Annotated in this window: 109 protein-coding genes, 1 tRNA gene and 1 rRNA gene (1 of these 111 running past the window's edge); 54 read left to right on the forward strand and 57 right to left on the reverse strand. The window is 54.8% G+C overall.

The genetic code is table 11. The annotated features are described in order from the left end of the window. Positions 1–590: ribosomal RNA gene (locus PanJK_RS16910) — 16S ribosomal RNA — on the reverse strand; the annotation flags it as partial. A 403-nt stretch (positions 591–993) separates the two neighbouring features. Beyond that, the gene (locus tag PanJK_RS16915; protein ID WP_256698480.1) at positions 994–1,206 is read right to left on the reverse strand and encodes a hypothetical protein; all 213 of its coding nucleotides are present in this window, start codon (positions 1,204–1,206) and stop codon (positions 994–996) included. Here PanJK_RS16915 and mdtD point away from each other — a divergent pair. Further along, positions 1,145–2,548, forward strand: coding sequence for a multidrug transporter subunit MdtD (gene mdtD / locus PanJK_RS16920; RefSeq protein ID WP_265301358.1), 1,404 nt, complete (start codon positions 1,145–1,147; stop codon positions 2,546–2,548). The two genes, PanJK_RS16915 and mdtD, sit on opposite strands and share 62 nt — an antisense overlap. Here the strand turns inward: mdtD and rbsR are convergent. From rbsR to PanJK_RS16955, 7 genes are all read right to left on the reverse strand, one after another. Further along, complete coding sequence (gene rbsR, locus PanJK_RS16925) at positions 2,545–3,537, reverse strand: ribose operon transcriptional repressor RbsR (RefSeq protein ID WP_409455813.1); 993 nt, start codon at positions 3,535–3,537, stop codon at positions 2,545–2,547. The two genes, mdtD and rbsR, sit on opposite strands and share 4 nt — an antisense overlap. A 4-nt stretch (positions 3,538–3,541) precedes the next feature. Then, positions 3,542–4,471, reverse strand: a complete 930-nt coding sequence (gene rbsK, locus PanJK_RS16930) for a ribokinase (RefSeq protein ID WP_256697878.1) — start codon at positions 4,469–4,471, stop codon at positions 3,542–3,544. 64 nt (positions 4,472–4,535) lie between these two features. Then, complete coding sequence (gene rbsB, locus PanJK_RS16935; RefSeq protein ID WP_008106759.1) at positions 4,536–5,411, reverse strand: ribose ABC transporter substrate-binding protein RbsB; 876 nt, start codon at positions 5,409–5,411, stop codon at positions 4,536–4,538. Between the two features lie 26 nt (positions 5,412–5,437). After that, positions 5,438–6,409 carry a ribose ABC transporter permease gene (gene rbsC, locus PanJK_RS16940; RefSeq protein ID WP_008106756.1) on the reverse strand — a complete coding sequence of 324 codons (972 nt, stop codon included), beginning with the start codon at positions 6,407–6,409 and terminating at the stop codon, positions 5,438–5,440. Further along, positions 6,406–7,914, reverse strand: a complete 1,509-nt coding sequence (rbsA, locus tag PanJK_RS16945; RefSeq protein ID WP_265301364.1) for a ribose ABC transporter ATP-binding protein RbsA — start codon at positions 7,912–7,914, stop codon at positions 6,406–6,408. Before rbsA ends, rbsC begins: the two co-directional genes overlap by 4 nt. A 7-nt stretch (positions 7,915–7,921) precedes the next feature. Further along, on the reverse strand, positions 7,922–8,341 hold the full coding sequence (gene rbsD / locus PanJK_RS16950; RefSeq protein ID WP_008106751.1) for a D-ribose pyranase: 420 nt from the start codon (positions 8,339–8,341) through the stop codon (positions 7,922–7,924). Between the two features lie 172 nt (positions 8,342–8,513). Then, the gene (locus PanJK_RS16955; RefSeq protein ID WP_008106749.1) at positions 8,514–8,909 is read right to left on the reverse strand and encodes a YgiW/YdeI family stress tolerance OB fold protein; all 396 of its coding nucleotides are present in this window, start codon (positions 8,907–8,909) and stop codon (positions 8,514–8,516) included. 180 nt (positions 8,910–9,089) lie between these two features. Between PanJK_RS16955 and qseB the strand changes: the two genes are divergently transcribed. Next, on the forward strand, positions 9,090–9,752 hold the full coding sequence (gene qseB, locus PanJK_RS16960) for a quorum sensing response regulator transcription factor QseB (RefSeq protein ID WP_008106746.1): 663 nt from the start codon (positions 9,090–9,092) through the stop codon (positions 9,750–9,752). Further along, positions 9,749–11,080: a quorum sensing histidine kinase QseC gene (gene qseC, locus PanJK_RS16965; RefSeq protein WP_265301369.1), complete on the forward strand. Its 1,332-nt coding sequence runs from the start codon at positions 9,749–9,751 to the stop codon at positions 11,078–11,080. The genes qseB and qseC overlap by 4 nt, the downstream gene beginning before the upstream one ends. A gap of 11 nt (positions 11,081–11,091) precedes the next feature. Here the strand turns inward: qseC and kup are convergent, their stop codons facing one another. Beyond that, on the reverse strand, positions 11,092–12,960 hold the full coding sequence (kup, locus tag PanJK_RS16970; RefSeq protein ID WP_008106742.1) for a low affinity potassium transporter Kup: 1,869 nt from the start codon (positions 12,958–12,960) through the stop codon (positions 11,092–11,094). Positions 12,961–13,257: 297 nt separating this feature from the next. On the opposite strand from kup, the gene ravA reads away from it, so the two are divergent. The 24 genes from ravA (at position 13,258) to PanJK_RS17090 (ending at position 39,855) form a co-directional block, all read left to right on the forward strand. After that, positions 13,258–14,754, forward strand: coding sequence for an ATPase RavA (ravA, locus tag PanJK_RS16975; RefSeq protein ID WP_256697883.1), 1,497 nt, complete (start codon positions 13,258–13,260; stop codon positions 14,752–14,754). Continuing rightward, positions 14,751–16,211 carry an ATPase RavA stimulator ViaA gene (gene viaA / locus PanJK_RS16980; RefSeq protein ID WP_154156963.1) on the forward strand — a complete coding sequence of 487 codons (1,461 nt, stop codon included), beginning with the start codon at positions 14,751–14,753 and terminating at the stop codon, positions 16,209–16,211. Before ravA ends, viaA begins: the two co-directional genes overlap by 4 nt. 46 nt (positions 16,212–16,257) lie before the next feature. Further along, positions 16,258–18,405: a 5-histidylcysteine sulfoxide synthase gene (ovoA, locus tag PanJK_RS16985; protein WP_265301739.1), complete on the forward strand. Its 2,148-nt coding sequence runs from the start codon at positions 16,258–16,260 to the stop codon at positions 18,403–18,405. A 106-nt stretch (positions 18,406–18,511) separates the two neighbouring features. Continuing rightward, positions 18,512–18,973, forward strand: coding sequence for a transcriptional regulator AsnC (gene asnC, locus PanJK_RS16990; protein WP_008106733.1), 462 nt, complete (start codon positions 18,512–18,514; stop codon positions 18,971–18,973). Positions 18,974–19,127: 154 nt separating this feature from the next. Continuing rightward, entirely contained in the window at positions 19,128–19,568 is a 441-nt protein-coding gene (gene mioC, locus PanJK_RS16995; RefSeq protein ID WP_064738315.1) for an FMN-binding protein MioC, read from the forward strand. Between the two features lie 442 nt (positions 19,569–20,010). After that, complete coding sequence (gene mnmG / locus PanJK_RS17000; protein WP_176973320.1) at positions 20,011–21,900, forward strand: tRNA uridine-5-carboxymethylaminomethyl(34) synthesis enzyme MnmG; 1,890 nt, start codon at positions 20,011–20,013, stop codon at positions 21,898–21,900. A gap of 47 nt (positions 21,901–21,947) precedes the next feature. Next, positions 21,948–22,565: a 16S rRNA (guanine(527)-N(7))-methyltransferase RsmG gene (rsmG, locus tag PanJK_RS17005; RefSeq protein WP_256697885.1), complete on the forward strand. Its 618-nt coding sequence runs from the start codon at positions 21,948–21,950 to the stop codon at positions 22,563–22,565. 713 nt (positions 22,566–23,278) lie between these two features. Then, a complete protein-coding gene (gene atpI, locus PanJK_RS17010) occupies positions 23,279–23,659 on the forward strand; it encodes a F0F1 ATP synthase subunit I (RefSeq protein ID WP_008106725.1) in 381 nt (126 codons plus the stop codon). An 8-nt stretch (positions 23,660–23,667) separates the two neighbouring features. Further along, the gene (gene atpB / locus PanJK_RS17015; protein WP_007893608.1) at positions 23,668–24,486 is read left to right on the forward strand and encodes a F0F1 ATP synthase subunit A; all 819 of its coding nucleotides are present in this window, start codon (positions 23,668–23,670) and stop codon (positions 24,484–24,486) included. A 49-nt stretch (positions 24,487–24,535) separates the two neighbouring features. Next, positions 24,536–24,775: a F0F1 ATP synthase subunit C gene (gene atpE / locus PanJK_RS17020; protein WP_003849523.1), complete on the forward strand. Its 240-nt coding sequence runs from the start codon at positions 24,536–24,538 to the stop codon at positions 24,773–24,775. A 107-nt stretch (positions 24,776–24,882) separates the two neighbouring features. Then, the gene (gene atpF, locus PanJK_RS17025) at positions 24,883–25,353 is read left to right on the forward strand and encodes a F0F1 ATP synthase subunit B (RefSeq protein ID WP_007893603.1); all 471 of its coding nucleotides are present in this window, start codon (positions 24,883–24,885) and stop codon (positions 25,351–25,353) included. Positions 25,354–25,367: 14 nt separating this feature from the next. After that, the gene (atpH, locus tag PanJK_RS17030; protein ID WP_008106723.1) at positions 25,368–25,901 is read left to right on the forward strand and encodes a F0F1 ATP synthase subunit delta; all 534 of its coding nucleotides are present in this window, start codon (positions 25,368–25,370) and stop codon (positions 25,899–25,901) included. A 14-nt stretch (positions 25,902–25,915) separates the two neighbouring features. Then, positions 25,916–27,457 (forward strand): F0F1 ATP synthase subunit alpha, encoded by a 1,542-nt coding sequence (gene atpA / locus PanJK_RS17035; RefSeq protein ID WP_008106721.1) that lies wholly within the window; start codon positions 25,916–25,918, stop codon positions 27,455–27,457. Between the two features lie 52 nt (positions 27,458–27,509). Next, a complete protein-coding gene (gene atpG, locus PanJK_RS17040) occupies positions 27,510–28,376 on the forward strand; it encodes a F0F1 ATP synthase subunit gamma (RefSeq protein WP_007893596.1) in 867 nt (288 codons plus the stop codon). Positions 28,377–28,439: 63 nt separating this feature from the next. Next, positions 28,440–29,837, forward strand: coding sequence for a F0F1 ATP synthase subunit beta (gene atpD / locus PanJK_RS17045; protein WP_008106718.1), 1,398 nt, complete (start codon positions 28,440–28,442; stop codon positions 29,835–29,837). A 24-nt stretch (positions 29,838–29,861) separates the two neighbouring features. Continuing rightward, complete coding sequence (locus PanJK_RS17050) at positions 29,862–30,281, forward strand: F0F1 ATP synthase subunit epsilon (RefSeq protein ID WP_008106717.1); 420 nt, start codon at positions 29,862–29,864, stop codon at positions 30,279–30,281. Between the two features lie 163 nt (positions 30,282–30,444). Continuing rightward, the gene (gene glmU / locus PanJK_RS17055; protein ID WP_265301382.1) at positions 30,445–31,815 is read left to right on the forward strand and encodes a bifunctional UDP-N-acetylglucosamine diphosphorylase/glucosamine-1-phosphate N-acetyltransferase GlmU; all 1,371 of its coding nucleotides are present in this window, start codon (positions 30,445–30,447) and stop codon (positions 31,813–31,815) included. 130 nt (positions 31,816–31,945) lie between these two features. Beyond that, positions 31,946–33,775 (forward strand): glutamine--fructose-6-phosphate transaminase (isomerizing), encoded by a 1,830-nt coding sequence (gene glmS / locus PanJK_RS17060; protein WP_265301384.1) that lies wholly within the window; start codon positions 31,946–31,948, stop codon positions 33,773–33,775. Positions 33,776–33,951: 176 nt separating this feature from the next. After that, complete coding sequence (pstS, locus tag PanJK_RS17065) at positions 33,952–34,995, forward strand: phosphate ABC transporter substrate-binding protein PstS (protein WP_008106709.1); 1,044 nt, start codon at positions 33,952–33,954, stop codon at positions 34,993–34,995. Positions 34,996–35,084: 89 nt separating this feature from the next. Beyond that, positions 35,085–36,047, forward strand: coding sequence for a phosphate ABC transporter permease PstC (pstC, locus tag PanJK_RS17070; protein WP_256697888.1), 963 nt, complete (start codon positions 35,085–35,087; stop codon positions 36,045–36,047). Next, complete coding sequence (gene pstA / locus PanJK_RS17075) at positions 36,044–36,931, forward strand: phosphate ABC transporter permease PstA (RefSeq protein ID WP_008106705.1); 888 nt, start codon at positions 36,044–36,046, stop codon at positions 36,929–36,931. The genes pstC and pstA overlap by 4 nt, the downstream gene beginning before the upstream one ends. Before the next feature lie 43 nt (positions 36,932–36,974). After that, entirely contained in the window at positions 36,975–37,748 is a 774-nt protein-coding gene (gene pstB, locus PanJK_RS17080) for a phosphate ABC transporter ATP-binding protein PstB (protein ID WP_007893584.1), read from the forward strand. A 14-nt stretch (positions 37,749–37,762) separates the two neighbouring features. Next, the gene (gene phoU / locus PanJK_RS17085) at positions 37,763–38,497 is read left to right on the forward strand and encodes a phosphate signaling complex protein PhoU (protein ID WP_007893583.1); all 735 of its coding nucleotides are present in this window, start codon (positions 37,763–37,765) and stop codon (positions 38,495–38,497) included. Positions 38,498–38,616: 119 nt separating this feature from the next. Beyond that, positions 38,617–39,855, forward strand: a complete 1,239-nt coding sequence (locus PanJK_RS17090; protein ID WP_265301388.1) for an MFS transporter — start codon at positions 38,617–38,619, stop codon at positions 39,853–39,855. Positions 39,856–39,968: 113 nt separating this feature from the next. Here PanJK_RS17090 and yieH read toward each other — a convergent pair whose 3' ends face one another. Beyond that, entirely contained in the window at positions 39,969–40,631 is a 663-nt protein-coding gene (yieH, locus tag PanJK_RS17095; RefSeq protein WP_265301391.1) for a 6-phosphogluconate phosphatase, read from the reverse strand. A gap of 151 nt (positions 40,632–40,782) precedes the next feature. Between yieH and PanJK_RS17100 the strand changes: the two genes are divergently transcribed. Continuing rightward, a complete protein-coding gene (locus PanJK_RS17100) occupies positions 40,783–42,096 on the forward strand; it encodes an NCS2 family permease (RefSeq protein WP_101763902.1) in 1,314 nt (437 codons plus the stop codon). Between the two features lie 28 nt (positions 42,097–42,124). Here the strand turns inward: PanJK_RS17100 and PanJK_RS17105 are convergent, their stop codons facing one another. Further along, positions 42,125–42,874 carry a 4'-phosphopantetheinyl transferase family protein gene (locus tag PanJK_RS17105; protein WP_265301394.1) on the reverse strand — a complete coding sequence of 250 codons (750 nt, stop codon included), beginning with the start codon at positions 42,872–42,874 and terminating at the stop codon, positions 42,125–42,127. Positions 42,875–43,169: 295 nt separating this feature from the next. Between PanJK_RS17105 and PanJK_RS17110 the strand changes: the two genes are divergently transcribed. Further along, positions 43,170–43,679 (forward strand): flavin reductase family protein, encoded by a 510-nt coding sequence (locus PanJK_RS17110; protein WP_265301396.1) that lies wholly within the window; start codon positions 43,170–43,172, stop codon positions 43,677–43,679. Positions 43,680–43,725: 46 nt separating this feature from the next. Here PanJK_RS17110 and PanJK_RS17115 read toward each other — a convergent pair whose 3' ends face one another. From PanJK_RS17115 to rpmH, 6 genes are all read right to left on the reverse strand, one after another. Next, positions 43,726–44,316: a malonic semialdehyde reductase gene (locus PanJK_RS17115; protein WP_265301398.1), complete on the reverse strand. Its 591-nt coding sequence runs from the start codon at positions 44,314–44,316 to the stop codon at positions 43,726–43,728. A 221-nt stretch (positions 44,317–44,537) separates the two neighbouring features. Further along, positions 44,538–45,902 carry a tRNA uridine-5-carboxymethylaminomethyl(34) synthesis GTPase MnmE gene (gene mnmE, locus PanJK_RS17120; RefSeq protein WP_137386828.1) on the reverse strand — a complete coding sequence of 455 codons (1,365 nt, stop codon included), beginning with the start codon at positions 45,900–45,902 and terminating at the stop codon, positions 44,538–44,540. An 84-nt stretch (positions 45,903–45,986) separates the two neighbouring features. After that, entirely contained in the window at positions 45,987–47,633 is a 1,647-nt protein-coding gene (yidC, locus tag PanJK_RS17125) for a membrane protein insertase YidC (protein WP_265301400.1), read from the reverse strand. Positions 47,634–47,635: 2 nt separating this feature from the next. Then, positions 47,636–47,893, reverse strand: coding sequence for a membrane protein insertion efficiency factor YidD (gene yidD / locus PanJK_RS17130; RefSeq protein ID WP_007893564.1), 258 nt, complete (start codon positions 47,891–47,893; stop codon positions 47,636–47,638). Continuing rightward, positions 47,857–48,216 (reverse strand): ribonuclease P protein component, encoded by a 360-nt coding sequence (gene rnpA, locus PanJK_RS17135; RefSeq protein ID WP_036648555.1) that lies wholly within the window; start codon positions 48,214–48,216, stop codon positions 47,857–47,859. Before rnpA ends, yidD begins: the two co-directional genes overlap by 37 nt. A gap of 14 nt (positions 48,217–48,230) precedes the next feature. Beyond that, positions 48,231–48,371: a 50S ribosomal protein L34 gene (gene rpmH / locus PanJK_RS17140; RefSeq protein WP_003849659.1), complete on the reverse strand. Its 141-nt coding sequence runs from the start codon at positions 48,369–48,371 to the stop codon at positions 48,231–48,233. A gap of 602 nt (positions 48,372–48,973) precedes the next feature. Here rpmH and dnaA point away from each other — a divergent pair. The 11 genes from dnaA to PanJK_RS17195 all read left to right on the forward strand — a co-directional run bounded on the left by dnaA (position 48,974) and on the right by PanJK_RS17195 (position 62,601). Further along, positions 48,974–50,380 carry a chromosomal replication initiator protein DnaA gene (gene dnaA, locus PanJK_RS17145; RefSeq protein WP_008105301.1) on the forward strand — a complete coding sequence of 469 codons (1,407 nt, stop codon included), beginning with the start codon at positions 48,974–48,976 and terminating at the stop codon, positions 50,378–50,380. A gap of 5 nt (positions 50,381–50,385) precedes the next feature. Continuing rightward, positions 50,386–51,486 carry a DNA polymerase III subunit beta gene (gene dnaN, locus PanJK_RS17150; RefSeq protein WP_265301405.1) on the forward strand — a complete coding sequence of 367 codons (1,101 nt, stop codon included), beginning with the start codon at positions 50,386–50,388 and terminating at the stop codon, positions 51,484–51,486. Positions 51,487–51,624: 138 nt separating this feature from the next. Beyond that, positions 51,625–52,710 (forward strand): DNA replication/repair protein RecF, encoded by a 1,086-nt coding sequence (gene recF, locus PanJK_RS17155; protein WP_265301407.1) that lies wholly within the window; start codon positions 51,625–51,627, stop codon positions 52,708–52,710. A 17-nt stretch (positions 52,711–52,727) separates the two neighbouring features. Continuing rightward, positions 52,728–55,136 carry a DNA topoisomerase (ATP-hydrolyzing) subunit B gene (gene gyrB / locus PanJK_RS17160; protein ID WP_265301409.1) on the forward strand — a complete coding sequence of 803 codons (2,409 nt, stop codon included), beginning with the start codon at positions 52,728–52,730 and terminating at the stop codon, positions 55,134–55,136. Positions 55,137–55,306: 170 nt separating this feature from the next. Further along, positions 55,307–56,116 carry a sugar-phosphatase gene (gene yidA, locus PanJK_RS17165; protein WP_265301411.1) on the forward strand — a complete coding sequence of 270 codons (810 nt, stop codon included), beginning with the start codon at positions 55,307–55,309 and terminating at the stop codon, positions 56,114–56,116. Between the two features lie 259 nt (positions 56,117–56,375). Beyond that, entirely contained in the window at positions 56,376–57,074 is a 699-nt protein-coding gene (locus PanJK_RS17170) for a FadR/GntR family transcriptional regulator (RefSeq protein WP_265301413.1), read from the forward strand. Next, positions 57,071–57,949 (forward strand): 2-dehydro-3-deoxygalactonokinase, encoded by an 879-nt coding sequence (locus PanJK_RS17175; protein WP_256697906.1) that lies wholly within the window; start codon positions 57,071–57,073, stop codon positions 57,947–57,949. Before PanJK_RS17170 ends, PanJK_RS17175 begins: the two co-directional genes overlap by 4 nt. Further along, the gene (locus PanJK_RS17180; RefSeq protein WP_265301416.1) at positions 57,933–58,550 is read left to right on the forward strand and encodes a 2-dehydro-3-deoxy-6-phosphogalactonate aldolase; all 618 of its coding nucleotides are present in this window, start codon (positions 57,933–57,935) and stop codon (positions 58,548–58,550) included. Before PanJK_RS17175 ends, PanJK_RS17180 begins: the two co-directional genes overlap by 17 nt. Next, entirely contained in the window at positions 58,547–59,695 is a 1,149-nt protein-coding gene (dgoD, locus tag PanJK_RS17185; protein ID WP_007893527.1) for a galactonate dehydratase, read from the forward strand. Before PanJK_RS17180 ends, dgoD begins: the two co-directional genes overlap by 4 nt. Before the next feature lie 192 nt (positions 59,696–59,887). Next, complete coding sequence (locus tag PanJK_RS17190) at positions 59,888–61,180, forward strand: MFS transporter (RefSeq protein WP_265301421.1); 1,293 nt, start codon at positions 59,888–59,890, stop codon at positions 61,178–61,180. A 158-nt stretch (positions 61,181–61,338) separates the two neighbouring features. After that, positions 61,339–62,601: a DUF3748 domain-containing protein gene (locus tag PanJK_RS17195; protein WP_265301423.1), complete on the forward strand. Its 1,263-nt coding sequence runs from the start codon at positions 61,339–61,341 to the stop codon at positions 62,599–62,601. Here the strand turns inward: PanJK_RS17195 and PanJK_RS17200 are convergent. After that, the gene (locus PanJK_RS17200; RefSeq protein ID WP_293795770.1) at positions 62,579–62,938 is read right to left on the reverse strand and encodes a YceK/YidQ family lipoprotein; all 360 of its coding nucleotides are present in this window, start codon (positions 62,936–62,938) and stop codon (positions 62,579–62,581) included. The two genes, PanJK_RS17195 and PanJK_RS17200, sit on opposite strands and share 23 nt — an antisense overlap. A gap of 286 nt (positions 62,939–63,224) precedes the next feature. Here PanJK_RS17200 and ibpA point away from each other — a divergent pair, with 286 nt between their 5' ends. Continuing rightward, the gene (gene ibpA / locus PanJK_RS17205; protein ID WP_008105285.1) at positions 63,225–63,638 is read left to right on the forward strand and encodes a small heat shock chaperone IbpA; all 414 of its coding nucleotides are present in this window, start codon (positions 63,225–63,227) and stop codon (positions 63,636–63,638) included. A gap of 47 nt (positions 63,639–63,685) precedes the next feature. On the opposite strand, the gene PanJK_RS17210 is transcribed toward ibpA, so the two are convergent. The 6 genes from PanJK_RS17210 to PanJK_RS17235 are packed head-to-tail and all read right to left on the reverse strand — an operon-like array spanning position 63,686 to position 69,403. Beyond that, positions 63,686–64,591 (reverse strand): EamA family transporter, encoded by a 906-nt coding sequence (locus PanJK_RS17210; protein WP_256697912.1) that lies wholly within the window; start codon positions 64,589–64,591, stop codon positions 63,686–63,688. 21 nt (positions 64,592–64,612) lie between these two features. Then, complete coding sequence (locus PanJK_RS17215; RefSeq protein WP_265301427.1) at positions 64,613–65,113, reverse strand: YbaK/EbsC family protein; 501 nt, start codon at positions 65,111–65,113, stop codon at positions 64,613–64,615. 27 nt (positions 65,114–65,140) lie between these two features. Continuing rightward, positions 65,141–65,941 (reverse strand): 2OG-Fe(II) oxygenase, encoded by an 801-nt coding sequence (locus tag PanJK_RS17220; protein WP_256697913.1) that lies wholly within the window; start codon positions 65,939–65,941, stop codon positions 65,141–65,143. A gap of 5 nt (positions 65,942–65,946) precedes the next feature. Further along, positions 65,947–66,654 (reverse strand): class II glutamine amidotransferase, encoded by a 708-nt coding sequence (locus tag PanJK_RS17225; RefSeq protein ID WP_008105281.1) that lies wholly within the window; start codon positions 66,652–66,654, stop codon positions 65,947–65,949. After that, positions 66,642–67,919 carry an ATP-grasp domain-containing protein gene (locus PanJK_RS17230; RefSeq protein WP_265301432.1) on the reverse strand — a complete coding sequence of 426 codons (1,278 nt, stop codon included), beginning with the start codon at positions 67,917–67,919 and terminating at the stop codon, positions 66,642–66,644. Before PanJK_RS17230 ends, PanJK_RS17225 begins: the two co-directional genes overlap by 13 nt. A gap of 17 nt (positions 67,920–67,936) precedes the next feature. Then, positions 67,937–69,403 carry a hypothetical protein gene (locus PanJK_RS17235; RefSeq protein ID WP_265301434.1) on the reverse strand — a complete coding sequence of 489 codons (1,467 nt, stop codon included), beginning with the start codon at positions 69,401–69,403 and terminating at the stop codon, positions 67,937–67,939. A gap of 212 nt (positions 69,404–69,615) precedes the next feature. On the opposite strand from PanJK_RS17235, the gene PanJK_RS17240 reads away from it, so the two are divergent. Then, positions 69,616–71,052 carry a PLP-dependent aminotransferase family protein gene (locus PanJK_RS17240; protein ID WP_256697918.1) on the forward strand — a complete coding sequence of 479 codons (1,437 nt, stop codon included), beginning with the start codon at positions 69,616–69,618 and terminating at the stop codon, positions 71,050–71,052. Positions 71,053–71,079: 27 nt separating this feature from the next. Here PanJK_RS17240 and PanJK_RS17245 read toward each other — a convergent pair whose 3' ends face one another. The 9 genes from PanJK_RS17245 to PanJK_RS17285 form a co-directional block, all read right to left on the reverse strand. Continuing rightward, positions 71,080–72,327 carry a valine--pyruvate transaminase gene (locus tag PanJK_RS17245; protein WP_265301437.1) on the reverse strand — a complete coding sequence of 416 codons (1,248 nt, stop codon included), beginning with the start codon at positions 72,325–72,327 and terminating at the stop codon, positions 71,080–71,082. A gap of 82 nt (positions 72,328–72,409) precedes the next feature. Then, positions 72,410–73,384, reverse strand: a complete 975-nt coding sequence (gene ghrB, locus PanJK_RS17250; protein ID WP_265301439.1) for a glyoxylate/hydroxypyruvate reductase GhrB — start codon at positions 73,382–73,384, stop codon at positions 72,410–72,412. Positions 73,385–73,434: 50 nt separating this feature from the next. Further along, a complete protein-coding gene (locus tag PanJK_RS17255; RefSeq protein WP_256697921.1) occupies positions 73,435–74,718 on the reverse strand; it encodes an MFS transporter in 1,284 nt (427 codons plus the stop codon). A 143-nt stretch (positions 74,719–74,861) separates the two neighbouring features. Continuing rightward, positions 74,862–75,809, reverse strand: coding sequence for a sugar kinase (locus tag PanJK_RS17260; protein WP_409455784.1), 948 nt, complete (start codon positions 75,807–75,809; stop codon positions 74,862–74,864). Between the two features lie 7 nt (positions 75,810–75,816). Next, on the reverse strand, positions 75,817–76,563 hold the full coding sequence (locus PanJK_RS17265; RefSeq protein WP_265301442.1) for a sugar phosphate isomerase/epimerase family protein: 747 nt from the start codon (positions 76,561–76,563) through the stop codon (positions 75,817–75,819). Between the two features lie 125 nt (positions 76,564–76,688). Next, a complete protein-coding gene (locus tag PanJK_RS17270; protein WP_265301444.1) occupies positions 76,689–77,714 on the reverse strand; it encodes a LacI family DNA-binding transcriptional regulator in 1,026 nt (341 codons plus the stop codon). A 58-nt stretch (positions 77,715–77,772) separates the two neighbouring features. Next, positions 77,773–78,777 (reverse strand): LacI family DNA-binding transcriptional regulator, encoded by a 1,005-nt coding sequence (locus PanJK_RS17275; RefSeq protein ID WP_265301446.1) that lies wholly within the window; start codon positions 78,775–78,777, stop codon positions 77,773–77,775. A gap of 157 nt (positions 78,778–78,934) precedes the next feature. Continuing rightward, positions 78,935–79,597 (reverse strand): OmpA family lipoprotein, encoded by a 663-nt coding sequence (locus tag PanJK_RS17280; RefSeq protein ID WP_008105270.1) that lies wholly within the window; start codon positions 79,595–79,597, stop codon positions 78,935–78,937. A 109-nt stretch (positions 79,598–79,706) separates the two neighbouring features. Further along, a complete protein-coding gene (locus PanJK_RS17285) occupies positions 79,707–80,267 on the reverse strand; it encodes a DNA-3-methyladenine glycosylase I (RefSeq protein WP_256697926.1) in 561 nt (186 codons plus the stop codon). Between the two features lie 140 nt (positions 80,268–80,407). On the opposite strand from PanJK_RS17285, the gene PanJK_RS17290 reads away from it, so the two are divergent. The 4 genes from PanJK_RS17290 (at position 80,408) to PanJK_RS17305 (ending at position 83,620) form a co-directional block, all read left to right on the forward strand. Continuing rightward, positions 80,408–81,103: an autotransporter gene (locus PanJK_RS17290; RefSeq protein ID WP_265301450.1), complete on the forward strand. Its 696-nt coding sequence runs from the start codon at positions 80,408–80,410 to the stop codon at positions 81,101–81,103. A 101-nt stretch (positions 81,104–81,204) separates the two neighbouring features. Beyond that, positions 81,205–81,741: a primosomal protein DnaT gene (gene dnaT, locus PanJK_RS17295; protein WP_265301452.1), complete on the forward strand. Its 537-nt coding sequence runs from the start codon at positions 81,205–81,207 to the stop codon at positions 81,739–81,741. Further along, a complete protein-coding gene (gene dnaC, locus PanJK_RS17300) occupies positions 81,741–82,481 on the forward strand; it encodes a DNA replication protein DnaC (protein ID WP_007893471.1) in 741 nt (246 codons plus the stop codon). The genes dnaT and dnaC overlap by 1 nt, the downstream gene beginning before the upstream one ends. A gap of 8 nt (positions 82,482–82,489) precedes the next feature. Further along, complete coding sequence (locus PanJK_RS17305; protein WP_265301455.1) at positions 82,490–83,620, forward strand: ROK family protein; 1,131 nt, start codon at positions 82,490–82,492, stop codon at positions 83,618–83,620. A 52-nt stretch (positions 83,621–83,672) separates the two neighbouring features. Here PanJK_RS17305 and PanJK_RS17310 read toward each other — a convergent pair whose 3' ends face one another. Next, a complete protein-coding gene (locus PanJK_RS17310) occupies positions 83,673–85,136 on the reverse strand; it encodes a sugar porter family MFS transporter (protein WP_256697929.1) in 1,464 nt (487 codons plus the stop codon). 401 nt (positions 85,137–85,537) lie between these two features. Here PanJK_RS17310 and PanJK_RS17315 point away from each other — a divergent pair, with 401 nt between their 5' ends. After that, positions 85,538–86,530 (forward strand): LacI family DNA-binding transcriptional regulator, encoded by a 993-nt coding sequence (locus PanJK_RS17315; RefSeq protein ID WP_061720021.1) that lies wholly within the window; start codon positions 85,538–85,540, stop codon positions 86,528–86,530. A gap of 1 nt (position 86,531) precedes the next feature. On the opposite strand, the gene PanJK_RS17320 is transcribed toward PanJK_RS17315, so the two are convergent. Next, positions 86,532–86,972, reverse strand: coding sequence for a GNAT family N-acetyltransferase (locus PanJK_RS17320; protein ID WP_265301458.1), 441 nt, complete (start codon positions 86,970–86,972; stop codon positions 86,532–86,534). 273 nt (positions 86,973–87,245) lie between these two features. On the opposite strand from PanJK_RS17320, the gene PanJK_RS17325 reads away from it, so the two are divergent. Further along, on the forward strand, positions 87,246–87,644 hold the full coding sequence (locus PanJK_RS17325; RefSeq protein ID WP_265301460.1) for a helix-turn-helix domain-containing protein: 399 nt from the start codon (positions 87,246–87,248) through the stop codon (positions 87,642–87,644). Here the strand turns inward: PanJK_RS17325 and PanJK_RS17330 are convergent. Then, complete coding sequence (locus PanJK_RS17330; protein WP_265301462.1) at positions 87,601–88,449, reverse strand: AraC family transcriptional regulator; 849 nt, start codon at positions 88,447–88,449, stop codon at positions 87,601–87,603. The genes PanJK_RS17325 and PanJK_RS17330 overlap by 44 nt on opposite strands. A gap of 272 nt (positions 88,450–88,721) precedes the next feature. On the opposite strand from PanJK_RS17330, the gene PanJK_RS17335 reads away from it, so the two are divergent. After that, positions 88,722–89,381 carry a DUF1345 domain-containing protein gene (locus PanJK_RS17335; RefSeq protein ID WP_265301465.1) on the forward strand — a complete coding sequence of 220 codons (660 nt, stop codon included), beginning with the start codon at positions 88,722–88,724 and terminating at the stop codon, positions 89,379–89,381. Between the two features lie 121 nt (positions 89,382–89,502). On the opposite strand, the gene PanJK_RS17340 is transcribed toward PanJK_RS17335, so the two are convergent. After that, entirely contained in the window at positions 89,503–91,545 is a 2,043-nt protein-coding gene (locus PanJK_RS17340) for a P-loop ATPase, Sll1717 family (protein ID WP_265301467.1), read from the reverse strand. A gap of 707 nt (positions 91,546–92,252) precedes the next feature. Between PanJK_RS17340 and PanJK_RS17345 the strand changes: the two genes are divergently transcribed. Next, positions 92,253–93,731: a hypothetical protein gene (locus PanJK_RS17345; protein ID WP_265301469.1), complete on the forward strand. Its 1,479-nt coding sequence runs from the start codon at positions 92,253–92,255 to the stop codon at positions 93,729–93,731. Between the two features lie 847 nt (positions 93,732–94,578). On the opposite strand, the gene PanJK_RS17350 is transcribed toward PanJK_RS17345, so the two are convergent. From PanJK_RS17350 to PanJK_RS17390, 9 genes are all read right to left on the reverse strand, one after another. Next, positions 94,579–95,388, reverse strand: coding sequence for a hypothetical protein (locus tag PanJK_RS17350; RefSeq protein WP_265301471.1), 810 nt, complete (start codon positions 95,386–95,388; stop codon positions 94,579–94,581). 12 nt (positions 95,389–95,400) lie between these two features. After that, a complete protein-coding gene (locus PanJK_RS17355; RefSeq protein ID WP_265301744.1) occupies positions 95,401–95,676 on the reverse strand; it encodes an ogr/Delta-like zinc finger family protein in 276 nt (91 codons plus the stop codon). After that, positions 95,676–96,227, reverse strand: a complete 552-nt coding sequence (locus PanJK_RS17360; RefSeq protein WP_265301474.1) for a phage polarity suppression protein — start codon at positions 96,225–96,227, stop codon at positions 95,676–95,678. Before PanJK_RS17360 ends, PanJK_RS17355 begins: the two co-directional genes overlap by 1 nt. Beyond that, positions 96,227–96,961 (reverse strand): septation initiation protein, encoded by a 735-nt coding sequence (locus PanJK_RS17365; RefSeq protein ID WP_265301477.1) that lies wholly within the window; start codon positions 96,959–96,961, stop codon positions 96,227–96,229. Before PanJK_RS17365 ends, PanJK_RS17360 begins: the two co-directional genes overlap by 1 nt. A gap of 411 nt (positions 96,962–97,372) precedes the next feature. Continuing rightward, a complete protein-coding gene (locus PanJK_RS17370) occupies positions 97,373–100,045 on the reverse strand; it encodes a TOPRIM and DUF927 domain-containing protein (RefSeq protein ID WP_265301479.1) in 2,673 nt (890 codons plus the stop codon). A gap of 9 nt (positions 100,046–100,054) precedes the next feature. Beyond that, a complete protein-coding gene (locus PanJK_RS17375) occupies positions 100,055–100,432 on the reverse strand; it encodes a DUF5375 domain-containing protein (protein ID WP_265301482.1) in 378 nt (125 codons plus the stop codon). Beyond that, the gene (locus PanJK_RS17380; RefSeq protein WP_265301484.1) at positions 100,429–100,710 is read right to left on the reverse strand and encodes a hypothetical protein; all 282 of its coding nucleotides are present in this window, start codon (positions 100,708–100,710) and stop codon (positions 100,429–100,431) included. The genes PanJK_RS17375 and PanJK_RS17380 overlap by 4 nt, the downstream gene beginning before the upstream one ends. Positions 100,711–100,738: 28 nt before the next feature. Next, positions 100,739–101,095, reverse strand: a complete 357-nt coding sequence (locus PanJK_RS17385; RefSeq protein WP_265301486.1) for a hypothetical protein — start codon at positions 101,093–101,095, stop codon at positions 100,739–100,741. Next, the gene (locus PanJK_RS17390; protein ID WP_265301487.1) at positions 101,088–101,267 is read right to left on the reverse strand and encodes a host cell division inhibitor Icd-like protein; all 180 of its coding nucleotides are present in this window, start codon (positions 101,265–101,267) and stop codon (positions 101,088–101,090) included. Before PanJK_RS17390 ends, PanJK_RS17385 begins: the two co-directional genes overlap by 8 nt. 129 nt (positions 101,268–101,396) lie before the next feature. Here PanJK_RS17390 and PanJK_RS17395 point away from each other — a divergent pair, with 129 nt between their 5' ends. Then, a complete protein-coding gene (locus tag PanJK_RS17395) occupies positions 101,397–101,570 on the forward strand; it encodes a hypothetical protein (RefSeq protein WP_162873165.1) in 174 nt (57 codons plus the stop codon). A 68-nt stretch (positions 101,571–101,638) separates the two neighbouring features. Here the strand turns inward: PanJK_RS17395 and PanJK_RS17400 are convergent, their stop codons facing one another. The 8 genes from PanJK_RS17400 to xylF form a co-directional block, all read right to left on the reverse strand. Next, a complete protein-coding gene (locus PanJK_RS17400; protein ID WP_265301492.1) occupies positions 101,639–101,914 on the reverse strand; it encodes a helix-turn-helix transcriptional regulator in 276 nt (91 codons plus the stop codon). A gap of 123 nt (positions 101,915–102,037) precedes the next feature. After that, a complete protein-coding gene (locus PanJK_RS17405) occupies positions 102,038–102,865 on the reverse strand; it encodes a hypothetical protein (RefSeq protein ID WP_265301495.1) in 828 nt (275 codons plus the stop codon). A 1-nt stretch (position 102,866) separates the two neighbouring features. Next, positions 102,867–104,045 (reverse strand): tyrosine-type recombinase/integrase, encoded by a 1,179-nt coding sequence (locus PanJK_RS17410; RefSeq protein ID WP_265301496.1) that lies wholly within the window; start codon positions 104,043–104,045, stop codon positions 102,867–102,869. Between the two features lie 175 nt (positions 104,046–104,220). Beyond that, positions 104,221–104,315 (reverse strand) — tRNA-Sec (locus tag PanJK_RS17415). Between the two features lie 61 nt (positions 104,316–104,376). After that, positions 104,377–105,555, reverse strand: coding sequence for a D-xylose utilization transcriptional activator XylR (xylR, locus tag PanJK_RS17420; RefSeq protein WP_061719296.1), 1,179 nt, complete (start codon positions 105,553–105,555; stop codon positions 104,377–104,379). Between the two features lie 93 nt (positions 105,556–105,648). Beyond that, entirely contained in the window at positions 105,649–106,830 is a 1,182-nt protein-coding gene (gene xylH / locus PanJK_RS17425) for a xylose ABC transporter permease XylH (protein WP_265301502.1), read from the reverse strand. Then, positions 106,823–108,349: a xylose ABC transporter ATP-binding protein gene (locus tag PanJK_RS17430; RefSeq protein ID WP_265301504.1), complete on the reverse strand. Its 1,527-nt coding sequence runs from the start codon at positions 108,347–108,349 to the stop codon at positions 106,823–106,825. The genes xylH and PanJK_RS17430 overlap by 8 nt, the downstream gene beginning before the upstream one ends. A 22-nt stretch (positions 108,350–108,371) precedes the next feature. Next, positions 108,372–109,364: a D-xylose ABC transporter substrate-binding protein gene (gene xylF / locus PanJK_RS17435; RefSeq protein WP_008105256.1), complete on the reverse strand. Its 993-nt coding sequence runs from the start codon at positions 109,362–109,364 to the stop codon at positions 108,372–108,374. Between the two features lie 345 nt (positions 109,365–109,709). Between xylF and xylA the strand changes: the two genes are divergently transcribed. From xylA to PanJK_RS17450, 3 genes are all read left to right on the forward strand, one after another. Then, positions 109,710–111,032: a xylose isomerase gene (gene xylA, locus PanJK_RS17440; protein WP_061719300.1), complete on the forward strand. Its 1,323-nt coding sequence runs from the start codon at positions 109,710–109,712 to the stop codon at positions 111,030–111,032. A gap of 17 nt (positions 111,033–111,049) precedes the next feature. Then, positions 111,050–112,492 (forward strand): xylulokinase, encoded by a 1,443-nt coding sequence (gene xylB, locus PanJK_RS17445; protein ID WP_265301506.1) that lies wholly within the window; start codon positions 111,050–111,052, stop codon positions 112,490–112,492. A 216-nt stretch (positions 112,493–112,708) separates the two neighbouring features. Continuing rightward, positions 112,709–113,641: a GlxA family transcriptional regulator gene (locus PanJK_RS17450; protein WP_154156925.1), complete on the forward strand. Its 933-nt coding sequence runs from the start codon at positions 112,709–112,711 to the stop codon at positions 113,639–113,641. Here PanJK_RS17450 and PanJK_RS17455 read toward each other — a convergent pair. Next, positions 113,626–114,621 carry an acyltransferase gene (locus PanJK_RS17455; protein ID WP_265301510.1) on the reverse strand — a complete coding sequence of 332 codons (996 nt, stop codon included), beginning with the start codon at positions 114,619–114,621 and terminating at the stop codon, positions 113,626–113,628. The two genes, PanJK_RS17450 and PanJK_RS17455, sit on opposite strands and share 16 nt — an antisense overlap. A 162-nt stretch (positions 114,622–114,783) precedes the next feature. Next, positions 114,784–115,343: the 3' portion of a mandelate racemase/muconate lactonizing enzyme family protein gene (locus PanJK_RS17460; RefSeq protein WP_265301512.1), read on the reverse strand. Its footprint extends 556 nt past the window's final position; only the last 560 of its 1,116 coding nucleotides appear in the window; its start codon lies beyond the right edge, outside the window; the stop codon is at positions 114,784–114,786.

A 115,343-nucleotide genomic window follows, 5' to 3' on the forward strand; every position in this document is an offset into this window, starting at 1 on the left:
CAGACCGCCTGCGTGCGCTTTACGCCCAGTAATTCCGATTAACGCTTGCACCCTCCGTATTACCGCGGCTGCTGGCACGGAGTTAGCCGGTGCTTCTTCTGCGGGTAACGTCAATCGGTGAAGCTATTAACTTCACCGCCTTCCTCCCCGCTGAAAGTACTTTACAACCCGAAGGCCTTCTTCATACACGCGGCATGGCTGCATCAGGCTTGCGCCCATTGTGCAATATTCCCCACTGCTGCCTCCCGTAGGAGTCTGGACCGTGTCTCAGTTCCAGTGTGGCTGGTCATCCTCTCAGACCAGCTAGGGATCGTCGCCTAGGTGAGCCATTACCCCACCTACTAGCTAATCCCATCTGGGCACATCCGATGGTGTGAGGCCCGAAGGTCCCCCACTTTGGTCTTGCGACGTTATGCGGTATTAGCTACCGTTTCCAGTAGTTATCCCCCTCCATCGGGCAGTTTCCCAGACATTACTCACCCGTCCGCCACTCGTCACCCGAGAGCAAGCTCTCTGTGCTACCGTTCGACTTGCATGTGTTAGGCCTGCCGCCAGCGTTCAATCTGAGCCATGATCAAACTCTTCAATTTAAGTTTGATTTGCTGAAACAGGTTCAGCGGTGCTCATCTGTAAAACGTCATAATGAATTTCATTATGTGTTCACTCGTGAGGCTTTGATATTTTGTTGCGTCCGGAGACGCTGATATCAATCCTGCGAGTGCCCACACAGATTGTCTGATAAATTGTTAAAGAGCGTTGCGAGCAGCGGCTGAACCGCCTGTCGCGAGGTGGCGTATACTACGCTACTCTCCTTCGGAGTCAAACACTTTTTTCAGCGTTTTCATCCGGCGGGATGAATTTCTTCACTCCCTGCTGAGGCGTCTGCGTTGCCGCTTTGCCGTCTCAGTGGTGGCGCATTATAGGGAGTTATTCGGAGCTGACAAGGGTTAATTGCAAAAAAATGACTGAGCGCCTCTTTTTTAAACGAACGCGTTAAAAACAGACATTTCCCGGCGAAGAATCAGTCAAAAGCGCCGCTTCATCGGCACAAATCAGCGCCATCACCTTAAACACCAATGCTATTCTCTTTAACCAAACGTAATTTCTTTGTCGCAGGCTGACAATTATTCGAGAAGGACTTTCAATGATTCGCTCCGCGCGCAGTATGGCCGGCTTGCCCTGGATCGCCGCCATGGCGTTTTTCATGCAAGCACTTGACGCCACCATCCTGAATACTGCGCTTCCTGCTATCGCCACCAGCCTTGAACGTTCTCCTTTAGCCATGCAATCCGCCATCATCAGTTACACGCTAACGGTGGCAATGCTGATCCCGGTGAGTGGCTGGTTGGCCGATCGCTTCGGCACACGCAAAATCTTCATTCTTGCCGTATCACTATTTACGCTGGGTTCGCTGGCCTGTGCCTTATCCGGGTCATTGAGCATGTTGGTGGTCTCGCGCGTGGTGCAGGGGATTGGCGGAGCGATGATGATGCCCGTCGCGCGCCTGGCGCTGTTACGCGCTTATCCGCGCAGTGAACTGCTGCCGGTGTTGAACTTCGTTACCATGCCGGGTTTAGTGGGGCCGATTCTGGGCCCAATGCTCGGCGGGTTGTTAGTGACCTACGCCAGCTGGCACTGGATATTCCTCATCAACATTCCCATCGGTATCGCCGGCATCTTCTATGCGCGCAAATATATGCCGGACTTCACGACACCAAAACGCCGCTTCGACTTTTTAGGCTTCCTGCTGTTTGGTTTGGGTTTGGTGTTGATCTCGGTCGGCATCGAACTGTTTGGCGAACGCGTGGTGTTGCCGTGGCAAGCGGTGTTGGTGCTGTTGAGCGGCATTGTATTACTTCTTCTCTATATAGTGCACGCACGTCGTCATCCGGCACCGCTGATTAATCTGCCAATGTTTAAAACCCGCACCTTCTCGGTCGGCATCCTTGGCAACATCGCTTCGCGTCTGGGAACCGGCTGCATTCCATTCCTGATGCCGCTGATGTTGCAAGTGGGCTTTGGTTATCCTGCGCTGATTGCCGGTTGCATGATGGGACCGACAGCGATTGGCGCGCTGCTGGCGAAATCCACTGTGACGCAAGTGCTGCGCCGCTTCGGTTATCGCCATACGCTGGTGGGTATCACCATCATCATTGGCATATTGATCGCCACCTTCTCACTGCAATCGCCGGGTGGCAGCGTGGTGATGTTGCTGGCGGCACTGTTGATTCTGGGGATGGCGATGTCAACGCAGTTCACCGCGATGAACACCATCACGCTGGCGGATTTAAATGATGAGAACGCCAGCGGCGGGAACAGTGTGCTGGCGGTAACGCAGCAGCTGTCGATCAGCTTTGGTGTGGCGGTGAGCGCCGCAGTGCTGCGTTTCTATCAGGATGTCGAGGCGACAACCGTCGCGCAATTCCACGCCACCTTCCTGACGATGGGCGTCGTCACGGTGTTGTCTGCCTTTACCTTTATGATGTTACGTCCGGGCGACGGCCGTAATCTAATCGCCAACCGCGAGAAAAAGAAGAAATCGGCTTAGACCGAACCGCGTTCCACCAGCTCCGGCGTCAGCACCAGCGTTTGCTGACTGGCGTCGGGATCGCTCATACGATGAATCAAGGTATCAATCGCCAGTTCGCCTAACTCATCTTTCGGCTGATGGATAGTGCTAAGCGGCGGCGTCAGGTAACGCGCCAGCTCGATGTTGTCATAGCCCATCACCGCAATATCCTGCGGCACGCGCAATCCGGCCTGGAACAAGGCGTGATAGACGCCAACCGCCATCGCATCGTTGCTGGTAAATATCGCTTCTGGCAGCGTATCCAGCGTCAGCAGTTGATTCATGGCGTTGAAGCCGCCCTGAAACTCGAAATCACCATCAACCACAAAACCCGGTAGAACCGATAATCCGCTGTTGGCCATCGCCTTATGGAAACCTTCAAGACGCAACCGCGCGGGGGTTTTATCCTGCGGGCCAGCAATACAGGCAATGCGCGTATACCCACGATCGATCAGATGCTGAGTTGCCAGCTCACCGCCGAGCAGCGCGTTATCCTGAATAATGTCGCCGCGCCCTTCAAATGGCGCCCAGTCCATCATTACCATCGGCACCGACGGATAGCGATTGAGGATCTCCGCTGAAGGCAGATGGGTTTCGGTGCACATCATTAACAAACCATCGACGCGCTTTTGCATCAGCGTCTCGAGGCTGCGATTCATGCGTTCTTCATCGCCTTCGGTATTACACAGAATCAGGCTATAGCCGCGTTCGTAGCAGCTGTTTTCCACGCCGCGCACCACTTCGGAATAGAACGGGTTACTGCTGGCGGTCAGCAGCATGCCGATGGTGCGGGTTTGTTTGATCTTCAGGCTGCGCGCCAGCGCGGACGGCGCATAGTTAAGCTCGCGAATCGCCTGATCCACCTTTTCACGCACCTGCTCGCTGACAAAGCGATTGTTATTAATGACGTGTGAAACGGTGGAGGTCGAGACGCCCGCCAGGCGGGCGACATCTTTCATGGTAGCCAAGCGCTTAGCCCTGTTGCTGCAGGAAAGCGTCGATCTCAGTGCGCCACGGCACTGAGGGCTGCGCGCCCGGACGCGTCACCGCAATCGCAGCGGCGGCATGGGCGAAACGTACGGCATCGTGCATTGGCATACCTTCCAGACGTGCGGTAATAAACGCCCCGTTGAAGGTATCACCCGCCGCAATAGTATCGATGGCCTGCACGCTGAAGCCCGGAATGCGCACGCCGTTGCCTTGCTCACTCAGCCACACACCGCGACGGCCTAAAGTGATTAACACGGTATCGATACCTTTGGCATGCAATGCCGCAGCAGCACGCGCGGCATCTTCATCGCTCTTCACCGCAATGCCGGTGAGAATTTCTGCTTCGGTTTCATTTGGCGTGATGATGTCGATAAGCGCGAGCAGCTCATCTGAGAGCGCGGTGGCCGGTGCGGGATTCAGGATCACTTGCGTCTGCTGCGCGCGGGCAATCTTCGCGGCGGCCAGAACGCTTTCCAGCGGAGATTCCAGCTGCATCAGCAACGCATCGGCATCGGCAATCACTTGCTGGTGCTGCGCAACGCGAGTCGGCGTCAGCGCCGCATTGGCACCGGAATAGATGCCGATATTATTTTCGCCTTCGCCATTCACGAAGATCATCGCTACACCGGTCGATTCATCAGCGACGGTTTCAACCGGTGCGGTATCAATGCGGTCTTGCTGCAACTGCTGACGAATGCGCTCGCCGATATCATCGGCGCCTACGCAGGCAATAAAAGCAATGTCTGCACCGGCACGACCGGCAGCCACCGCCTGATTGGCCCCTTTGCCGCCAAAGGCAATTTGATACTGTTTCCCGATCACCGTTTCGCCCGGACGTGGAAAGTGGGCGAGGTTAAGGATGTGATCGGCATTGATGCTGCCGAGAACGGCCAGTTTTGCGCTTGTGGTCATTGGGATTCATCCAGAAAGATGCGCCACCAGGACGGTGGCGCGTTGCCCTGCTTTTCTTTACTTATTATTTGGTAACCAGCTTCAGGTCAACCGGATTAACCGCCTGCACCTTCTCGCCTTTCAATACTTTATCGGCAGTCTGCACGCCAATCACACCAATCTTGTCTGGCATCTGAGCCACAGTGGCGGTCAGTTTACCCGATTCAACGGCTTTCACACCGTCAGCGGTGCCGTCAAAGCCCACCACCAGCACGTCGGTTTTACCGGCGGTTTGCAGAGCACGCAGCGCGCCCAGCGCCATTTCGTCGTTCTGAGCGAAGACGGCCTGCACATCCGGATGTCCCTGCAGCAGGTTCTGCATCACGTTCAGACCTTTAGTACGGTCGAAGTCAGCAGGCTGGCTCGCCAGGATGTTGAATTTGTGCGCATCGGCTGCCTGTTTGAAGCCTTCGCCACGCTCGCGCGCCGCAGATGTACCGGCAATACCTTGCAGCTCAATAATCTTCGCGCCATCACCCAGTTTTTTGGCGATGAAGTCACCGGCCATTTTGCCGCCGAAACGGTTGTCAGACGCCACGTGGCTCACTACGGTGCCCTGTGCTGCTACGCGGTCCAGCGTGATCACCGGAATGTTCGCCTGGTTCGCCATCTTCACGGCGTTACCCACCGCATCAGAATCGGTTGGGTTGATCAGCAAAAGCTTGGTGCCACGCACCGTCAGATCCTGCACGTTCGCCAGCTCTTTCGCCGGGTTGTTCTGCGAATCCAGCACCACGAGGTTATAACCCAGTTGGTCAGCTTCTTTCTGTGCGCCATCTTTCAGAGACACAAAGAACGGATTATTCAGGGTTGAAACCACCAGAGCAATGGTGTCCTTTGCCATCGCGCCAGCACTGAGGGTGGCGCCAAGAATGACGGCCAATGCAGTTAACTTTTTCATTTTTAAATCCTGTGTGAAGGTCAGAGTTATTTACTGCTTTTGTTATCCACCAGCACCGCTAGCAGAATGACGACGGCTTTAACAATCATTTGGTAGTAAGACGATACGCCCATCAGATTCAGGCCGTTGTTCAGGAAACCGAGGATCAATGCACCAATCAGCGTGCCCATGATGCGGCCTTTACCGCCCGCCAGGCTGGTACCGCCCAGCACCACCGCCGCGATCGCATCCAGTTCATAACCGGTGCCCGCGGTAGGTTGAGCGGAAGAGAGACGCGCCACTTCGATGGTGCCCGCCAATGCCGCCAGCAGGCCGCACAGCGAATAAACGATGATTTTGACGCGATTAACGTTGATACCCGACAAACGCGTCGCCGCTTCGTTGCCACCTAACGCATAGATGTAACGACCAAGGCGCGTGTGATGCAGCATGTACCACGCCAGACCAAATACCGCGACCATCAGCCACACCGGCGTTGGGATGCCCAGCGGACGACCGATACCGAACCAGCCAAACAGATCGGCGTTATCGTTGAAACCGGTATTGATCGGGCTGCCGTTGGTGTAAACCATGGTGACGCCGCGCAGCAGCAGCATCATCACCAGCGTGGCAATGAAAGCCTGCACCTTGCCGCGCGCCACAATCACGCCGGTAATACCGCCAATCGCCGCCCCCAACGCCAGCGAAGCCGCAACGGCCACCAGCGCATTCACCTCTAATCCGACGATCGATGCCGCCACCGCGCCAGTCAGCGCCAGCAGCGAGCCCACTGAAAGATCAATGCCCGAAGTCAGAATCACCAGCGTCATGCCAACCGCCATAATGGCGTTGACCGACGTCTGCTGCAGAATGTTGAACATGTTGGCCAGCGTAAAGAAGTTCGGGCTCTGGCTGGCAACCACGGCGATCAACACGATCAATGCAATCAGTGATTTCTGCTCCAGCAGCCAGGCTTTGCTGAACCAACGGCGGCTGGCGGGTAAGGTTTGGGTGCTCATACAACTAACTCCTCGCTGTGTTGCTTACCGACTGCCGCCGCCATCAGGGATTCCTGGGTAGCTTGCTCACGGGAAAATTCGCCACTCAGATGGCCTTCATGCATCACTACGATGCGGTCGCTCATGCCAAGCACTTCCGGCATTTCCGACGACACCAAAATGATGCTCAGCCCTTCGACTTTAAACTGATTAATTAACTGATAAATTTCTTTCTTTGCCCCGACATCGACGCCGCGCGTTGGCTCATCAAGAATCAACACATCAGGGCGCGTCATCAGGCCGCGCGCAATCGCCACTTTTTGCTGATTACCGCCGGACAGCAGGCCAATCGGCTGCTCCATTGAAGGGGTTTTGACGTTGAACAGGCGGATAAAATCGCCCACCGCCAACTGCTCATCGCTGTGACGCAGGTTGCCTGCGCCGGTGCTGAAATAGCGCAGCGCGGTTAGCGACATGTTCTCTTTCACCGACATGCCCAATACCAAACCATCGCGCTTACGATCTTCGGAGATATAAACGATGCCGTTCGCCAATCCTTCTTGCGGGGAGCGAGTGGTGATTTCGCGGCCATTCAGCGTGACTTTACCTTTGCTGCGCGGCAGCGCGCCGTACAGCACTTTCATCAGTTCGGTACGTCCCGCGCCCATCAAGCCCGACACGCCAAGGATTTCCCCTTTGCGCAGCGTAAAGCTGACGTCATCAACGCCCGGACCGCTGAGGTTTTCAACTTTTAAGCGGATCTCACCCGGCTGCTGATCGATACGTGGATATTGATCTTCCAGTTTGCGGCCGACCATCATCTCGATCAGGCTCTCTTCGCTGAGATCGCACACCGCGCGCTCGGCAATAAACTGCCCATCACGGAACACGGTGACGTCATCGCAAATATCGAAGATCTCTTTCATGCGGTGCGAGATATAGACGATGCCGCAGCCCTGCGCTTTCAGTTCGTTGATGACGCGGAACAGCGACAGCGTTTCGGTATCGGTCAGCGCATCGGTGGGTTCATCCATAATGATGACTTTCGACTCGAAGCTGAGCACTTTGGCGATCTCGGCCATCTGCTGATCGCCAATCGACAAATCGCCCACCAGCTTGTGGCTGTTGAAGCGCAGATTGAGGCGCTTTAATAGCGCATCCGCCTCGGCATACATCTTTTTCCATTCGATACGGCCAAAGCGGTTAACAAATTCGCGGCCAAGGAAGATATTCTCGGCGACGGTCAGTTGCGGAATCAGGTTAAGTTCCTGATGGATAATACCAATGCCCGCTTCCTGCGACGCTTTCGGGCCAGAGAACGCCACATCCTGACCGAGCCACTGCAGGGAACCGGCATCCATGCTGTAAATGCCGGTCAGCACTTTCATCATGGTAGATTTGCCGGCACCGTTTTCACCCACCAGCGCCATCACGCGTCCCGGATAAACAGCAAGCGATGCGCCATTCAGCGCCTTCACGCCGGGAAACGACTTTTCAATCCCTTTGAGTTGCAATAACGGTTGCATAGCGGCCTCAGAAGGTCACGCCGGCGCTCAGGATGACATTCGCATACGGAGAACACTCTCCGCTGCGAATGACCGCCTGACTACGCTGCGTTTGTTGTTTGAATTGTTCATGGCTGGTGTAACGAATGGTGATGACATTCCCCTGGTGCTGTTGCAAGGCTTCGAGCACGGCGAGCAGTGCGCTATGGAGCTGCGGATTGTGCTGCTTAATCTCCTCCGCCATCAGGGCGCTTTCGACTTGCATCTCCTGCGTGACTACCTCAACCACCTGTAAAAATTCGGGCGTACCCGGCGTTAACGCCAGATCGATGCGCTGTGGACCAGCCGGAATCGGCAAGCCTGCATCTGCAATCGTCAGCGTATCGGTGTGCCCCAGGCGAGCAATCACATGAGAGACTTCAGCGTTTAACAAGCGACCTTTTTTCATTTCTTCCACTCCACAGCGAAACGTTTCGCTGATCGGGAGTGTATAAAATGCGCACGGCAACTCAATGGCGGCATCACGGAAATGTGATCGCTATCGAAACGTTTCGCTTGTACCAGAGAGAATTTGAGTTTGGTGGGATATTGGAGCCGCTGCTGCGGCCCCGATGCAGGGATTAAGGCAGTTTACGTACCTGTTTCACGTCCAGTTCGATGGAGTTGAAATCTTTATCCAGTTCGCCGGTCAGTTCTACCTGATCCTTCGGCGTGATGGTCAAACCGTTCCAGCGTTTATGATCGATCTCGACCTTCATGGTGCCGGTGGCATCACGGAACTGATAATCCTCATCACCGATTTGCTTCTCAAGCGTACCGCGCACGGTGATCCAGCTATCGTCCTTCATCTCTTCGGCCTGTTTCACCGTGACAACGCTGGTGTTATCGGCTTTGAAGCCACCAGACTTCACCTGCGCGGATGGCGCATTCGGATCAACAAAGCCACCTTGCTGAGCGGCAAGAACCGGCGTGGCGGCCAGGGCGATGATAGCTAACAGGGCTGCAGACTTTTTCATATGTCACCTCTTTTCCATGAATGTGTTGGTTTACGGAAGCTATTTCACCATAAGGTTCTTAACAGGATCTTAAGAGAATCCGTCGGGCTAACATTCATGAAAAATAGTCTATTTGCCGGGATTTTCGCTGTACAAGAGCGATTGTGCTTCGTATAACTCCGCTTAACAGAAGGAGAGTAGATGCGCATTTTACTGATAGAAGATGACACGCTGATTGGCGACGGTTTGAAAGTCGGGTTAACCAAACTCGGATTCAGCGTGGATTGGTTTGTCTCCGGCGAAGCCGGATTTCAGGCGTTGGCGGCCGCGCCCTGGGACGCGGTGGTGCTGGATCTGTCGCTGCCGGAACGCGATGGTCTGGATATCCTGCGTCAGTGGCGCCAGCAAGGACAGGATGTGCCGGTGCTGATCCTCACCGCGCGCGATGCGCTCGATCAGCGCGTTCAGGGATTGCAGCTCGGTGCCGACGATTACCTGTGCAAGCCGTTTGCGCTGACAGAAGTGGCGGCACGCTTGCAGGCGCTGATCCGTCGCCGTCACGGCCAACTGCAGCCAGAACTCAAACACGGCAAAGTGGTGATGGCGCCCGGCAGCCATAGCGTGCTGTGCGATGGCGAAGCCGTCAGCCTGAAGAGCCGCGAACTGGCGCTGCTGGAACTGTTTCTGCGCAATCCCGGCCGTGTACTAACGCGCAGTCAGCTGGAAGAAAAGCTCTACAGCTGGGATGAAGATGTCTCCAGCAATGCGGTAGAGGTGCACATTCATCATCTGCGCAAGAAACTCGGCAGCCAGTTTATTCGCACCGTACACGGCGTCGGTTATACGCTGGGAGCGGCAGAATGAGTTTGTTTCTGCGCCTCGCCATCGGCTTTGTGCTGCTGATTATGCTGTGCGGCGGCCTGGCCAGCCTCAGCGCCTGGCACCAAACCCGCGATACGGTAGACGAGCTGTTTGATACTCAGCAAATGCTGTTCGCCAAACGCCTGATTACGCTCGATCCCACCTCGCTGCAGGACGAAAAACTGCCTAAAACCAAGTCGATCCTGCGTCATCATCGTGGCGATCAGGATGACGATGCGCTGGCGTTTGCCATTTTCAGCGCCGACGGCCAGCCGCTGCTCAATGACGGCGAAAATGGGCGTGATTTAGAGTTTGATTACCAACGTGATGGCTTTACCGATGGCCGCCTGCGCGGCGATAAAGAGAGCTGGCGCTTGGTGTGGCTCACCTCTGCGGATAAGCGTTATCGCGTGGTGGTTGGGCAAGAGTGGGAATACCGCGAAGATATGACGCGCGATCTGGCGCTCAGTAGCCTGCTGCCGTGGTTGATCGCCATGCCTTTTATGCTGCTGTTGCTGCTGGCGCTGGTGTGGTTCGAACTGCGCCCGTTGAAGCGCCTCACGCTTTCGCTGCATCAACGAGCGCCGGATGATGCTACGCCATTGCCGGACACGCGCTTGCCCAAAGAGGTGAAGCCGCTGGTGGTGGCGCTCAACGGCTTGTTCAGTCGCATGGCGCATCTGGTACAGCGCGAGCGTCGCTTTACCTCCGATGCCGCCCATGAACTGCGCAGCCCGCTGGCGGCGCTTCGCGTGCAGAGCGAAGTGATTCAGCTGGCCGATGATGATGAAGCGATGCGTAAACGGGCGATTCAGCAGCTGGATAGCGGCATTGTGCGCGCCACGCGTTTGGTGGATCAGCTCTTAACGCTGTCACGCGTGGAAGCAGACGATCTGCGCAGCGAGTTTCAACCGGTGGCGCTGGCACCGCTGCTGCAAAACCTGCTGGCGGAGCACTTCCCGCAGGCAGAACAACAAAACATCGCTTTGCAGTTCACCAGCCATGCCGAACCGGTGATGAACGGTCATCCGCTGTTGCTGGGGTTGATGGTGCGCAATCTGCTGGATAACGCGCTGCGCTATTCGCCGTCGGGCAGCACTATTGATGTGCAGCTCAATGCCCGCGCCATTACCGTTGATGATAACGGGCCAGGCGTCAGCGATGAGCAGTTGATAAGGTTGGGTGAACGCTTCTGGCGACCGCCGGGACAGGCGCAAACCGGCAGCGGATTAGGGCTTTCTATCGTGAAGAATATTGCCCAGCTGCACGGCGTTCGCTTGCAGTTCAGTCAGCGCGCCAGCGGAGGATTGCGCGTCACTTTGAGTTGGTGACGCGCGCAGCGTTAAATCTCGACCTGGGTTCCCAGCTCGATCACGCGGTTCGGTGGGATTTCAAACTGATCCGGCGCGCGCAGCGCATTGCGTTGCAGCGCGAGGAACAGCTTGCCGCGCAGGCGCAGATACCACGGACGATCGCCGATAATCAGCGATTCATGCGACATAAAGAAGGAGGTTTCCATCATGCGGCAGTTCAGCCCTTCAAGGCCGCAGCGGTGGAAAATCTCCTCAACGTTTGGCGTTTCGCGCCAGCCGTAACTCGCTACCACGCGCCAGAAGGTCGGCGACAGCTGTTCGATGGTCACGCGACGCACATTGTGCACGTAAGGCGCATCTTCCGTACGCAGCGTCAGCAACACCACGCGCTCATGCAACACTTTGTTGTGCTTGAGGTTATGCAGCATGGCAAACGGAATCACATTCAGCGCCCGCGACATATACACCGCGGTGCCCGGCACGCGTACCGGCGGCGATTTCTCCAGTGACGCGATCATCGCTTCGAGAGAATTGCCGTGCTCATGCATACGACGCAGCAGGCGGAAACGCTCGCTTTTCCAGGTGGTCATGATGATGAACATCATCAACGCCAGTGTCAGCGGCAGCCAACCGCCGGAGAACACTTTGATCAGGTTGGCGGAGAACAGCGACACGTCGATGATCAGCATGGCAATCAGAATCAACACCACCAAATAGCGGTTCCAGTGCCAGTTTTGAATCGCCACGGTTGAACAGAGAATGGCGGTCAGCACCATGGTGCCGGTTACCGCAATGCCGTACGCCGCCGCCAGATTGCTGGAGTGCTCAAAACCGACAATCACAATCACCACCGAGAAATAGAGCAGCCAGTTAATCACTGGAATGTAGATCTGCCCGGACTCCTCTTCGGAGGTGTGCACAATGCGCATTGGCGGCAAATAGCCGAGACGCACCGCCTGACGCGTTAATGAGAACACGCCGGAAATCACCGCCTGCGACGCAATCACCGTGGCTAAGGTCGCCAGAATCAACATTGGGATCAGCATCCAATCCGGCGCGAGCAGGAAGAACGGGTTTTTGATCGCTTCAGGATGTTTGAGCAGCAGCGCGCCCTGACCAAAGTAGTTGAGCACCAGTGAAGGCAGCACCACGATGAACCAGGCGAGACGAATCGGGAATTTACCGAAGTGGCCCATATCGGCATACAACGCTTCTACGCCGGTAATCGCCAGTACCACCGCGCCCAGCGCGAAGAAGGAGACAGTTTTATATTGGATGAAGAAGTGCACCGCCCAATACGGGTTCATCGCATGCAGGACGTCAGGATTGTCGATAATGCTGCGCGCGCCCAGAACCGCCAGCACCAAAAACCACAGCAGCATCACCGGCGCGAACAGCTTGCCGACAATGCCGGTGCCGTGTTTTTGGATAACAAACAGTAAAGTCAGCACTGCAATCGCCAACGGCACGATGTAGGCATCAAGACTTGGCGCGGCAATTTCCAGACCTTCAATCGCCGATAGCACCGAAACCGCCGGCGTTATCACCACTTCTCCGTAGAAGAAGCTGCCGCCAATCAGTCCCATGATCACCAGAATTGCCGTGGCTCTGGCGCCGGTATGGCGTCCGGCCAGCGACATCAGCGTTAAAATCCCGCCTTCACCGGCGTTATCCGCACGCATCACGTAGCTGATGTACTTCAGCGACACCACCAGAATCAGCAGCCAGAAGATCAGCGACAGAAAGCCAAATACCGCTTCGCGCTCTACGCCAAATCCAAACTGACCAGAGAGACATTCACGCAATGTATAGAGCGGGCTAGTACCAATATCGCCATACACCACGCCAATTGCCGCCAGCGTGACGGCCCCAAGGGACTGTTTCTTATCCGAGCTCATAAGTTGTCTTTTGTTGGAGCCGGAGGCACTTGCCTTCCGCTCAAGCCATCAAAAAGCGCACAGTATGCACATATTCCCAAAAAAACCTACTCTTACAAAGTGCCACCATCGCGTCGGTGACGCGGTTTTTCGCCGAAAATAGCGCCAAAAAACCGTTGGAAGCGGCGAGTTCTCTCGCATCAACCTTCTGAAACAAAAAAGCTGACGGCTATCAACGCAATCGCGCATGATAATCAGTAGAGTATTGCGCTCGCCAGAATATGACGGCACCAGGATCAAAAGGATAATGATGTGATTATGGCTCAACCCCATCTTTTGGCAGAAAGAATTTCTCGCCTGAGCAACGCTCTGGAAAAAGGGCTGTATGAACGCCATCATGCGATCCGCCTCTGTTTGCTGGCTGCCTTAAGTGGCGAAAGCGTGTTTCTGCTCGGGCCGCCAGGCATCGCCAAGAGTCTGATTGCCCGCCGATTAAAATACGCCTTCCAGCACGCCCGCGCTTTTGAATACCTGATGACCCGTTTTTCCACCCCGGAAGAGGTGTTTGGTCCGCTATCGATTCAGGCCCTGAAAGATGAAGGGCGTTATCAGCGTCTGACCAAAGGTTATCTGCCGGATGCTGAAATTGTCTTCCTCGACGAAATCTGGAAAGCCGGCCCGGCGATTCTGAATACCTTGCTGACCGCTATCAACGAACGCCGCTTCCGCAATGGCGACAGCGAAGAAAAAATCCCGATGCGCTTGCTGGTTACCGCTTCCAACGAACTGCCGGAAGCCGATAGCGGACTGGAAGCGCTGTATGACCGCATGTTGATTCGCTTGTGGCTGGATAACGTGCATGAGAAGCAGAACTTCCGCAGCATGCTCACCCACCAGCAGGATGAAAACGACAATCCGGTGGCGGAATCGCTGCGCATCAGCGATGAAGAGTATGAACAGTGGCAGAAAGGCATCAGCCAGGTCAGTTTGCCGGATCACGTGTTTGAACTGATCTATCAGCTACGTCAGCAGTTAGAAACGCTGCCAGACGCGCCATACATTTCCGATCGTCGCTGGAAGAAAGCCATTCACCTGTTGCAAGCCAGTGCCTTTTACAGCGGTCGCGTGACCATCGCGCCCATCGACTTAGTGCTGCTGAAAGATTGCCTGTGGCATGACGTGGCATCGATGAAACTGCTGGATCGCGAAATCGATACGCTGATGTCGCAACATGCGTGGCAGCAACAGGCGCTGCTGCACAAGCTGCAGCAGATCAAAGGCCGCCGTCTGGCGCTGCAACAGCAGCAAAGCGTGGCGCAAGCGCTGACGCTGGAGAAACACAGCGGCATGTTCAGCCGCAAACCGCACTACGAATTACCCGCCGCCATTACCGATGAGCAGCTGACGCTGATGCTGCAACAGCCGTTAATGCTGCACGACATGCAGGTAACGCACATTCTGATTGGCCGTGAAGCACTGGAGCAGTGGCTGCTGAAGGGCGGTGAAATTCGCGGCAAGCTGAACGGCATCGGCTTTGGTCAGACGCTGGATATGCTGGTGGATACGCATCATTGTCTGACGCTGCGCGATGTTAGCCTGCAATCCACGCGTCTAACGCTACCGGGCGCCAGCAGCAGCAGCGAGATGCCGCAGGAGATCGCCGATGAGTATGACGCGCTGGAAACCCAGCTGCGCGCGCAGCGCACGCTGTTCAGCCAGCATCAGCGCTGTCTGTTCATTAGCGATGACTGGCTGGCACGCATCGAAACCAGCCTGCAGGATGTCGCGGAACAGCTGAAACAGGCGAGAAAATGATCTCACTGGAGACGCTGAGTGCGCTGTTGTCGATTGGCGAAACCGAGTTAATCGAAGAGCTGATTATCGCGCTGCTCGCCTCGCCGCAGCTGGCGCTGTTCTTTGAGAAGTTTCCCCGCCTGAAGCAAGCCATGATGCGCGATCTGCCGCGCTGGCGATCGGAGATCGCCGAGCAGATCAAAGTCACGCCGGTGCCAGAAGCGCTGGCGCAGGAGTTTCAGCTGTTTCAACAGATGCAGCTGCTCAGCACACAACATTTCACCCAGCAGTTACCCAACATCATGACGCAGCTGAAAAGCCTGCCGTCGCCGTTCATCGAAGAAGCCAGCAAACTGTTGCTGAATGCCGAAAGCGACCAGCTCAGCAACGCGCAACACACGCTGTTCCTGCAACGCTGGCGTCTCAGCCTGACGCTGCAAACGCTAACGCTGAATGAAACCATTCTCGAAGAGCAGCGCGAACGCTTGATGGCCGAGCTGCAACAGCGCATGGCGATCAGCGGCCAACTGGCGCCAATCCTCACCGATGATGATGAAGCCGCCGCCGGACGCCTGTGGGATTTGAGCAAAGCGCCGCTGCAGCACGGCGATTACGAACTGATCGTGCAATACGGCGATTTCCTCGCCCAGCAGCCGGAGCTGATGAAGCTGGCGCAGCAGTTGGGTCGCAGCCGCGAAGCTAAATCGGTGCCGTCGCAGGATGCGCCGCTGGAGGAGTTTCACCAGCTGGTACGCGAACCGGATAACGTGCCGGAAGAGGTCAGCGGCATTCATCAAAGCGATGATGTGCTGCGTCTGTTACCGCCTGAATTGGCGGCATTGAGCATCAGCGAGTTAGAGCTGGAGTTTTACCGGCGCTTAGTTGAAAAACGCTTACTGACTTATCGTCTGCAGGGCGATGCGTGGCATGAAAAAGTCACCATGAGTCCGGTCAGCCACCAGCAGCATGAAGAGCAACCGCGCGGCCCATTTATCGTCTGCGTTGATACGTCCGGTTCGATGGGCGGTTTCAACGAACGCTGCGCCAAAGCCTTTTGCCTGGCGTTGCTGAAAGTGGCGCTGGCGGATAAGCGCCGCTGCTACATCATGCTGTTCGCTCATGAAGTGATCGGCTATGAACTCACCGCCGACAATGGCATTGAGCAGGCAATCCGTTTCCTCAGCCAGCGTTTTCGCGGCGGCACCGATCTCGCTGCCTGCCTTGCGGCGGTGGTGAAACGCATGGAAGGCAGCGCCTGGCAGGAAGCGGATGCGGTGATCGTCTCTGACTTTATTGCCCAACGTTTGCCGGACGACATCGTCAGCACCATTAAACAGCGTCAGCGCCAACATCAACAGCGTTTCCATGCGGTGGCGATGTCCCTGCATGGCAAACCCGGCATCCTGCGCATCTTCGATCACATCTGGCGCTTCGATACCGGCCTGAAAAGCCGTCTGCTGCGCCGCTGGCAGCGCTAATTCATCTGACGGAAATGCTAATTTGCTATAGTGATAAGTTCGAGCACTGAGCAAACTGGAGCATCTTGTGACGACCGCCCAACTTCCCGCACCGACCCGCACGCTAAAACTTTCTGGCCAAAACTCCGAACAAAAACGGGCCGAGCTGCTGGCGTACTTCACCCAAACCTGGGAACTGTATGAAAGCCTGTTTGATTGCCTGGCGGACGAGCGCGCCTGGTTTAACAAAGCCATTTCGCTGCGCCATCCGCTGATCTTCTATTACGGCCACACCGCGACCTTCTACATTAATAAGCTGATGGCAGGCCGCTATCTTGATCAACGCGTTGACGATCGCATCGAAGCGATGATGGCGATCGGCGTCGATGAGATGAGCTGGGACGATCTCAACGACAGCCATTACGACTGGCCGAGCATCGCAGAGGTGCGCGACTATCGTGGCAAAGTGAAAAGTCTGGTGAGTGAGTTTATTCGCACCCTGCCGCTGGAACTGCCCATCGGCTGGGACAGCCCGGCGTGGGTGGTGTTGATGGGCATTGAGCACGAGCGTATTCATCTGGAAACGTCCAGTGTGCTGATGCGCCAGTTGCCGATTGAATGGGTTAAGCCGCAGCCGCACTGGCCGGTTTGTCCGCAGGCGCGTCACGATCGTCAATCGGTACCGGAAAATACCCTGATCGCAATGCCCGGCGGCCGCGTGCAGCAGGGCAAAACCGATGATACTTATGGCTGGGATAACGAATACGGCAGCCAGCAGACCGAACTCAAGCCGTTCAAGGCCAGTAAGATGCTGGTCAGCAATGCCGAGTTTTATCGCTTCATTGCGGCGGACGGTTATAACAATCGCCGCTGGTGGGATGACGAAGGTTGGGGCTGGCGTGAATTCTCCGGCGCACAGATGCCGACATTCTGGGTCGGTGACGAAAAGCTGCCCGATCAGCTAAAACTGCGCGTGCTGGCCGAAGAAGTGGCGATGCCGTGGGATTGGCCAGCGGAAGTGAATCAACTGGAAGCCGCCGCTTTCTGCCGCTGGCTGGCCGAAGAGACCGGTAAATCTATTCAGCTTCCCTGCGAGGCCGAATGGGCGCTGCTGCGTGAGCAGGTTGGCGGCGATCAGCCTGATTGGACTGAAGCACCGGGCAATATCAATCTGGCGTATTGGGCTTCCTCCAGCCCCGTCGACCGTTTCGCGCAGGGTGAGTTTTACGACATCGTCGGCAACGTTTGGCAGTGGACCACGACGCCAACCAACGGTTTCGAAGGCTTTAAGGTGCATCCGCTGTACGACGACTTCTCGACGCCGACCTTTGATGGCAAACATGCGCTAATCAAAGGTGGCAGCTGGATTTCTACCGGCAACGAAGCGCTGAAATCTGCGCGCTACGCTTTCCGTCGTCACTTCTTCCAGCACGCCGGTTTCCGCTATGTGGTTTCTTCCCATGAAGAGAGCATGGCCCTCAATCCCTATGAAACTGACAGCATGGTGTCGCAGTATCTCGATTTCCAGTACGGGCCGAGCTACTACAACGTGCCTAACTACGCGGCGGCGCTGGTGGAAAAACTGCTGCCGCACTGCACTGCGCGCGGTCAGGCGCTGGACATCGGCTGCGCTACCGGGCGTGCCAGCTTTGAACTGGCACGACACTTCGACGCGGTAACCGGCATGGATTACTCGGCGCGTTTTATTGATGTCGCGCTGCAGCTGACCTCCGGTGAGGATTTCCGCTATGTTGTGCCCGAAGAAGGGGATCTGGTGGAGTATCGTCAGGTGCGGCTGAAAGAGTTTGGTCTCGAAGCAGAGCAAGCGCAGCGTATTCAGTTTGTGCAGGGTGATGCCTGTAACCTGAAGCCGCAGCCGGATCGTTACGATCTGGTGCTGGCCTCTAACCTGATTGATCGTCTGCGTCAGCCGAAGCGCTTCCTGCAGGATATTATCCCGATGATCCGTTCCGGCGGTTTGCTGGTGCTGTCATCGCCGTATACCTGGCTGGAAGATTTCACACCAAAAGAGAACTGGCTGGGCGGTGTGCGCGAAAATGGCGAAGCACTGACGACCTATCAGGCGCTGCAGCGTCTGTTGCGTGATGCTTTCGACGAAGTGGCACCGCCGCAGGATGTGCCCTTTGTGATCCGCGAAACGGCGCGCAAATTCCAGCACACGCAGGCGCAAGTGACCTTCTGGCGTAAGCGCTAAAAAGCAGGCAGACAACGGCAAGGCTGTTGTCTGCACCTTGCCTGCACCGCTAATTTGCTGCACATTCTCCTCTATTCATAGAAGAAGAACTCAACGAGGATGGATAATGGCGGAACACCTTCAGCTGGATAACCTGGATCGCGGCATTCTGAATGCGCTGTTACAGAATGCGCGCACCGCCTATGCCGAGCTCGCCAAACAGTTCAACGTCAGCCCCGGCACTATTCATGTGCGGGTGGAGAAGATGCGTCAGGCGGGCATTATTTTAGGCACGCGCGTGGAGATCGATCCGCGTCAGCTCGGCTTCGATGTGTGCTGCTTTATCGGCATTATCCTCAAAAGCGCGCGCGATTATCCGGCGGCGCTGAGCAAACTCGACGCGCTGGATGAAGTGGTGGAAGCCTGGTACACCACCGGCCATTACAGCATCTTTATCAAAGTGATGTGCCGATCGATCGATGCTTTGCAACAGGTATTGATCAACAAGATCCAGACCATCGACGAAATCCAATCCACCGAAACCCTGATCTCACTGCAAAACCCGATCATGCGCACCATTAAGCCGTGATCCCTCTCTAAGCTGTGCACAAACTTATCCCCGGCAGATCGCGCGTATGGCGCGACTTGTCGCCTGATGCTTTCATCTATTAACCCTGTTTTCCACAGGTGGATCACGGCTTGATCACAGCGTACAATGCTCGCCTTTAGTGCGGGAGAGCATCATGGCCGATATTACGTTAATCAGTGGAAGTACCCTTGGCAGCGCCGAATATGTTGCTGAACATCTGGAAGAAAAACTGCAGGAAGCGGGCTTCTCAACCGAGGTGCTGCATGGCCCAGAGCTGGATGAGCTGCAACCGGAAGGCATCTGGCTGATTGTGACCTCCACGCACGGTGCCGGTGAACTGCCTGATAATTTGCTTCCTTTATATGAAGCACTGCAAGAGACAAAACCGGACCTCTCGGGCTTACGTTATGGCGCAGTCGGCATCGGTAATCATGAATACGATCTTTTCTGCGGCGCGATCAAGCTGCTGGAAGAGCAATTGAACCAGTTGGGCGCCAAACGCATTGGCGATCGACTGGAGATCGACGTGCTAGAGCATGAGATCCCGGAAGACGCGGCCGAAGTGTGGGTTGCCACATGGAAAACGCAGATTTAAAACGATCGTCAGTGGCTGGGGATCGGGAAATTACAATGATCCCCAGTTGATTGCGCTGTTTTTTTACTTTAAACACGCGATCGACTGTGGATAACATAGCCTGATTCATGCGTATAACCAGTAGTTATCCAAAGAACAACGGTTGCTTCTATTTTGACCTGTGTATAAGTCGCTATTTTGATCCCAGCTTATACGGATCAGGATCACCGATCATTCACAGCTAATGATCTTCTCTAATCTGCTGTTAAGCCTGCGCTTTTCGGGGTTATCAACAGCAAGATGCGATCCTAATAGTAGATCTAACAGAGAGATCATATAAAAGACTTAAGATCCTTTCTTTTAAACCTCAGGATCCCGCGACTTTCGCCGCCGACATTATTTCAGTAGAATCCACCGCCCAGGGCAACGATCCCTGTCCGAAACATTAACGAGGACCCACTTCATGTTTTATCCAGATCCTTTTGACGTCATCGTAATCGGTGGTGGTCATGCGGGCACCGAGGCCGCGATGGCCGCAGCCCGAATGGGTCAGCAAACCCTGTTACTCACCCATAACATTGATACGCTTGGACAAATGTCCTGTAACCCGGCGATCGGTGGCATCGGGAAAGGACATCTGGTGAAGGAAGTGGATGCCTTAGGCGGTTTGATGGCCACGGCAATTGACCAGGCAGGTATCCAGTTTAGGATACTAAACGCGAGCAAAGGCCCCGCCGTTCGTGCCACCCGTGCTCAGGCTGACCGTGTACTGTATCGCCAGGCGGTACGCACTGCGCTGGAGAATCAGCCGAACCTGATGATCTTCCAGCAGGCGGTTGACGATCTGATTGTGGAAAACGATCGTGTCGTCGGTGCGGTGACGCAAATGGGCTTGAAGTTCCGCGCCAAAACCGTGGTGCTGACCGTTGGAACCTTCCTTGATGGCAAAATCCACATTGGCCTGGATAACTACAGCGGTGGCCGTGCAGGCGATCCGCCATCAATCCCATTGGCAAAACGCCTGCGTGCACTGCCGCTGCGCGTAAATCGTCTGAAAACCGGTACGCCGCCACGTATCGACGCACGCTCGATTGATTTTTCAGTGCTAACACCGCAGCACGGTGATAATCCGATGCCGGTGTTCTCGTTCATGGGCAAGGTTTCACAGCATCCACAGCAAGTGCCGTGCTGGATCACCTACACCAACGAACAGACGCATGACGTGATCCGCAATAACCTCGATCGCAGCCCGATGTATGCCGGGATCATCGAAGGTATTGGTCCACGTTACTGTCCGTCGATTGAAGACAAAGTGATGCGCTTTGCCGATCGCAACGCGCATCAGATCTTCCTGGAGCCGGAAGGCCTTACCAGCAACGAGATCTACCCGAATGGTATCTCCACCAGCCTGCCGTTTGACGTACAGATGCAGATCGTACGTTCGATGAAAGGACTGGAAAACGCGAAGATCATCCGTCCGGGTTATGCTATTGAGTATGACTTCTTCGATCCACGCGATCTTAAACCGACGCTGGAGAGCAAATTTATCCACGGCCTGTTCTTTGCTGGCCAGATCAACGGCACCACCGGCTACGAAGAAGCGGCAGCGCAAGGTTTGCTGGCTGGTCTGAACGCAGCACGCGCTTCCGCCGACAAAGAGGGCTGGGCGCCACGCCGCGATCAGGCTTATCTCGGTGTGCTGGTTGACGATCTCTGCACGCTTGGCACGAAAGAGCCGTACCGCATGTTTACATCGCGCGCGGAGTACCGCTTGATGCTGCGCGAAGATAACGCCGATCTGCGTTTGACCGAAGCCGGTCGCGAACTCGGTCTGGTTGATGATGCACGCTGGGCGCGCTACAACCAGAAACTGGAAGCGATTGAGCAGGAGCGTCAACGTCTGCGCGATCTGTGGGTGCATCCAAAATCGGATAACGTGGCTGAAGTGAACGCGGTGATCAGCGCGCCGCTTACCAAAGAAGCCAGCGGTGAAGATCTGCTACGTCGTCCAGAGATGACCTATCCGCTGCTGACGTCACTCGCCAGCTACGGTCCGGCACTGCCTGATGAGCAAGCCGCTGAGCAGGTGGAGATTCAGGTGAAATACGAAGGATACATTGCGCGTCAGCAGGAAGAGATTGATCGCCAGCTGCGTAATGAAAACACCTTGTTGCCTGTTGAGCTCGACTATCGTCAGGTGAATGGCTTGTCGAATGAAGTGATCGCCAAACTCAACGATCACAAACCGACGTCCATCGGCCAGGCTTCGCGTATTTCGGGTATCACGCCTGCGGCAATCTCAATTCTGCTGATTTACCTGAAAAAACAGGGCCTGCTGCGTAAAAGCGCCTGATAGACTTTGGGGCGAGGCAACTCGCCCCCGTTAATGGAATTCTCGTCGTGATCAACAAACTCTCCTCGCTGCTCAATGCGGCAAACATTTCCCTTACCGATCAACAAAAACAGCAGTTGGTTGGCTATGTTGAGTTGCTGCATAAGTGGAATAAGGCCTATAACCTGACATCGGTGCGCGATCCGCAGCAGATGCTGGTGCGCCATATTCTCGACAGCGTGGTGGTTGAGCCACATTTGCAGGGCGAACGCTTTATTGATGTGGGCACCGGTCCGGGCTTACCGGGTATTCCGCTGGCCATTGTGCGCCCGCAATCGCATTTCACCTTGTTGGATAGCCTTGGCAAACGCGTGCGTTTCCTGCGTCAGGTACAACATGAGTTAGGACTTACTAACGTCACGCCAGTGCAGAGCCGCGTTGAAGAGTTCCCGTCTGAGCCGCCATTTGATGGTGTTATCAGCCGTGCATTTGCGTCACTTGAAGATATGCTGAACTGGTGCCATCATCTGCCGAGCCCTGAAGGTCGCTTTTATGCCCTGAAAGGCGTGCGTCCGGATGATGAAATTGCTGCATTACCCGCAGGCTTTACAGTAGAGAAAATTCAACCGCTGCAGGTACCCGAACTGGATGGTGAACGTCATCTGGTGGTGATAACCCGCCAATAGCCTTTTAAACGGTATGGATTTAAGCCAGTTCATGCCGTTTGCCTTCGTCTTTTCACTGAACGAAAAAGCAGCGATTGAACACTTTTAGGTAAACGCTTTTATTTAGCAGGGCAGGGCGAGCGAGTTAACAACTCCGACGGAAATTATCCGAAAAGCTCTGTTACATTTAACTAACATTTCACATTTCATTATCACTTAGATCACTTTATTGCGTGTATTTACCCAACCAAATAATCACTGGGGAAAATATAACTTTGCAATAAATTGGCGTGCGTAATATCAGTTTTGCGTTTTTATTGCAGCGCATGATGTCAATAGAGTGTTTTTCTCGAAAATCGTAGTGCATCACCTAATAAATAAATTTAATGCACTGATTTATCGATGCTTTAGGCGTATTTGAAATCGTATAAATCTTGTCTGATACAAATTCAGTCAGGCATTCCTTGTTTATTATGTGATCTAAAGCACGCTTTAAAAGCAAGTCGATCGGGCATTTTCAGCATTTAAGTCAGACATTGCCTAAAGACGATGTTTTGAAAAATAGCCCTTCAGAAAGAAATTTAAATAATTGTTCACCTTTTCGCTACTTACCGATTGAAATCGCAGGTGGCGCCCGTATAATTTGCACGGCTTTTGCTGCTTGACTCAAATGAGTAAAGGCAGTCTTATACGACACGCGACATACCCCGTTCGGGGCAGGAGAGTTCAGCGTCATGTCAGTGTCTCTTTACAGTGTGAAATTAGCCCGGGCCGTGCTGATCATTCAGCTGGTGACCTTTGTCATCATCGGTGCGCTCTTTACCCTGAAAGAGGTTACCTGGGGCGCCTCCGCCTTCGCGGGTGGAGTGGCAGCCTGGCTGCCGAACGTGTTGTTTATGTTTTTGGCCTGGCGCCTGCAGGATCAAACGCCTGCGAAAGGACGTGTTGCCTGGAGCTTCGCCCTCGGTGAAGTGTTGAAGGTGTTCACAACCGTCATTTTCCTCGCGGTGGCGTTGGGTGTGTTTGGAGCGGTCTTCTGGCCACTCGCAATCACGTGGTTATCGGTGCTGGTGGTGCAGATCGTCGCTCCGGCTGTAATTAACAACAAAGGGTAAGAGGCATCATGGCTGCTGGAGAAATCTCTACTCCGCAAGAATACATAGGTCACCACCTGAATAACCTTCAGTTGGACCTGCGTACTTTCGAGTTGGTGAATCCGCACGACGCTCCCGCGACGTTCTGGGTATTAAATATCGATTCCATGTTTTTCTCTGTGGTGCTGGGACTGATTTTCCTGGTGTTGTTCCGTAAAGTGGCGAAAAGCGCTACCAGCGGTGTTCCAGGGAAATTACAAGCGGCTATCGAACTGGTTGTCGGCTTCGTTGATAACAACGTGCGCGACATGTACCACGGTAAAAGCAAACTTATCGCCCCGCTGGCTCTGACGATTTTCGTCTGGGTCTTCCTGATGAACTTCATGGATCTGCTGCCTATCGATTTGCTGCCGTTTATCGGCGAGCACTATTTAGGCCTGCCGGCGCTGCGCGTCGTGCCGTCTGCAGACGTGAACATCACGCTGTCTATGGCGCTGGGCGTATTTATTTTGATTCTGTTCTACAGCATCAAAATGAAAGGCATTGGCGGCTTCACCAAAGAGTTGACGCTGCAGCCTTTTAATCACCCGATCTTCATCCCCATTAACCTGATTCTTGAAGGTGTTAGCCTGCTGTCCAAGCCTGTTTCACTGGGTCTGCGACTGTTCGGTAACATGTATGCGGGTGAGTTGATCTTTATCCTGATTGCCGGCTTGCTGCCGTGGTGGTCGCAGTGGTTGTTGAATGTGCCTTGGGCCATTTTCCACATCCTGATCATTTCGCTGCAGGCTTTCATTTTCATGGTCCTCACGATCGTCTATCTGTCGATGGCATCTGAAGAACATTGATTTTTATCTCAACACTTAAGCTTTTAACTGAAACAAACTGGAGACTGTCATGGAAAACCTGAATATGGATCTGCTGTACATGGCTGCCGCTGTGATGATGGGCCTGGCGGCAATCGGTGCTGCGATCGGTATCGGCATCCTCGGAGGTAAATTCCTGGAAGGCGCCGCGCGTCAACCGGATCTGATCCCTCTGCTGCGTACGCAGTTCTTTGTTGTAATGGGTCTGGTGGATGCAATCCCGATGATCGCTGTAGGTCTGGGTCTCTACGTGATGTTTGCTGTCGCTTAAACCTGGTAGCCTTGTTCACTCATGGCACCTGGTGTGATGAGGGACGGATTCTGCCGTTTATCTCTGATAGCGGCAGAGCAAGTTAACTTAATAAGAGGCATTGTGCTGTGAACATTAATGCAACAATCCTCGGCCAGGCCATCGCGTTCATTCTGTTTGTCGCGTTCTGCATGAAGTACGTATGGCCGCCGATTATGGCTGCCATCGAAAAGCGCCAGAAAGAAATTGCTGAAGGCCTTGCTTCTGCTGAGCGCGCGAAGAAAGATTTAGATCTCGCGCAGGCCAATGCGACCGACCAGCTGAAAAAAGCGAAAGAAGACGCTCAGGTCATTATCGAGCAGGCGAACAAACGCCGTGCCCAGATTCTGGACGAAGCGAAAACCGAAGCTGAGACTGAACGTAACCGCATCGTGGCACAGGCGCAGGCAGAAATTGATGCCGAGCGTTCGCGTGCCCGTGAAGAGCTGCGTAAGCAAGTCGCGTTGCTGGCATTAGCTGGCGCCGAGAAAATCATCGAACGTTCCGTGGATGAAGCTGCTAACAGCGACATCGTTGATAAACTGGTCGCTGAACTGTAAGGAGGGAGGGGCTGATGTCTGATCTGATTACTGTAGCTCGCCCCTACGCCAAAGCAGCTTTTGACTTTGCTGTTGAGCATCAAAGCATCGATCGCTGGCAATCAATGCTGGCGTTTGCCGCAGAAGTGGCTCGCAACGAACAGATCGCAGATCTTCTTTCCGGTGCGCTTGCACCGGAAGCGTTATCTGCTTCTTTCATTGCAGTTTGTGGCGATCAACTTGATGAAAACGCCCAGAACCTGATTAAGGTAATGGCCGAAAACGGACGTTTGACAGCGCTTCCAGCCGTACTGGCTCAGTACATTCAACTGCGTGACGCTTATGAAGCGACAGCCGAAGTTGATGTGATTTCTGCCAGCACGCTGAGTGACAGTCAGCTGACTAAAATCAGCGCCGCGATGGAAAAACGTCTGTCACGTAAAGTTAAGCTGAATTGCAAAATTGATAAGTCTGTAATGGCAGGTGTGGTTATCCGTGCGGGTGACCTGGTCATTGATGGCAGCGTACGCGGCCGTCTTGATCGTCTGGCAGACGTCTTGCAGTCTTAAGGGGACTGGAGCATATGCAACTGAATTCCACCGAAATCAGCGAACTGATCAAGCAGCGCATTGCTCAGTTCAATGTCGTGAGTGAAGCTCACAACGAAGGTACTATTGTTTCTGTAAGTGACGGTATCATCCGCGTACACGGCCTGGCCGATGTCATGCAGGGTGAGATGATTGCCCTGCCGGGCAACCGTTACGCTATCGCACTGAACCTCGAGCGTGACTCGGTTGGTGCAGTAGTGATGGGCCCGTATGCTGACCTCGCGGAAGGCATGAAAGTAAAATGTACGGGTCGTATTTTAGAAGTTCCAGTTGGCCGTGGCCTGCTGGGCCGTGTGGTGAACACCTTGGGTGCACCGATCGACGGTAAAGGCGCAATCGAAAACGACGGCTTCTCGCCTGTTGAAGTGATTGCACCGGGCGTTATCGACCGTCAGTCAGTAGACCAGCCTGTTCAGACCGGTTACAAATCTGTCGATGCGATGATTCCAATCGGCCGTGGCCAGCGTGAGCTGATCATCGGTGACCGTCAGACCGGTAAAACTGCAATGGCAATCGACGCCATCATCAACCAGCGCGATTCAGGCATCAAGTGTGTCTACGTTGCGATTGGCCAGAAAGCGTCAACCATTTCTAACGTAGTTCGCAAACTGGAAGAGCACGGCGCGCTGGCTAACACCATCGTGGTTGTCGCTTCTGCTTCTGAATCTGCAGCACTGCAGTACCTGTCACCGTACGCCGGTTGTGCGATGGGTGAGTACTTCCGTGACCGCGGTGAAGATGCATTGATCGTGTACGATGACCTGTCTAAGCAGGCTGTTGCTTACCGTCAGATTTCTCTGCTGCTGCGCCGTCCACCAGGTCGTGAAGCATTCCCTGGCGACGTGTTCTATCTCCACTCTCGTCTGCTGGAGCGTGCATCACGCGTTAGCGCTGACTACGTTGAGCGCTTCACCAATGGTGAAGTGAAAGGCCAGACCGGTTCTCTGACCGCACTGCCAATCATCGAAACTCAGGCGGGTGACGTTTCTGCGTTCGTTCCGACCAACGTAATCTCGATTACTGATGGTCAGATCTTCCTGGAATCTAACCTGTTCAACTCCGGTATTCGTCCAGCCGTTAACCCGGGTATCTCTGTATCCCGCGTTGGTGGTGCTGCACAGACCAAGATCATCAAGAAACTGTCCGGTGGTATTCGTACCGCGCTGGCACAGTATCGTGAACTGGCTGCGTTCTCTCAGTTCGCTTCCGATCTGGACGATGCAACGCGTAAACAGCTGAGCCACGGTCAGAAAGTGACCGAGCTGCTGAAACAGAAACAGTATGCGCCGATGTCAGTCGCGCAACAGGGTCTGGTGCTGTTTGCTGCTGAGCGCGGCTATCTGAACGATGTTGAACTGGCGAAAGTCGGCAGCTTCGAAGCCGCTCTGCTGGCGTTCGCGGATCGCGATCACGCTGAGCTGATGGCTGAAATCAACCAAGCGGGTAACTTCAATAACGAAATCGAAGAGAAGCTGAAAGGCCTCCTCGAAACGTTTAAAGCAACCCAGTCCTGGTAATGTCTGGCGGCTTGTCTGAAAAGGCAGGCCGCAAGGCTTTGAGGAGAAGCTAATGGCCGGCGCAAAAGAAATACGTAGTAAGATCGGAAGCGTAAAAAATACGCAGAAGATCACCAAAGCGATGGAAATGGTCGCCGCCTCCAAAATGCGTAAAACGCAGGAACGCATGGCGGCCAGCCGTCCGTATGCAGATACCATGCGCAAAGTGATTGGTCACCTTGCTCTGGGTAATCTGGAATACAAGCACCCTTACCTGGATGAGCGTGACGTTAAGCGCGTCGGCTACCTGGTCGTTTCGACTGACCGCGGGCTTTGTGGTGGTTTGAACATTAACCTGTTCAAAAAATTGCTGGCAGATATGAAAGGCTGGGCAGATAAAGGCGTACAGAGCGATCTGGCCGTTATCGGTTCGAAAGGCAATTCATTCTTCGGCTCTGTAGGTGGCAACATCGTGGCACAGGTCACCGGTATGGGCGATAAGCCTGCACTGTCTGATTTGATCGGCCCGGTAAAAGTGATGTTGCAGGCCTATGATGAAGGTCGCATCGACAAGCTGTATATCGTTGCCAACAAGTTTAATAACACCATGTCTCAGACTCCGACCATTACCCAACTGCTGCCGTTACCGCCAGCGGAAGGTGAAGAAGAGATGAAGGCGAAGACCTGGGATTACCTGTACGAACCCGATCCGAAAGCGCTGCTGGATACCCTGCTGCGCCGTTACGTCGAATCGCAGGTTTATCAGGGTGTGGTGGAAAACCTGGCCAGTGAGCAGGCCGCACGTATGGTTGCGATGAAAGCTGCAACCGATAACGGCGGAAACCTGATCAAAGAGCTGCAGTTGGTTTACAACAAAGCTCGTCAGGCCAGCATCACCCAGGAACTTACCGAGATCGTCTCGGGAGCCTCCGCGGTTTAACCAGGCATATATCCTGTCGCGCGAGCGCGGCTGGGTATTTTCGTATTAGGTAGAGGATTCAAGATGGCAGCTGGAAAGATTGTCCAGATTATCGGCGCCGTAGTTGACGTCGAATTCCCTCAGGACGCGGTACCGCAGGTATACAGCGCTCTCGAGGTGAAAAATGGTGATGCTCGTCTGGTGCTGGAAGTTCAGCAGCAGCTGGGTGGTGGCGTGGTTCGTACCATCGCCATGGGTACTTCTGACGGCCTGAAGCGCGGTCTGGAAGTTACTGACCTGAAAAAACCTATCCAGGTTCCGGTTGGTAAAGCAACCCTCGGCCGTATCATGAACGTATTGGGTGAGCCAATCGACATGAAAGGCGACCTGCAGAATGACGACGGCACTGTAGTAGAGGTTTCCTCTATTCACCGTGCAGCACCTTCTTATGAAGATCAGTCTAACTCGCAGGAACTGCTGGAAACCGGCATCAAGGTTATCGACCTGATGTGTCCGTTCGCTAAGGGCGGTAAAGTCGGTTTGTTCGGTGGTGCGGGTGTTGGTAAAACCGTAAACATGATGGAGCTGATCCGTAACATCGCGGCTGAGCACTCAGGTTATTCGGTATTTGCTGGCGTGGGTGAGCGTACTCGTGAGGGTAACGACTTCTACCACGAAATGACTGACTCCAACGTTATCGATAAAGTAGCGCTGGTGTATGGTCAGATGAACGAGCCGCCGGGTAACCGTCTGCGCGTAGCACTGACCGGCTTGACCATGGCGGAAAAATTCCGTGATGAAGGCCGTGACGTTCTGCTGTTCATCGACAACATCTATCGTTACACCCTGGCCGGTACTGAAGTATCAGCACTGCTGGGTCGTATGCCATCTGCGGTAGGCTATCAGCCAACGCTGGCAGAAGAGATGGGTGTGTTGCAGGAGCGTATTACCTCCACGAAGACCGGTTCAATCACCTCTGTACAGGCCGTTTACGTTCCTGCGGATGACTTGACTGACCCGTCACCAGCAACCACCTTTGCTCACTTAGACTCAACCGTTACGCTGAGCCGTCAGATCGCCTCTCTGGGTATCTACCCAGCCGTTGACCCGCTGGATTCAACCAGCCGTCAGCTGGATCCACTGATCGTGGGTCAGGAGCACTATGACGTTGCGCGTGGCGTGCAGTCTCTGCTGCAGCGTTACCAGGAACTGAAAGACATCATCGCCATCCTTGGTATGGACGAGCTGTCTGAAGAAGACAAACTGTTGGTGGCACGTGCGCGTAAGATTCAGCGCTTCCTGTCTCAGCCGTTCTTCGTTGCTGAAGTCTTCACCGGTTCTCCAGGTAAGTACGTGACCCTGAAAGACACCATCCGTGGCTTCAAAGGCATCATGGAAGGCGAATTCGACCACCTGCCAGAGCAGGCGTTCTACATGGTCGGCGCTATCGAAGAAGCCGTAGAAAAAGCGAAGAAACTGTAATTTAGGTTTCCCAGGAGGAATGGTATGGCTATGACTTATCATCTGGACGTGGTCAGCGCGGAGCAACAAATGTTCTCCGGTCTGGTCGAGCGTATCCAGGTGTCAGGTAGCGAAGGTGAGCTGGGGATTCGTCCTGGCCACGCCCCGCTGCTGACAGCCATCAAGCCTGGTATGATTCACATCGTGAAACAGCACGGCGAAGAGGAGTTTATTTACCTCTCTGGCGGCGTGCTGGAAGTTCAGCCTGGCAGCACCACCGTTCTGGCCGACACCGCGATTCGCGGTGAAGACCTTGACGAAGCGCGCGCGCTGGAAGCGAAACGTAAAGCAGAAGAGCACATGAACAGCAGCCACGGCGACGTGGACTATGCTCAGGCTTCTGCGGAACTGGCGAAAGCCATCGCGAAACTGCGTGTCATCGAGCTGACCAAAAAAGCGATGTAATCAGGCTTTATGCGTCACGAAATGCCAGCCCTTTGGGTTGGCATTTTTTTTGCCCAAAATTTGCCGCCTGGCGCTGAGCCCGGCTAATTTCGACCCGAGAAAAATGTAGTAATCTCGGGGTTAAACCTTACACTTTCGACAGTTGAAGAGAATCAGGATAGTTATGTCTACGAACGCGATGAGTGTGGTGATCTTGGCCGCTGGCAAAGGCACCCGAATGTATTCCGACCTGCCCAAAGTTCTGCACACCCTTGCAGGCAAACCGATGGTTCAACACGTGATTGATGCCGCCACCGGTTTGGGCGCCCAGCAGATCCATCTGGTTTATGGCCACGGCGGAGATTTGCTGCAATCGACGTTAGCGCATAACGCACTCAACTGGGTGCTGCAGGCCGAGCAACTCGGTACCGGCCACGCGATGCAGCAGGCCGCCCCTTTCTTTGCCGATGACGAAGATATTCTGATGTTGTACGGCGATGTGCCGCTGATTTCGCAGGCCAGCTTGCAGCGTCTGCGCGATGCAAAACCCGCTGGTGGCATCGGTTTACTCACCGTGGTTCTGGATAACCCAACCGGCTACGGCCGTATTGTGCGTGAAAACGACACGGTGACCGGCATTATCGAGCAGAAAGATGCCTCGCCAGAACAGCTGAAAATTCAGGAAATTAACACCGGCATCCTGATTGCCAACGGCGGCGACCTCAAGCGCTGGCTGTCGCAGCTCAACAACAACAATGCGCAGGGCGAATTCTATATCACCGATATCATCGCCATGGCACACCACGAAGGCCGCGTTATTAATGCGGTGCATCCGGCGCGCATCAGCGAAACCGACGGCGTTAACAACCGCCTGCAGCTGGCAACGCTTGAGCGTGTCTATCAAAGCGAGCAGGCAGAAAAGCTGCTGCTGGCGGGTGTGATGCTGCGCGATCCGGCGCGTTTCGATCTGCGCGGTTCGCTGCAACACGGTCGCGATGTGGAGATCGACACCAACGTGATCATCGAAGGCAAGGTCACGCTCGGCAACCGCGTCAAAATCGGTGCGGGTTGCATCATCAAAAACAGCGTGATCGGCGATGACTGCGAAATCAGCCCCTATTCGGTGATCGAAGATGCCACCTTGGCCGCCGCCTGTACGGTTGGGCCTTTTGCGCGTCTGCGTCCGGGCAGCGAGCTGGCGGAAGAAGCGCACGTAGGCAACTTCGTAGAGATGAAGAAAGCGACGCTCGGCAAAGGCTCGAAAGCCGGTCATCTCTCTTATCTTGGCGATGCGGAAATTGGCGCGGGGGTGAATATTGGCGCGGGCACCATCACCTGCAATTATGACGGCGCCAACAAATTCAAAACCATCATCGGCGATAACGTGTTTGTCGGCTCCGATACGCAATTGGTAGCACCTGTAACCGTAGCGAGCGGCGCCACTATCGCTGCCGGCACCACGGTGATGAAAGATGTCACCGCGGCGGATCTGGTCTACAACCGTAAAGAGCAGAATCAAAAATCGGGCTGGCAGCGCCCTGTTAAGAAAAAATAAATTTTAAAGGCCGACAACGATCGGCCTGTTTGCAGTGCCATAAAAAAATATCCCCACTCTCTACAAGGCTCGGGGAAATCAGGTCAGATGACAACGCAATGGCCGAAAGCCATGAAGTCAGGAAATTACTATGTGTGGAATTGTTGGTGCAGTAGCGCAGCGTGACATCGCAGAAATTCTGCTGGAAGGTTTGCGTCGTCTTGAATATCGCGGTTATGACTCAGCGGGATTAGCCGTTGTCGATCGTCAGGGCCATATGACGCGCCTGCGTCGTCTGGGCAAAGTGCAGAACCTGGCGGAAGCCGCAGAGCAGCAGCCGCTGATTGGCGGCACCGGTATCGCACACACGCGCTGGGCGACACACGGTGAGCCGTCGGAGGCCAATGCGCATCCGCACGTTTCTGAGCACATCATCATCGTGCACAACGGCATCATTGAAAACCATGAGCCGCTGCGCGCGCAGTTGCTTGAGCGCGGCTATCACTTTGCCTCAGAAACTGACACCGAAGTGGTGGCGCATCTGGTGCATTGGGAGCAGAAGCAGGGCGGCACGCTGCGTGAAGTGGTGCTACGCGTCATTCCGCAGCTGCGCGGTGCGTATGGCATGGTGATCATGGACAGCCGCGATCCGTCGCTGCTGGTGGCAGCGCGTTCCGGCAGTCCGCTGGTGATTGGCCGTGGCGTGGGTGAAAACTTTATTGCTTCCGATCAGCTGGCACTGCTGCCGGTGACGCGTCGCTTCATCTATCTGGAAGAGGGCGATATTGCCGAGATCACCCGCCGCGAAGTCACTATTATCGATCGTGACGGTAACACGGCGCAGCGCGCCGAAATCGAATCGACCGCACAATATGATGCCGGCGACAAAGGCATCTATCGTCACTACATGCAGAAAGAGATTTACGAGCAGCCGAACGCGATCAAAAACACCATCACCGGTCGTTTTAATCACGGCGAAGTCGATCTCAGCGAGCTCGGTCCGGATGCTGAAAAGCTGCTGAGCCAGGTCGAGCATATTCAGATCATCGCCTGCGGTACGTCATACAACTCCGGCATGGTGTCGCGCTACTGGTTTGAGTCGCTCGCCAACCTGCCTTGTGATGTGGAAATCGCTTCGGAATTCCGTTATCGCAAATCTGCGGTGCGTAAAAATAGCCTGCTGATCACGCTGTCACAATCGGGTGAAACCGCCGATACGCTGGCGGCACTGCGCCTGTCAAAAGAGCTGGGTTATCTCGGTTCGCTGGCGATCTGTAACGTGGCCGGTTCATCGCTGGTGCGTGAATCCGATTTGGCGCTGATGACTAAAGCCGGTACCGAAATTGGCGTTGCCTCGACCAAAGCTTTCACCACGCAGCTGGCGGTATTGCTGATGCTGGTGGCGAAACTGGGGCGTCTGCACGGCATGAAAGCCGAAATCGAGCACGAAATTGTGCACGCGCTGCAAGCCTTGCCGAGCCGCATCGAACAGATGCTGGCGCAGGACAAAGTGATCGAAAATCTGGCGGAAGGTTTCTCGGATAAACATCATGCGCTGTTCCTTGGCCGTGGCGATCAGTATCCAATCGCTATGGAAGGCGCGCTGAAGCTGAAAGAGATCTCCTACATCCACGCCGAAGCCTATGCGGCGGGCGAGCTGAAGCACGGCCCGCTGGCGCTGATTGATGCCGATATGCCGGTGATCGTGGTCGCGCCGAACAACGAACTGCTGGAGAAGCTGAAATCCAATATTGAAGAGGTACGCGCGCGCGGCGGTTTGCTGTACGTGTTTGCCGATCAGGATGCCGGTTTCAGCGACAGCGATGGCATGAAAATCATCTCTCTGCCGCATGTAGAAGAGGTGATTGCACCGATCTTCTACACCGTGCCGCTACAGCTGCTCTCGTATCATGTGGCGCTGATTAAAGGCACCGACGTTGATCAACCACGTAACCTGGCGAAATCGGTTACCGTTGAATAATCAGTAACAAGAGTGGGCCCGCAATGGGCCCGCTTCATTTCTACATGCTGTCATATAACTGTCATATTTCGTACATTTCACTGTCATCAAACTGTCCTATTTTCCCTCCAGCAGCAATCACTAACTCCTACTAAAAAGGCATTGAGCCTGATTTTTTTAAATCCCCTGGAGGGAACATGACACTGATGCGTAGCACCGTAGCCCGAATCCTCGCCGCCACCTTCGCAGTAAGCGCGGTCTCTGCTTTTGCAGCAACCGATCTGACGGGCGCAGGCGGGACATTCCCGGCGCCGGTTTATGCCAAGTGGGCAGCCGAGTACCAGCAAGCCACTGGTAGCAAAATCAACTATCAGGGTATTGGTTCTTCAGGCGGCGTGAAGCAAATCATCGCGAAAACCGTCGATTTCGGTGCGTCTGATGCACCAATGAAAGAAGAAGATCTGCAGAAAAATGGCCTGTTCCAGTTCCCTACCGTGATTGGTGGCGTGGTGCTGGCGGTTAACATCCCAGGTGTGAAATCAGGTGAACTGACTCTCGACGGTAAAACCGTGGGCGACATCTACCTCGGTACCATCAAAAAGTGGAACGACCCGGCGATCACTAAACTGAACCCAGGCGTGAAACTGCCAGATTCCAACATCAACGTGGTTCGCCGCGCTGACGGTTCCGGTACTTCATTCGTCTTCACCAGCTACCTGGCGAAAGTGAACGAAGAGTGGAACAGCAAAATCGGTAAAGGTAACACCGTTAACTGGCCGACCGGTCTGGGCGGTAAAGGTAACGACGGCGTGGCCGCATTTGTACAGCGTCTGCCGGGTTCAATTGGCTATGTGGAATACGCTTACGCCAAGCAGAACAACCTGACCTACACCAAACTGGTTGATGCTGACGGTAAAGCGGTCGCACCAAGCGAAGAGAGCTTTGCGAACGCCGCGAAAGGCGCAGACTGGAGCAAAACCTTTGCTCAGGATCTGACCTTCCAGAAAGGCAATGCAGCATGGCCGATCACCTCAACCACCTTCATCCTGATTTACAAAGATCAGGCGAATGCGGAGAAAGGTAGCGAAGTGCTGAAGTTCTTCGACTGGGCTTACAAAGGTGGCAGCAAAACCGCAACCGACCTGGATTACGCCGCGCTGCCAGAAAGCGTTGCTAACCAGATTCGTGCAGCGTGGAAAGCGAACATCAAAGATAGCTCCGGTAAAGCGCTGTACCAGTAACAGATTTACCTGGCCAGCCGAGACGGTTGGCCAACCCCAATGGGCGGCCTGCGTGCCGCCCTGACATCCTCCTGAGAACAGAGAATTCTATGGCTGCCACTAAGCCGACGTTCAAAGCCCCCGGTAAACAAGGCGACATGATTTTCGGCGCGCTGGTGAAGCTCTCCGCGCTTATCGTGTTGTTATTGATGGGCGGCATTATCGTCTCCCTGATTTTCTCCTCCTGGCCAAGCATCCAAAAATTTGGTTTCTCTTTCCTGTGGAATAAAACCTGGGATGCGCCAAACGAACAATTTGGTGCGCTGGTACCGATTTACGGCACCCTCGTCACCTCGATTATTGCCTTGATCATTGCCGTACCGGTGAGTTTCGGCATCGCGCTGTTCCTGACGGAACTGGCGCCAGGTTGGCTGCGTCGCCCGCTGGGCACCGCCATTGAGCTGCTGGCGGCGATCCCCAGCATCGTTTACGGCATGTGGGGCCTGTTTGTTTTCGCCCCGCTGTTCGCCGAATATTTCCAGACGCCGGTGGGTAACGTGATGTCGACTATCCCGATTGTCGGCACGCTGTTCTCTGGCCCGGCATTTGGTATCGGTATTCTGGCGGCGGGCGTGATTCTCGCCATCATGATCATTCCGTACATCGCCTCGGTGATGCGCGACGTGTTTGAACAAACGCCGGTGATGATGAAAGAGTCGGCTTACGGTATCGGCTGCACCACGTGGGAAGTGATCTGGCGCATCGTGCTGCCGTTCACCAAAAACGGCGTGATTGGCGGCGTGATGCTCGGCCTGGGCCGCGCGTTGGGTGAAACCATGGCGGTGACCTTTATCATCGGTAACACCTACCAGCTCGACAGCGCTTCGCTGTTTATGCCGGGCAACAGTATTACCTCGGCGCTGGCCAACGAATTCGCCGAAGCGGAATCGGGTGTGCACGTGGCAGCACTGATGGAACTGGGTCTGATCCTGTTCGTGATTACCTTCATTGTACTGGCGATCTCCAAACTGATGATCCTGCGTCTGGCGAAGAGTGAAGGAGCCCGTTCATGACCGCTATTGAAGTTCAGGCTCGCGCTGAGCTGGAAGCCTCGCGCCGCAAAATGCAGGCGTGGCGCAGTACCAAAAACAAAATTGCCCTGACGCTGTCGCTGATGACCATGGCTTTCGGTCTGTTCTGGCTGGTGTGGATTCTGTTCACCACCATTACGCGCGGTGTTGATGGTTTAAGCTGGTCGCTGTTTACCGAATCGACGCCGCCGCCGAATACCGCGGGCGGTGGTTTGGCCAACGCCTTAGTCGGCAGTGGTTTACTGATTTTCTGGTCGACGATCGTCGGAACGCCGCTCGGCATCATGGCCGGGATCTATCTGGCGGAATATGGCCGTAAACACTGGCTGGCGGAAGTGATTCGCTTCATCAACGACATTCTGCTGTCAGCACCGTCGATTGTGGTGGGCCTGTTCGTCTACACCATCGTGGTATCGCAGATGCAGCACTTCTCCGGTTGGGCCGGCGTAGTGGCGCTGGCGCTGCTGCAAATCCCGATCGTGATCCGCACCTCCGAAAACATGCTGCGTCTGGTACCTGACAGCATGCGTGAAGCGGCTTATGCGCTGGGTACGCCGAAGTGGAAGATGATTTCGGCAATCACGCTGAAAGCCTCGGTTTCCGGCATCATCACCGGTGTGCTGTTGGCCGTAGCGCGTATCGCCGGTGAAACTGCACCGTTGCTGTTTACTGCGCTGTCGAACCAGTTCTGGAGCACCGACATGATGCAGCCGATCGCGAACCTACCGGTCACCATCTTTAAATTCGCCATGAGCCCGTTTGCCGAATGGCAAAGCCTGGCGTGGGCTGGTGTGCTGATTATTACCGTGTGCGTGCTGCTGCTGAACATTGTGGCGCGTGTGGTTTTCGCCAAGGGCAAACACTAATTTCCCGGCGCGGCTTCGGCGGCGCTGCTTATGAGAGACGAGAATGAGTAACGTGACTTCATCAGCCGGTAAAATTCAGGTCCGTAATCTGAACTTCTATTACGGTAAGTTTCACGCGCTGAAAAACATCAACCTGGATATCACCAAAAACCAGGTGACCGCGTTTATCGGCCCATCAGGCTGCGGTAAATCCACTTTGCTGCGCACCTTCAACAAAATGTACTCGCTCTATCCGGAGCAGCGTGCAGAAGGTGACATCCTGCTGGATGGCGATAACATTCTGGCTTCCAATCAGGATATCGCCCTGCTGCGCGCGCGCGTCGGCATGGTGTTCCAGAAGCCGACGCCGTTCCCGATGTCGATTTATGACAACATCGCCTTCGGCGTGCGTCTGTTTGAAAAGCTGTCGCGTGCCGATATGGATGAGCGCGTGCAGTGGGCGCTGACCAAAGCCGCGCTGTGGAATGAAACCAAAGACAAGCTGCATCAGAGCGGTTACAGTCTCTCCGGCGGCCAGCAGCAGCGTCTGTGCATCGCGCGCGGCATCGCCATTCGCCCGGAAGTGTTGTTGCTGGATGAGCCTTGCTCCGCGCTGGATCCGATCTCAACCGGTCGTATCGAAGAACTGATCACCGAACTGAAGCAGGATTACACTGTGGTGATCGTGACCCACAACATGCAGCAGGCCGCGCGTTGTTCTGACCACACCGCTTTCATGTATCTGGGCGAGCTGATTGAGTTCAGCGATACCGATACCTTGTTTACTAAGCCCGCACAGAAGCAGACCGAAGATTACATCACCGGTCGTTACGGCTGATTCAGGAGACGCACATGGATAATTTAAATCTGAACAAACACATCTCCGGTCAGTTCAACGCGGAGCTGGAGCACATTCGCACGCAAGTGATGATCATGGGCGGCATGGTTGAGAAGCAGCTGATGGACGCCATCACCGCGATGCACAACCAGGATGGCGAGCTGGCGCGTCACGTGATCGACGGCGACCAGAAGGTCAACATGATGGAAGTGGAGATTGATGAAGCCTGCGTGCGCATCATCGCCAAACGCCAGCCCACCGCCAGCGATTTGCGTCTGGTCATGGCGATCATCAAGACCATTTCTGAACTGGAACGCATTGGCGATGTGGCGGAAAAAATCAGCCGCACCGCGCTGGAGAAGTTCAGCCAGCAGCACCTGCCGCTGCTGGTGAGCCTTGAAGCGCTGGGTCATCACACCGTGCAGATGCTGCATGACGTGCTGGATGCGTTTGCGCGCATGGATCTCAACGAAGCCATCAAAATCTACCGTGAAGATAAGAAGGTGGATAAAGAGTACGAAGGCATCGTGCGTCAGTTGATGACCTACATGATGGAAGATCCGCGCACCATCCCAAGCGTGCTGACCGCGCTGTTCTGCGCACGCGCCATCGAGCGTATCGGCGATCGCTGCCAGAACATCTGCGAAATTATCTTCTATTTTGTCAAAGGTCAGGATTTCCGTCATGTGGGCGGCGACAAGCTGGATGAACTGCTGTCGGGCGATGATGGCAGCAATAAACCCTCTTGATTGACGCGTCGGCGGCCCGTTGCCACTGTGGCTAACGGGCTGCCTGCTTAAATTCTGTCTGTTCTCAGCGATTCCCTCTCTTTATACTTGGCGCACTTTTTTCTGCCAGGTGCTGTTACATGTCCTCCCCAACTCCTAAAAAACAAGCCATTACACCGGCGAAAGCCATGGTGGCTGCGATCAGCGGCTACGCGATGGATGGATTTGATCTGCTGATTCTTGGTTTTATGCTGCCAGCGATCAGCGTCTCGCTGGCGCTCGATCCCTCTCAGGCCGGTTCGCTGGTCACCTGGACGCTGATCGGCGCGGTGATCGGCGGCATTGTGTTTGGTCATCTGAGCGATCGTTATGGTCGCATCCGCATTCTTACCGTCACCATTCTGGTGTTCTCGGTGTTCACCGGCCTGTGTGCGGTGGCGCAAGGCTATTGGGATCTGTTGGCGTACCGCACGCTGGCGGGTGTGGGATTGGGTGGCGAGTTCGGCATCGGCATGGCGCTGATTGCCGAAGCCTGGCCGAAAGAGAAGCGCAACCGCGCCTCGGCGTGGGTCGGCATTGGCTGGCAGCTCGGTGTACTTCTGGCGGCCTTTATCACGCCGCCGCTGCTGAGCGTGATTGGCTGGCGCGGCATGTTCCTCGTCGGTTTGCTGCCGGCGCTGGTGTCGTTTGTGATCCGCCGCAGCATGGGCGAGCCGGAAAGTTTTACCCGCCACGTTGAGAGAACGCCGCAGCTCTCCTTTGCCGCACGCATTAAATTGCTGTTTGCCGACCGCGCCACCAGCAAAGCCAGCCTGGGAATTTTCATTCTCTGCTCGGTGCAGAATTTTGGTTACTACGGATTGATGATCTGGATGCCGAGCTATCTGTCATCCAACTTCGGGTTCAGCCTGACCAAATCTGGCCTGTGGACCGCCGTCACGGTGGTGGGCATGACCTTCGGCATCTGGCTGTTTGGCGTGCTGGCCGATCGCTTCGCGCGCTGGAAAATCTTCCTGCTGTATCAGTTCGGCGCGGTGGTGATGGTGGTGGTGTACGCGCAGCTGCGCGATCCGACGGTGATGCTGTTTACCGGCGCGCTGATGGGGATGTTTGTGAACGGCATGATTGGCGGCTACGGTGCGCTGATTTCCGACACCTTCCCACCGCAGGCACGCGCGACGGCGCAGAACGTGTTGTTTAATTTGGGGCGTGGCGTGGGCGGATTTGGTCCATTGGTGATTGGCCTGCTGGCCACCAATATCTCTTTCACCGCCGCGATTACGCTGCTGGCACTGATTTATCTGCTGGATATCGCCGCCACGCTGTTCTTGCTGCCGAAGAAGCAGAGCAACGAGGATTCGTTGGGGGCGATTGGCTGATTACCCTCACCCTCACCCTAACCCTCTCCCGCAAGCGGGAGAGGGAATAGTTAGCACGATCAGCTCCTTCTCCCGCTTGCGGGAGAAGGTTGGGATGAGGGCCAGCGCGCACCTTACTTCACCAAATTCCACCCACGCGCACGCCACAGATCCGGCAACTGCGCCATATCATCAAAGCGCGTCACCAGCGGATGATCTAATTCAGGATTGTGCGCATCGGCGCAGTAGTAAAACACCGGAATCCCGGCGGCGATGCCCGCGCGCGCGCCAGCCTCGGAATCATCCACCAGAATGCACTTCTCAATCGGTACCTGCATCTGCTCGGCGGCGTGATACATCAGCTCTGGATCCGGCTTCCAGTGATTAATGTCATAACCGCTATACAGCTTGCCATCGAGATACGGCAGCATGCCGGTCAAGCCCAGCGAATGTTGCATCTTCTTCACCGTGCCGTTGGAAACCACGCACATCTTCACTTTGACACTTTCCACCAGCGCTTTGGCACCGGCAATCGGTTTTAAATCGAGATCAAACAATCTAGCCACTTCGGCACGATAGGCGGTTTCTACCTCTTCAAGCGGCAACTCAACCTGATGTTCGGCCGCCACATCGCGGATGATGTCGTAAAGCTTCACCCCTTTATACTGCTCAAACATCTGCTGCAGAGAGCGTTCAATACCGTAGCGGGCAAAGGTGTTGACGTAAGCTTGCGTACAGATCACTTCGCTGTCGACCAGCGTGCCGTCGCAATCAAAAAAAATACATTCAACCGACATCGCACATCATCCTTTTGTTAAACAATAAGCTGACACTCTAGCGCACTGGGCGCAGAAAGCGACCCTGAGCAACCGGTTGCGAAAAATCAGTGTTTTGCCGCGCTAAACTCTATAGGATACGCGGCGATAAATTTTTTAGCGGAACAGTGGAATGACTAATCAGGGCCTTTTGCAGCGTATCTTCAAACTGCAGGAACACGGAACCACAGTGCGCACCGAAGTGATTGCCGGTTGCACGACTTTCCTGACGATGGTGTACATCGTTTTCGTTAACCCGCAAATTCTCGGTGTGGCGGGCATGGATACGCAGGCCGTGTTTGTTACTACCTGCTTGATTGCCGCGTTCGGCAGCATTCTGATGGGGCTGGTGGCGAATCTGCCGGTGGCGCTGGCGCCGGCGATGGGCCTGAACGCCTTCTTCGCCTTTGTGGTGGTCGGTGCCATGGGTTATTCGTGGCAGATTGGTATGGGCGCGATTTTCTGGGGCGCGCTGGGTCTGCTGATCCTTACGCTGCTGCGTGTGCGTTACTGGATGATTGCCAACATTCCGCTCAGCCTGCGCGTGGGTATCACCGCCGGTATCGGCCTGTTTATCGCCATGATGGGGCTGAAAAACGCCGGCATCATCGTGCCAAACGCCGATACCATCGTTGCCGTTGGCAATCTGACCTCGCACAGCGTGCTGCTTGGAGCGCTCGGTTTCTTCATCATCGCGATTCTGGCTTCTCGCAATATCCATGCGGCGGTGCTGGTGTCGATTGTGGTGACGACTGCGCTGGGCCTGATCATTGGCGATGTGAAATTCAGCGGCGTGTTCGCGGCGCCGCCTGCGATCACTTCCGTTGTCGGCCAGGTCGATATCAAAGGCGCGTTCAACATCGGCATGGCCGGTGTGATCTTCTCCTTTATGCTGGTCAATCTGTTCGACTCATCCGGCACGCTGATTGGCGTGACCGATAAAGCCGGGCTGACTGACGAGAAAGGCACTTTCCCGCGCATGAAGCAGGCGCTGTACGTCGATAGCATCAGTTCGGTGACCGGTTCGCTGATTGGTACCTCATCGGTAACCGCCTACATTGAAAGTTCGTCCGGTGTTGCGATCGGCGGTCGTACTGGCTTGATGGCGGTGATCACCGGGATTCTGTTCCTGCTGGTGATGTTCCTGTCACCGCTGGCGGCGATGGTGCCCTCTTATGCGGCGGCGGGTGCGCTGATTTACGTTGGCGTATTGATGACGGCGTCGCTGTCACGCGTGCAGTGGGACGATCTCACCGAAGCAGTGCCAGCATTCGTTACTGCGGCGATGATGCCTTTCAGCTTCTCGATCACCGAAGGTATCGCGCTGGGCTTTATCTCTTACTGCGTGATGAAGTTGGGGACCGGCCGCTGGCGTGAAATCAGCCCGTGCGTGGTGGTAGTCGCGCTGCTGTTCGTGCTGAAAATCGTCTTTATCGACGCCCACTAAATAGAAGAGGCCGCTGATGTGGCCTTTTTTATGACGGATGTCCCATCTCATGCGGCGTGACCAAACTGGTGAGGCGCAAGGTACGCGGCCCGATATTGGGTTTGCTCATCTCGACATCGCGCAGCGCTTGCCACTGCTGCGCGCCATCAATCTCCCACAAGTGTAAGCGTTCGGTGCCGGGCGACAGCGCGCATGACCACACCAGCGTTGGCTCAGCATCACACACCGCCTGAATATCGGGAAACACGGTGGAACGCAGCCGACCGGCCGCAGGATGCAAACGCAGTGAATCAATGCCGCTATTGGTTTCGCCGGTGAGCTTGAGAATGCTTTGGCGCAGCGTCCAGATTTGCGTCACCGCTTCCATGAAATCCTGCTGCGCGTTGATCCAGGCTTTTTCGCCGGAGGAGAGATCCTGCGTCAGCATATCCTGCGTTTGACGGCTGTGTGCGCGCACAATCTCCATATCCAATCCGGCGCGCCCGCCTTCTTCGGCCAGTAGCACACCGATGGTGTTGCCAGCGTAGGAAATACTGAAGTCGGGCAGGTTAGTATCGGCAAAGCAGGGACGTCCGCTGCTGGAGGTCGTCAGCGCGGGGAGTTCGCGAATGCCATAAACGCGCAGCATCAGTTGCGCCAGCAGTTCACGCGCGGCAAGAAAGCGTCCGCGACGCTTGTCAGCGAAGCGCTGAGCGCTGTTGATCACTTCCTGTGGCACCCGCATATTCTCGGAAGAAAAGGGCGGATTACCTATCCAACGTACAAAATGACTAGCCATCTGTCGCTCCGTGAAAATGGTCGAATAATCATCAGTGCTATTGTAAGAATTTTCTCATGGGTTTGCATCCGGCTTAAGATGGAATAGGCGATATTTCAGATAAGGACGAAGCCAGGCGGCAATCCCATTTGGCAACTTTGCATAGAACGCTTTTGCAGATTCGTGTCTCAACGGATGCCGAACGGCCTGATGTGGTGTAGGATTTGGACAGTAAAAAGGCACAGTGAAGTGCGCTAACCAATTCATTCATCTGCCAATCGTGCGCATCTTAGAAGCATGCACGTCGGAGTTTTCTATGTCAGTTACCGCTATTTCTCGCCAGGAATCGATCTCGCTTGATGAGTTTCGTCACGGCATGCGTCGCTTAACCGCGGGTGTTTCTCTGGTTACCACCGAATTTCAGGGCGAAAAGCTGGGGCTGATTGCGACGTCGGTCAGTTCGCTGGCGGCTGAGCCACCAAGTCTGCTGGTGTGCGTCAATCGTAGCGCGTCCAGTCATGATGCCTTTATCGCCGCCGGCCATTTTGCCGTTAACGTGCTGCGTGAACAGCATGACGACTTATGTGCCCAGTTCAGCCAATCCTCACGCCGCGACGAGCGCTTCCAAAGTGGTACATGGCAGACATTAAATACCGGCGCGCCGATTTTAGCTGATGCGCTGGTGAGCTTTGATTGTCAGCTGGAGAAGGTGGTGGAGTGGAACACGCACAGCGTGCTGCTGGCGCGTATCGTGGGGATCGCTCTGCATGGTGAAGCGGCAGAGCCGATGATCTACTTCAACAGCGGCTTCCATTCACTGGGATAACCGCTTAAAACCGGCGTCGTGGACTCAGCCCGACGCCTTTTCTCAATCAGGCAAAGGTGCTGGCTTCATCAAAGCCCAGACGCGGCAGACGCGCATGCAGTTTGCTGGCTTCACCATAGCCGAGATTGATCAGTAAGTTCACCTGCCATTTACTCTCGCTGAAGAACGCCTCGTTCACTTTTGACGGATCGAAACCGGACATCGGGCCCGCATCCAGGCCCAGCGAACGCGCGGCCAGAATCAAATAACCTGCTTGCAAGCTGCTGTTACGGAAAGCGGTTTCTTTCGCCAGATCCGGGCTGCTGGTAAACCAGCTGCGCGCATCACCGTGCGGGAACAGCTTTGGCAGCGCTTCGTAGAATTCAGGATCCCACGCCACGATCACCGTCACCGGTGCCGCCATGGTTTTATCAACGTTGCCGGAGGAGAGCGCGGGTTTCAGCTTCTCTTTGCCTTCCTGCGAGGTCACAAATACAAAACGGCCTGGCGAGCAGTTAGCGGAGGTTGGGCCCAGCGCGGTCAGGCTATAGAGCTGCTTCAGCACGTCCTGCGAAACCGGTTTGTCCTGCCAATAACTGTGGGTGCGGGCTTCATTGAACAGCGCGTTCAGCGCCACGCTGTCGAGCGTTGTACTCATGTTTCTCTCCTGTTCAGGCAGCAACTTGCGCCCAATATTTAGCATGAATAATGAATGTACCCAGCAGGACCTGTTCGCCGGGCAGTGATCGTTATACTGCAAAGGCGTTGGGGAGCCAAATAACAAAGACGCATGATTACCGTGAGCCAGGTTCACATGAATGCGCACCCTACATTAGAACGCCGTAGGGTCGCCATTCATGGCGACCACGTAACAGGTCATTACTTACCAATACAGAAACTGGAGAAGATTCTGCCCAGCAGATCGTCGGAGGTGAATTCGCCGGTGATTTCGCTCAGCGCCTGCTGCGCTAAGCGTAACTCTTCTGCCAGTAATTCCCCGGCCCACGCGCCTAACAGCTGATGCTTGCCCTGCTGCAAGTGCGTTGCGGCTAGCTCCAGCGCTTGCAGATGGCGGCGGCGGGCGAGGAATCCGCCTTCCATGTTGCCAGCAAATCCCATGCTCTGTTTCAGGTGATCGCGTAGCGCTTCCACACCTTCCCCGGTGCGCGCCGAGAGACGAATCAGTGAGTGACCGTTCACTTCAGTGAGGCCCAGCTCTTCGCCGGTCATATCCGCTTTGTTACGCACCACGGTAATTGGCAGCGCTTCCGGCAAACGGGCAACAAAATCTGGCCAGATGGCGGCGGCTTCAGTCGCGTCGGTGGTGGTGCCATCGACCATAAACAGCACGCGGTCGGCCTGCTCGATCTCCTGCCACGCGCGCTCAATACCGATGCGCTCGACTTCGTCGCTGGCTTCTCGCAAACCTGCGGTATCGATGATGTGCAGCGGCATGCCGTCAATGTGGATATGCTCGCGCAGCACGTCGCGCGTGGTGCCAGCAATATCGGTGACGATCGCCGCTTCGCGCCCGGCTAAGGCATTCAGCAGGCTCGATTTCCCGGCATTGGGACGACCGGCAATCACCACCTTCATCCCTTCACGCAGCAGGCTGCCCTGACGCGCTTCGGCACGCACGCCATCAAGGTCGCCGATCACCACATTGAGCTGGGCTTCAATTTTGCCGTCGGAAAGGAAATCGATCTCTTCATCCGGGAAGTCGATGGCCGCTTCTACATAGATGCGCAGGTGAGTAAGTGCTTCCACAAGCGCGTTGATGCGCAGGGAAAATGCGCCCTGCAACGAGTTCACCGCCGAGCGGGCGGCTTGCTCTGAGCTGGCATCGATCAGATCGGCAATCGCTTCGGCTTGCGCTAAATCGAGCTTGTCGTTGAGGAAGGCGCGTTCCGAGAATTCGCCTGGCTGGGCAATGCGCAAGCCGGGCAGCGCCACGATGCGTTTCAGCAGCAGGTCGAGAATTACCGGGCCGCCATGGCCTTGCAGCTCCAGCACATCTTCACCGGTAAAGGAGTTCGGGCCAGGAAACCATAGCGCAATGCCCTGATCGAGCACGCTGCCATCGGCATCGGTAAAGGGCAGATAGTCGGCATAGCGCGGTTTTGGCAGCTTGCCGAGCACGGCTTGCGCCACCTCAGCGGCTTTTGCGCCGGAGATACGCAGAATGCCGACGCCGCCGCGGCCGGGAGGCGTCGCCTGGGCAACAATAGTGTCGCTGTGGCTCATGATTCACCTTTTCTCAAAACAAAAAAACAGGGCGACATAAATGCCGCCCCTTAATTATACGCTGCTGCTGGTTGCAGTCAGACGTTACGCTTTCTTCTTGTCGCGGCTATGCAGACCACGTTTTTCCAGGCCGCGATAAATCAGCTGCTGCTGGAGAATGGTCACCAGGTTGCTGACGATGTAGTACAGCACCAGACCTGATGGGAACCACAGGAAGAACACGGTAAAGATAACCGGCATGTAGGTCATGATCTTCTGCTGCATCGGATCGGTCACGGTAGTCGGTGACATCTTCTGAATGAAGAACATGGTGATACCCATGATGATCGGCAGAATGTAGTACGGGTCCTGCGCTGACAGGTCATGAATCCACAGAATAAACGGCGCATGACGCAGTTCAACCGAGCCTGACAGCATGTAGTACAAGGCCAGGAAGATTGGCATCTGGATAACCAGTGGCAGACAGCCGCCCAGCGGGTTCACTTTCTCCGCCTTATACAGCGCCATCATTTCCTGGCTCTGCTTCTGCTTATCATCGCCCAGACGTTCACGCATCGCCTGAATCTTCGGCTGCAGCATACGCATCTTCGCCATCGAGGTGTACTGCGCTTTGGTCAGCGGGTACATGATGCCACGTACGATGAAGGTGATAACGATAATGGAGAAGCCCCAGTTACCGATGAAGCTGTGGATGAACTTCAGCAGCTTAAACAGCGGCTGAGAGATGAACCACAACCAGCCGTAATCCACGGTCAGATCCAGGTGCGGCGCGATGGCTGCCATCTGGTCCTGAATTTCCGGGCCGACCCACAGTGTTGCGCCGAGATCCTGCTGTGCGCCTGCGCCAACGGTAACCGGTGCAGATTTGTAGCCAATTGCCGCGATGCCATTGCCGAGGTTGCTGGTGTACAGCGTGTTGTTACCCTGCGTGCGTGGCACCCATGCGGTAGCAAAGTACTGCTGCAGCATCGCCACCCAACCATTGCTGGTGGTGGTATTCAGGTTCTCATTATCCGCGATGGTGTCGAATTTATATTTTTCGTATTTCGCATCGCTGGTTGAGTACGCTGCGCCACGGAAGGTGTGCAGAGCAAAGTTGTTGCTGCCGGTATCACGGTGCTTAGGCACGTCGATGGTCTGCTTCAGCTGACCAAACATCGACACTTCCAGCGGCTGCTGAGTGGTGTTGTTGATGTTGTAGTCAACGTTTACCGCATACTCACCGCGCTTGAAGATGAACGTCTTGGTGTAAACCACGCCGTTTTCACCGGTCCAGGTCAGCGGCACGCGCAGTTCGCTCTGGCCATCCGCCATCACGAAGCTTTCTTGCGAAGTGGTATACAGCGGACGTGCGCCATTGTTCGGGTTATCCGGACCGTTACGGCCCGTTAAGCCGCTCTGCGCCTGATAAACGAAGGCAGGTGTGGTTTCAAGCAGCTGGAACGGTGCGTCTGAACCCAGTTTGTCCGGGTAAGTCAGCAGCTGAGCCTGCTCAATATCGCCACCACGCGTATTGATGTTGAGTGACAGGACATCTGTCTTAACGGTGATCGTTTTGCCCTGTCCGCTAGCCGGCACGCCGGAAGTGGCGGCATCACCCGCTGCGCTGCTTGTGTTTTGCGTGGTCTGGGTTTGCTGTGGCTGCGGAGCGTGGTCCGTCTGCCAGGCTTGCCAGATCATAAAAGACACGAACAGAAAAGCGATGAGAAAGAGATTGCGTTGCGAATCCATCGTTAATGTTCTCTGGTATCAAAGGTTTTTGGCGGCACAGGATCGTCACCACCCGGGTTCAAAGGGTGGCATTTTAATACGCGTTTTATCGTCAACCAACTGCCTTTTACAACGCCAAAGCGGCGTAAGGCCTCAATCCCATACTGCGAACAGGTGGGATGGAACCGGCAATGAGGTCCCAGCAGTGGGCTGATGGCGCGTTGATAAACGCGTATCAGGGCAATCAGGAGCCGCGAGCCAGGCGACAGTGACGACGCCATAGTTTCTCCAACGCTTCCGTCAGCGCACGGTTATCCAGGTCAGCAATCCCTTTTTTAGCCACGATCACAAAATCCATCGCAGGGAGCTCATGTTGACGCAGACGAAAGCTTTCGCGGGTCAATCGCTTGATCCGGTTGCGTTCATGGGCACGTTTTACATGTTTTTTTGCGACGGTGAGACCGATGCGGGGATGCCCCAGCGCGTTAAGTCGGCCGAGTATGGTGATTTGCGGCGTACCGGCTCGTTGTGGCTGCTGGAAGACGAAAGTGAAATGAGTGGGAGTTAACAAACGTAACTCCCTGGGAAATGCGAGCTTAACCACGAGGGTTAGCTTTATTACTTAGAAACGGTCAGACGAGAACGGCCTTTAGCACGACGACGTGCCAGAACCTGACGACCATTTTTTGTTGCCATACGAGCACGGAAACCGTGTGAACGGTTGCGCTTCAGTACGGACGGTTGAAAAGTGCGTTTCATGGCGATTTCTACCTAAACTTGAAAATTTTCACTGGGTGACGCGTTTTCGGGCCAGTAAATCGACCAACGCCTCAATGTGTCTTTAATAAAGAGGCGGGATTGTAATAATTGTACAGTCCAGAGTCAATTTACTTCGCTGGTCGCGGCACCTGGAAACCCAGATACAGCCCGCTGATTCCGGGCATCAAGGCTTCACGCAATAATGCCGGGTGGGGAATTATACGGGCTGTGGGTTAAAGCGCAAGGATCGCGCAGGATCTTCTTGCGATCAATTTGCAGATTTGTTGCGCAGAAACGAGAGCTCGCCAGAAAAATTACCGCTTTCAGCCACATTAACGCTGGCTTTTTTCGCAGAAAGCGTAAACTCATTATCGCTTCAGCAGCCTGTGGATAAATTGGATCAAAACTGTGTAGAAAGGGAAGATCTCTGTGCGGCTTTACGTTATGATCCGCCCTTCCGCTGACGATCCTTACTGCGATCGCCGGGGAAGACTACCGCGAATAGCGGTCGCAGGCGCTTTCCAACCGTCTGTGTCTAAAAATTACGTTTCTATTTATTAGCGCCTAAAATTCTTATCGATTTTGTACGAGTGGAGTCCGCCGTGTCACTTACGCTTTGGCAACAGTGTCTTGCCCGTTTGCAGGATGAGCTTCCTGCCACCGAATTCAGCATGTGGATTCGTCCGCTGCAAGCTGAATTGAACGACAATACGCTGACCTTGTATGCACCAAATCGGTTTGTACTCGACTGGGTTAGAGATAAATATCTCAATAGTATCAATGGGCTGCTGAATGAATTCTGCGGTGCAAATGTGCCGTTACTGCGTTTCGAAGTCGGCACGCGTCCTGCCGCACAGGTGACAACCAGCCAACCGGCGATGGCCACGTCCAGTTACAGCGCACCTGCACCGATTGAAAATCGTCCCGCGCCGACGCAAATCCTGCGTCCAAGCTGGGATTCTGTGCCTGCGCCGGCGGATGTCACTTACCGCTCCAATGTGAATAACCGTCATAACTTCGACAACTTCGTTGAAGGTAAATCGAACCAGCTGGCGCGCGCGGCGGCACGTCAGGTGGCGGATAATCCTGGCGGCGCGTATAACCCACTGTTCCTTTATGGCGGCACCGGCCTGGGTAAAACTCACCTGTTGCACGCGGTGGGTAACGGCATTATTGCGCGCAAGCCCAATGCCAAAGTGGTGTACATGCACTCTGAGCGTTTTGTGCAGGACATGGTTAAAGCCTTGCAGAACAACGCCATCGAAGAGTTCAAGCGTTACTACCGCTCGGTTGATGCGCTGCTGATCGATGACATTCAATTCTTTGCCAATAAAGAGCGCTCGCAGGAAGAGTTCTTCCATACGTTTAACGCGCTGCTGGAAGGCAATCAACAGATCATCCTGACCTCGGATCGTTATCCAAAAGAGATCAACGGCGTAGAAGATCGCCTGAAATCACGTTTTGGCTGGGGATTAACTGTGGCGATCGAGCCGCCAGAGCTGGAAACGCGCGTCGCGATCCTGATGAAGAAAGCCGATGAAAACGATATTCGTCTGCCAGGTGAAGTCGCCTTCTTTATTGCTAAGCGTTTACGTTCCAACGTTCGTGAGCTGGAAGGCGCGCTGAACCGCGTGATTGCCAACGCGAACTTTACCGGTCGCGCCATTACTATCGATTTTGTGCGCGAAGCGTTGCGCGATCTGCTGGCGCTGCAGGAAAAGCTGGTCACCATTGATAATATTCAGAAAACGGTGGCCGAGTATTACAAAATCAAAGTGGCGGATTTGCTATCGAAACGCCGTTCGCGTTCGGTAGCGCGTCCGCGCCAGATGGCGATGGCGATGGCGAAAGAGCTCACCAACCACAGCTTGCCGGAGATTGGCGATGCGTTTGGTGGCCGCGACCATACCACCGTGCTTCACGCTTGCCGTAAAATCGAGCAGCTGCGTGAAGAGAGCCACGACATCAAAGAAGATTTCTCTAACCTCATTCGAACACTATCTTCCTGACGCATATGAAATTTATTGTAGAACGTGAGCAGTTACTGAAGCCACTGCAACAGGTTAGCGGTCCACTTGGCGGACGCCCGACGCTGCCGATCCTGGGAAATTTACTGCTGCAGGTGAGCGAAGGCTCGCTGCGCTTGACCGGTACCGATCTGGAAATGGAAATGGTAGCCCGTGTTGCGCTGACGCAGCCGCACGAGCCGGGCGCCACCACGGTTCCCGCGCGTAAATTCCTCGATATTTGCCGCGGTTTGCCGGAAGGCGCGGAGATCAGCCTGACGCTGGAAGGCGACAGAATGCTGGTGCGCTCTGGCCGCAGCCGTTTCTCGCTGTCAACGTTGCCCGCCAGCGACTTCCCGAATCTGGATGACTGGCAGAGCGAGGTGGAATTCACCTTACCGCAGGCGACGTTGAAACGTCTGATCGAAGCCACGCAGTTCTCAATGGCGCATCAGGATGTACGTTATTACCTCAACGGTATGTTGTTCGAAACCGAAGACGAAGAGTTGCGTACCGTCGCCACCGATGGTCACCGCCTTGCGGTGTGCTCCATGCCGATTGGTCAGGCGCTACCGAACCATTCGGTGATCGTGCCGCGTAAAGGTGTGATTGAGCTGATGCGTTTACTGGATGGCGGCGAAACGCCATTGCAGGTGCAAATCGGTAGCAGCAACATCCGCGCACACGTGGGCGACTTCATCTTTACGTCGAAACTGGTTGATGGCCGTTTCCCGGATTATCGCCGCGTACTGCCGAAGAATCCCGACAAAGCGCTGGAAGCTGGCTGTGATATTTTGAAGCAGGCATTTGCGCGTGCGGCAATTCTCTCGAATGAGAAATTCCGCGGCGTTCGCATCTATATCACGGAAAATCAGCTCAAGATCACGGCGAATAATCCTGAGCAGGAAGAAGCAGAAGAGATGCTGGATGTCTCTTACAACGGCACCGATCTGGAGATCGGTTTCAACGTCAGCTATGTGCTGGATGTGTTGAATGCGCTGAAGTGCGAGAACGTGCGTTTGCTGCTGACCGATGGCGTTTCAAGCGTGCAGATTGAAGATGTTGCCAGTCCGGCTGCAGCCTACGTCGTCATGCCAATGCGCTTGTGATCATGCCATTCCCCCTCCCACTTGTGGGAGGGGGCTAGGGGGAGGGACAGCGAGCAGATAACCTATTTCGCTGTCTTTCCCCCACCCAGCCTCCCCCGCAAGCGGGGGAGGTGAAAACCACTTCGACCCGGACTTTTCATGGCTTTAACCCGCCTCCTGATTAAAGATTTTCGCAACATCGAGCAGGCCGATCTGGCCTTAGCGCCGGGCTTTAATTTCCTGGTCGGTGCCAACGGCAGCGGCAAAACCAGCTTGCTGGAGGCGATTTACACGCTGGGGCACGGTCGCGCGTTTCGCAGTTTGCAAGCGGGCCGCGTGATTCGTCATGAGCAGGACGCCTTTGTGCTGCACGGTCGTATTGAAGGCAGCGAACGAGAATTGTCGGTCGGTTTAACTAAGAATCGTGCTGGCGACAGTAAAGTGCGTATTGATGGCAGCGATGGCCACAAAGTGGCGGAGTTGGCGCAGTTGCTGCCGATGCAGTTGATTACGCCGGAAGGGTTTGCTTTGCTCAATGGCGGTCCAAAATACCGGCGTGCCTACATCGATTGGGGCTGTTTTCACGCTTCGCCCGGATTTTTCCATGCCTGGAGCAATTTGCGTCGTCTGCTCAAACAGCGCAATGCTGCGCTGCGTCAGGTTTCGCGCTATAGCCAGATTCGTCCGTGGGATCAGGAACTGGTGCCGCTAGCTGAGCAGATCAGTGCCTGGCGGGCCGAATACAGCGCGGCGATTTCCCGCGAGATCATCGCCACCTGCGGCCAGTTTTTACCGGAGTTTGAGTTGGCGTTCTCTTTCCAGCGCGGCTGGGATAAAGAGAGCGACTACGCCGAACTGCTGGAACGCAATTTCGAGCGCGACCGCGCGCTCACCTACACCGCCAGCGGCCCGCATAAAGCCGATTTTCGTATTCGTGCCGAAGGTACGCCGGTGGAAGATTTACTCTCACGCGGTCAATTGAAACTGCTGATGTGTGCGCTGCGCTTAGCGCAGGGCGAATACCTGACGCGCAGCAGCGGACGACGCTGTTTGTATTTGATTGATGACTTTGCCTCAGAGCTGGATGACACCCGTCGTCGGCTGTTAGCTGAACGCCTAAAAGCCACGCAGGCTCAAGTATTTGTCAGCGCCATTGGTGTCGAGCATGTAATCGACATGAGTGATGAAAAGGGCAAGATGTTCCGCGTGGAACAGGGTAAAATAGTGGTTCAACCTGAAGATTAAATGAGCGAGAAACGTTGATGTCGAATTCTTATGACTCCTCAAGTATCAAAGTCCTGAAAGGGCTTGATGCGGTACGCAAACGCCCGGGCATGTACATCGGCGATACGGATGACGGCACCGGTCTGCATCACATGGTATTCGAAGTCGTGGATAACGCAATCGACGAAGCGCTCGCCGGTCACTGTAGTGATATTACCGTTACTATTCATGCAGATAACTCTGTCTCAGTGCAAGATGATGGCCGTGGTATTCCTACCGGCATTCACCCGGAAGAGGGCGTCTCTGCTGCTGAAGTGATCATGACCGTCCTGCACGCCGGCGGTAAATTTGATGATAACTCGTATAAAGTTTCCGGTGGTCTGCACGGCGTTGGCGTTTCAGTGGTAAACGCCCTGTCGCAGAAGCTGGAGCTGACCATTCGCCGTGAAGGCAAAGTGCATCAGCAGGTTTATCAGCACGGCGTGCCGCAGGCACCGCTGGCAGTATCGGGTGATACCGATGCAACCGGTACTCGCGTGCGTTTCTGGCCGAGCTACGAAACCTTCACCAACGTGATTGAGTTTGAGTACGACATCCTGGCGAAACGCCTGCGTGAACTGTCGTTCCTGAACTCTGGCGTCTCAATTCGTCTGGAAGACAAACGCGACGGCAAGAACGATCACTTCCACTACGAAGGCGGCATCAAGGCGTTTGTTGAGTATCTCAACAAGAACAAAACCCCAATCCATCCAACGGTGTTCTACTTCTCGACGGAGAAAGATGGCATCGGCGTGGAAGTGGCGCTGCAGTGGAACGATGGTTTCCAGGAAAACATCTACTGCTTCACCAACAACATTCCACAGCGCGACGGCGGTACGCACCTGGCCGGCTTCCGTGCGGCAATGACACGTACGTTGAACGCCTACATGGACAAAGAAGGCTACAGCAAAAAAGCCAAAGTCAGCGCCACCGGTGACGATGCGCGTGAAGGCCTGATTGCCGTGGTTTCCGTGAAAGTGCCGGATCCGAAATTCTCTTCTCAGACCAAAGATAAGCTGGTCTCTTCAGAGGTCAAATCGGCGGTTGAGCAGCAAATGAACGAACTGCTGGCGGAATACCTGTTGGAAAACCCGTCTGACGCAAAAATCGTGGTCGGCAAAATTATCGATGCGGCGCGTGCGCGTGAAGCTGCCCGTCGTGCACGTGAAATGACTCGCCGTAAAGGCGCGCTGGATTTGGCCGGTCTGCCGGGCAAATTGGCCGACTGTCAGGAGCGCGATCCGGCGCTGTCTGAAATCTACCTGGTGGAGGGTGATTCTGCAGGCGGTTCAGCCAAACAGGGTCGTAACCGTAAGAATCAGGCGATTCTGCCGCTGAAAGGTAAAATCCTTAACGTAGAGAAAGCGCGTTTCGACAAGATGCTCGCTTCACAGGAAGTTGCCACGCTGATCACCGCGCTGGGTTGTGGTATCGGCCGTGATGAATACAATCCGGACAAACTGCGTTATCACAGCATCATCATCATGACCGATGCGGACGTCGACGGCTCGCACATTCGTACGCTGCTGTTGACCTTCTTCTATCGTCAGATGCCAGAAATCGTGGAACGTGGTCACGTCTACATTGCTCAGCCGCCACTGTATAAAGTGAAGAAAGGCAAGCAAGAACAGTACATTAAAGACGACGAAGCGATGGACCAGTATCAGATTTCTATCGCACTCGACGGCGCAACGCTGCACACCAACGCCAGCGCACCGGCATTGGGCGGCCAGCCGCTGGAAACGCTGGTGGCTGATTTCAACGGCACGCAGCGTATGATCAAACGTATGGAGCGCCGTTTCCCTACGGCCCTGCTGCGCGGCCTGATCTACCATCCAACCTTAAGCGACCTCAGCAATGAAGCCGATGTTAAGAGCTGGATTGACGGTTTAGTGGCCTATTTGACCGAGCGTGAAGCGCACGGCAGCAGCTACCTGGCGCATGTCCGTGCTAACCATGAGCAGAATCTGTTTGAGCCGGTGCTGCGTGTGCGTACGCACGGCGTGGATACCGATTATCCGCTGGACAGTGAGTTCATCGATGGACCGGAATACCGCAAAATCTGTGCGCTAGGCGAGCAGCTGCGCGGCCTGATCGAAGAAGATGCTTATATCGAACGTGGCGAACGCCGTCAGCCGGTCACCAGCTTCGAGCAGGCGATTGAGTGGCTGGTGAAAGAGTCGCGTCGCGGCCTGTCAGTGCAGCGTTATAAAGGTTTGGGTGAGATGAACCCAGAGCAGCTGTGGGAAACCACCATGGATCCCGATAGTCGCCGCATGTTGCGCGTGACCATCAAGGATGCGATTGCTGCCGATCAGCTGTTCACCACCTTGATGGGCGATGCGGTAGAACCACGTCGCGCCTTCATTGAAGAGAATGCGCTGAAAGCCGCCAACATCGATATTTAATCGACACGGCAAAACGTAAAAACCCTTCCCTGGTGGAAGGGTTTTTTGTTTTCAGCGTGGTAACTCAACAACGCTCACAATGAGAAAAAATCTTAAGTTAGGCGCATAACTGGTCAATGTGAGCTGAATCGCGCTAGCATTGATCAAAACCCTGACTCAACGAGGACGTTATGGCTATAAAACTGGTAGCAATCGATATGGACGGCACGCTGCTCAATCCGCAGCACGAGATCACGCCTGCAGTTAAATCGGCCATTGAGCGCGCACATAAAAAAGGTGTGATGGTGGTGCTCACTACCGGCCGTCCGTTCGTCGGTATTCAGCGCTATCTGATAGAGCTGAATCTGGTTGATGAAGGCCAATATTGCATCAGCTACAACGGTGCGCTGGTGCATCGCGCTAATGATGGCGAGTGCGTCGCGGAAATCACGCTGGGTTTTGATGACTATTTATATATCGAACAGCTGGCGCGCGACCTTGGCGTCCACTTCCAGGCCTTCGACAAATCCTTCCTCTATACGCCGAACAAAGACATCAGCGAATTCACCATCCACGAAGCGAGCCTGACCGGCATTCCGGTGCGCTATCGTTCCGTGGAAGAGATGGATCGCGCCACGCGTTTCCCTAAGCTGATGATGATCGATAAGCCCGATCTGCTGGATTCTGCCATTCAGCGCTTGCCGCAACAGGCACGCGATAACTACACCCTTCTCAAAAGCGCGCCTTACTACCTCGAAATCCTCGATTCCCGCGTGAATAAAGGTCAAGGCGTGAAAATGCTGGCTGAGAAGCTCGGCCTGGCGCGTGAAGAAGTGATGGCGATTGGCGATCAGGAAAACGATCTGGCGATGATTGAGTATGCTGGAACCGGCGTAGCAATGGGCAATGCTATTGATTCCGTGAAGAAAATCGCGCAGTTCATTACCAAAACCAATATGGAAGACGGCGTAGCGCACGCCATTGAAGAGCTGGTGCTGTAAACCCTTCTTATTTCTTCTCACGCTTTTTTTGATCGCCATAAATGGCGACCCTACAAACCTCACCAAGCCATCGTAGGGTCGCCATTCATGGCGACCTTATCGCATCATCGCACATGCATTGTCTATTTTGTGATCCAGATTGTAGTACAACTTAACGTTATGGTACTACAATCGACGGCACAGGTCAGGGCGGCCGTTAGGCTTCGCTCCGCGAAAGCAGTAATCTGATGCGTAACTGCCTTTCACTGAATGGAACATCATGACGCAAGAACAATTAAGCAAAACAGAGCGCATCATCCTGACGCTGGGTGAAGAGATTGTGGCCGGCAAATTTGTACCGGGCGCGGCGTTACCCGCCGAAGCTGAGCTGTGTGAACGCTTCGGCACCTCGCGCAATATCATCCGCGAAGTGTTTCGCTCGCTAATGGCGAAACGTTTGATGGAGATGAAGCGCTATCGCGGCGCGTTCGTCACGCCGCGCAATCACTGGAACTATCTCGATAGCGACGTATTGCAGTGGGCGCTGGCGCACGATCAGGACCCGCGTCTGATTGCCGCCATGAACGAAGTGCGCGTGCTGGTTGAGCCGCAGATTGCGCGCTGGTCTGCTGAACGCGCCACCTCAAGCGATCTGGCTGCGATTGAACAGGCGTACAACGACATGGTGGCTAACCACCTCAATCGTGATGCCTTTAATGATGCGGATATCCGCTATCACGAAGCGGTGCTGAATTCGGTACACAATCCGGTGCTGCAGCAGCTCAACGTGGCGATCAGCCAGCTGCAAAAAGCGGTGTTCGCGCAAACCTACATGGCGGACGAAGGCAACATGCCGCGCACGCTCGACGAACATAAAGCGCTGTTCGATGCCATTCGTCATCAGGATGGCGATGCCGCCGAGTTGGCGGCGAAAGCGATGATTGCCAGCTCAACGGCGCGACTCAAGGAGATTATGTGACCAGCTATATCGCGATTGATTGGGGCTCAACCAACCTGCGCGCCTGGCATTATCAAGCCGGCGTTTGTATTGATGAGCGCCGCTCTGAAGCTGGCGTTACGCGCCTTGGCGATCGCACGCCAGCTGAAGTATTTGCTAGCGTCACTGCGGGTTGGCCAGTCAACGACGTGCCGGTGGTGATGGCGGGCATGGTGGGCAGCAATGCCGGCTGGCTGTCGGTGCCGTATCTCTCCTGTCCGGTGGCGCTGGGCGAAATCGCTGGCCGCCTGACGCGCGTTGAGGAGAAAGCGTGGATCGTGCCGGGATTGAGTGTGGAACGTGCTGACAACTACAACGTGATGCGCGGTGAAGAGACGCAGCTGCTCGGCGCGGTGGAACTGCAACCTGCGCCGCTCTACGTGATGCCAGGCACGCACGCTAAATGGGTGCAGATGGAACAGGATCGCGTGCTGGATTTCCGCACCGTGATGACCGGTGAACTGCATCATCTGCTGCTGAAACAGTCGCTGATTGGCGCGGGTTTACCCGAGCAGCAAGCGAACGCGGCGGCTTTCCACGAAGGTGTGCAAGTCGGCAGCAACGATGCTTCGATTCTCTCGCGCCTGTTTGAAGTCCGCGCTTCTCACGTGCTCGGTGCACGCGACCGCCGCCATATCAGTGACTTTCTTTCAGGCTTGCTGATTGGTCACGAAGTGGCGCTGATGACGCAACAGGCCAACGCCACCAGCCAACCGATCACCATTATTGCCGGTAGCGCGCTGGCGCAACGTTATCAGCAGGCGCTGCAGTTTATCGGCATGGATTCAGTCACGCTGGAAGGCGATCGTGCTTTCCAGCACGGAATAAGGAGTATTGCGAATGTCCTGGCAAACTAAAGTCCCGCTGATCGCCATTCTGCGTGGCATCACGCCGGATGAAGCCGAAGCGCACGTTGGCGCACTGATTGACGCGGGTTTCGATGCGATTGAAATCCCACTTAACTCGCCGGAGTGGGCGAAAAGCATCGGCGCGATGGTGAAAACCTTCGGCGATAAAGCGCTGATTGGCGCCGGTACGGTGCTGAATCCGGCGCAGGTCGATGAGCTGGCGACGCTGAACAGCAAATTAGTCGTCACGCCGAACACCGATGCCGCCGTGATCCGCCAGGCGGTCGCCAAAGGGATGATCGTCGCCGCCGGTTGCGCCACCGCGACCGAAGCGTTTGCCGCCTTACAGGCCGGTGCGCAGGCGTTGAAAATTTTCCCGTCGTCAGCCTTTGGGCCGGGCTACATCAAAGCGCTGAAAGCCGTGCTGCCGCCGGAAGTGCCGGTGTTTGCCGTGGGCGGCGTGACGCCGGAAAACCTGCATGAATTTATGGCCGCAGGCTGCATTGGCGCGGGTCTGGGCAGCGATCTCTATCGCGCCGGCCAACCGCTGTCGCGCACTGTGGAACAGGCTCGCGCATTTATTGCTGCATATAAGGACGCTGTACGATGAAAATTACCAAACTGACCACTTATCGCCTGCCGCCGCGCTGGATGTTCCTGAAAATCGAAACGGACGAAGGCATTGTCGGCTGGGGCGAACCGGTGATTGAAGGCCGCGCGCGCAGCGTAGAAGCGGCGGTGCATGAGCTGTCGGAATATCTGATTGGTCAGGATCCGGCGCGCATCAACGATTTATGGCAGGTGATGTATCGCGGTGGCTTCTATCGCGGCGGCCCGATTCTGATGAGCGCCATCGCCGGTATCGATCAGGCATTGTGGGATATCAAAGGCAAAGCGCTCGGCGTGCCGGTTTATCAACTGCTGGGCGGTTTGGTGCGTGACAGCATCAAAGCCTACAGCTGGGTGGGCGGCGATCGTCCGGCGGATGTGATTGATGGCATCAAGAAACTGCGCACCATCGGTTTTGATACCTTCAAACTCAACGGCTGCGAAGAGATGGGCATTATCGATAACGCGCGCAAAGTCGATGACGCGGTGAATACCGTGGCGCAGATCCGTGAAGCCTTTGGCAAAGAGATTGAATTTGGCCTCGATTTCCACGGCCGCGTCAGCGCGCCAATGGCAAAAGTGCTGATCAAAGAGCTGGAGCCGTATCGCCCGCTGTTTATCGAAGAGCCGGTGCTGGCGGAGCAGGCGGAATATTATCCGCGGTTGGCGGCGCAAACTCACATCCCCATCGCCGCTGGCGAACGCATGTTCTCGCGCTTTGAGTTCAAACGCGTGCTGGAAGCGGGTGGACTGGCGATTCTGCAACCGGATCTGTCACACGCGGGCGGCATCACCGAGTGCTACAAAATTGCTGCGATGGCCGAATCTTACGATGTGGCGCTGGCTCCACACTGTCCGCTGGGCCCGATCGCGCTGGCAGCGTGCCTGCACGTTGACTTCGTCTCACGCAATGCGGTGTTCCAGGAGCAGAGCATGGGGATTCACTATAATCAGGGCGCTGAACTGCTCGATTACGTGATCAATAAAGACGATTTTAAAATGGATGACGGTCATTTCTATCCGTTAAATAAACCGGGCCTCGGCGTGGAAATTAATGAAGAGCTGGTGATCGAGCGCAGTAAAAATGCACCTGACTGGAGAAACCCGCTTTGGAGATTCCCCGACGGTTCAGTTGCCGAATGGTAATTAACACGCACTAAAAATAGTCATTTGAAAATATCTATATGCCGGTGAAATAGGGCATAGGGCTTCGCTCAGCCTGTTTCCCGGCACAGCTTATTTACCGTTGACGCGGTTTTACCTTTGATATCGCTACCCTACATCTGCCGGGGCGTGCTCTGTCGCGCCTAAACGGCAAAACGATTACGGAGAAACACCATGGATCTCTCTGCTGTTCAGGCCAAACCGACGCGCCGTCGCTATATCACGCTACTGATGATATTTATTACGGTGGTCATTTGTTATGTCGATCGCGCTAATTTAGCTGTCGCGTCCGCGCATATACAGGAAGAGTTCGGTATTACCAAAGCGCAAATGGGTTATGTCTTCTCGGCCTTCGCCTGGTTATATACGCTGTGCCAGATTCCCGGCGGCTGGTTCCTCGATCGCGTAGGTTCACGCTTAACTTATTTTATTGCCATCTTTGGCTGGTCGGTTGCGACCTTATTACAAGGTTTCGCCACCGGCTTATTATCGTTAATTGGTCTGCGTGCGATTACCGGCATATTTGAAGCGCCGGCTTTCCCCACCAATAATCGTCTGGTAACCAGCTGGTTCCCGGAGCAGGAGCGCGCTTCTGCCGTCGGCTTCTACACGTCCGGTCAGTTTGTCGGCCTGGCTTTCCTCACACCACTGCTGATCTGGATTCAGGAACTGCTGAGCTGGCATTGGGTGTTCATTATTACCGGCGGCATCGGCATCATCTGGTCGTTTATCTGGATCAAGTTCTATCAGGCGCCGAGCCAGAGCAAAGGCATCAATAAAGCCGAGCTGGAATACATCCGTGAAGGCGGCGCGATGGTGGATGGCGATGCACCGAGCGAAAAGAAAACCCGCACCAAACTCACCGCCGCCGACTGGAAACTGGTGTTTCACCGCAAGCTGTGCGGCGTCTATCTTGGCCAGTTCGCCGTGACATCCACGCTGTGGTTCTTCCTGACCTGGTTCCCGAACTATCTGACGCAGGAAAAACACATCGCGGCGCTCACCGCGGGCTTCATGACCACCGTGCCCTTCCTCGCGGCATTCGTTGGCGTGATTCTCTCGGGTATCGTCGCCGATCGTCTGGTGCGCAGCGGCCGTTCGCTCGGTTTTGCGCGCAAAACACCGATCATCTGCGGCCTGCTGATTTCCACCTGCATCATGGGCGCGAACTACACCAATGATCCCATCTGGATTATGACGCTGATGGCGATCGCCTTCTTCGGCAACGGCTTCGCCTCAATTACCTGGTCGCTGGTCTCCTCGCTGGCGCCGGTGCGTCTGATTGGTTTGACTGGCGGCATGTTCAACTTTGTTGGCGGCCTGGGCGGTATCACCGTGCCGCTGGTGGTGGGCTATCTGGCGCAGGATTACGGCTTTGCGCCAGCGCTGGTGTATATCTCGGCGGTGGCGCTGATCGGCGCGCTGTCTTACATCCTGTTAGTCGGTGATGTAAAACGCGTAGGTTAATACACCCCGTAGGGTCGCCATTTATGGCGACCTGGCCAACAACCGCACGATAATGGCGACCTTGCTGATAACCGCACAATAACCGCAACCCGGTTTATTCGCATCGCCCCGCCAAATCACGTAATTTATCCGGCAACTGTTAGATGGAAGGTTGCCTCATGTCAGAAAAACAAATCACCTTTGCCGCGCGTCATCATCAACTCACCAACATCAACGTCTGGACCGGCGACAGCCAGTGGCTGGCATTTGATGTGCGACCTTCCGGCGCCTCTTTTACCAGCCTGACCATTGAGCGCGTCAACGTGGCGAGCGGTGCCGTTGAGGTGCTGTATCAGGCGCGCGATGGCGCACACGTTGGCGTGGTCACCGTCAGTCCGGATTTGCCGCCGCGTTACGTCTGCATTCATGGCCCGGAACATCCGGATGCGCACTGGCACTACGATTTCCATCACCGTCGCGGCGTGATCGTGCAGCACGGCATCGCTGAGAACCTCGACGCCTGCGATATCACCGCGCCTTACACGCCCGGCGCGCTGCGCGGTGGCTCGCATGTTCACGTCTTCAGTCCGGACGGTTCGCGCCTGAGTTTTACCTACAACGATCATGTGATGCATGAAAAAGAGGCCGGCGACGATCTGCGTAACGTCGGCGTGGCCGTGCCGCTGCATCCGGTGTGTCCGCCCAAACAGCATCCGCGTGAATATGAGGGCAGCCATTATTGTGTGCTGGTCAGCCAGACGCAGCGCGATCCACAGCCAGGCAGCGACCAGATTGACCGCGCCTATGAAGAGTGCTGGATCGGGAATCAAGGCTATCAGAAAGCAGATGGCAGCTGGCAGCGCTGGGCCATCGCCTTTATCGGCGATACGCGCGGCGCGAACGGCGACAAAGTGCCGGAGGTGTTCGTGGTGGATCTGCCCGCCGCGTTAGCCGATTATGCTAAAGCTGGCGCATCGCCCTTGCAGGGCTCGGCGGATAAATTGCCTGCGCCGCCAGCTGGCGTGCAGCAGCGCCGCATCACGCACACCAACGGCCTGGCGTTGCAACCGCGTCACTGGCTGCGCGCCTCAGCGGATGGCAGCGCCATCGCCTTTTTGCTGGCGGACGATCAGGGCGTGATTCAGCTGTGGACGGTTTCACCTAATGGCGGTCAGCCGCGTCAGGTGACGCAGCTAGCAAGCAGCATTCAGTCGGCGTTTAGCTGGCATCCACAAGGTGGCGCGATAAGTTTTATCTGTGATAACAGTGTGATGCGCTGTGAGATGGCGACGGGGAAATGTACGCGCTTAACACCACGTAGCGATCAAGCGCCATCCGGTGATGCGGTGGTTTGGTCACCGGATGGGGAAAAGATCGCTTATATGCGGGAAGTAGACGGCTGGCGGCAGCTGTTTTGCGTTAGTGCGGCTGCACGGGCATAGCCGCCGCGGTCGCCAGGCTGGCTTGCGTGCCGGCCATTTTCTCGCTCTGCATCACGCGCTCGTGGATGGAATCCTTACTTTTATCGTCGTCAGAACGGAAGTAATCCCACGGCAGCAGCACGGTGTCCATCACCGCTGAGAACGGGAGATCGATCAGCGCCAGCGGCTTGATCGCCCAGCTGGTGTTGTCGTCAGTGATCATCTCTGCGCTGGCGCGCGTGCCGGGATAGTAGCCCTGACTGGCGCCGGTGTGAGACATAACGCTGGAGCAGCCCGAAGTAACGAAGGTACTGCAAACCAGCACAGCTGTGAGCGGAAAGCGTTTCATCATATTCATCATCATCATCCCTTCAGTCATGGCATGGCCCTGGCTGGAGTGTTTCACCTGACGTTAAGCAAAGCTCTATGGCTAGGTCTTGGATCTCAGGCGATTGGTCCCCTGAGTGTATGTCATATCGTCAAATTTGCTGTAAAAAAATACGCATCAGCCCTTGAAAGCGACCAGGCTGCACCCACTTTTAAGGAACGGTCTTGTTGTTGTTGCCGGAAGGGACAACAACGGGCTGCACAACCTGTCCATGGTGGAAGGTTGCCTAAACTTGCTGAATATCAGGAGTCTTATTATGCGTAATTTTGATCTCTCTCCACTTTATCGTTCTGCCATTGGTTTCGATCGCCTGTTTAACCTGCTTGAGTCCAATCAAAACCAGGCCAATGGTGGCTATCCTCCGTATAACGTTGAGCTGGTGGATGAGAATTTTTACCGTATCACCATTGCCGTGGCGGGCTTTGCCCAGAGCGAGTTAGATATCACCTCGCATGACAACGTGCTGGTGGTGCGCGGTGCGCATCCTGAAGAGCAGCCGGAGCGTAAGTACCTGTATCAGGGCATCGCCGAGCGCAACTTCGAGCGCAAATTCCAGCTGGCCGATCACATCACCGTGCGCGATGCGCGTCTGGAGAATGGTCTGCTGAGCATCGATCTGGTTCGCATCGTCCCGGAAGAGGCGAAACCGCGTCGTATCGAAATCCTGTAATCAGGATGTGAGTTGAAAAAAACGCCGCTGAAAAGCGGCGTTTTTGTTTAGGTGCGCACCAATAATCGCTGACTGACCATGCCGCCAAACACATTCACCAGCAGGCCGAGGATGATCACTGAAACCCCAATCATCTGCTGAATTGACAAGGTTTCACCGAGAATCAGCGCCGCGCTGAGAATGCCCACCACCGGCACCAGCAGCGACAGCGGAGCTACGCGCCAGGTTTCATAGCGACTCAGCAGGTTGCCCCAAATCGCGTAGCCGACAATGGTGGCGATAAAGGCGAGATAGATCAGCGCCAACACCGTTTGCAGCGAGATGTGCAGCAGGCTGGTGACAATCGCCGCCTTACCATCGAACAGCCACGAGCAGGCAAAAAACGGCACTATCGGCACCAGCGCACTCCACACCACCAGCGACATCACCGGCACTTTGCGGTTACGCAAAATGATTTTGTTGGTGATATTGCCGAGCCCCCACGACAGCGCCGCAGCCAGCGTCAGCATCATGGTGGTGAGCGTAATGCCCGCCGTGGTTTGGCCTGCCATGCCTGCCGTCGCCAGCATAAACATGCCGAGCGTCGCCACTAAAATGCCGGCGATGTGATTCCAGCGCAGCTTCTCCGCCAGGAACAGCGCGCCTAACAGCAAGGTGAAAAAGGCCTGCGCCTGCAGCACCAGCGACGCCAATCCTGCCGGCATGCCCAGCTTGATGGCGAGGAACAGAAAGGCGAACTGGCCAAAGCTGATGGTCATGCCATAGACGATCAGCCAGCGCAGCGGAATCGCCGGACGTTTCACAAACAAGATCGCCGGAAATGCCACCAGGCTAAAGCGCAATCCCGCCAGCAAGAAGGGCGGCATGTCCTGCAGGCCCAGCTTAATCACCACAAAATTCACGCCCCACGCCACCACAACCAGCAGGGCTAACAACATATCTTTAACTGACATACTCATTCCTTCCTGCCGTAATCAGGCAGTTGCCGTTACCGGTGTCGCGATCTCGGCACAACATTCTTCACCGACAATCTGAAAGAAATCATCCACCTGTAAAGCAATGGAGCGATCCAGTGCGCCGGCGTTGAACCACAGCGTGCCGACGTCGCGCAGGCGCACATCGACGCGCAGCGCCAGCCGGTCATCAAAACTAAACGGCGGCACCGCGCCCATCACGCACTGGGTTAACTCCTGCGCTTTCTCTGGCGGCGCAAAGCTCGACTTCTTGCCGCCAATGGCGCGTGCGGCGCTCTTGAAGTTGATCTTGCAGTCGCCCGGCACAATCGCCAGCAGATAGCGCGCATCTGCGCCATCCGGCATCGTCACTTCCAGCACCATCGCTTTGGCCGCCTGATTGAGATCGTTACCGCGAATCTCGCTAATCAGGTCGGTCTGGCCGATGGCTTCATGCTCCACCACGCGATAACGCGCCTGATGCTGATCCAGCAGGGCCGCTACTTTTTCATAGGTATTCATGCTCGTCTCCTCGTCGAAAACCTGGCGTTAACTCCAGGCGATGGCGTGTTTCATTTTTTTGTCGGTAAGGCCAAAGAAGAAGCCCATGGTGATGCGCGTGTCGCCTTCCACGCGATCAATTTCGTGATAAAACGCAGGGTTAAACAGATAGATATCGCCACTGCGCGGTGAGAACTCGCACACCTCGCTGTGCTCAATGACGCCGGTTTGATAACCGAGCTCGCCCGGCGTTTTGTAATACTCATCCATCGGCTGCCACTTCTTATTGAAGATGCGCAGCTCGCCGCCGGCGTTGCACTCCTGCAAACAGACCACGCAGCTGAGTTGATGCAGGATGTGGGTCACCGCCAATCCGCTGCCAGCGGCATCGCGCACGATGTTGTCGTTATGCAGGGGATTGGCGACGCCGTTAGCATGGAAGCGCACAATCGAACCGGCGTAATCGCCCAATTCAGGTTCGTTGGCGGTTTGCAGGCTTTCCAGGCGCAGCGCGTGCTTCACCCAGTTGTAGATCTGATCGCGCAGGCAGTGCAGCGACGGCGGCAGCGCGGGCTGGATATCGCGCAGCTCGGTGAAGTAGTTTTCCGGTGCTGCGGTGTGCTTCGCCAGATAAGGGCCAAGCGTGGTCAGCGCGCCGTTCGGATAGTGCGACACCCGCACCTGTTCGCGGCACTGCTGCAAATCATCGACCACCGCTGCGCGCACGTCCGGTGTGAGGAAATTACGTAATACCAGCAACGGCACGCGCGCGGTGACGATGTCATCCAGCCAGGTGCTTTCCACAAACATGTTCGGATGAATAACGCGGATCTGATTGAAAATCGCCATGTTGATCACTCCCCAATAGGAAACTCATGAAGTTCATGGTTACTCATACGACGCCATTCAGACGCCGTGCCCAGTGCTGAAATAGGTTCAGAAGAGATAAATGTGGTGTTGTTGTTCTGTAAGCGGTGCAGCGTGAAATAGTTGGGATAGGGCGTATCGTCGGGATGCCATTGCCACGCCCAGGCTTTATCGCGGGTGACAAAAATGGCGTTGGCCGAACTGCCGCCCGGCGCGACCTGCGCCATCTTGTCGCGCAGATAATCACGGGTGAAATCCGCGGGTGTGGCGCGATCCACTACATATTCCAGATACTCAGCGGAATCAAAACGCGACTCCGCCATGCCCAATTGCTGATAGACGGTGGGCAAAAAACCGTTATGCATCATGTACCACTGCGTTGCACCGCTGGTGCGCCACAGCGGATGGGAAAATTCGATGCCGTGATTTTTGCTCAGCGTGGCGTGGCGGACATGCACCGCCAGAAAGCGGCCGCGCAGGCGATCAACATCAATGGTCGGCAGCGCATCGGCGAAAGTGCCGGTGCCGTGTAGCGTGCGAATGTGCCCTTGTTCCAGCCATAAACAGCCCCAACCGTTGGGATGCTGTTTTATCGGACCTTCATGCGTGGCGGTTTCACCGCAGCTCATGGCACGCGCGGCGTCCAGCACCGCAGCGGCATCAAATTGGCCGTGCGCCACAATCATTCTGCACATAGTAAATCTCTCCGTGTGGTGAGCGATGAGACCTCAAGGATCTGATGGAACACCGCCAGAATCTCGTCGCGGCTGGTGGCGGCGAGACGCAAGGTGGCGAGAATGCCGGCGTGGCGGGTTAAATCGGCATACAGCGAAGAGCGCGGCGAAACCGCCAGCGCGGGCAGATTGAGCGGCGGCAACAGCTGACCGCGTTGATGCTGCTCGATCCAGCGTTCAGCCGCGTCATACTGCAGGCGCTGACGCAAACGCACGCGGCCCACCGCCTGCGGCTGCGGCGGAAAATGCAGCGGCGGCATGCCGTGACCGGCTTCGATGTGAAACGCCACTTCTGCCCAGTTGATGCCGGTAACTTCCTGCACCAGATTCACCACGCCCATGCCGGAAAGGCGGAAGCCCATTTCGAGGAAGTGCGGTTCGCCGTTGACCAAAATAAAGTCGATATGAAACGCGCCCTGACGATAGCCAAAGGTTTCGCAGCAGAAGCTCATCAGGCTGGTAAAGCTGGCGGGCAGCTGTTGAGCCGCGACCGCCACATGACCAGATTCGTAAAAACTGACGCAGCCATCGGCATCGCTATGGTGTTCGATCACCTTTTGGCAGCAGGTCAGCGCCACGGCGTGGCCGTCCGCCACCACGCCTTGCAGCGAATACTCATCGCCCGCCAGCCAGCTCTCAACGATAAATCCGCTGAAGCCGCGCCCGCCGTAATTCATGGTATCGACCAGCTTGCCGATCACCGCATCAAGCTGGCTGGCCTCTTTCACCAGCCAGATGCCAAGGCCGCCGCCGCCATCAACCGGCTTGATCACGCAGGGATAGAGCAGCGCTTCACGCGCATCGCGAATACTGAGCGGCGAGGCAAAAAAGCGAAACTCCGGCTGCGGAAAGCGCTGCCAGGCTTTGCGCAACGCCATACGCTGCGCGTACTTATCTGGCGGAATAAAGCTCACACCGGCGTCGGGCCCCGCCAGCAGTTCGCGCACGCGACCGGCGCTGGCGTTGTAGGCTTCAAAGCCGGCCAGCACCACGTGAGGATGTTCCATCAATCCGGCATGCAAACAGGCTTGCAGCACATCCCACGGATTTTCCGGGCGATCGAGCCGCACAATCAGATCGAACGGCAACGGGATGCTCAGCGATTGGTAATCGACGAAGTCGCCCATCTCCGCCAGCACGGTAAAGTAGCCCTCGCGTTTGGCCACCGCGCAGTAAGGATTTTGTCCGTCGCGGGTGGCGCCAATCTGCAGGAAAATCTTTCTCATCGCGTTGCCTTACCGGGTTAACGCCCGGAGATCACTTCAGTGACGACGTCTTGCATGACACCGTTATTCACCTGAATCACTGCTTTGTGCGGGTCAAAACGCAGCACGCGCGAAAGCGCATCGCCGCGCTGATCGTCCAGCAGTGAACTCACCTGCGCGCTGCGCCAGCAGTGACGCATCTGCGCCACGGTCAAACCAGAAAGTTGCTCCAGCTGCTGCGCCAGCAACAGATCGTCGCTTTCGCCGCGCAGCAGGGCGCGCACCGCCGCTTCGTCCGGCGCATCGACCAACTGCTGCAGCCAGCTTTTGAGCTGATGGCCTTCGGCGATAAACGGCGAATAGATCATGCAAACCAGTTGGGTTTCATTGAGGCTGAATGCTTGTTCGGCGAACTGCGCAGCGCGCTGGCGGGCGCGCTTAATCGCCTCATCGTCCTGATAGCGTGCCGCCATCTCATCGATCAGCTGCGGCGGGAAATCCTTTTTCACCATCAGCCCGAGCGCAAAGCGCACATATTCGCGAATGCCTTCGGCGTAGCTGCGCTGCAACAGCGTCTCCGCTCGCAGACCGCGAATATGTGCCATTAACGTCGGATTACCGCAGTCCGATTCGGAGAAGCTGAACATCAGTTCATCAAAGCGGAAATGCATAAATTCGGTCAGCAGCGCCCAGTGCGCGCCAGCTTCATACGCGGTGTCCTGATAGATGTTGAAGAACAGCGGATCGCGTTCCAGCTGCCAGGTGATACGGTGCGCGGGCGTCACCTGATCGGCACCGTAAATATCGGCGAAATAGCGCTCGGCCACGCCATCCAGCGTCTGCAGGAAGCCGCTAAAGCCGCGCGATTTATCCGCCACCGGCGCATCAAACAGCCGCGAAAGATGGCGCGCCCATGCCAGATAAGCGGTTTGTTCCTGCGGCGAATCGCCGGTGATGATCACATCAACGCCACCGTCGTAATGCGCCGCCAGGCCAAACGAGTTCACCATGCTGAGATTGCAGGCGTTACAAAAGGTAGAGCGCGCATCGGCGCGGAAGCGGTGGCCATTCATCAGCACATCGTTGCGATTTTGCTGGCGTACGCTGTCGGGCATCGGTAAATGGCGATCGAAGTGGCGGATTTGCAGGCCGTCGGTCACCAGACATTCGGTAAAGTCATCATCGGGGATGTGCAGCGCGCGGTATACGCGATCGATATTCTCCATCACGCTGTCGTTCATCGCCGCATGACGGTTGGTGCTGATGCGTAACTGAAAGGTGCTGCCGTGCTGCTGCCAGATCAGCCCCTGAATGTAGCGCACGTACGCCACCATATAGCTGCTGTCTTTGCCGCCGCCGTAGGCTAGCAACACGCGGTTATTTTCCGGGTGCGCGGCATCGGGAAGTGCGGCCAGTAAACGGCGTGAACAGTGTTGCGCTGAATCGATAATCGTCGGAGTGAGATATCCACTCATCTCTCGCATCATGGTGGACAGATTATTCATTTTCACTTCATCCTTTGGCTAATAAAGTCGCTGTTGCCGTGCTGGCGGCAACAGACGGGAAATGGGCCACGAAGGTGCTACGGAATGAATTTTTTAGTCGGAAGCGGCACTGCAACTAATGCGTATGGTTATCAATTAACTGATGCAGCCTAAAGTACTTTGAATGTAATCTGGTGAAAACGCACAGATCCGGACGAAATAGGGTGGAACAGATGGCGGGTGAAACGGAACAGGGCAGTCGTTACCGTCAAATCGCAGAGCAGATAAAACAAGCCATTCACAGCGGCTCGCTGCCGCCCGACAGCCGTTTACCGTCGGTGCGCACGCTGGCGACGCAGTACAGCGTCAGCATGACCACCGCGCTGAAAACATTACGTACCCTTGAGGATGAGCACTACGCGGTGGCGCGTCCCAAGTCTGGTTTTTTTGTCGCCCCGCGACCTGCTAATAAAGCGCTTCCCACGGTGATCAACGAGCAAGCGCGCGAAGTGGCGCCGCTCGACGAGCAAACCGAGCTGCATCTGGCGATGCTCGGTTCAGACTGCCGCGTGCGGCTGGATCTGGCCAACGGCGACATCTCACTCTATCCGGTGAAGAAGATTGGTTTGCTGATGCGCCAGATGGGATACAGCAAACCGGCGCTGCTCGGCAACACCGTGAAGGGCACCGGCTATGCGCCGCTGAAAAATGAAATTGCACGCCGCGCGGTGGATTATGGCTGCAATATCAACGCCGATGACATCCTGATCACCAATGGTTGCATCGAAGCGATATCGCTGGCCTTGCGCGCCACCACGCGGCCAGGCGATATCGTCGCGGTGGAATCGCCCTGCTATTTCGTGCTGCTGCAGATGCTGCATAACCTCAATCTGCGGGTGATTGAGGTGGAAGCCGGGCCGGAAGGCTACGTTAATGTGGAGAAACTCACCGCGCTGTTCCAGCGTAAGGCGGTGCAGGCCTATCTCACCATCAACAACATTAATAATCCGCTGGGCAAAAGCATTCCCAACGAGCAGAAAGCCTATATCGCGCGTCAGGCCGACGAGAACGATGTGGTGATCATTGAGGATGATATCTTCGGCGATACCGCATTCGGCGAGCGTCGTCCGTTCCCGATGCGCGCCTTCAGCCCGAACGCTATTTTGTGCAGCGGCTTCTCGAAAACCGTCGCGCCGGGCATTCGCATTGGCTGGGTGCACAGCAGCAACTACATGCGCAAAATCGCCTCGCTGAAATACACCACCAGCATGGGCACGTCGGTATTGTCGCAGGCGGCGATTGCCGAACTGCTGCGCAGCGGCGGCTACGATGCGCATCTGCGTAAGCTACGGCGTGAGTTGAAGAATCAAATCCAGCATATGCGTCAGGCGGTGCTGCGCTACTTCCCGCCGGGTACGCGGGTTTCAGACCCTGAAGGCGGCTATGTGTTGTGGGTGGAAATGCCGATCGGTGCATTGAATGTGCGCGCGCTGTTTCTCAAGGCGCGCAATGCGGGCATCGGTATCGCGCCGGGGCACATTTTTGCCACGGATCACCGCTACGATCACTGTTTTCGACTCAACGCTGGTTTTGGCTGGAATGCCGAAGTGGAGCAGGCGATTCAGCAACTGGCGCAGTGGTGCCAGTTGTCGTTACCGGCGGGATCGTAGGGTCGCCATTTATGGCGACCTGGCCGATTAATCGCTAAACGCGGCTTCCAGCTCTTCCGCCAATATCTGCACCGCGCGCTCAATCTTCTCAGCATCCGGCACGTAATTCATGCGCATGCATTGATGGGTATGCGGCCATTCGTGTTCCAGGCCGGGGAAGAAGAAGTGGCCGGGCACCATCAGCACACCGCGCGCCTTCAGGCGCTGATACAACGTTTCGGTGCTGATCGGCAGATCGCGGAACCACAGCCAGAGGAAAATTGCGCCTTCGGGTTTATGAATCAGGCAGCGATCTTCTGGCAGATAGCGGCGCAGAATCGCAATCGTCTCGCTCACTTTCGCCTGATAGAACGGCTTGATCACCTCTTCCGACAGACGCAGCAAATCCCCGCGCACAATCATCTCATTGGCAATGGCCGGTCCAATGCTGCCCGGCGCCAAGCTGATAATCCCGTTCATGTTACCAATTGCGGCGATTGTGCTCTCATCGGCGACGATGATGCCGCAACGTGCGCCCGGCAGGCCGAGTTTCGACAGGCTCATACACAGAATGGTATTGGGATTCCACAGCGGACGTGCTTCGCTAAAGATGATGCCGGGAAACGGCACGCCGTAGGCGTTATCAATCAGCAGCGGTACGCCGTGCTGCTGCGCCAGCGCATCCAGCTGCAGCAGTTCGTCATCAGTGATGACGTTGCCGGTTGGGTTAGTCGGGCGCGATACGCAAATCAGGCCGACATCATCATTCAGCGGCAGATGATCGAAATCGACGTGATATTTGAACTGGCCTTCCGGCAGCAGCTCAATGTTGGGCTTGGCGGAGACAAACAGATCCTCTTCCAGACCGGCATCGGCGTAGCCGAGGTATTCCGGTGCCAGCGGGAACAGCACGCGCTTTTTGCTGCCGTCGGCGCGACGTCCGGCGAACAGATTGAAGAGATAGAAGAACGCGCTCTGGCTGCCGTTGGTCAGCGCAATATTTTGCGCGGTTAATGGCCAGCCAAGTTCGTCACGCAGCATCTTCGCCAGCGCATCCAGCAGCAGCGCTTTGCCGCGCGGACCATCGTAGTTGCACAGCGCTTCGCTCAGCTTGCCGTCCTGATGCATCTGCATCAGCAACTGGTTGAAATAGTCATTCATCGCCGGGATCTGCGCCGGATTACCGCCGCCAAGCATGATGGTGCCGGGCGTGCGCAGGCCTTCACCCATGTCTTCCATCAGACGTGAGATGCCGGAGTGTTGAGTAAATTTGTCGCCGAACTGAGAAAAGGACATAGGAAGTTAAAACGTTGTGAAATCGAATGGGGAACCACCATAGCGCCCGCCGCTGGCAGGCGCAATGGGTAAAGCAGCAAGCTTAGCCTTGGATCTGCGGGTTAACGCAGTTTTTCTCGACTTTGCCACTCAGGGCGGCGATCAGGTTATCTACCGCGTCGCGCGCCATGCCGTAACGGGTTTCATGGGTGGCGGAACCGATGTGCGGCAGCGCCACCACGTTCGGCAGCGTCAAAATCTCGGCATCGGCAGGCACCGGCTCAACTTCGAACACATCCAGACCGGCGGCGTGGATGGTGCCGTCTTTCAGGGCCGTTGTTAGCGCCTGCTCATCCACTACCGGACCGCGACCGGCGTTGATCAGAATTGCGCTTGGCTTCATCAACTTGAGCTGCGCCGCGCCAATCATATGGTGCGTTTGTTCGGTCAGCGGCAGGCTGATGCAGACAAAATCACTCTCTTTCAGCAAGGTTTCCAGATCGCAGGCACGCGCGCCAAAGCGGGTTTCTGCCTCTTCATGCTGACGGCGCGCGTTATACAGAATGTTCATGCCGAAGCCAAAGTGCGCACGCTGCGCCAGCGCCAGGCCGATGCGGCCCATGCCGAGAATGCCAAGGGTTTTGTGGTGCACATCGATGCCGAAATGATCCGGGCCGATGCTCTTTTTCCACTCGCCGGCTTTCACCCACTTATCCAGCTCGGTCACGCGACGCGCGGTGCTTAGCACCAGCGCCATCATGGTGTCGGCGACGGTTTCGGTCAGCACGGTTGGCGTATGCATCAGCAACACCTTGCGTTGATTCAGCGCGTCGACGTTGAAGTTATCGTAACCCACCGACACGGTGGAGCAGGCGCGCAGCGCGGGCATTTTTGCCAGCAGCTCACCATCCACTTTGCCGCCAGAGCCGAGCAAACCTTGCGCCTGTTCGAACTGCGCCGCGTGTTTCTGGATAGTTTCCGGGGAAATATCATGCACTTCAGTGACGGTGAAATGGGCATCCAGCTTGGTGCGCAGGTCATCTGGCAGGCTTTTATAAAGAATCACAGCAGGTTTCATCTTTTGCTCCCTATGAAATGGTGAGGAGGCCTTGAGGCCTCCCGAATTGGTTACGCGTGCTTTGCGCCATGCATCGGCGGCGATGTTTTATTCTGCGCCGGTTTGACGATCAACGTCAGCCAGACCGAGGCCAACAGCGCAGCACCCATGAAAATGTAGGAGGCGGCAGGCGAACCGGTCGCGCCATTAAGATAGCCTACAATCCACGATCCAACGAAGGAACCGAGTGCGCCCATGCTGTTGATCAGTGCCATCGCACCACCGGCGACGTTGCGCGGCAACATCTCCGGAATGATGGCGAAGAACGGACCGTACGGCGCATACATCGCACCACCGGCAATCACCAGCAGCGTATACGACAGCCAGAAGTTACTGGAACCGACCAGGTACGAACCAAGGAATGCCAGTGCGCCAATCAGCAGCAGCGGCCAGACAAAAAGTTTACGGTTCTGGGTTTTATCGGAGGCCCACGACACCACGATCATCGCAATGGTCGCCACCAGATACGGCACCGCTGACAGCCAACCGGCTTCCACCATGCCCATCTGCGAACCGTTACGCAGAATGGACGGCAGCCACAGCACGAAACCGTACACGCCGATGCTCCAGGCAAAATATTGCAGGCACAGCAGGATCACGTTGCGATTACGGAACGCTTCACCATAGTTACGTACCGCTTTAATGCCTTCCTGCTCTTTTTGCAGTTGCGCCTGCAGCGCGGCTTTCTCGCTTTCACTCATCCATTTGGCCTGGGCTGGTTTGTCCTGCACCAGGAACCACCAGGCAACCGCCCAGATCACCGCCGGAATGCCTTCAATGATAAACATCTCGCGCCAGCCAAAGGATTCAATCAGATAGCCGGAGACCACCGACATCCACAGCACCGTGACCGGATTACCGAGGATCAGGAAGGTATTGGCGCGCGAACGCTCGGATTTGGTAAACCAGTTGCTGATATAGATCAGCATCGCTGGCATCACCGCCGCTTCCACCACGCCGAGCACAAAGCGGATCGCCGCCAGCATCGGGATGTTGCTGACCACGCCGGTCAGCGAGGCGCAGCCGCCCCATAAAATCAGGCACCAGAAAATCAGCTTCTTCACGCTGCGACGTTCGGCATACAGCGCACCGGGAATCTGGAAGAAGAAGTAGCCGAGGAAGAACAGAGCGCCCAGCAGCGATGACATGCCTTTGGTGATGCCAAGATCGTCATTTATCCCTGCGGCAGAGGCGAAGCTGAAGTTCGCCCGGTCCAGATACGCCAGACTGTAAGTGATAAACACGATGGGCATGATAAACCACCAGCGTTTTGGCGCGATTGTCTGCGATTTCATGGGTGACTCCTCTGGTTGAGGTGGACGCATTTAGGGGATGCGCCTCGCAATATAGTTGTAGTAGGTACAGATATTTTTTAAATCTTTGTCGGGAGGTCGCCATAAATGGCGACCCTACAAAAACGCATCGACTGTCGTGAGTATCAATAATCACCCAACGCCGCGCGCGTCGGCAGGCCTTCGCTGTCGCCAGCGACCTGAATCGCCAGCGAACCGATTTTATTACCGCGCAGAATCGCTTGCGGCAGGGATTTTCCCTCCAGCAACGCGCTGATCAGCCCAACAGCAAAACCGTCGCCGGCACCGACAGTATCGACCACGTTCTCGACACGAATCGGTGCGACCTGGCCTTGCTGGCCGTCAGCGGTTTTGTACCAGGCGCCGTCGCCACCGGTTTTGATCACCACCGCTTTTACCCCTTTATCGAGGTAGAAATCGGCGATGGCTTCCGGCTGGCGATAGCCGGTAAGAATCAAACCCTCTTTTTCGCCTGGCAGCACCCAATCGGCGTATTCCGCTAAATGATTGAGCTGCTTACGCATCTCCTCTTCGCTGCGCCATAACACCGGGCGTAGATTGGGATCGAAGGAGATGGTTTTGCCCCGCGCGCGCATCTCTTTTGCCGCGTGTTGCGCCAGGGCAAGTGAGCTGTCGGAGATCGCCGCCGCCACGCCGCTTAGGTGCAGATGGCGCGCGCTGCCAAAGTAGTCATCGTTGAAATCGTCGGGCGACAGATGGCTGGCGGCGGAGCCTTTGCGGAAATATTCCACTTCCGGATCGGAGCCGTCATCGACGCGGGATTTGAGCTGGAAACCGGTACGATAGCGTGCGTCGGTGGTGACGCAGCGGTGATCGACGCTCTCTTTTTCCAGCTGCTGCAGCGTGAAGCGACCAAAGCTGTCGTCGCCGACGCGGCTCACCCAACCGACCTGCAAACCGAGACGCGCCAGGCCAATCGCCACGTTGAGTTCGGCACCGGCGATGCGTTTGACGAAGCCTTCCGCTGCGGCGAGATCGCCGGTTTGTTGGGCGATAAACATCGCCATCGCTTCGCCAATCGTCACCACATCCAGCGTTTTATGCGTCATCATCGGCTCCTTACGCTGCACGCAGCAGGTCAACGTAATGGCGCGTGACCGCCAGCAAATCCGCGCCTTCCAGCGGGAATTCGATGCCGCGCGGTGCGTCGGTTGGCAGCGCGTTCAGCAGCGAGCGCCAGCTATCGTCGGCCTGATCCAGCGCGATAGCGCGGAAAGTCTCACCGTGCGGCACCGCCGTTTTAACGTGGATGTAGCTAACGTAGCGGCTGAGTTGCGCGGCGGCTTGCAAACCGTCTTCGCCGGTCCACTGCCAGTTGCCCATATCGAAGGTCATATCCAGCGGCAATGCGGCATCACAAGCCTGATGGAAGAAGCGCAGCATCGGCGCCAGTTTGCTGTCCGGGGTTTGATCGTTCTCCACCACCAGCGTCACCGTTGAGGCGTTCAACACAGCGCGCAGCGCACTGGCATCGAGCTCCACAAAATGACCGAGCGCCACTTTCAGGCGCTTAGCGCCGATTTGTTCGGCCTCCTGCAGGAATTGCGCCAGACGCGGATTCAGCGCGCCATCATCCAGCCACAGCGCTTCCGGCACGGAATAGCTGGCGCTCAGCTGATGCTGGGAAATCGCATTGCCGAGTGCGTGCAGCAGGCAGAGTTCGTTTTCGTTGAACAGCTCGCGACGGATTTCGACGCCATCCGCGCCCGCCTGTTTGATCAGCGGCAACAGCGCGGTCTGGCCACCCAATTCCGCTACTTTCTGCGCGCCGTATGCGGCAGTTACAACAATAATTTCTGGTTTCATCACGTTTCTCCGGGCATGACCACATCCCATTCGTTATAAAAAACCTAAATGGAACCGGTTCCAAAGAGAAGAGGCAGACCGTGAAATTATGATCATGCTCACGAAGTGAGCCATAAAAGGGGAGGTTAGCGCAGCGGCTGGCTGGAGCCGCGCACGATCAGCTCGCCGGAGAAGAGCTGTTCGCTGATCGATTGCTCGCTGCCTTCAATGCGTGCAATGACTTGTTCCAGCGCGGCGTAACCAATCTGCCAGGTGGGCTGTTTTAACGTGGTGATGCCGACGCCCGCCAGCGCCGCCCATTCCAGTTCGTCAAAGCCCAGCAGGCCAATCGCTTCGCCCCAGCGCAGCTCAAGGCGCTGCAGCGCGCGCGCCACTTGCAAGGTCAGCGCGCCGTTGGCGGCGATCACCGCACAGCGTTTGTCAGGATGGCGCTGGTGGAACGCGCGCAGCTGTTTTTCCAGCGCGTCGGGCTGATGCAGCGCCACTTCGGCATTCTCTGCCGCAATCTGTGGCGCGCTGTTCACCGTGTCGTAGAAGGCGCGCAGACGTTCACGGCGGGTGTTGACGCTGCCAAGTGGCTCGCTCAGGAAGAGCAGGGCTTGATAGCCGTTATCCAGCAAATGTTGAGTCGCAATTGTGGAGGCTTCAACGTTGTTGAGCCCCACCATATCGCAGGCGAAATCGGGAATTTTACGGTCGATCAACACCATTGGCAGCATCGACTGTTGCAGGCGATTAAGGACTTCTTCATGCATGCCCACGGCATTCACCACAATGCCTTCCACCTGATAACTGCTGAGCAGTTGCAGGTAATGCTGTTCGAGATCGACTTCGTTGTTGGTGTTACACATCAGCAGAGTAAAGCCCTGCGCACGGCACGCCGCTTCGATGCCGCTCAACACGTCAACCGAGTAAGGATTGGTGATGTCGGCAATGATCAGACCAATCAAACGCGTGCGGCCGCGTTTCAGTCCACGCGCCATCTGGCTGGGACGATAGTTGAGTTCGGCGATGGCCTGTTCGATACGGGCTTTGAGATCGGGCGAGAGCAGATTCACTTCGCCATTCAGATAGCGGGAAACGCTGGTTTTACCGGTTTTTGCCGTACGGGCAACGTCACTGATTGTGGCTCGTGGCGGCCTGGTTTTCATTGCTTACACCTGCTGAAAAGAAACAGGCGAAGACTAACACAGCTCAGGCCAGTCGCAATCATTGCGTGTCTGAAGTGAGTCGCAGCACCGGTTGCCAGAGCGTTTGCAGCTCGCTCAGCGGCGCATCATCCAGCAGTTGCAGCACCATTTCGGCGATGCGCTCGCCAATGTGCTGCTGGGATGATTGCAGAATGGCGTTTACCGGCTGATCGACAATCGAATCGGGCGGCAATCCATCATACACATACAGCGGAATCGCCTGCGCGCCCTTCAGGCGGGCCGCTTGCTGCAGCGCAATCGCGGCTCCTTCACCCAGCGTGCTGCAATCGGTAATGATCGCTTGCGGCGCATCGCCTTGGGCCAGCCAGGCATTGGTTTGTTGATAGCCGGAGCGGCGCGTGGCGGGCAATGTAGCCATCAGAGATTGATCGACCGGCGCCTGATGCTGAATCAACGCATCAATAAATCCCTGGCGGCGATCGAGGATATACGTCGCCGATTCGTTACTGCCGAGATAAGCCAGACGCGGCCATCCTTGTTGCAGGCAGTGTTGTGCCGCGAGAAAAGTACCGGCGTGATTATCGTAATCAATCCACGCGTAAGGCTGCGGCAGCTCGCTGCGACCCAGCGTCAGGAAGCGGAAACCTTTCTGTTGCAGGCGTTGCAAACGCGCATCCTGCGGCATGGTGTGGGTTAAAATCAGGGCATCGATGGCGCCGCTGCGCAGCATGCGAATCAGCTTGCGTTGCAGCTCCTGCGGCTTATCGGGTAGCAACAGCAGATCAATATCGTGCTGCGCGAGACGTTGATCCAGCGTCAGCAGCATTTGGCTGTAGTAGCTGTCATTGAGCGAGGCGTGGCTGATGGGAAAGAGCAGTCCAACCGCATTGGCGCGCCCGGTTTTCAGGCGACGGGCCGCATCGTTGGGACGATAACCGCGCGCTTGCGCTTCATCTTCAATGCGTTTGCGCGTGACGGCCGCTACATCGTCATAGCCATTTAGCGCCCTGCTCACGGTAGTAACAGAGAGGCCAAGGGTAGCGGCGATGGCTTTCAGTGACATGATAGCGTCCCATTGATCAATTTTTGATCACGCTAGCATAAAGGAAAAGGCGGCTCTATCAGTTACGAATTTTTTAGCTTTTTCTGACAAAGGTGGCGTCAAAAGTGGCGAAAAAGAGTGATAAAAGCCGACCTGCTGGCGCAGATCGGCTTTACTTTTAGCTCAGCGGGCTGAGGGTGATCTCAACGCGACGGTTCTGTGCTTTACCGTCTTCGGTGCTGTTGCTGGCGACCGGATTATCCGGGCCTAAACCCTGAGTACGCAGGCGGTTCTGCGCCACGCCCTGCAGAATCAGACCGCTGGCGACGCTGTCAGCACGCTGCTGTGACAGGCGCATATTCAGCGCGCGCGTGCCGGTGCTGTCGGTGTAGCCCACCACATTCACGGCGGTTTTTGGATACTCTTTTAGTACCATCGCGACGCCGGTCAGGGTGTTAGCGCCCGCCGGTTTCAGGTTGCTGCTGTTGGAATCAAAGGTGACGTTATTTGGCATGTTGAGCACGATGTTGTCGCCCTGACGCGTCACGCTGACGCCGGTGCCGCGCATTTTGTCGCGCAGTTTCGCTTCCTGCACATCCATGTAATAACCCGCGCCGCCGCCCAGTGCCGCACCGGATGCCGCGCCAATCAGCGCGCCTTTACCGCGATCTTTCTTCGACGACGACAGCACGCCCACGCCCGCGCCTAACACCGCGCCTAAGCCGGCACCGATGCCCGATTTGCCCGCCTGCGATTCGCCGGTATACGGATTGGTGGTACAACCCGACAGCGCCAGGCTGCCGCTCAATAACAAGGTCAGCGCCAAAATACGCTTATTCATGAAAAATCCCTCACAGATTTAAACGGGGAAAAGCCCCAAAACGGCACTATTATGCCGTTCAATTATGGGGAAATGCGTGAGGGTCAGTCTTAATTTGTAAACTTTTGCTTTAAAGATTATCAGGATGGCAGAAACAGCTGGTTTGATGATCGTTAATTAAGCCGCAGGCCTGTAGAAATGAGTGGCAGGTTGTGGGACCGACGAATTTAAAACCACGCTTCTTTAGCGCTTTAGAGAGCGCAATGGCGGGCTCGGAGGTGGTTGGCGCGTCTTTATAATTCGCGTAACGGTGCAAAATCGGCGTATGGTCGACAAAAGACCAGATAAAGCGCGAAAAGTCCTCTCCGGTGGCTTCCAGCGCCAGCAATGCGCGCGCATTGTTGATGATTGCCTCCAGCTTGCCGCGATGGCGAATCAGTCCCGCATTTTGCATCAGACGTTCCATGTCGCTTTCATCCATCAACGCCACGGCATCAGGATCGAATTCATGGAAGGCGCGGCGGTAATTTTCGCGTTTTTTCAGCACGGTAATCCATGAAAGCCCCGCCTGTTGGCCTTCCAGACAGACCATTTCAAATAAGACTCGCTTATCGGTCTGCGGCACGCCCCACTCTTGATCGTGGTACGCCAGATACAGTGGATCCTCAGTTACCCAGCCACAACGCTGCATTGCATCACTCCCTTAGCATATGAAATAGCGATAGATCCCTTGACGTACAGCAAATTCGATTAATAGTTATACAACGGGCGCCGATATAGATCTTATAAAACCTAAACGCCCATCTCTTCCCGGCTCGTCAGGAGTCCTTCATGTTGCAGAAAAGTCAGCGGACAGGCCAGCACAAAGTTGCGCTGGCTTTTAGCGGTTGGTGGCTATTTTTTCTGGCCGGGAATGCCTATGCCTTTGATCAATCCAGCCAGAATAGCGCGCCCGATTACAACGCAATACTTGCTGAAAAAATTTCCAGTAATCATCTGATGTTGACAGAAAACCCCGATGCCAACCTGTTTGACGCTGCGCTGAATTCGCCGAACGACTTCGCGATGGTGATGCACAATGAAACCGCCAGCGTCGGTGCCGCGCCCTTTGTTAATCGCTATTCGGCCGGTTGGTCGATGCCGATGAGTGAAGCGGTGAGCACCGGGCCGGTGGCGCAGTTTGCGGTAGATGATTCGACGTTGAGCTGCCCGAAGTGTGAACGCGTGGACAGCAATAATGCCGAGCATATTGCCTCGCTCGGCTGGCGCGTGGATTCCAGCTTTGGCTGGATATCGCCGTGGGCACAGGTGAGCTACAGCCATCTGGTGAATGAAGAGCTGCCTTCACCCACCCGTGAACACGCTGACGACATGAATGGCCGGGAAAACAATTGGGTGGATGTCAGCGTCGGTGCCAATATGCCGTTGGGGCAAAATATGGCGGCCTTTGCTTCCTTCGCGCAAACCGGTGCGGTGAGCAGCGGTGAGCAGTTCATCTACAGCCTTGGCGTCAGCGCCAGCTTCTAAATCGCGCGCGATCCGCCGCGCTAAAACAGTTACACTGAGCGTATTACGTCGGGCTGAATTAACCGTCCGGCGCACCATGCTGGTTAACGTCAGGTTTCTTCATGTCAGTCAAAATCTTATCTTCAACGTTGGTAGGGCTGGATGGCTTCTGCCATGACCCGCTCGCCGTGCTGCAGCAGGCCGATAACGGCACGCTGGCGGTGCTGCATAACAATACGCCGGCATTTTATGCGCTTACGCCGCAGCGTCTGGCGCAGCTGCTGGCGCTGGAAGCCGCCACGCAGCAGCCCAATGATGTCACGCTGGATGAGAGTCTGTTTCAGACCGATAGCGCGCCTATCGCTACACCGGTTGGCAAGTTCGCAATGTATGAAGGCTGGCAGCCGGACAGCGATTTTCAACGTCAGGCCGCCATCTGGGGCGTGGCGTTGAGTGAAGCCGTTACTGCCGCCGAGCTGGCCACGTTTGTGGCGTACTGGCAGGCGGAAGGCCGTTTGTTCCACCATGTGCAGTGGCAGCAGAAGTTAGCGCGCAGCGTGCAGATGAATCGCGCCGCTAATGGCGGGCAGCCAAAGCGCGATCTCACGCAAATCAGCAATACTGATTACGATATTCCCGATGGATTCCGAGGTGAGTAATGAAAACGCCGAACGATCTTTTTAGCCGCCTGAAAAAGATGATGCCGTCCGAAGTGCAGCCGAAATTCAAAAACGGCGCGGAGCTGCTGGCCTGGAATCAGGAGCAGGGCCGTTTGCGCTCGGAAGCGATTGTGCGGGAAAACCGCGCGATGAAAATGCAGCGCATCATGGGGCGCTCGGGCATCCGCGAGCTGCACATGAACTGCTCGTTCGACAACTATCGCGTGGAAAATGATGGGCAGCGTAAAGCGCTGGCGATGGCGCGCGAATACGCCGCCGGATTTGAAAATAGCATCTCCAGTTTTGTTTTCTCTGGCCGTCCCGGCACCGGTAAAAACCATCTTGCTGCGGCGATTGGTAACGATCTGATTATCCGCGGTAAAAGCGTGCTGATTGTCACCGTCGCCGACTTGATGTCGAGCATGAAGGGCACTTTCAGCGGCGGCAGCGATTTAACCGAAGAGCGCCTGCTGCACGATCTCAGCCATGTGGACTTGTTGGTGATCGATGAGATCGGCATGCAGAGCGAATCGCGCTATGAAAAAGTGATCATCAATCAGATTGTTGATCGCCGCTCATCGTCGAAACGCCCGACCGGCATGTTATCGAACCTCGATCCGGCGGGCATGAATTCGCTGTTGGGTGAACGCGTGATGGATCGTATGCGCCTCGGCAACAGCTTGTGGGTGCGCTTTGACTGGGAAAGTTATCGCAGCCGTGTGCGCGGTGATGAGTATTGAGGAGTGCTATGAAAGCAGCCGGTAAAGGTCCAGCACTACTTCGTCTGAACAACCTGAAGCGGGTGATGACGCAACTGCGCACCACCCGCATCACCTCCCGCCAGGATCTGGCATTAGCGCTCGAGCTGAGCAAAAACACCGTTTCACTGATTGTCGATGATTTGCTGGAAGCCGGGCTGATCAATGAGCTCGGCCCGGTTAGCGTCGCTTCTGCGGGCCGCCCTAAAATCGAAATCTCGCTGCGCGCGGAAAAGCTGAAAAGCGCCGGCATCATGGTGGAGCGCCAGGCGATTCACTGGCGCGTGTGCGACTACTACTCGCAGGTGATTGCCGAGCAAACCTGGCGCACGGAAACCAGCGATCCCGAGCAATTACTGCATGAGCTGGTGGAAGTGTGTCAGACCTTGCACGCGGCGCATCCCGAGCTGCTCGGCGTGGCGATTGGCTTCCCCGGCATCATCGATCCCCATCGTGGCTGGGTGCATTTTTCCGCCCATCTTGGCTGGCAGAATGTGGATGTGATGACCATCCTCAGCCACGAGATGCCGCTGCCGCTGCGCATCATGAATAACGTCAAAGCCGCCGCGCTGCTCTCGGTGCAGCAACTCGAACTGAATAAGTCGCAAAGCCATTTCTATCTGCGTATCTCAGAAGGCTTGGGCGGCGCGCTGGTCGAGCAGGGCGAAGTGTTTACCGGCAGCAGCTGGACGGCGGGTGAGATCGGCCATCTTACGGTGCAACCCAACGGCGAACGTTGTAGCTGCGGACGCTTAGGTTGTCTGGAAACGCTGGTGAGCAAACCGGCCATTCAGCAGCAGTTGGCAAAACGCAAGCCGGGCCTGCGCTGGCAGAATGGTGATAGCGAGCCGGAAATCCTTAAAGAGGTGATGACGCAGGCGGGCACCCATTTGGGCAACGCGTTGAGTCAGGTGATGCAGCTGGTGAATCCGGCCAGCATCATTATTGATGGGCCGTGGAATGCGCAGCCGGCGTTCGTGCAGGCGGTGCAACAGGCGGCGCAGGCCGGTACGCTGGCCTTTACCTTTGCCCACACCGCGCTGCATTTCCTGCCGCTGCGTATCGATCCGGCCAACGGCTTAGCGCTGGCGGTGATTGAGCAGTATGAGCGCCTGAATTAAACAGGCGCCATCAATGATCCCGTAGGGTCGCCATTGATGGCGACCAAATGCTTTAATGCCTCGGAATATCAAACGACTCACTCGCTTTCGTAGTGGACGTCGTCTTCGGCAGATCTGCTTCAACGTTAAATTTACGCAGTACCAGCGCATGAATCTTCTCAAGCGACACGCCGGCGGTTTCTGGCAGATAGCGGAAGGTGAAGAAGTACATCCCCAGCGAGAAAATCGCGAACAGCAACAGTGGGAAGCCACCGTGGAATATATCCAGCAGCATCGGGCTGCTGTTCATGATCGGGAAGGTGCTGCTGATAACAAAGTTGGCCATCGACATCGCGCAGATGGAAATCCCCACGCAAATCGAACGAATCTCAGTTGGGAACACTTCGCCCAGCACCGTCCAGACGATCTGGCCCCACGTCATACCGAAGAAAATCATGTACGCGAACAGGCCAATCACCGCCAGCATGCCCGGCAGGTGGTAATAGAAGGCGATGAAGGAGTAGGTCAGGCACACGCAGGAGGTGATGGCCCCCAGCAGCAGCAGCTTACGACGACCAACTTTATCGATTAGCATCATCCCCGCCAGCACGCCAATGAACTGACAAATCGACAGCCAGAAGGTTTGCAGCAGCGCTGAGTCCGTGCTGCCCGCGACGTTTTTCAGCAAGGTTGGCCCAAAGTACTGAATCACGTTGATGCCGCTGATCTGGTTACCCACCGCCAAACCGATACCGACGATCAGCAGTGGAATGGTGGTTTTATCCAGACGCAGACGCGATTTGTGCTGATGCGCGGTTTTATCAGAAAACGAATGTTTGATTTCATTGAACACGCTCTCGGCATGCTCGCGGTTTGAGATTTTGGTCAGCGTATCCAGCGCTTCATCGTACTTGCCTTTCAGCACGTTCCAGCGCGGCGATTCCGGGATAAAGGCGATGAACAGGATAAACAGCGCGCACGGCACCAGCGCCGTGGCGAGGATGTAGCGCCAGCCCATATTGATCATCACGTCAGGCAAGGTGGATTTGGTGATGAAGTAGTTAGTCAGTAACACCACCGATTGTCCGCCGACGCAGCACACCGCATACAGCGCGGTAGTACGGCCACGAAACCTGGAAGGCGACAGCTCCGCCAGATAGATAGGCGAAATCACCGACGCCAGACCAATTGCCAATCCGCCAATCATGCGGAAAATGACGAATACAGTGAAGTTATGCGCCAGCGCCGTCCCGATCACCGAAACGGTAAACAGCAGGGCGGTGATGGCGAGGGATTTTTTGCGTCCCAGTTTGTCGCTGAGGCGCGGTGCCATAAAGCAGCCGATCAAACTGCCGAGCAGGATATTGGAAACGGCCCAGCCGGTTTCAGCGGGCGATAACTGGAAATATTCACTTAAGGGTTCGATTGCACCGGAGATAATTGAAGAGTCATATCCCATCAGCAGACCGCCGAATGCCGCGACAGTACAGCAGAGAATGACATACTTCATGTTGTAGCGTTTTTGCCTGGTATCCATTGTTATAGCCCCTTGTCTCTACGGCCTGAACGTTACTTGTTCAGAAAGAGGGTGGTGTAGGTTTAGATGTTCAACTTTTATTCACGCGAGGTCTTCGTGTTGGAATATATGTTCTAAATGATGGTTTTTGGATCATTTTTTCCGAAAAGTGTGAAGAGGGTTGCGAAAATTGCTGAATAAGTCGTCAGGGGCATGTTTATAGCCTAATGAAATGATAGGTTTTTCATCAGTTCACTTTGTAAAGACATTGCAAAGTTTGCTTTTTATTGGAATTTTCATTCTGTTATGCACGGCGCTTTGCCGATTATATTTCATCCGGCTGAGCGCACGGGCGCGTTTCATTTTTTAACAGGCAACGGGCATAATACGTTGATTCTCAGCCCCTCTTTGCGGACGCCGTAATGAAAACGCAGCGCATCACTCTGGACGATATTGCTACCCTGGCGGGCGTCACCAAAATGACGGTAAGTCGCTATCTGCGCACGCCGGAAAAGGTCAAAACGGAAACGGCGGAGAAGATCGCCAGCGTGATTGCCGAAATTGGCTACGTCGCGGATACCGATAATGTCGCGGCGACCAAACAGAACCCACCGCGCATCGGCGTGTTGATTCCTTCCTTTAATAATCAAATCTTTGCCGACCTGCTGGCGGGCATTGAATCGGTGACCAGCGCGCACGGCTATCAAACGCTGGTGGTCAATTACGACTACAACGCGCAACGTGAAGAGGAGCAGATCGCCACGGTTTTAGCCTTTAACATCAAAGGGCTGATCCTGACCGAATCGGTACACACCGTACGCGCGGAAAAATACCTTAACGCCGCCAACATTCCGGTGGCGGAAGTGATGGGATTGACCGAAGCGCGTGGACGCATCAATGTTGGCTTCGACAACTATCGCGCCGGCTACGATATGACGGCGATGCTGCTGGCCAGCGGCAAACAGCGTGTTATCTACTTTGGTTCGATGTCCGATCGTCGTGATGAGCAACGATACGCCGGTTATCGCGATGCGGTTGAAGCGGCCGGTTTGCCCGCAGGGCGGATTGTGCCGAACAAGGTCTCATCGGTATCGATTGGCACCGGCATGATGACGCTGGCGCGCCAGCTCTATCCCGAGATGGATGCGATTCTTTGTACCAATGATGATCTGGCGGTCGGCGTGCTGCAGGAGTGTCAGGCGGCGCGCATTGCCGTGCCGCAAGCGATGGCGATTGCCGGTTTTCACGGGCTGGAGATCGGCCAGGCAACCACGCCACGCTTAGCCAGCGTCATCACGCCGCGCTTTGAGATGGGAAAAGTAGCGACGGAGATCATCCTGAAAAAGATCAACCAGCAGCCCACCATCGAGCAGGTCGACCTGCATTATCGCCTCTCAATGGGTGCGACGATTTAATTCACTGCCCGTATCGCAGATGAAGCAGCGGAAAAGGATTTCCCTGTCCATCTAGTGGCGAGCGGCCGGTGATAACAAATCCCTGATGCTGATAGAAACTTAGCGCCTGCGGATTCTGCTCGTTCACATCCAGTTCGCTGACATTCATTTGTTCGATGGCGAAGCGCAGTAGCTGTTTGCCTATGCCAAGACCAAACACTTGCGGCGCGACAAACAACATCTCCAGCCGATTTTCCGCCACGCCGAGAAAACCGACAATGCTCTGCTCTTCATCGCGATAAATACGCAGCTCAACCATCGGCAAATATTGCTCGCGCACCAGCGGGCGCAAAGCGCGGATATCCGCATCTTGCAGGAAATGATGCGTCGCCCGCACCGAGGCTTCCCACACAGTGGTGATCGCCTCAAAATTGCTCTCCTGCGCAGGGTAAATTCCTTTCATGGTGTTCTCCATTCTCATGATCAGCAGAGATGATGAAATATTCGGCCTGAATGATAAAGCGCCAAATTGGCGAGTTATCGTTATTTATTGGCTTTTGACCGTCACATAGCCAGCTAACGTCTTCTTATAATGCTTGTCAGTTAATCGCTGAAACCGAAATTTCAGAGCGCACATCCCGTAGCGGCGCAATTCATTGCGCGATAAATCGCGCCGCTACGGGATGTGCGACGATTTATCGGTATCACGGTATTCATTTCGACATCAGGAGGAAAGATGGATATGCACGCCGCCTTTATGCAGCAACTGATGTTCTGGATTGAGGACAATATAGAGCAGAAACTCATTCTGGAAACCGTGGCGCGCCGCGCCGGGTATTCGCAGTGGCATCTGCAGCGGCTGTTTCGCAGTTACACCGGCGTCGCGCTTGGCACCTACATTCGCGAGCGCAAGTTAACGGCTTCGGTGATCGCGCTGTTGAACAGCAACATGCCGCTGATGGATATCGCCATTAAATATGGCTTCGACTCGCAGCAAACTTATTGCCGCACTTTCCGCCGCATGTTCAATTTGCCGCCCGGCGCGTTCCGGCGTAAATATCAGCACACTTTGCCGGACATTGATGGACCTGCTAGCTTGCTGTTTTTGCATCCGCAGAGTCGACTAGCAGCGTAAAGTATTTACCGGGCGTTGAACCGAACGCGCTGCGAAAAGCGCTGATATAGCTGCTAACACTATCGAATCCGACCTGCCATGCCACTTGCTGCACACTTTTGCCCGCCGCCAATCCTTCCAGTGATTTGAGTAAACGTGAAACCTGGCGATATCGCGTCAAACTCATTCCCTCCGCGCTGGCCCAATGACGGCTCAAACTGCGCGGGCTGAGTCCGGCCCAGCGCGCCAGTTCTGGCCCGGTGCGCGTATCGGAGGGATCGTCCATCAACAGGCGTGCAATCTGCAGCAAGCGCGGTTCCGTCGGCAACGGTAACGTCAGCGGATGTTCAGTCGATTCATACAATTCATCCAGAAACACCTCGCTCAGGCGATTGTAGCGCGCGCTGCCCCAGTGATCGGGCGACAAGTTTGCCAGCCTTTCCGCCAGCGGCTCCAGCACCGAGGGGCAGGAAAGCAGGACGGGATGATCCGGCAATGGCGCGGCCAGCGCATCGTCAACCAATACCGTCCAGCCAAGCACCGGGCCCGGCCCGATAATCGCATGTTCAAAGTAGGGCGGAATCCAGCCCACCAGTCGCGGCGGATTGGCGAAAATACCGGACGGCGTTTTCACCGTCATTAATCCCTGTTTCAAACAGAAAAGCTGCCCAGCTGCATGGCGATGCGTGAAGGTTTCACGGTCCAGCTGTTTCGCTAACGCAGCGGCAATCACTTTCGGCGCATCCGGCTCCAGCAGGCGCTGACGCAGCTCAGCCTGACGCGGATTGCCCGAGAAAGTCAGAGTATCAGTTGGATGGATTAACATGCCAGGCTCCACAATGCGATGAAGGAGCAAAGTGGCGGAGATTGGTGGGGAAGTAAAGCGTGGTCGCGTATAAGTTGGGGGGAGGGCCTGCTTAATAACTTCGTTTCCATTGAACTTGTAACTAAGACTTACAGGTTGCGTTCTGTTCACACTCACCTTTATTTTGCATTGTGAGAGTGTCAGTTGATGGATTGAGGTGAAATCCTGAGAGGTTACTGATCAAAAGGTCTACAGTTATCCTATCCACCTTCCTTTACTAAGCCTCTGACGCCATGAGCCTTTCCCTGATGCATTACCTTCGCGCACGCCTGCGTTTGCTGGTTTCGATTGTGGCTGGCGTGACCTGTTATTTCTTCCTGCCAGCGCATCTGGGCATGTTGCAGCGTCTGCTGATTGGCTGGAACGTGCTGGCATGGCTCTATCTCGCTTTTCTGTGGCTGCGCATGTTAGGCACCGAGGCCAAAGACATCCCGCATATTGCGAAAATCGAAGATGAAAGCGCGACGCTGGTGCTAAGTATGGTGACGCTCACCTGCCTGGTCAGCATTCTGGCGATTCTGATGGAGCTCACCACGCTGAAGAGCCTGACGGGAACGCCACGCATTCTGCATCTGCTGCTGACAGCGGCAACCTTGGTGGTCTCATGGGCGCTGCTTCCCACCTCATTCGCCATGCATTACGCGCATCATCACTATTTGCGTCGCAGCAAAGATGTCACGCCGATGATCTTTCCCGAAAAGCCCGAGCAGCCGGGATACTGGGATTTTCTCTATTTCTCTTTCACCATCGCGGTGGCTTCGCAAACCGCCGATGTGGCAACGGGCACCACGGATATGCGGCAAATCGCACTGCTGCAGTCGGTGATTTCGTTCGTGTTCAATCTGGCGATTTTGGGGTTGTCGGTGAATGTAGGGGCGGGATTGTTGAGTTAGTGGGAGGGGATATAAATAAGTGGCGGAAGATCATAGGAGCGATGAAAACTAAATAACCCATTGTTATAATTACAAATAATAACAATGGGTATTTTCTGTTATACACAATCTTATACCTAGTTTAGGACAGTGCTCTTACCATTTGATCATATTTATCCTGAAGATGAGACTCCTTGAATGTACCTTTGATCGCCTGACGTAGAAATACTTCTAAGTCCTTATGCGTAAGTAGCAACACTAAACCACTCTTATTTCTATTTGCTAAATTTGATATGTGTCTTATGTATTGTGTTTTTATTTCATCACCTCTGAAAACAATTATTCCAAAATGGCCAAAAGTATCGTTGAGGTAATATCCTAATTGATGAAAGTCATCAGATTTTAATTCACTGTAATTTTTACATTCCCACACTACTTGTGTTGCACCGTATTTTGTGCGAACCACTTCCCAAAAACCATCTGATGCCCTATTCGAAGCAATCCAATCTCTTATAGATGTATTGTCGTGGGCTCGCACCTGAGGTTGTACATTAGTAAGCGTTCTAAAAAAACAGAGTTTTATTACATCACCAACAATTTCTTCAAAATTAGAGGCGAAAGCGGAACCAGTAGGAAGCGCTTTAAGTTTTTTTAAAGTGTTTTCTAATGCAGCTTTATAGTCATCAAGTTTGAAACTATCTGGAAGGTCTTCTAGAATACCTTCACTTTGAAGAGTAGTATTTTCCTTTAAATCTTTTAGGAGAATATTTCTTAAGTTGAGTGCCTCGTGGTATGTTGGATGAATGAAAACAGTGGAGGCATGGTCAAATGAGGGTTTTGCATTAGAGTCTTTCCCAGAATCTTTATATTCAATATGAGTTTTTCTTCTTATACCAAGAAAACCGATGCTATAAAACAACTCTATAAATCGGAAAGGGGTGGTGAAATCGTAAAACCATGATTTACAATGTTTTGCGACAGAATCATTAACCAAAAGTTTTTGGATGAAATCCTCAATGGCAACGAGCGTAAATTCATTACCTAGTCCAAAAAAATACTCAAGTATAATACTAATATTTGAATAGTTTTCAGCGTATTCATCACCTAGATCTTTGAGTCGACTCGTACTATAACGCTTACTGGCATAAAGAAGATCTTCAGATTTTACCTTGTTGTTTCCATGACTTATTGCTGAGTCAATGGCATAACTCGCCAGCATTAAAACATCACGAGGCCGATGTTGGCATACATTCATAAAGTTATTAATGCTGTCTTTCGACTCTCCCTCAAAAAAATGTTCCCAAGCTTCACCTCCGAGTTTTGGTTTGGCTGTAAATGGTTTAACGAGTCTTCTCTCTACTAATTCTGATAATTTATGTGGACTCCATTCTAAAAATACTACCGATGTTTCCAGTCTTGAAAACTCATTATCTCTTGCTCTAATTCTGTCGTAGATGTTTTCTCTGATGAAAACGTAAGGTTTTATGTAGTTAGTAGATGCTATAAGTCTTACTGTTGCGTGCATTAAAGCCATTAAGCATATGATTGCTGATTCACTACCGTCCCACGACTCATCAAGCCTATCGATAAGTAAAACATATTGATAATTCACATTGAAATCAAGATCATTAATTTCTTGGATTAATCGTTTGCTCCTTTGTATCTGCCTCAACCAGAGTTTTTCATTTTCTTTAGAATAGGCGTCAAAAATTTCTCCAACAAGATTTAATATGCGCTGATCAAAATCGCAATCTTCAATAAGGCTTCTTTCTTTTCTGATGGTTTCTGGGGCCTTATTGAAGTCAAAACTCGAATTTTCATGCCAGCTTTTTATAACCTCATCGATTAATGCTCGTTCCATTGAATGCATTAAAGATTTAAAAGGTCGCTGTCTAGTGTCTAGAAATAATTCGTTGTCTAAGGGTAGTTTGAGTAAATCGAATATTTGAGGAATAATGTTTATAGTGCGACTTATTTTTCTACCAACCTCTATTGTTATAGCGGTTTTTCCTGCTCCTCTCCTACCAATAAAGAAGCAATGAGTATTTTCACTGTCTAAAGCAGCAAGAGTCGCAGGGGTTGAAACAAACAAGTCAGAAGATTTTCTAATAATGTCGTATTCGGCAAATGACTGACCTAACTGGACACGCTGTAGAGCATCCTTAGGCAATTGTATATTTCCCATTATCTTCTCCTAGTGATCCATCAGACTATTTTGATAGTTAAATATATCTATATCATTCGTCATCGATTCATGCCTAATAGTTTTTTCAACTCGATTATGAAATTCTCAGAAAAATATTAAATGAGTAAAATGAAGAAAAAAAACAATAGCTTAAATGTATTAGTGGTTTTAGTGGCTGTTTTAAATTTTTATAGTAGATAAAAAATTGGGTTTAAGCAGGTTTTATGGTTTTTTACTTTAAAGAGTCGAGAGTGGGCTTCACAAAAGATAACGTAAGATTAGATTGGGCTGCGTTGAACCCTTCCTTCTTAATCTGGATGGTTTCGGAAGTGTAGTGGCGGAAGATCACAGGAGTTAGTAATAGATTTAACTCGTTGATTTCAATTCACATTATTATATTTTTTAAACTGATACCCCCAAAGATACCCCCAATTTGATAGTGCTCTTAACTTTGCAGCCACAGTAAAACCTTTTGCTCTTATAACGGATTGTAGAAACTGCTGCTTAGTTTGTGGTGCCTGCTAAATGGTTAGTTTTTTTCTTCTTAAATCAGGCTGAATTCATTCTAATTATCATATCTGTATGATTTTTATGATCTTTTTAATTTTGATTTTAGGGTTAAATCTGTTCATTATTAATGGTGCCTAATGTTTTTAAATCCTCGCATGCAGCAATTTGAAGATAATTTAAGTTAAGGAGAACCATATATGCCTAAGATAAATGTATATTTTTCTGACTTTTTTAAAGTAGCACCTGAAAAGATTAAGAGTTATGGTGCATTTAACATATCGCTAATTAATGATCTTCCATTATTTATAGACCCATTTTTATTATTTAATAGTGATAACGATCAGTATAAGAAACTACATAATGAGATAATTAACTATGTTGCTTTTCTAAGAGATGTTTCTGGCGGCAGAAATCTCAGTAAAGGTCTTATTAGTAGTTGGTTCCTTTTTCCCGAAGTGAAGCAAAATTGGTTTGGCTACAGCATCGTTGGTAATGGTGGAAGTGGATTAGGCCCAGATTTTGCGAAAGCTTTAAATGCAAGCTTTTCCAATATACTGTCAAATTTTGGAAAAGAAGAAATCACCTCTGGTAGTCATTTAGAAAAACTATGCCTTATTAAAAGTGGAGTTGGTAAGGATAGTGTAAGCGATTTCACTACAAATTTAATCAAGTCATTTTTGTTGGAATATACACAGGATTTTTCTACAAAAAACATAAACAAAAAGTTTCTTAAAGAATTTAATGTAGAAAAAGTCCATTTCAACTATGAAACAAGAACGTGGGTGAATAAAAAATTCACTTTGCCATCTTATAATGATGACTTTGTGCTGTTAACTCCAAGGGATATTCTCACCAAAGATGAAACTTGGATTAACCGTAATGACATGATTGCTGATTTTAGAGACGTTTGTAATAGCATTCCTAATGAACAGTTGAGGGACCAACTTAGCGAATATTTTAATAGATGCCTTCCCGACAAGGCAAAGAAAAAGGATCTTGAAGCGGCTGCAGACTTAGTTATTAAAGATAACCCTACTTTCATTGACTATTATATTAAAATGAAAGAGAAGCAAAGTCGCTCTGCACATGAAAAGAGTATGGAAAAAGTACTTGAATCAGAGAGTGTTTTTATAAGTAAGGTTCAAAAACTCATTGATTCAATTTTTGAGCATAACAACGATTTTTTCCACGAAAACCATGATACTTTAGAAGAATCGTATAATCGTGTTATGTATTTAAAACAAGTAATTGAAAATAACAATGGCTATAAGATTTTTTATCTGAAAGGAAACCCTATCAAGCGTGAGTCAGACTTACAATTAATGTTCAGACTTACATGGTATGCTTCTGTATCTGATGTAAATAGTGAAGTTGATAATGGAAGGGGGCCTGTTGATTACAAAGTATCGAGGGGTTCTAAAGACAAGACATTAGTTGAATTTAAATTGGCAAGCAACTCCAAGTTAAAACAAAACTTAGCCAATCAAGTTAAAGTATATGAGAAAGCAAATCAGACGAAAAAATCAATAAAGGTTATTCTGTATTTTACTGATCAGGAATTAAGTAAATTAATTTCCATTTTCAAAGAGCTTAAAATAAAAGAAGGGAAGGAGCTTGTTATAATTGATGCTAGACCTAATAAGGTTTCAGCGTCAAATGTAAAGGAACAAGATTAATCTAATTAATTTAAAACGGTCTGTCATTTGAATTGATAGACCGCATCAGATTTTAACTACATTGCTCCACATTTCTTTTCGGAGGGAGAACAACGCAGTCCCCTGCATCTACGGCAATACGATTGTGGAATTAGCCTTTCATTTTCCATCGTTCTAAATCCGAAAAGTTCCTCTATTTTATTTAAGTCATTTGTTGTTTGTAGCTTACAGCAAGGGCAAATAGCTTGGATTTGATATGACATTCTTATAGTCCTTTTAAATGGCAATTCCAATTATGCATCTGTTACCTCAAAACCTTTGCGCGCAATGCTATCCCCCAACATGCCTGCCCGCTTTATGCGTCACTTTTTAATCAACTGCATCATGGTAGGCCTTGCCAGATGGGCTGCTAAGGGGGCTTCTGACAAGTAAAATCTGCATGCAAATCCATGCACCTTATGCATGCGCACCTATTTATACTCGCCACCGGTCAGAAAATCTTTAGGGTTGTATCAAAAAATTGTGACGCATATACCTGCCCAAAACAAAAATTTTTAATCCTAACCTTTCTTTTTGGACACCCGTTCCATTCATGCTTCAAATAGCACGCTGTAATTGCTCGGCTTTAAACTTCAGACCGTAGCGCGCGCTCGTACCCCCGCCACGCCTGCCCGCTTTATGGAGTGGTTTTCATGCACCTGCATGATCGGGTTGATGCCGCGCCGCTGCTGGTCTGATATGCCGTTATTGGGTGCCTGAGACTCATGCGTTTTCATGCGGCATAGGCATGCATGCTCCGACGTTAAGCGTCGGGCACAAAAAAGCCCGGCGTGAGGCCGGGCATCTCAGAGTTTTACGTTGTTTCGGGTCAGATAAGTTTCTTCTTTTTGCAATCTGCTTTCGCGCTGCCCGCTGGCGTGATCCCGGTCAGGCTCAGCACGTCGTCGCGGAACATCAGCCCGCTGTATTTTCTTCCGGTTTCGGCAATACGCTGCATTACAAAGCCGCCATAGAGCGTGTCGGCGTCATTGACGCCCTCAATTACGCCCGGCATGTATTCACTGCCGGTGCGCCTGAACTGGCGGTACTTCATATTCAGCAGGCTGAACAGCTCAGCACCATGCAGCACCAGAAAATCGCCCAGAAGCTCGTCCACGCGCTCGTCGGTGATGCCCTCATGACTGAGCACATAGGCGGTTGCCTTGCATCCGGTATCGTGGGCCAGCTGCGGCAGCTGCTTTTCCTTTTCGCCGGTCAGGCTCTCAAGCTCGCGAGCGGTTTCCTCCTGTTCAAGGTAGGCGGCGCGCAGCTTTTTCATTTCCGCCGTAACGGTGCCGCTGTTCTGATCCAGCAGTTCGCGAAAGCGTGCCCGTCCGGCCTCTGCCTCACGTTCGGCCTCGCTGCGGCGCTCGCGCAGAGTGCTTACGGCACCGGCTGCGGCGGTTTCGCTGCTGCGGGCCTCCATCCAGCCATTGAGCCTGTTCATCAGGTCGGCGACGCGAAGACGCCACCCAGGGGAAAGGCCTGTGACGAGCTGCGCGGTGGTGTTTTCTACCTCCGCTTCGGGCAGCTTAGTGAGCCAGCCCGCCTCGCGCAGGGGCTGGTTTCCGGTGTGCATGGCGGCGGCAATTCGCGTGCCGGTCGCGTTAACTGCGGTGTCTGTCATTGGCGTACTCATATTCTCTCCTGTTCAGGGCTGTGCGTGACGGTCGCGGCGGGTGCAGGCGTCGCCGTAGCGGCCCAGCGTCTGCGGCTGTCGCGCCGCGCTCAGCGTTGCCGCTGCGGGTTCTGACTCCGCAGGCTTCTGCGGCTTCATGATGATTTTCTCGACGCTCTCCAGCGCGGTGAACGTGCAGGAGCAGTCAAGGTTGGTGCACTGATACCAGGTGCGCTTGACGGTCGCTGACTCGTAGGCGCTGGTGCGGGTATGTGCGGTGGTGCCGCACTCCGGGCATTTGAGGGCCATCACGCGCCCTCCTGCGGCAGCCGGTTCTGGCGCTGCGCAAAGCGCAGGTGCTGTGCGGGGGTGTAGCTCCCCTGACAGTCGCGAAGCATACCGGCTTCCGGGGCAAGGCCCGCTTCCGCGAGCGCGTCCTTGTATGCTGCTGCCACCGCCGGGCGCGTACGCTGCACCTCACGGGCCACGACGCTGCGCAGCAGCCGGGCGGCCACCTCCAGCCCGCCGGGGCCGTTCAGGAACGGGGCCAGCGCAGAGGTGAGCGCCGGGCCGTGTTCGCCCATAAAGCCGCTGAGCGCGTCCTCCGTGCAGGCTTCCAGCACAACCCGCTGTGCGTACACGCCCTCACGGGCGGCGCAGTTAATCTGCCAGTCCAGCACCGCGATGCGCTCGCGCAGCAGAGGTACACGCTCACTGTAATCAGCCGTTTTTTCGCCAGCCGTGAGCAGGGTATTCAGTGCCGTTTCAGCCTCCTGACGCGCACTGACGTGAGCCTGCCACTGGCTGCGGGCGGCGCGGAACTGGTCAAGCGCCTGCGCGGGAGTGGTTACAATGGTCATTACGCCTGCTCCTTTTTCTTCGCCATTTCACGGCGGACCAGCATTTTGTTCCGTGCTGCCGGTGTCGGGGCTCTGCTGAAGTCAATGCGGGCTGCATGATCCGGGAAAACACCTGCCAGCCTGAAGGCTGCGTCTTCCTCCGGCAGTGCGTCGCGCTCAAGCGCAGGGCGCGTGATGTGCTTATTGATAAATTCCCTGAGTACGCTTTCCGGGTCATTAACGCCCCGGACAACGCCGGTTGTGATAGATGCCTCCCGGCCCAGCGTGATTTTCAGCAGGCTCAGCATCTGAATCAGTGGCTCGCCGTGTGCCTGCATGAATTCCTGCCACAGCTGCATGGCGCGCAGCTGTACCAGGTCGTTGTGCGCATTGATGTATGCTTGCGCGCTGTCGGCGGTCTCCCACGGCAGGAACTCACTCTCCTGCGCGTGGAGGGTCAGCAGGGCGTCAAACTCTTCCAGCGACTCGCGGTCGAGTACGACCTCCGCGCGCAGCTTCTTCATCTCCGGCGTCATTACGCCGCCGTTCTCACGAAACAGCCTGCGCCATTCATCATTCTGAGCGGTCGCATTCGCCTCGGTCTCAGCGCGGCGCTGGCGGATGGTTTCAGCCTGCGAAGCCGCTGATTCCTGTTTACGGCGCGTCTCAATCCAGGCGTTTCGGGCGACGTTAACTTCATCTAACGCGCTCTGCACGGAAGCGGGTAGTCCGGCTGCGGGGTTTTTATCGGTCATGAGTATTCCTGTCGGGTTATTTTCGGTCAGTCAATTGTGCCGTCGGTGGCACAGTGCATCCATCTGCGGGCAGTGTGTGGTGGCTGGTACAGCGCAGGGCGGGATTACCGCTGCGTCTGATAACCGGCCTGCCAGAAAAAGAGGCTTTATGTCGCTAAACGCCGCTGTCCTTCTTTTTCCGGTGTAACACGGGTAACAGGTGTTACATCACTGAATTAAATAGCTTTTTCATAAATTCTGCGGTGTAACACGATGGGTAACAGGGTGTAACAGCAGGGAACGGGTACTGTTACACCCGTTACACCTCACCTTTTTGTCAGGTGTAACAGCCTCAGCCCTTACCGGATGCCGCTGTTACACCAGTTACACCTGTTACCCTTTAAAAATAAGACTCACGCAAAGCCCTTCACGTCAGCCCGGCACCTCGCTGTTAAAAACGTAGAGCCTGCGCACGTTCATCTCTGGCGGGCGGATGCTGGTCTGTAGCTTGCCGTCGGCAGAGGCCAGCAGATAACCCCGGTCCGCGCAGAGGCGCGCCACCTTACGCGGGTCAAACCCCCTGCATATTTCCTTCCACCCGGACGGCATGACGTAGAACGTCGTCACCGCCTCGGTGCCCTGCGCGGTGTTGCCCTTATCCACCCTTCGCCAGCCCACCATGTTGCCGGGACGGTTGCGCTCGTCGTGCCAGTCGGCAAAGCGACTGTACTGGTTAGCGGTAAAGAAGCTGCGCACCTGCTCCAGCGCGGCAATGTCTTCCTGGTTGGCGGTATGCCCGCGGTCTTTGAGCCAGGCATTCAGGCACACGCGGGTTGCCCGCAGCGCTTCACCTTCCTGCCAGCCGGTGATGCCGAGGCGGGTCGCCAGCTCTCCGGCCATTGCCACCAGGGCAAAACGGTTAACCGCGCGGCCCACCTGATTGCCCGCGTCCTGCGGGGTCAGGGCGGCGGTATACTCCTTCAGCAGGGTTTTAGCCTGCGCCGTCAGCCCGTTCAGGTCTGCGGTCAGCGCCTTCAGCCACTCGCGGAACGGCGCGCCGTAGTAGCTGGCCGTGGCCCATTCCAGATGCTCGGCCAGCGCCTTGCCGCTCTCAAAGCCGTGCAGCTCCTCAAACACGCCAAACTTCCCCGAATCGCTGGGTATCTGGATCATCCTCACCTCCATCCCGGCAAAGGTGCGCTCTCCGGCCTTTGCGGCGTGCTCGGTCAGCGACAGCTCCCCGGTGGAGAAGAACAGCAGGCGCCACTGCTTGCGGGTGCGCAGCTCGCCGTCCGTACCGGCGCGGCCCTTACCCTGACCGTTTGCCAGCATGTAGGCGATGTTGCCCGCCTCGCGCCCGTCCACCTCGCGGATTTCGTCGAGCATCATGGCCGCGTCGTTGCGGCGGCTGGCGCAGCCCTCAAGCGCGTTGCCGGTGGCGCGCCACGTCTGCCAGTAGTCCGGCCCGCCGCACACGGAGGTGGCCGCCTTCATGGTGGTGGTCTTGCCGTCCGTGGATTCCCCCTTGAGGTGATAGCCGCCGCCGTCCATGCCGACCAGCCGCAGCAGCGGGGCGGCAAAGGCGAGGCTGACCGCGAACGCCACGCGTGAGTTACCGGTGCAGAAGCGGGAAACGTGCTCGCGCCACTCATCAACGGAGCCTGACACGCGGAAGTCCCGCCCCTGCACGGAGGTGGTCTGGAGAATGACGCCGTCTGCGCCTTCTCCGCTCACCTCGTCCTGAAGCACGTAAACCTGACCGTGCCAGCCGGTGCGGCTCACGCAGGTCACGCGGCGCTCCGGCTTGCACAGCGAGATGTATTCCATCAGGCGGGCGCGGGCCTCGCCGGTGGTGCTGATGTAAGACAGGCCGTTGACCAGCAGCACGCGGCGCAGCTCCTCGCCGCTGCCGCTCAGCATCTCCATCGGCATGGCCCACCGGCGACGCTCTCCCCATGTGTCCTCCCATTCCAGCAGGCGGCCAAAGTTGCCGCCGTCGGCGTCGCAGGTGATGGCCGTGACGCGCAGCGGGTTGCAGATTTTGACGTTCTGGATTTCCGTTTCGCCGTTGCGCTGCACCTGCTTTTCGTACCAGAGGTATTCCTGCGTCAGCCGGAACCCGTGCGGCAGCTGCGTGCGGCCCTCACCGCAAAGCACCAGACCGTTACGGAACGCTTCACGGGCGCGGGTCACGCCGTGCTCCCGGTGAAAGTCGTTCCAGTCGGCTTTAATTTCGCCCGGCGGCAGACTCACCCAGCCACTGACGGCTTTTGCTGCCTTCTCCGCAAACGCTTTGCCGGGGTTCTCACCCGCATCCTGAAAGTCGTTGTCACCGGCAATGACAATTTTCACCTCCGGCCAGCGCGCCCGCAGCGCCTGCGCCACGTTCGGCAGGTTCCCCGCCGAGATGGCGGCCACGACGCACCCGGCGGTCAGCTGGCTCACCGTCAGTGCGGTGGCATAGCCTTCGGTGATGACCAGCTGCACCGGCGGCTCAGGCGGCAGCGGGCTGAGCGCCACAAACGCACCCTTCATGGTGCTGCCGGGCAGCAGGCTCTTTTCACCCGTAGGGGCAATCAGCTGCGCGCCGGTCACCGCACCGTCTGAGGTGGTCAGCGGAAGCAGCAGCGAACCCGCCGGAAAGGCCGTGCCGCCGATGCGCTGCGCGCTTCCGGTGAGGCAGGCCGGATAACCGGCAAAACCTTTGGCCGCGAGGTAGGCGCTTTCACCGCTGTGGCTGGCATTCACCAGCGCGCCGACGGCGGCGGCCATATCGCGTTTAGGGGCTTTTTCTCTGGCAGGCCTAACCGGCATGTCCTGCACGTCACGCACGTCCAGCACCTGCGCCACCTCCTGCGCGGCCTGCTTTACGCCCTTGCCCGTCACCAGCTTCACCAGGTCAAGGCCGTCACCGTGGCCGCAGTGGCTGCAAATCCACGTGCCCCGACCCTCAAGGTCATCCAGGCGGAAACGGTCTTTACCTTCACACTTAGGGCAGGGGCCGTGTCTGCCACCGTCGGGCACGCTCACGCCGAGCATCTGAAGAATGACCGGCCAGCGGCCGCGCGCGGCGGCAGTAATGTCTGATACTGACTGTACTGTCATAACCCCTCCTTAATGCCGGTAAAGCGACGCGCCGGTGTCGCAGAACTTTTCAAAAGCCGCCGGAAGCGTGCGGTACAGTTCGGTCATGACCTCGCAACCGCGCTTAGTCAGTGCCGGCGGCGCGGTCAGCAGTGTCGGCTCCACCATGTCGGTAAGCAGCGCCAGCGCCGCAGCCGCGCCGCGCGCTTCGCCGTACTCGTTCACCATCGCGCTCTCAACGTGCAGCGCGATGGCCATCTCGATGCGCTCCACTGCCATGCGGTGCGGGCCGCGCATTTCGCTGCCGGTGTCGGCCAGATGCTTAGCCCGCCATGCGGAGGCGATGGCGCGACGATAAAGCGCCGTGGTCAGCTCCGGCGGGAACACGGATACCTGTGGCTTCTTCATGCGCGGACCTCCTCAATCAGTGCGCAGCAGCGCGTAACGTCGTTCAGGTCGGCGCGCAGGTACTCCATCAGCGCGGCAACGCCGGGCACGCTGTGCGTGGTGAATGAACCCGAGCAGGGATGTTCGGAAAACAGGAGCTGGAGCAGGTCACAGGCCTCCTTTGCGCGGGTCAGCTTCTCAAATGCGTCTTCCGGCAGGCCGTAGGCAAAGGCGGAAAAATTACCGTTTTCAGGCAAGGGGATGCCCTGAGCACCGTTGTGCCCGATTGAAACTGTCATGGTTTACTCCGTTAAAGCTGGCTGTGTGTCAGAGGTAGTTTGAGTAATGGCTGGCGTCCGGTTCGGCGGGCTGCTGTACAACCCGCTCGCGCCAGCGCTCAAACTGCACGGACGGGTGCAGGGCAAGCGGGCTGAAGCCGCCCTGTCCACCGGCAATTTCAGCATTGCGCCGTGGCGGTTCGCTGACTCGCGTGTAGCTTTCTTCAAACCACGCCAGCGGAGCAGACGTCACCTGACCGTCGCTGTCATAGCGATAGAGCACTTCCTGACTGAATTCAGGCGTGGCCGTAAAGGCAGATACGGGCAGGGAGGTAAAGCGGATGATGGTGACCGTCCAGCCCTGACTGTGCTGCCAGATTTCGCCGCGCTGCGGATATTCACGCATGAACGCCTCCACGGCAGGGCAGACGGCCCGCAAAGAGCAGGATGTAGTCAGCCGCCAGACGACGTCGCGCGCTGTATTCGTCACTGGCGGTAACACGCAGCATTACCGGGCGACAGGACAACTGAGAACGGTTGATTGCCGCAAATATCCAGGTAGACTTTGGTTTAGCCATAATATTGCTCCTAGCATGTTTGGTTAGATGCCCGTTATGTGTTGCAGCACAAGCGGGCATTGTTTTTTAGGATTATGATAACTACAATGGTAATTACCATGTAGGTCATCATAAGTTAGGGTAATTACCATGTCAACACCACAAGAAAAACGTTCTCCTCCATTTCAGATGCGTTTAACAGATGAATTTCGGCAGCAGCTCGAAACAGAAATGCGTAAAGATGGTGATACTGCTCTGGCTGCATGGATAAAACGCGTATTGCGTAAAGAGCTGCAATCACGCGGAATTGATCCTAATGGTTAATGATCGCAAGTACGCGCAAAATCGATCTTGATAAAGATTTTTCCTTTCGCGGCTTTCTCTCAAGCCGCTTAATTACTTGCCCGCTGCAGTTTCTTAGCTTGTCTTCTCATGTCCTCGAATTTCTCGATGGAACATGTTTCATGCTGATCACGCCATCCGTAATAATCGGCTGCACGCCAGCGCGACATACGGCCAATTTTGATGGGACGGGGAAAGCGGTCTTGTGAGATAAGGCGATAAATCCATTTATCACTTAACATGCAGTCAGCGGTGATAAATTTCATATCGATCAAAGCATCCATAGAAGGGCGCTGTGCAGTCACGATATTGGTGGAAGGGGTCATAGTTCATTCTCCGTATGTTCATGTCTACTCGCTTCAATACGGAAAATTTAATCATCGAAATTAGGGCAGGGAAATGTGACTAAAGCAAAGAAAATACAATCGCATTAGTCACTAGTTTTGTTATCAGAATGTTAATCCATCTTTCTTAATGCAGCTTCTGAGTAGACTGACGATAGTGTCAAAGCTAAGTGGCGGCTCGCCATTTTCAGGCCAGAATTCATTAGCATGCTGAAAAAGATGCTCTGTAATGGCTGCAGGGCTTTCTCGTCTAAGCTTCATATCTCGGTGGTAAAGTGCTACCACAGCCATAAGGACTTCTACCCTAGGAACTGCGTGTTTTTGCTTTTGCGCATCAGATTGGGGTTTGTAGTTTTTAACGAGCTTTTTAGGTTTTTTTTCATCTCTTACAGCATCTAAAAATTTTGAAATCTGCTTTGTTGTAATCCATTTAATATCAAATAAATAGTAATTTTCCCTTTCGTTATAATTAACATAAATAGATATTGGGAAATTAAAGTAACTTTCGCCAGAAGGCGTGAAATATGTTGGCCATTCTTCAGGTTGCCCCTCATATTTGACCAAAACTTTTTTGTATTCATCATCAACGGAAAAAATCCCTTTCATATGGCATTTGATAAATCCATTTTCATCACATTTTTTCTCATTGTCATCTATACGAATAGAGCAGCTTTCCGACAAAGAGTAATATCCCTTTTTATCTCTTGGCAATGTTTCTATTTTTTTTAGTAATACTTCTTTCTCAACATCAGCCTTTAGTAAGCACGAAACCTCAAGATCATCATCATGAAACTCCATGCAAAGCTCAATTCCTTTATTGCATGCAAACCATAGAATGTCTTTTTCGTCACAACCTATAAGTTTGGCTGCTTCATCTATTTGATATTTTTCTCTTAAAAGAGATTCCGTATTATTTATTTTAAGAAATTCCAACCTAGATAGCTCCATTTTGAGTTAAATAGTCCGCATACCATTGCAGCATTTCCCTGCGACCATCTAAATATTGTGCGTGATTGTAAGCTCCTCTAATTGCATTACGATCAACGTGAGCCAGTTGCATTTCTATCCATGCAGAATTAAATCCCTGCTCATGCAGGATTGTACTCATCGTGTGCCTAAATCCATGCCCAGTAAGCCTACCTTTGTAACCTAAAAGCTCAATAACTTGATTGATGCTTTCTTTGCTAATTGGCTTCGTCTGGTCATTTCTTCCGATGAATACAAGCGGATATTGCCCAGTTATCAGCTGCAACTGTTTTAATATTGATACAGCTTGTTTTGAGAGCGGCACTTTGTGAGGGCGACGCATTTTCATATGCTCCGCTGGAACCTCCCAAATCGCGTTTTCAAGGTCAATATCTTGCCAGCGAGCAAAGCGTAGTTCCTGCGTTCTTACGCCGGTATACATAATTAAGTAAGTCGCTGTTTTCGTAATCACGCTTCCAGTATAACCAGCTAGATCCTTTAAAAATTCAGGTAGCTCCAGAGCGGTGAGGAAAGGTAGATGCTGCTTTTTATGGACTGCTAAAGCGCTCGCTAAGTCAGGCGCTGGATTATATTCAGCTCGCCCGGTAATGATCGCATAACGGAATACTTCCCCGCATCGCTGGCGCACTTTACGCATTTTCTCTAATGCGCCACGTTTTTCCATTCGTTTAAGTGTTTCAAGCAGTTCTAAGGGCTTTATCTCAGCAATGGGCTTGAAACCAATATAGGGAAAAATATCCTTTTCAAAGGTATCAAGAATTTCTTCGCGATAGCGTAGTGACCAACGATCAGCTTTAGCTTTGTGCCACTCTCGCGCAATTGCCTCGAAAGTGTTTGCGGTAGCGATTTTCTTGGCTTGTTTTTGTGCCTTCTTAATCGCGCCGGGATCATCTCCGGCTGCAAGGCTGCGTCTGGCTTCATCTCGTTTCTGACGTGCCATAGCAAGCGGCACATCAGGATAAACACCGATAGACAGTAACTTCTCGCGTCCCAAAACGCGGTACTTCATTCGCCAGTAGCGGGAGCCGTTGGGATTGACCAGCAAGTACAGGCCGCCGCCGTCAGCGAGTTTGTAAGGTTTATCGAGGGGCTTTGCTGTGCGCACCTTGACGTCAGTTAAGGGCATTCCGTCTCCTCTAGGGGGTATCAATTTTTTGGGGTAATTTTAAACCCCCTTAAATACCCCGTTATGGGGGTAGATTTGAGTAGACGTAGAGTGACATCAGGAGAGTGAGGATTCAACCTAACTTGCAGATTTTTATGATTTTGATTGACGGCTCTTGACGTGGAAAGAATGAGGATGGCGGAAGATCACAGGAGTCGAACCTGCCCAGGACCGCTGGCGGCCCCAACCGGATTTGAAATCCGGCCGCCTCACCGGAGACGACGATCTTCCTTTGAAGATGCCGCAGGAGTATAGCGACAATCGCGGCGGAATTCTTGATCTTAGCCGTGCGTCACAGCACGTTTTCACCGTGAAGCTGCCGATACTCCTTCGGCGTGTTGGCATAACTCTTCTTAAACACCGAATAGAAATATTGCAGCGAAGGGTAGCCACACATTTGTGAGATCTCATTGATGCTCAATGAAGAACACGCCAGCAGCTCGCGCGCTTTCTCCAGTTTTTCGCGGTGAATCATGGCGTGAATGGTGTCGCCGGTTTCATCACGGAAGCGTTTTTCCAGGTTTGACCGCGAGATGCCGATGGCATCCAGCACCTGTTCAACCTTAATGCCTTTGCAGGCGTTGAAGCGGATGTAGTGCATCGCCTGAATCACTGCGGGATCGTGCAAGGAGCGGAAATCGGTGGAGCGGCGCGCAATCACTTTTACCGGTGGCACCAGAATGCGTTGCAATTGCAGAGGCTGATTATCCAGCAGGCGATGCAGCAGTTTTGCCGCCTGATAACCCATCTGACGTGAACCCTGCGCCACGGACGAGAGCGCCACGCGCGACAGATAACGCGTCAGTTCCTCGTTATCGATACCGATCACCGTGAGCTTTTCTGGTACCGGAATTTTGAGGTATTCGCAGGCCTGCAACAGATGTCGCGCACGCGCATCGGTGACAGCGATGATGCCGGTTTGCTGCGGCAACGTTTGCAGCCAGTCAGCCAGGCGGTTTTGGGCGTGCTGCCAGTTTTCCGGCGCTGTTTCCATGCCCTGATAGACCACGCCCTGATAACGTTCGCGCGCCACCAGCTGGCGAAACGCATGCTCACGTTCTTGCGCCCAGCGTTTGCCGCTGGCTGCGGGCAAACCATAGAAAGCAAAGCGGTTTACGCCTTTCTCTTTCAAATGCAAAAAGGCGCTCTCGACCAGCGCGGCGTTGTCGGTGGCGATGTAATGCACGGGCGGATAGTCCTGCGGCTGATGGTAGGATCCGCCGACGCCGACAATTGGCACCGAAACGTTGGCCAGCAGTTTTTCAATTGAGGGATCGTCGTAATCCGCGATAACTCCATCGCCCAGCCATTCCCGGATGTTGTCGATGCGACAGCGAAAATCCTCTTCAATGAAAATGTCCCAATCGGTTTGAGATGCCTGTAAATACTCACCGACGCCCTCAACCACCTGGCGGTCATAAACCTTATTGGCGTTGAACAGCAACGTAATACGAAAGCGTTTCTCATGCATCGTGGCGCACTCTCCTAAATCGACAGCACCTTGCATAGCATGGCACGACGGACAGCAGAAAGAATTTGCGCCACATTGTGATCCCCCACGCGATTACACCCGACGACGCGTCGCGGTATCCATCCACACTGCCAGCAACAGGATGGCGCCCTTGACGATGTACTGCCAGAAGGTCGGGACATCCATCATGCTCATGCCGTTATCCAGCGAAGCCATGATAAATGCGCCGATGACAGCGCCCGCCACCGAGCCAACGCCGCCCGCCAGGCTGGTGCCGCCAATCACACAGGCGGCGATGGCATCCAGCTCGGCGATGTTGCCTGCCGAAGGCGAACCCGCGCCAAGGCGTGAGCTGAGAATCAGGCCGGCTATCGCCACCATCACGCCATTGATGGCGAAGACCGCCAGTTTGGTGCGGGCCACATTTATGCCGGAAAGGCGTGCGGCATCCAGGTTGCCACCGATGGCATAGATCCGGCGACCAAAAGCCGTGCGCGTCGCCATAAACATGCCGCCGAGCAGCAGCAGCGCCAGCAGCAACACCGGCGTTGGCACGCCGCGATAATCGTTGAGCAGCCAAATCGCGCCTAACACCATAACAGCGGTGATGACCTGTCGCACAAGCGCACCGCTGACGGAGGGTTGCGTAAGACCAAGCTGTTGGCGGCGCAAGCGCAAACGCCATTGCCAGAGGATAAACAGCGCCAAACCCGCAAAGCCGAAACCAAAACCGATCCCGCCAGGCAGATAGCTTTGCCCAATCTGCGACATTGCCGGGCTGGTAGGCGCTACGGTTGTGCCGTCGGTGATGCCGACCAGAATGCCGCGAAACGCCAGCATTCCCGCCAACGTGACAATAAACGACGGGACTTTGCGATAGGCCACCCACCAGCCGTTCCAGGTGCCGAGCAGCAGGCCCATCACTAAAGTTACGACGATGCTGAGCGGCAGCGGCCAACCGAGCCAGACGTCAAAGATGGCCGCAGCACCGCCGAGCAAGCCCATCATCGAACCGACTGAGAGATCGATTTCGGCAGAGATAATGACGAACACCATGCCGACCGCAAGAATGCCGGTGATGGCGGTCTGGCGCAGCAGGTTGGAAACATTACGGGCGCTGAGCCACGCACCGTCGGTGGTCCAGGTGAAGAATAGGGCGATCAGCACAATCGCACCCAGCATCACCAGCACCTGCAAATTCGGCAGCAAGAATTTACCCGGCGCACCTTTACCCGGCGTGGTGAGGCCGCGTTGCGTACTTTCGGTCTTAAACATAGTGTTCACTCCGCAGGGCGGCTTCCATCACCTGCTCCTGAGTCAGGTTATCGTTAATCAGATCGGCTTTGATTTTGCCTTCATGCATCACCAAAACCCGATCGCTCAGGCCCAGTACTTCGGGCAGCTCAGACGAAATGACAATCACGGCAATCCCTTGCTGCACTAACGAGTTAATCAGCAGATAAATTTCCTGGCGCGCGCCCACATCAATGCCGCGCGTCGGCTCATCAAGAATTAGGATTTTTGGATTGAGCAGCAGGCATTTAGCGAGGATCGCTTTCTGTTGATTCCCGCCGCTCAGGCGACCAATCGGCAGGTCTGCCGACGAGGTTTTTACCCGCAGGCGTGCAATGGCCTGGTTGATTGCCTGCTGTTCCTGAGCTTCATCCAGCAGCGAAAGTCGAGGACTAAATTGGTCCAGCGCGGCCAGCGTGATGTTTTTGCCCACGCCCATCAGCGGCACGATGCCATCCTTTTTACGATCTTCCGGCACCATTGCGATGCCGTGAGCGATGGCGGCGCGGCAGTCATTGATACGGACTTTCTTACCGTTGATGCGAATATCGCCCTGCCAGCGCCCCGGCCAAACGCCAAACAGACACTGCACGGTTTCGGTTCGCCCGGCACCGACCAGCCCGGCAATGCCAAGGATTTCGCCGCGCTTCAGGCTGAAAGAGACGTTATCCACCCGGCGAATATGGCGGTTGATGGGATGCCACGCCGTGAGGTTCTCCACCTGCAGCAGGGTTTCGCCAATCTCGTGTGGGCTATGCGGATAGAGCGCCGTCAGTTCGCGCCCGACCATCATAGTGATGATGTCATCCTCACTCAGCCCGGCGGCCGCGCGGGTCGCGATATGCTGGCCGTCGCGGATCACGCAGATGGTGTCCGAAATCGCCTTTACCTCATTGAGTTTGTGCGAGATGTAGATGCAGGCGATGCCGTGTTCGCGCAGGTTTTTGATGATGCTCAGCAGCACCTCGGTTTCCTGTTCGGTGAGCGAAGAGGTCGGCTCGTCGAGGATTAGCAGGCGCACCTGTTTATTCAGGGCGCGTGCAATCTCCACCAGCTGTTGCTGGCCTAAACCCAGCTCGCCGACGCGCGTATCCGGCGAGACATGCAGCTTGACCCGCTCCAGCAGCTGCTGGCAGCGCAGCGTCATGGTTTCGTCATCCACCATGCCGAAACGCCCCAGCTCAGCGCCGAGGAAAATGTTCTCCATCACCGTCAGCTGCCGCACCAGCGCCAGCTCTTGATGGATGATCACGATCCCTTTGCGTTCAGTATCGCGAATGGTCTGCGCCTGAATCTCGTCGCCCGCAAAATGGATAGTGCCTTCGAAGTCACCGTGCGGATAAAGCCCGCACAGGATCTTCATCAGCGTCGATTTTCCCGAGCCGTTTTCGCCGCACAGCGACATCACTTCACCCGCTTCCAGCTGCAGGCTCACGTCATCCAGTGCTTTCACCGCGCCGAAACGTTTGGTGATATGGTTCATTTCCAGCAACATCGACATATCTCCTTCGCGGGCTCGCGCCTCAGAGTTCGCTCTGCTTGTGGAAGCCGTCTTTAACTACCGTGCTTTCAATGTTGTCTTTGTTGACCGGAATAGGATTCAGCAGGCGCGATGGCACATCTTTCAGGCCGTTGTTGAGCTTGCTGTTGCTGGCGGGTTGTTTGTCGTCACCGAGTTCCACCGCGATTTTGGCCGCTTCAGTCGCCAGTTCAGTGATAGGTTTGTAAACCGTCATGGTTTGCGTGCCGTTCATAATGCGTTTGATGGCGGCGAGATCGGCATCCTGACCGGAGATCGCGACTTTGCCGGAAAGTCCCTGCGCGCTTAATGCCTGAATGGCACCGCCTGCGGTGGCATCATTCGACGCTACAACGGCATCAATGTGGTTGCTGTTCGCGGTTAAGGCGTTTTCCATTATTTTCAGCGCATTTTCCGGCAGCCAGGCATCAACCCACTGATCGCCGACCACTTTAATGCTGCCATTATCAATATAAGGTTTTAACACTTTCATCTGACCGGCACGGAACAGGCGCGCATTATTATCCACCGGCGATCCGCCCATCAGGAAGTAATTACCTTTAGGCACTTGCTTTACAATACTTTCGGCCTGTAATTCGCCCACTTTTTCATTATCGAATGAGATATAAAAATCAATATCGGCGTTATTTATCATGCGGTCATACGCCAGCACTTTAATGCCTTCACGTTTCGCTTCCGCCACCACGTTACTTAAAACCTGGCCGTTATAAGGAATGATGACCAATACATCGACGCCGCGATTGATCATATTTTCAATTTGCGACATCTGCGTTTCTTCGTTGCCGTTGGCCGATTGCACAAACACTTTGGCGCCCAGTGATTCGGCTTGTTTAACAAAGATATCGCGATCTTTTTGCCAGCGTTCCAGACGTAAATCATCAATAGCCATACCGATTTTGACTTCTTTAGCGCTACCCGCGTGACTAAACAGGGCCAGAGCCGCGCAGGCGGCCAACAGTGATTGTTTCATGTTCATGGTATTAATCCTGTAGGTTGAGGCTGTTGTCGTTGTAAGGCTTATAACCAGGCCGATGAATTGTTGCCCTGAGTTTAAGATGACATCAATTACTGATTTTTATCCGGCTATTACGTTTTTTGGTTTATTTACGATTTTATGAGCGCGATCGATATTTCAACGCTTTGAGAAAAAACGAAGTCGAGAAGACGGAATGAAAATAACGACATTATTTTGCGAGCTGGCGCACAAATAATAATTATCTTACGTTGAGTGTTAAATATCGTAATTGAGCAGCAGTAAATTACATCATCACAATAACCGCTCAAAGCTGACCATTCGGGTCCTCATGCTAAGGAGCTAACTATGCACGCCTATTTCGACCAGCTTGATCGCGTTCGTTATGAAGGGAGTAATACCCGCAATCCTCTGGCGTTTCGTCATTACAACCCGGACGAAGTGATTCTCGGTAAAACCATGGCGGAGCATCTGCGCTTTGCGGCCTGTTACTGGCATACCTTCTGCTGGAACGGCGCGGATATGTTTGGCGTTGGGGCGTTTGATCGTCCGTGGCAGAAGCCGGGAGATGCGCTTGAGTTGGCGAAACAAAAGGCCGATGTTGCCTTTGAGTTCTTTCATAAACTGAATGTGCCTTATTACTGCTTCCACGATGTGGATGTCTCGCCGGAAGGCGATTCGTTGAAAAGCTATCGCGAAAACTTCGCCGTGATGACGGATAAGTTGCTGGAAAAGCAGCAGGAAACCGGCGTGAAACTGCTGTGGGGAACCGCCAACTGCTTTACCCATCCGCGTTACGGTGCGGGTGCGGCAACCAATCCGGATCCAGAAATTTTTGCCTGGGCCGCCAGTCAGGTGTGCAGCGCCATGCAGGCCACGCAAACCCTCGGCGGCGAGAACTATGTGCTGTGGGGCGGGCGCGAAGGGTACGAAACCTTACTGAATACCGACCTGCGCCAGGAGCGCGAGCAGATTGGCCGGTTTATGCAGATGGTGGTGGAGCACAAACATAAGATCGGCTTCCACGGCATGTTGCTGATTGAGCCCAAGCCGCAGGAGCCGACGAAACATCAGTATGACTATGATGTGGCGACGGTTTATGGCTTCCTGAAGCAGTTCGGGTTAGAGAAAGAGATCAAAGTGAATGTGGAGGCTAACCACGCAACGCTGGCGGGCCACTCATTCCATCATGAAATCGCAACGGCCATCGCGCTGGGCATTTTTGGCTCGGTGGATGCTAACCGTGGCGACATGCAGTGTGGCTGGGATACTGACCAGTTCCCGGTCAGCGTGGAAGAGAATGCGCTGGTGCTGTACGAAATTATCAAAGCGGGCGGATTCACCACCGGCGGCTTAAACTTTGATGCCAAAGTTCGCCGTCAGAGCACCGACAAATATGACCTGTTCTACGGCCATATCGGCGCAATGGATACCATGGCACTGGCGTTAAAAGTCGCGGCCCGCATGGTGGCGGACGGCGAGCTGGATAAGCGTGTGGCACAGCGCTACAGCGGCTGGAACGGTGAGTTCGGACAGCAGATTCTGAAGGGCGAATTTTCCCTCGCCGCGCTGGCGGAACAGGCGCAACAACAGCAATTCAATCCACAACATCGTAGCGGACGCCAGGAACAGCTGGAGAATCTGGTGAATCACTACTTGTTTGATTTTTAACTTTTCAGGAGCGCAGCATGGTTATCGGCATCGATTTAGGCACCTCCGGCGTGAAAGTGGCATTGCTGGATGCGCACGGCAAAGTGATTGCAGTGGAGAGTGCGCCGCTGGAGGTGTCGCGGCCGCAGCCGTTATGGAGCGAGCAAGATGCCGAAAGCTGGTGGCAGGCAACCGATCGTGCCATGCAGGCACTGGCGCAGCAGCACGATCTCAGCGGCGTGAAAGCGATTGGCCTGAGCGGGCAGATGCACGGAGCCACCTTGCTGGATAGCGAGAATCGGGTGCTGCGTCCGGCGATTTTGTGGAATGACGGGCGCAGCGGCGAGCAGTGTCAGGAACTGGAAAAGCGCGTGCCGGATTCGCGTCGCATCACCGGCAATCTGATGATGCCCGGCTTCACCGCGCCAAAGCTGCTGTGGGTGAAACAGCATGAGCCGCAGGTGTTTGCTCAGGTGGCGAAAGTGCTGCTGCCAAAAGATTATCTGCGCTTCCGCATGAGCGGCGACTTCGCCAGCGATATGTCGGACGCGGCGGGAACGATGTGGCTGGATGTGGCGCAGCGCGACTGGAGCGATGAGATGCTCAGCGCCTGCGAGTTGCAGCGCAGCCAGATGCCGCAACTGTTTGAAGGTAATCAGATCACCGGCACGTTATTGCCAGATGTCGCCGCGCGCTGGGGCATGCAAAGGGTGCCGCTGGTGGCGGGCGGCGGCGATAACGCGGCGGGCGCGGTGGGTGTCGGCATGGTCGAGCCGGGACAAGGCATGCTGTCGCTCGGCACGTCGGGCGTCTATTTCCTGGTAAGCGACGGTTATCTTAGTAATCCTCAGCGTGCGGTGCACAGCTTCTGCCACGCGCTGCCGCAGCGCTGGCATTTGATGTCGGTGATTTTGAGCGCGGCTTCCTGTCTCGATTGGGCGGCGGCGTTAACCGGTTGTGAGGACGTGCCGCAACTGCTGAGTGAGGCGGAGAAAGCGCGCAGCGATGTGCCGCCGGTATGGTTCCTGCCTTATCTCTCTGGCGAACGCACGCCGCACAATAATCCGCAGGCGCAGGGCGCATTCTTTGGTTTAACGCATCAGCATGGCCGCCCAGAACTGGCGCGCGCGGTGCTGCAAGGCGTGGGCTTCGCGCTGGCCGAAGGCATGGATGCGGTGCATGAGTGCGGCGTGCAGCCGAAAACCGTGATGCTGATTGGCGGTGGTGCACGAAGTGCGTACTGGCGTCAGATGCTGGCGGATATCAGCGGGCAGACGCTGGATTATTGTCACGGCGGCGAAGTCGGCCCGGCGCTGGGTGCAGCGCGACTGGCGCAGCTGGCGATTGATCCGGCGAGCGAATGGCCGTCGCTTGAACTGGCGCAGCGGCATCAACCCGATGCGGCGCGGCATCAGGCGTATCAGCCGCAGCGCGAAGTGTTTGCGCGCTTGTATCAACAGTTGCAGCCGTTGATGTCTTGATGTGGGAGTGTGATGGCTGGATTTGGCAGGGTGTTGGGGGGTTTATCAGGTATTATTGGGGTTTTGTGTTAAATGTAGTGGCCTGATTTGCCCTCACCCCAACCCTCTCCCGTAAACGGGAGAGGGAGTCGTTAGCTCGATCGGTTCCCTCTTCCGCTTGCGGGAGAGGGCTAGGGTGAGGGGAAAAAAACACACCAAACCCAACCGGAGCTCACCATGCCGCAGTCCGTCTTCTTCCTCGTGCTTCCCGGCGTGATGGCGCTGGATCTCACTGGTCCCGCAGAAACCCTGCAGCTGGCCGACGGCCACTTTACGCTGCATTACATCGGCCCGCAGCCGAGCGTGCTGTGCTCCACCGGCATGACCATCGCTGACATCGCGCCGTTGCCTGCGCAACTGCCGGAAAACAGCCTGCTGGTGGTGCCTGGCGTATACAATTCGCGCGTCTGTTTCGATACCGAACCGGCAGCCATAGCGCGTGACTGGCTGCGCCAGCAGCAAGCGGCGATTACCGATCAGCGCATCACGCTGGTATGCATCTGTTCTGGCGCATTGCTCTCGGCACAGGCAGGATTGCTGGATGGCATTCAGTGCACCACGCATCACGATGTATTACCGCGCCTGAAAGCGGCAGCACCGGCGGCATTAGTGAAAGATAATCGGGTTTTCGTCGAAGATGGCGGCATCTGGACCAGCGCGGGCATTACTGCGGGTATCGATCTGGCGCTGCACTTAATCAATAGATTGTGCGGTGCGCCGCAGGCATTGAAAGTGGCGCGCGAAATGGTGGTGTGGTTCCGCCGCTCCGGCGACGATCCACAGCTGTCGCCGTGGCTGCGCTATCGCAATCATATGCATCCGGCGATTCATCGCGCGCAGGATGTGATGATTGCCCATCCCGAACACGATTGGTCGCTTACTGCCCTGGCCGAGCGGGCGCACGTCAGCGAACGTCATCTTACGCGGCTGTTCCGCCAGCATCTTGGCATCAGCGTGCGCGAGTACCACGAACAGTTGCGCTTAGTGATTGCGCGGCAACGTCAGCAGCAGGGCGAAGCGGCGGAGAAAGCGGCGCTGGCCGCCGGATTCTCCTCGGCACGCCAGCTGCGCCGCGCGCACCAGCGCTGGGACGATCAGCTCACCAGATGACGCTTATCCACGCGCTGTAAGCCCATCGCCAGCAGCAAGCTGCCGATCAGCGTCACGCCCATCACCCACGGCAAATCGAGCCACGGACGCGACATATCGTCGTAGTGATTGGTGCGCAGAAAGTGGATAAACAGCGCGTGAAAGCCGTAGATCGGCAGTGAATAGCGCGAGATAGTGGCTAGTACCGGCAGCGCGCGCTGATTCAGGGTATTTTTGAACAAAATCAACAAGCTGATGGCGGCAATAAATACCAGTGGCCCGCAGTAGAGATACCAGGTATCGTTGAACGCGCCGTTGATTTTCAGCATCTGTTTGGTGCCGAGCGCAATGCCAACCACGCAGGCAACAAAGCCCAATCCCGCCAGCCAGCTGATGCTGCGCTTGTCGGTCTCCATGCAGCCAATCGCGCGTCCGAGCAGCGCATACAGCAGGTAATAGATGCTGTCGCCGCTGACATACAGATTCACCGGCAGCCAGTGGAACGGCCCTAGCGATTGGCTCACGGTATTCGGATTCGCCAGCACCGCCAGCACGATCACCAGCATGGCGACATAGCGCGGCGCCACGCTTTTCACCTGAATCAGCGGGGATAACAGATAGATGCCGATAATGGCGAAGAAGAACCACAGGTGATAGAACACCGGTTTTTGCAGCAGCTTAAGCAGCGATCGCCCTTCATTGATCGGCGTTAGCCAGGTGATATAGACCAGTGCTACCGCGCTGTAGAACAGCAGGCACAGCACGATGCGCAGCAGATGCCGCCCTTGCGCGCTGCGTTCGCCGAAAAACAGATAGCCTGAGATCATAAAGAACAGCGGCACACAGACGCGTGACGCCGAATTAAGCAGGTTCGCCACATCCCAGCTCATGCCTGTCACCGCCATCGGTCCGGTGATGTACCAGGTTGTGGTGTGAATGACGATCACCATCAGGCAGGCAACCGCGCGTAAGTTGTCGATCCAGTAAATTTTTTGCTGCATGGCGTCCTCTTGCATTTGCTGCGAAGAAGGGTAGCCAGTGAGCTGCGCGGCAACAACCTTTTGCGCTGTAATTCAGATCACTCTGTTACCAGGTCGCCATAAATGGCGCCCCTACAAAAACAATTCCGATCCGTCGTAGGGTCGCCATTTATGGCGACCTGGCTAACCGCGCACCAAAAACTTCTCGATCACCGCTTCGTCGGGTTCAACGCCGAGGCCTGGCTCGCCTGGCAGCCACGCGTAACCGTCGGCGATGCGCACCGGATTCTTCGCCAGCGAGCGGCTGATCTCGCCCGGCTCGACGCAATACTCCATCACCAGCGCATTCTCAATCGCGCACAGGAAATGCAATGATGCGGCGGTATTAATGTCGGTAGTGAAGTTGTGGTTACATACTTTGCGTCCGCGGCTGTGCGCGTAGCTGGCGATCTCCATCGCCTGGGTGAAGCCGGTGCGCGTCAGGTCGATCTGCACGATGTCGATGCCGCCTTCATCTATCAGGCGCTGGAAACCCGTTACCGAACACTCTTGCTCACCAGCAGCGATATGTTGCTGGCACGCCGCCGAAACCTGACCGTAACCGGCGTAGTTATCCGGATGCAGCGGCTCTTCAATCCAGAACAGATTGAGATGTTCATAGCGCTGGCTGCGGCGGATGGTGGTTTTGGCATCCCACACGTGGCCGACATCCAGCATCAAATCCACGTTATCGCCCATCGCTT

It is taken from the genome of Pantoea sp. JK (assembly GCF_026130245.1).
Classification (GTDB): Bacteria; Pseudomonadota; Gammaproteobacteria; order Enterobacterales; family Enterobacteriaceae; genus Pantoea; species Pantoea trifolii.

Coding starts and splice junctions, on each gene's coding strand:
- mdtD (WP_265301358.1), top strand. CDS start 1,145: ATGATTCGCTCCGCGCGCAGTATGGCCGGCTTGCCCTGGATCGCCGCC.
- PanJK_RS16915 (WP_256698480.1), bottom strand. CDS start 1,206: ATGAAAAACGCCATGGCGGCGATCCAGGGCAAGCCGGCCATACTGCGC.
- rbsK (WP_256697878.1), bottom strand. CDS start 4,471: ATGACCACAAGCGCAAAACTGGCCGTTCTCGGCAGCATCAATGCCGAT.
- rbsB (WP_008106759.1), bottom strand. CDS start 5,411: ATGAAAAAGTTAACTGCATTGGCCGTCATTCTTGGCGCCACCCTCAGT.
- rbsC (WP_008106756.1), bottom strand. CDS start 6,409: ATGAGCACCCAAACCTTACCCGCCAGCCGCCGTTGGTTCAGCAAAGCC.
- rbsA (WP_265301364.1), bottom strand. CDS start 7,914: ATGCAACCGTTATTGCAACTCAAAGGGATTGAAAAGTCGTTTCCCGGC.
- rbsD (WP_008106751.1), bottom strand. CDS start 8,341: ATGAAAAAAGGTCGCTTGTTAAACGCTGAAGTCTCTCATGTGATTGCT.
- PanJK_RS16955 (WP_008106749.1), bottom strand. CDS start 8,909: ATGAAAAAGTCTGCAGCCCTGTTAGCTATCATCGCCCTGGCCGCCACG.
- qseB (WP_008106746.1), top strand. CDS start 9,090: ATGCGCATTTTACTGATAGAAGATGACACGCTGATTGGCGACGGTTTG.
- qseC (WP_265301369.1), top strand. CDS start 9,749: ATGAGTTTGTTTCTGCGCCTCGCCATCGGCTTTGTGCTGCTGATTATG.
- kup (WP_008106742.1), bottom strand. CDS start 12,960: ATGAGCTCGGATAAGAAACAGTCCCTTGGGGCCGTCACGCTGGCGGCA.
- ravA (WP_256697883.1), top strand. CDS start 13,258: ATGGCTCAACCCCATCTTTTGGCAGAAAGAATTTCTCGCCTGAGCAAC.
- viaA (WP_154156963.1), top strand. CDS start 14,751: ATGATCTCACTGGAGACGCTGAGTGCGCTGTTGTCGATTGGCGAAACC.
- asnC (WP_008106733.1), top strand. CDS start 18,512: ATGGCGGAACACCTTCAGCTGGATAACCTGGATCGCGGCATTCTGAAT.
- mioC (WP_064738315.1), top strand. CDS start 19,128: ATGGCCGATATTACGTTAATCAGTGGAAGTACCCTTGGCAGCGCCGAA.
- mnmG (WP_176973320.1), top strand. CDS start 20,011: ATGTTTTATCCAGATCCTTTTGACGTCATCGTAATCGGTGGTGGTCAT.
- atpI (WP_008106725.1), top strand. CDS start 23,279: ATGTCAGTGTCTCTTTACAGTGTGAAATTAGCCCGGGCCGTGCTGATC.
- atpB (WP_007893608.1), top strand. CDS start 23,668: ATGGCTGCTGGAGAAATCTCTACTCCGCAAGAATACATAGGTCACCAC.
- atpE (WP_003849523.1), top strand. CDS start 24,536: ATGGAAAACCTGAATATGGATCTGCTGTACATGGCTGCCGCTGTGATG.
- atpH (WP_008106723.1), top strand. CDS start 25,368: ATGTCTGATCTGATTACTGTAGCTCGCCCCTACGCCAAAGCAGCTTTT.
- atpA (WP_008106721.1), top strand. CDS start 25,916: ATGCAACTGAATTCCACCGAAATCAGCGAACTGATCAAGCAGCGCATT.
- atpG (WP_007893596.1), top strand. CDS start 27,510: ATGGCCGGCGCAAAAGAAATACGTAGTAAGATCGGAAGCGTAAAAAAT.
- atpD (WP_008106718.1), top strand. CDS start 28,440: ATGGCAGCTGGAAAGATTGTCCAGATTATCGGCGCCGTAGTTGACGTC.
- PanJK_RS17050 (WP_008106717.1), top strand. CDS start 29,862: ATGGCTATGACTTATCATCTGGACGTGGTCAGCGCGGAGCAACAAATG.
- glmU (WP_265301382.1), top strand. CDS start 30,445: ATGTCTACGAACGCGATGAGTGTGGTGATCTTGGCCGCTGGCAAAGGC.
- glmS (WP_265301384.1), top strand. CDS start 31,946: ATGTGTGGAATTGTTGGTGCAGTAGCGCAGCGTGACATCGCAGAAATT.
- pstS (WP_008106709.1), top strand. CDS start 33,952: ATGACACTGATGCGTAGCACCGTAGCCCGAATCCTCGCCGCCACCTTC.
- pstC (WP_256697888.1), top strand. CDS start 35,085: ATGGCTGCCACTAAGCCGACGTTCAAAGCCCCCGGTAAACAAGGCGAC.
- pstA (WP_008106705.1), top strand. CDS start 36,044: ATGACCGCTATTGAAGTTCAGGCTCGCGCTGAGCTGGAAGCCTCGCGC.
- pstB (WP_007893584.1), top strand. CDS start 36,975: ATGAGTAACGTGACTTCATCAGCCGGTAAAATTCAGGTCCGTAATCTG.
- phoU (WP_007893583.1), top strand. CDS start 37,763: ATGGATAATTTAAATCTGAACAAACACATCTCCGGTCAGTTCAACGCG.
- PanJK_RS17090 (WP_265301388.1), top strand. CDS start 38,617: ATGTCCTCCCCAACTCCTAAAAAACAAGCCATTACACCGGCGAAAGCC.
- yieH (WP_265301391.1), bottom strand. CDS start 40,631: ATGTCGGTTGAATGTATTTTTTTTGATTGCGACGGCACGCTGGTCGAC.
- PanJK_RS17100 (WP_101763902.1), top strand. CDS start 40,783: ATGACTAATCAGGGCCTTTTGCAGCGTATCTTCAAACTGCAGGAACAC.
- PanJK_RS17105 (WP_265301394.1), bottom strand. CDS start 42,874: ATGGCTAGTCATTTTGTACGTTGGATAGGTAATCCGCCCTTTTCTTCC.
- PanJK_RS17110 (WP_265301396.1), top strand. CDS start 43,170: ATGTCAGTTACCGCTATTTCTCGCCAGGAATCGATCTCGCTTGATGAG.
- PanJK_RS17115 (WP_265301398.1), bottom strand. CDS start 44,316: ATGAGTACAACGCTCGACAGCGTGGCGCTGAACGCGCTGTTCAATGAA.
- mnmE (WP_137386828.1), bottom strand. CDS start 45,902: ATGAGCCACAGCGACACTATTGTTGCCCAGGCGACGCCTCCCGGCCGC.
- yidC (WP_265301400.1), bottom strand. CDS start 47,633: ATGGATTCGCAACGCAATCTCTTTCTCATCGCTTTTCTGTTCGTGTCT.
- yidD (WP_007893564.1), bottom strand. CDS start 47,893: ATGGCGTCGTCACTGTCGCCTGGCTCGCGGCTCCTGATTGCCCTGATA.
- rpmH (WP_003849659.1), bottom strand. CDS start 48,371: ATGAAACGCACTTTTCAACCGTCCGTACTGAAGCGCAACCGTTCACAC.
- dnaN (WP_265301405.1), top strand. CDS start 50,386: ATGAAATTTATTGTAGAACGTGAGCAGTTACTGAAGCCACTGCAACAG.
- recF (WP_265301407.1), top strand. CDS start 51,625: ATGGCTTTAACCCGCCTCCTGATTAAAGATTTTCGCAACATCGAGCAG.
- gyrB (WP_265301409.1), top strand. CDS start 52,728: ATGTCGAATTCTTATGACTCCTCAAGTATCAAAGTCCTGAAAGGGCTT.
- yidA (WP_265301411.1), top strand. CDS start 55,307: ATGGCTATAAAACTGGTAGCAATCGATATGGACGGCACGCTGCTCAAT.
- PanJK_RS17170 (WP_265301413.1), top strand. CDS start 56,376: ATGACGCAAGAACAATTAAGCAAAACAGAGCGCATCATCCTGACGCTG.
- PanJK_RS17180 (WP_265301416.1), top strand. CDS start 57,933: ATGTCCTGGCAAACTAAAGTCCCGCTGATCGCCATTCTGCGTGGCATC.
- dgoD (WP_007893527.1), top strand. CDS start 58,547: ATGAAAATTACCAAACTGACCACTTATCGCCTGCCGCCGCGCTGGATG.
- PanJK_RS17190 (WP_265301421.1), top strand. CDS start 59,888: ATGGATCTCTCTGCTGTTCAGGCCAAACCGACGCGCCGTCGCTATATC.
- PanJK_RS17195 (WP_265301423.1), top strand. CDS start 61,339: ATGTCAGAAAAACAAATCACCTTTGCCGCGCGTCATCATCAACTCACC.
- PanJK_RS17200 (WP_293795770.1), bottom strand. CDS start 62,938: ATGAATATGATGAAACGCTTTCCGCTCACAGCTGTGCTGGTTTGCAGT.
- ibpA (WP_008105285.1), top strand. CDS start 63,225: ATGCGTAATTTTGATCTCTCTCCACTTTATCGTTCTGCCATTGGTTTC.
- PanJK_RS17210 (WP_256697912.1), bottom strand. CDS start 64,591: ATGTCAGTTAAAGATATGTTGTTAGCCCTGCTGGTTGTGGTGGCGTGG.
- PanJK_RS17215 (WP_265301427.1), bottom strand. CDS start 65,113: ATGAATACCTATGAAAAAGTAGCGGCCCTGCTGGATCAGCATCAGGCG.
- PanJK_RS17220 (WP_256697913.1), bottom strand. CDS start 65,941: ATGGCGATTTTCAATCAGATCCGCGTTATTCATCCGAACATGTTTGTG.
- PanJK_RS17225 (WP_008105281.1), bottom strand. CDS start 66,654: ATGTGCAGAATGATTGTGGCGCACGGCCAATTTGATGCCGCTGCGGTG.
- PanJK_RS17230 (WP_265301432.1), bottom strand. CDS start 67,919: ATGAGAAAGATTTTCCTGCAGATTGGCGCCACCCGCGACGGACAAAAT.
- PanJK_RS17235 (WP_265301434.1), bottom strand. CDS start 69,403: ATGAATAATCTGTCCACCATGATGCGAGAGATGAGTGGATATCTCACT.
- PanJK_RS17240 (WP_256697918.1), top strand. CDS start 69,616: ATGGCGGGTGAAACGGAACAGGGCAGTCGTTACCGTCAAATCGCAGAG.
- PanJK_RS17245 (WP_265301437.1), bottom strand. CDS start 72,327: ATGTCCTTTTCTCAGTTCGGCGACAAATTTACTCAACACTCCGGCATC.
- ghrB (WP_265301439.1), bottom strand. CDS start 73,384: ATGAAACCTGCTGTGATTCTTTATAAAAGCCTGCCAGATGACCTGCGC.
- PanJK_RS17255 (WP_256697921.1), bottom strand. CDS start 74,718: ATGAAATCGCAGACAATCGCGCCAAAACGCTGGTGGTTTATCATGCCC.
- PanJK_RS17260 (WP_409455784.1), bottom strand. CDS start 75,809: ATGATGACGCATAAAACGCTGGATGTGGTGACGATTGGCGAAGCGATG.
- PanJK_RS17265 (WP_265301442.1), bottom strand. CDS start 76,563: ATGAAACCAGAAATTATTGTTGTAACTGCCGCATACGGCGCGCAGAAA.
- PanJK_RS17270 (WP_265301444.1), bottom strand. CDS start 77,714: ATGAAAACCAGGCCGCCACGAGCCACAATCAGTGACGTTGCCCGTACG.
- PanJK_RS17275 (WP_265301446.1), bottom strand. CDS start 78,777: ATGTCACTGAAAGCCATCGCCGCTACCCTTGGCCTCTCTGTTACTACC.
- PanJK_RS17280 (WP_008105270.1), bottom strand. CDS start 79,597: ATGAATAAGCGTATTTTGGCGCTGACCTTGTTATTGAGCGGCAGCCTG.
- PanJK_RS17285 (WP_256697926.1), bottom strand. CDS start 80,267: ATGCAGCGTTGTGGCTGGGTAACTGAGGATCCACTGTATCTGGCGTAC.
- PanJK_RS17290 (WP_265301450.1), top strand. CDS start 80,408: ATGTTGCAGAAAAGTCAGCGGACAGGCCAGCACAAAGTTGCGCTGGCT.
- dnaT (WP_265301452.1), top strand. CDS start 81,205: ATGTCAGTCAAAATCTTATCTTCAACGTTGGTAGGGCTGGATGGCTTC.
- dnaC (WP_007893471.1), top strand. CDS start 81,741: ATGAAAACGCCGAACGATCTTTTTAGCCGCCTGAAAAAGATGATGCCG.
- PanJK_RS17305 (WP_265301455.1), top strand. CDS start 82,490: ATGAAAGCAGCCGGTAAAGGTCCAGCACTACTTCGTCTGAACAACCTG.
- PanJK_RS17310 (WP_256697929.1), bottom strand. CDS start 85,136: ATGGATACCAGGCAAAAACGCTACAACATGAAGTATGTCATTCTCTGC.
- PanJK_RS17315 (WP_061720021.1), top strand. CDS start 85,538: ATGAAAACGCAGCGCATCACTCTGGACGATATTGCTACCCTGGCGGGC.
- PanJK_RS17320 (WP_265301458.1), bottom strand. CDS start 86,972: ATGAAAGGAATTTACCCTGCGCAGGAGAGCAATTTTGAGGCGATCACC.
- PanJK_RS17325 (WP_265301460.1), top strand. CDS start 87,246: ATGGATATGCACGCCGCCTTTATGCAGCAACTGATGTTCTGGATTGAG.
- PanJK_RS17330 (WP_265301462.1), bottom strand. CDS start 88,449: ATGTTAATCCATCCAACTGATACTCTGACTTTCTCGGGCAATCCGCGT.
- PanJK_RS17335 (WP_265301465.1), top strand. CDS start 88,722: ATGAGCCTTTCCCTGATGCATTACCTTCGCGCACGCCTGCGTTTGCTG.
- PanJK_RS17340 (WP_265301467.1), bottom strand. CDS start 91,545: ATGGGAAATATACAATTGCCTAAGGATGCTCTACAGCGTGTCCAGTTA.
- PanJK_RS17345 (WP_265301469.1), top strand. CDS start 92,253: ATGCCTAAGATAAATGTATATTTTTCTGACTTTTTTAAAGTAGCACCT.
- PanJK_RS17350 (WP_265301471.1), bottom strand. CDS start 95,388: ATGAGTACGCCAATGACAGACACCGCAGTTAACGCGACCGGCACGCGA.
- PanJK_RS17355 (WP_265301744.1), bottom strand. CDS start 95,676: ATGGCCCTCAAATGCCCGGAGTGCGGCACCACCGCACATACCCGCACC.
- PanJK_RS17360 (WP_265301474.1), bottom strand. CDS start 96,227: ATGACCATTGTAACCACTCCCGCGCAGGCGCTTGACCAGTTCCGCGCC.
- PanJK_RS17365 (WP_265301477.1), bottom strand. CDS start 96,961: ATGACCGATAAAAACCCCGCAGCCGGACTACCCGCTTCCGTGCAGAGC.
- PanJK_RS17370 (WP_265301479.1), bottom strand. CDS start 100,045: ATGACAGTACAGTCAGTATCAGACATTACTGCCGCCGCGCGCGGCCGC.
- PanJK_RS17375 (WP_265301482.1), bottom strand. CDS start 100,432: ATGAAGAAGCCACAGGTATCCGTGTTCCCGCCGGAGCTGACCACGGCG.
- PanJK_RS17380 (WP_265301484.1), bottom strand. CDS start 100,710: ATGACAGTTTCAATCGGGCACAACGGTGCTCAGGGCATCCCCTTGCCT.
- PanJK_RS17385 (WP_265301486.1), bottom strand. CDS start 101,095: ATGCGTGAATATCCGCAGCGCGGCGAAATCTGGCAGCACAGTCAGGGC.
- PanJK_RS17390 (WP_265301487.1), bottom strand. CDS start 101,267: ATGGCTAAACCAAAGTCTACCTGGATATTTGCGGCAATCAACCGTTCT.
- PanJK_RS17395 (WP_162873165.1), top strand. CDS start 101,397: ATGTCAACACCACAAGAAAAACGTTCTCCTCCATTTCAGATGCGTTTA.
- PanJK_RS17400 (WP_265301492.1), bottom strand. CDS start 101,914: ATGACCCCTTCCACCAATATCGTGACTGCACAGCGCCCTTCTATGGAT.
- PanJK_RS17410 (WP_265301496.1), bottom strand. CDS start 104,045: ATGCCCTTAACTGACGTCAAGGTGCGCACAGCAAAGCCCCTCGATAAA.
- xylR (WP_061719296.1), bottom strand. CDS start 105,555: ATGCATGAGAAACGCTTTCGTATTACGTTGCTGTTCAACGCCAATAAG.
- xylH (WP_265301502.1), bottom strand. CDS start 106,830: ATGTTTAAGACCGAAAGTACGCAACGCGGCCTCACCACGCCGGGTAAA.
- PanJK_RS17430 (WP_265301504.1), bottom strand. CDS start 108,349: ATGTCGATGTTGCTGGAAATGAACCATATCACCAAACGTTTCGGCGCG.
- xylF (WP_008105256.1), bottom strand. CDS start 109,364: ATGAACATGAAACAATCACTGTTGGCCGCCTGCGCGGCTCTGGCCCTG.
- xylA (WP_061719300.1), top strand. CDS start 109,710: ATGCACGCCTATTTCGACCAGCTTGATCGCGTTCGTTATGAAGGGAGT.
- xylB (WP_265301506.1), top strand. CDS start 111,050: ATGGTTATCGGCATCGATTTAGGCACCTCCGGCGTGAAAGTGGCATTG.
- PanJK_RS17450 (WP_154156925.1), top strand. CDS start 112,709: ATGCCGCAGTCCGTCTTCTTCCTCGTGCTTCCCGGCGTGATGGCGCTG.
- PanJK_RS17455 (WP_265301510.1), bottom strand. CDS start 114,621: ATGCAGCAAAAAATTTACTGGATCGACAACTTACGCGCGGTTGCCTGC.